A 114,205-nucleotide genomic window follows, 5' to 3' on the forward strand; every position below is an offset into this window, starting at 1 on the left:
AGCGCTCGGTACGGGGATATCTGCATCAGGGGCGGTACAGACGTAAGTGGTTTCCGCCAGCTTGGAAAGAATCTCAACGCCCTGAGAAAAGGCTTTAGGATTCTCGGCAATGACCACTTCTGGGTTGGCAGCCAGAGGATTAGTGTCCATCGCATTGATAAACACCGCTTCCGGTTTAGCGTCCAGTGCGGGAACGCGACTGAATGGGCGGGTGCGCAGTGCGGTCCACATACCGGATTCAACCAGGTTCTCAACGACCTGCTCGCGCGTCAGACCAGACAGCTTATCTGCGCTATAGCTTTGGAACTGTTCTGCTGCATCGCCGTCTATGCCAATCACAACGGATTGCAGAACACGGCGGGCACCGCGATTAATAGCAACAATACGACCAGCGGCCGGCGCTGTGTAGCGCACACCTTCGGTTTTTTTGTCACTGAACAGTAGCTGACCAAGATTGACGCGATCCCCTACAGCCACCGCCATTGTCGGTTTCATCCCGTGATAATCGGGACCGAGAACAGCAACGGTCTTGATCGCAGGCCCTTTGTGGATGACCTGCTCGGGCGCGCCGGATATGGGTAAGTCCAATCCCCGACGGATCTTTCTCATACGCCTATGCCTAAGTTTCTAGTTTATAAAATTGCAATACGGCCCACCGTTCCGGGTTCAAACTGACAAACAGTCGATCCCAGACTGGCGAGCCATACTGTGGAATTCCATGTAGCGAGGGCTTATGCCGTTTCACCCGTAGACCGGGCGGAAGGAAGCTAACTAAAAGGTTGTGCGCGCTAACTTCTCGGCGCACGGCCGCCCCGCAAAATCGCGCGCATTATAAAGATGGGACAGAGGCTTTACCAGCCTGGGAAGTCTTTAACTAACACTAAGTTGAGAAATTTTTACTGGAAAAACAGGGATTTGGAGAGATCCGGGCGGACGGCTACGAGAGCCGCCTCACCCCACTGGCCGGCCCCTGAGACCGACCTGGAGACTTTCAGCTGACGCCTCAGTCTTTCTTGGGGAACAACTCGTAACGAACGCCGGCCATATCTTCCAGGCAGCGAACCACCTGACAGCTATAACCGAACTCATTATCGTACCAGCAGTAAAGCACCGCATTCTTACCGTCAACGATTGTTGCATTGGAATCGAATACGCAGGCACGGCGGGAGCCAACAAAATCGCTGGACACTACTTCCGGAGAGTTGGTGTAGTCGATCTGCTGACGCAGCGGAGAGTGCAGAGCCACTTCACGCATGTACTCATTCAGCTCTTCCTTGGTGGCCTCTTTGCCCAAATTCAGGTTGAGGATCGCCATGGAAACGTTCGGGGTCGGAACACGAATCGCATTACCAGTGAGCTTGCCCTTTAGCTCTGGCAGCGCCTTGGCGACAGCTTTGGCCGCGCCGGTCTCAGTCAGAACCATATTCAACGCAGCTGCGCGACCGCGACGCTCACCCTTGTGGTAGTTGTCGATCAGGTTCTGGTCATTGGTATATGCATGCACGGTTTCCACGTGGCCATGCTCAACACCGTAGCCGTCCATCATAGCCTTCAGTACCGGCACGATAGCGTTAGTGGTACAGGATGCTGCGGAAAGGATCTTGTCTTCTGGCTTGATGTCACCGTTGTTGATGCCGTAAACGATATTCTTGATATCGCCTTTACCCGGAGCGGTCAGGATCACTTTGGAAGCACCTGGGCTTTCCAGGTGCTGACTCAGGCCATCTTCGTCACGCCATACACCGGTGCTATCCACGATGATTGCATCGTTAATACCGTGCTCGGTGTAATCCACCTCCTGCGGAGAGTTGGCATAGATGACCTTGATCTCATTACCGTTGCAGATCAAGGAGCTAGTCTCCTCATCCACGCGGATAGTGCCCTGGAAGGCGCCGTGTACGGAATCGCGACGCAGCAGGGAGGCGCGCTTCACCAGATCATTCGGGGCCTTGCCCTTACGCAGCACGATTGCGCGCAGGCGCAGAACGTCGCCGCTGCCAGCTTTGTCAACCAGCAAACGAGCAACCAAGCGACCGATACGGCCAAAGCCGTAGATCACTACATCCTTGGGCTCAGGCAAAGGCTTGCCAGCACCACTGGCATCCGCCAGTTCCTCACGTACGAAATCGTCTACAGACAGATTGCGATCGTCGCGCATAAATTTATTGGTCAGGGTTCCCAGGTCAATGTGTACAGGACCCAGGTCCAATTTGCAGATAGCTTCCAACACAGGGAAGGTTTCAAACTCGGAGAGTTCATTCTCCTCAACCTGACGCACGAAACGGTGCGCTTTCATAATGCTCAGAACTGAGCGATTTACCAGGTTGCGGCCGTACATATAAATACCGACGTTTTGCTCGCGGTTGAGCTTTCCGATCATCGGGATCATGGATTCGGCCAGCGCTTCACGCTGCTTCCAGTCCTTGAAAAAGTCCGCGGGCTTCGGTCGCTTCTGAGTCACTGTCAGACACCTCTGCAAAATATTAATAGGCAGGAAATCACGGCCTGATACCTCACCAGGGCCATGTGGCTGCGCATTATCAGTATTCACCTATGCCTACGCAACTGGGCAAAAAAAAGTCAAAAAAATGTAGTAAAACTACCTTTTCGCTAGCCCGCTGCCGGATGTAGTGCAATATCAAAAAAAGCGTAGCCGTTCGCAACCCAAAGCACAGGCACGGTTAACATAGACTGCAGCCAGACCCTTTCACGGCTACAATAGCCGCCCCTGGCACTACAGCAGATGAAAGCGCGGATATATAAGGAAAGATGACCGATATACAGCCCCTGACTCCACCAAAGTTTCTCAACAGCAATGACCGGCAATTCTGGGGGCAGCTGCATGGCGCAGCGGCCGCGCTCGCCGTATTAAACGCAGCTCGCAACAGCAAATCCCCGACACTGCTGATCACTGGAGATAGCCTTGAGGCGCACCGATTAGAGGTGCAATTGAAATTTTTTAACAAACCTCAGCGAGATGACGGCCCGGAACAGCCACTTGAGATCTTTCATTTCCCTGACTGGGAGATACTTCCCTACGATACTTTCTCACCTCACCAGGACATCATTTCCGACCGCCTTGCCACCCTTTATCGAATGCCCAAAATGGGCAGCGGCATTGTGATAGTGCCGGTAAGTACCCTGATGCACCGCCTACCCCCGTGCGACTATGTTGCCGGCAACGCCCTGATCCTGAGCGAGGGGCAACAATTTGATATCGACATCCAGCGGCGCTTATTGGAGCAGGCGGGCTATCACTGCGTGGACACCGTTTATGAGCATGGTGAATTTGCCGTGCGCGGCTCCTTAATGGATATATTTCCCATGGGCAGCCCGCTGCCCTATCGCATCGATTTGTTTGACGATGAAATCGAATCCTTGCGCACTTTTGACCCAGAAACCCAGCGCACTGTGGACAAGGTGGAAACGATTCATCTGCTCCCCGCGCGGGAATTTCCCATGCACAAAGCCGGACTTTCCGGCTTCCTGCAGAACTGGCATGAGCAATTCCAGGCCGACCCCAGCCTGGTACCTATCTACCAGGATATCAGCGCGGGCATAGCCCCAGCGGGTATTGAATACTACCTGCCGCTATTCTTCGATAATAAATGCGCGAACCTCTTCGACTACCTTCCCGAGAACAGCCAGGCATTCATTCAGGGGGATATCCAAGCAGCAATAGAAAGCTTCTGGCGTGAGGTCAGCAATCGCTATGAGAGCCGCTGCGGCGACCTGACTCGCCCTATACTACAACCCCGTCACATCCTGCTCGATGTGGATGAATTCAACGGTGCCCTCAAGTCCATGCCGAGAGCCATTTTCTCCACCGATACTCTGCCGGATAGTCAGGGCAACTACAATTTTGCCACCCTGGTACCGCCGACCCTACCCGTAGATGGTAAAGCTGAACAACCCATGGCAGCTCTGGAAAGCTACCTGATGGAATGCTCTGGGCGGGTGCTTTTCTGCGCGGAAAGTGGCGGGCGCCGTGAGGCATTGCTGGAACTCCTTAAAGGCATTCACCTGGCTCCCCCAGCCTTTGCCAGCTGGGAGGCGTTCCTGTACAGCGATGAAGCCATCGGCATCACCGTCGCCCCCCTTGACCAAGGGCTGCTACTTACTGACCCCTCCATTAATTTAATCGCTGAGCCGCAGCTATTCGGCGAACGGGTACTACAGCAGCGTCGCCGCAAGAAAGCTAAGGACGACGCAGACAATGCAGTTAAAAACCTGGCGGAACTGCGTATAGGCGCCCCGGTAGTACATATTGATCATGGCGTGGGTCGCTATCGCGGCTTGCAACACCTGGAGATCGACGGCCAACCCGCTGAATTCCTAACCTTGGAGTATGCCAATGAGGCCAAGCTCTATGTGCCCGTAGCCAGCCTGCATCTGATCAGCCGCTACTCTGGCGCTGATGAAGCCCTGGCTCCATTACACAAAATGGGCAGTGAACAGTGGCAGAAAGCCAAGCGCAAAGCCGCTGAAAAAGTGCGCGATGCCGCCGCCGAACTCCTGGATATTTACGCTCGCCGGGAGGCACGTGTCGGCCATGCCTTTGCCGATCCCAAGCTGGCTTACCGAGAGTTCTCTGCGGCCTTCCCCTTCGAGGAAACGCCAGACCAGCAGCAGGCCATTGAATCCGTGATTGGCGATATGCTGTCGAAGAAACCCATGGACCGACTGGTCTGTGGCGACGTGGGCTTTGGCAAAACCGAAGTCGCCATGCGTGCGGCATTTGTCGCCGCTCATGCAGGCAAGCAAGTGGCCATGCTGGTGCCAACGACCCTACTCGCTCAGCAGCATTTTCAATCTTTCCAGGACCGATTTGCAGACTGGCCTATCAATATTGAGGTGATCTCACGCTTCCGATCAGGCAAGGAAGTGGACAGCGTGAAAGAAAAAGTAGCCAGTGGCAAAGTGGACATCCTGGTCGGCACCCATAAGCTGCTACAGAGTGACCTGGACTTTAAAAATCTGGGACTGCTGATTATTGATGAAGAACACCGCTTTGGCGTACGCCAGAAAGAACGCCTCAAGAGTTTGCGTGCAGAAGTCGATATTCTCAACCTGACTGCCACACCAATTCCTCGCACTTTAAATATGGCAATGGCCGGTATTCGCGACCTCTCGGTGATTGCCACTCCTCCGGCGCGCCGCCTATCGGTAAAGACCTTTGTACGTGAGCGCGATGACGCCCTGGTAAAGGAGGCCATACTCCGGGAAATTCTGCGTGGTGGTCAGGTATATTTCCTGCACAACGAAGTCAAGAGCATCGAGCGTACTGCCCGGGAACTGCAAGAGCTGATTCCTGAAGCGCGTATCGGTATTGGCCACGGGCAAATGCGCGAGCGCGAGCTGGAACAGGTCATGAGTGACTTCTACCACAAACGCTTTAACGTGCTGGTGTGTACCACCATAATTGAGACCGGTATCGACGTCCCCACCGCCAATACCATCCTGATTGAGCGCGCAGATAAGTTCGGGCTGGCTCAGCTTCATCAGCTGCGCGGCCGAGTAGGACGCTCCCACCACCAGGCCTACGCTTACCTGTTGACACCCAACAAGCGCTCCATGACCAGCGATGCTGTAAAGCGACTGGAAGCAATCAGTGAAGCCCAGGATCTGGGGGCAGGCTTTACTCTGGCCACTCACGATCTGGAAATTCGCGGTGCCGGTGAGCTACTTGGCGAAGAACAGAGCGGGCAGATCCAAAGTGTAGGCTTCAACCTGTATATGGAGATGCTCGACCGAGCAGTAAAGGCAATTCGCGAGGGGCGCACACCCAATATCGATGAACCTCTGGAGTCTCCTGCGGTTGATGTCAATCTGCGAGTGCCGGCACTCATCCCTGAAGACTACCTACCCGATGTGCACGGCCGCCTGATGATGTACAAGCGCATTGCCAACGCTGTCGATCGCCAACAACTCAAGGAGCTGCAAGTAGAGATGATAGATCGTTTTGGCCTGCTGCCGGAGTCGGTAAAGCACCTGTTCCGCACCACTGAAATCAAACTGAAGGCGGATAAAATGGGCATTCGCAAGCTGGAAGCCTCTGCCGCCCGCGGCAGAATAGAGTTTGCTGACACAACCCAGGTAGACCCTCTCACCCTGGTAAAGCTGGTTCAAACCCAACCTGGCCGCTATCAATTGGCAGGCGCCAACCAACTAAACTTCAGCCTTGATGAGGAAGGTCCAGATCGCAAGCTGCAGGAAATCAATGAAGTTTTGGAGCGGCTAGCGCAATGATAATATCTCGCAGCCAGTGAGGTGATCGATCGACACCAGCAATTCCTGCTGCCAAAATTACCGACACCAAAAACTGGCTTCGGCCGCTCCTCCAGGCACCGACCATAGAAAGATGAAAAGTGGTAACTCCATGACCGTGAAAAGGATAACTCGCCTCTGCTCCACCCTAGCCCTGGCGCTCGCTGCTGCAGGCACGCAAGCCGCCAACTATGCAGGGAACACTTTCGAAATCGAGATGATCATTTTCGAGCGCCCCCAAGGCATGGCGCAGACTAGTGAAAACTGGCCAGCAAATCCACGCCTGGAGTACCCTTCCAACTGGGTGGACTTCGAGACCCGCCAGGAAAACCCACAACCGACCCCCTCTCCAGAAGCGGTATCTCTAACAGAGCTGGCCGGGGAAGAAATCAGCACCGATGAGCCGTTGGGATTTGAGCCGCTGGAAACCAATGGCGATAAGGTAGAGTCAGGAAGTCACTCCAGTTTACTCCTCTCGCCCACAGCAACCCTACTGGGCAACAAGGCTACTGCCCTTGCAAGAGGTGGTGACCGGATTCTGTTTCACAAGGCATGGCGCCAAATATTGAAGCAAAAGCGAAACTCCCCCGCCATTCTGATCGACGGCGGCGACACCTTCCAAGGCCACAGCCAACTGGGAGGCTCGATCACCCTGAGCGTCTCTCGCTATCTCCACATCAGCACAGACCTCTGGCTAAATGATTTTTCCACCCCAGCTTCCGTTGATGGCGTATTGTTGCCACAACGACCAAGGGTCGCCGTCGAAGCTCCACTGGAAATAAAAAGCAGGGCACAGTCTGAAGAAAACTATAAGAGCGTTGCGCTACAGGATGTCCCAAATTCCTTGTCAGACTATGAACCTGTAACGCTAAGCGAGCCCCAGCTGGAAACTGAGCATATGGTTTATGCCGCTCACACTGCCCGCTTGCAACATGAACGCCGCTTACGTAGCGGACAATTACACTATATCGACCACCCCGCCTTCGGTATTCTGATTGAAGTCCGCACCGTAGCTAAACCGACAGAAGAAGATATAAAAGCAAGCAATACCATAGAGAATAATATTTCGAATACTGGAAACTGACTAATAAAACCTTAAGCTAGCCAACTTATCCCCCACAACAATGGGGGGTATTACTTTAATCCTTTACCTCGCCAATCTACACTCCCCAAGATACAACCAAATTTAAAGTCAGTTAATAAATTTCGAATTAAGTACATTGCATGCAAAAAGACTAAAGAATAATTTTTTATAAACTAAATGCAGAAATCAGCTCTTATAACAAACCACTTTTTTCAACATACGCTTAATTATCAATTTCCTTTCCTTACATCCTTTTGATTGGACAATACATTTTCACTAACCGCAGAATTTTGGGGCACAATTGGGAAAGAAGCCTATAACATTAAACAGGTTTCAAATTGATTAATTCTAAAAATTAATGAGAGGTTAATTCAACTGGGTTAAGCGAGAGAATAAAACGAGAATCAAAATATACTGGCGGCGGGCATTTAGACCGTAGCAATATCAACAGTCACAAAATAGCCAACCTCTTAACCTACGGAAAAAAGGAACCAATCCAATGAAGGAAACGGAATAGAAAAGCGGACCTTTCAGCCCACTTTTCCAGAGGCGCTGGCAGAGCTGGCAGCAGGTATCTGCACAACCCTACACGACAACAGTTCTTTCAACGAGCGATCCGTAAATCACTCACAGGGAACAACATCTTCCGCCAGCAGTCCTTTGTCACCTTGTTGCATTTCGAACTCTACCGCCTGCCCCTCGTTAAGGGTTTTATAACCCTCGCCGCGAATGCTGCGATAATGAACAAAAATGTCTTCAGTTCCTTCTCCACAGGTGATGAAGCCATAACCCCGTGCGTTATTAAACCACTTCACAGTACCTGTAACGCGATCACTCATTGAGAAAACCTCATTATTGTTATTGCGCCTACCTCAATTACCTCAATACTACTTTCGGCAAGAGGGGCAAACGCCACCCCATTGTTAACAGACTGCTTCATGCAGAATGCTATCTTGCTTAATCCTTTAGGTAGATACCCAAAGGACGTACCCTGATTCTTAGATAAAACAGCGCCAGTGTCTAGGTTTCTATGTGAAATAAATACTACGTTTTTACCAGTATGGGTAATTAACCGTCAAAATATCACTTAGAGACCATATATAAACTAATCATTTGTACCTTATTGCACTCCCTATACTCAACTGTCTAACGCGGCCTCACGGGCTAATGAAGGAATATCGGCAATATGAATAGTCGAAGTCGGAAACGCACAGGAGGCACCGTGTTTTTCGACAATTTTTAGGATAGTTAACAGAACGTCCTGTTTGATTTCGTGATATCTCACCCAATCTGTTGTTCTGGTAAAGGTATATATAAAGAAATCCAACGATGATGCAGCAAAACTATTGAAATTGACTATAAGGGTTCGATTAGAGTCAATTTCAGGATGCTGCTGTAACATTTCTTTAACATCCGCCACTATTGAAGCCATTGAATGGGCATCTTCATAACGGATGCCGATGGTCTCAAAGATCCTGCGATTGAGCATTCGCGAGGGGTTCTCCACAGAAATCTGAGTGAAGATGCTATTGGGAACATATACAGGGCGCATATCAAAGGTGCGGATGCGTGTCAGGCGCCAGCCAATATCCTCAACGGTACCCTCAATTTCCTTATCCGGAGAGCGTATCCAGTCGCCCACGGCAAATGGACGATCCAAGTAAATCATCAGCCCGCCAAAGAAGTTGGCCAACAGGTCCTTGGCTGCAAAACCCACTGCCAACCCACCAATGCCGCCAAACGCTAACACGCCACTGACGCTATAGCCAAGAAACTGCATGATGACTATGCCGGCAGTGATAGCGATGGAGGCCCGCACCAACTTTCCGATTGCCCGCACTGTAGTGGCATCCATCGGCTTGCCAATATAGCGAGGGTTACACAGGTTGTGCTCAGCACTATGGGAAAATCGCCAGGCAAACCAGGATAGAACCAGGATAAGCCCTATCTCCCGTATTGGTTCAGCCAGAGAGAAAATCTCAGCCCCGGTAGCCTGTCCTGCCCGCTGCGCGGCAACAGTCAATCCCACAAGCCAAACAAGCACTGGTCCAGGTGGTGACATGGCCCCAACAAGAGCATCATCCCACGGATTAACCGTCTTCTCGGCTCTTGCCGCTAATCGCTGTACAAAGCGCCCAAAGGCCCAGGCTCCCAAAGCTGAAGCCAGCACAATAAGGAAAACCCATACTATCCAAACCCGGTTCTCACCGAGCCAAGACATTAGAATGCTATCTACGGATTCCACGAATACCCCCTCCGCTCATCTAAATCTGAGCTCGACAATCTTTCTGATACTCCCAGATAATTTGGGCGGGCATCAAAATTTCGAGCCCTTAATGCATTATCGACGCCAACCAGCCACGGGTTCTATGCCAACGCGCACTCTTTTCAAGTTCCGACCAGGATGTTATCAAGGGCCTGCCACGCATAGCTTTCAAGCGCTCGCTGGATTCTCCCTGGGGTATGTAGTCCTGCAGGGCGGCCAGCGCCTCCAAGGCGCCGTCTCGGTTGTTACAAATAACCCCCATATCACATCCCGCCTCCAGCGCTGCACGAACTCTCCCTCCATAACCGCCTGCAGCACCAGCCCCCTCCATCGACAGGTCGTCACTAAAGATAACACCGCCAAAACCCAATCGCCCTCGCAAGATGTCTTGTAGCCAGTAACGGGAAAATCCGACCGGCTGACTGTCAATATTCACGAAACGAATATGTGCTGGCATTATTGCATCCAATTGAGAGGAGGCGATGCAGTCCACAAAAGGTAAGGCATCGGACTCCATTACCTGCTCCAGTGAACGCTTGTCTTCAGGAAGCTCTACATGGCTATCTTCTAGTACATGGCCATGACCAGGGAAATGCTTACCCGTTGTCGCCATGCCTGCTTCGTGCATTCCTCGCATAAATGGACGTGCGAATAGCTCCAAACGCTTGGGATCTGCACAAAAGCTGCGGTCGCCGATCACTCGGCTGTGTTGATCATCAGCATCCAATACCGGGGCGAAGCTGAAGTCCACCCCTACCGCCAGCAATTCAGTGGCCAAGAGCCAACCCACGTCCTGCAACTGCTCCTCGCTGGCCTTCGCTGCCAATACTTGCATAGATGGCAAACGGGTAAACTCGCAACGAAAGCGTTGAACCCTGCCCCCCTCCTGATCAACAGCTACTAAAATCTCAGGGCGCACAGCTCTAATATCCGCTATCAAGCCTTGCAGCTGCGCGCGATCCCGGTAATTACGTGCGAAGAAAATCAACCCGCCAACAAGGGGATGACGCAGAAGCTCGCAGTCCGCATCGGTAAGCTCTAATCCCTCAATATCAACCATGACCGGTCCCAAGGGTGCAGACATATTCTATTCCTCTGTTATCAGCCAATAAGAGCCACTTAAAACTAGATAGCCTCCACCTTCAACATTGCAGAGGCAGCCGGAACCAACCGCTCAAGGGTCTCCGGCAGGCTGCTCTGTGCACCAAAATCCTCTCTCAGGATAGCTTCTATGGCATCGTAACTCGACAGGGTGAAGATCGTAGCCCCCAGCATAAAGTACAGGCGCCAATAAAAGGTTACAGGGTCCACACCCGGTAAGGCCTCAGCCAACAAACCTGCAAAACGGCGATAACTATCCCCGTATCGAGACACTATAAAGCGACGTAAGTGCCCCTGGAACTGCGTATAAGCCAGCCCCAATAGGCGCATAAAACGCTGTGGATCGAGCCCTCTGTCACTCAAACCACCGAGGCCCACTCGATAGAGGCTCTCTAATAATCCCTCCACGTGCAGCTCTTGGCCGGTGGCGATACGACGATCTAACTCGGCCTCAAGGTCTTCGGTAAAGGGGGTCAAGAATCGCTCAAAAACCGCCTGGATCAACTCTTTCTTTGAACCAAAGTGATAGTTAACCGCAGCCAGGTTAACCCCTGCAGTACTCGTAATTGTGCGCAGGGAAGTCTCAGTAAAACCACGTTCTGCAAACAGGGCCTCGGCTGCATCCAGAATGCGGCTGACAGTATCCGTCTGGCTCATATCTCTCAAACCATCATTTAAAACAGTTGTTTAACTCTGGCCAGAGTAGCACATTCCATTGCTCAGCCAACGGCACTCATCTCCTTCATCAGCTGGAAGCGGTTACAGTGCTTCACCCTAAGTCACATTACCCAGGTATATAGAGGACGGCTCGGAAAAATATCGGAGGGCTTCTCGATTCATCCTATAGAGCAAAAAAGCCAGATCTGAGATTTTGATTTGCTGGAAGCACAAATACGGAGGTGCCTTCGCCTGTGACACTAGGCCCCAAATATATTCACTTTTCCTTGCCTTGAACCAACTGGGCTTCGGCAAGCCTCTTTAAGGCCACCCTGTCAATTTTTCCCGTTGGATTAATTGGCATATCCGCCAGAATTTCGACTACCTCCGGAGCCTTGTATCCAATACGTTTTTTTGCAAAACGAATAACTTCACTGACACTTGGCATAGGTACATTTTTTTTCAAGGTGATAAAAGCCCAAACGCTCTCCCCGTGCGTGTCATCACGAATACCGATTACGCCTGCTAGATTTACAGACGGATGCTCCATGAGAGCTTCCTCTACTTCCTGAGGCGATATATTTGAGCCATCGTGGACAATAATTTGCTTCTTTCGACCGCGAAACCAAAAACAACCATCAGAGTCGACACGCATAACATCGCCCGTATCAAACCAACCATCAGATAACGCCTCCCTATTTGCCTGGGGGTTTTTCCAGTAGCCAGTCATAACTGGCGACCCACGGAGCCAGAGATTGCCATCAACATTAGGTGCCACTTCTTGGCCTTTCTCATCGCGCAGGCTAGCAACGTAGCCTGGAGCAACAGTACCTACAGATCCAGATTTATCTGGTGAGAGCGATTGATTGAAAAGACAGTCGGGAGCTTCTGTCAGTCCATATCCTTCCTGGATCATATGGCCGGTTTTGTTGGTAAATTCTTTAGCAATATTTACTGGAAATTTATCTCCGCCGGTGAAGCACACTCGAAGAGATTCAAAATCTTCACGCCTGGCTCCCGGATTGCGTTCCATTGCAATAAATACTGCCGGAACCATAACCAAAATAGTTGGCCGGCTACTCCGCAATATCGACAGAATTTCCTCACCATCAAAACTTTGTGGAATAACTGTCTTCGCACCCACGGAGAGAGCTGCCAGGGCCGTTGAAAGCGACCCGACATGTGCGATTGAACCTCCAGGCAGAACGATATCGTCCCGAGTTAACTTCAGGGCAGCAACGAAACCAGCTACGATAGAACCAAAGGATAGCAAGCTGTGCACAACGGCTTTTGGCTTGCCAGTACTTCCAGATGTAAAAAATAAAAATGCAGGATCACTGATACTGGATACAGGAATTTCAGCAGGCTGCCCACCGGCATTGATTAGACCTTCATAACTTCTTGTATCTTCGAACACACCACCAAAGTAAAGAAACCCTTTTTTTAATTTACCAATAAATTTACTATCCTGAATATCCTCACTCCGCTCTGCATCTATAATTAGCGCAACTGCGCCACTCTTTTCAAGAGCGTAGTCAATCTCCAGAGTTGTGTACCTGTAGTTTAACGGGACAACCACCAGCCCCACTTTCAAGCATGCGAGGTAAAAAACGAGTATTTCACCCCGGTTAGGCATCAGGGTTGCGACCCGATCACTTTTGTGTAATCCCATTGTGATCAACCCCTTGGCCAGAGCATCAATATCCCTCTGCAACCCCCTCCAAGTCCATTCTCGACTTCCTGAAACTAATGCCTTTGTATCCGGCCTGCTATTCAGGGGCAGAGATAGCAGATCCCCCAAGTTCACAGGCCTCGACAATCGGGGGCCGAAAATTGGCACAATTCAATCTCCCAAAAAATAACCTTAAATAATCTAAGAAGCTGGAAGGAACTGAATAAAGAATAGACTCTATGGAAGTTCCAACGCTTTAAGAACTAACTTTGCACAATGAAAGAATTTGAATTATTGCAACTTCAACGAAAAGGCTACCGGGACCTTGCTTAAAGTAGCTACCATTTTTAGCAATATAAACGCAAAGAGGGTTTATCTCTTATCAAGAAAATTTGAATTGAGCTGACTAGACTACGAAACCCATTAGATCACTGGCCAACTCATTGTGGAGCTTTCAGTATCAGATGTTGGCATTTATAGAGTCGCGTTTGATCAGTCCCTGGTCCGCATATATTTCATAATCAGGTCCGCTGTCTCTTCGACGGTATCCACGATATGAAATAAATCCAGGTCACTGGCATCAATACAATTTCGTTCAAGTACTGTATCTACCAACCAGTTGTAGAGTCCTGCCCAATAGCGCTTACCCACAAGCACGATGGGGAAGCGACGGACCTTTTGTGTCTGCACCAATGTCAGCGCTTCAAACAGTTCATCCAGCGTTCCGTAGCCACCAGGCAAGCCCACAAAGCCTACTGCATGCTTAACAAACATAAATTTACGAACAAAGAAATAACGAAAATTTAAACTGATATCCTGGTATGGATTCGCCGCCTGCTCGAAAGGCAGCTCTATGTTTAACCCAATGGAGGTGCCTGGCTGATCGAAGGCTCCTCTATTACAGGCTTCCATAAGGCCGGGCCCTCCACCTGTAATCACGGGCACCCCCTCCGCAGCCAACAGCTCTCCCAGCTTTACCCCCTGTTGATATTCAGGGCTATCCTCGGTAAACCTCGCCCCTCCAAAAACTGTTACTGCTCCACTGAGCGCTACCAGGCGCTCTATTCCATCAACCAACTCGGACTGAATCCGCAGAACCCGCCATGCCTCTGGCATTTTCACATCTAACATTATTTTTTTCCCTCGTTGTCAGATCTTTCAACGATTACTCTCATTACTTGTTTTCATAAACAATGTAGCAGCTTATGAAGAGGCGGGTGTTAGGATTGCGTGAAGCTTAATTCTGTATATAATCCCAGCAACTGTATATAAATACAGAAAAGCTAGGTAAATCTATGACCAATCTCACCGCACGCCAGGCTCAGGTATTAGAGCTCATCAAAGCCTATCTCGATGATACTGGCTACCCTCCCACTCGAGCGGAAATCGCTCAGGAACTGGGGTTCCGCTCACCAAATGCAGCAGAAGAGCACCTGAAAGCACTGGCGCGAAAAGGGGCCATTGAGATGGTTGCCGGCGCCTCACGTGGAATTCGTATCCCCGATCACCAGTCGGGGCTTCCCATTATCGGGCGTGTAGCCGCAGGCAACCCAATTCTTGCTACAGAGCATATTGAGGATTACTGCGACCTTCCTGCCAGCTTCTTTCACCCCCCTGCAGACTTCCTATTGCGGGTTCATGGAATGAGTATGCGCGATGCGGGGATTCTGGATGGGGATTTGCTTGCAGTACAGAAAACTGAGCAAGTCAGGAATGGACAGATTGTCGTAGCGAGAATTGACGAGGAAGTAACTGTTAAGCGTTTCCGCCGCAAAGGTAATCAAGCGACTGTTCAACTGCTGCCAGAGAATGAAGACTTTGAAACTATCCAGGTGGATATGCGGGATAAGAACTTTGTGATCGAAGGCTTGGCAGTAGGCGTCATTCGTCAAACACCATAACCTGTATTAATCTCAAAGCTAAAACAACAACAGCGGCCAATGGCCGCTGTTGAATCATATCTCTATTAACCATTCAATCAATGGATAGTATGGTTAACCGGCATCGACTCATCTTCTTCTTCAAAGTAACCAGGCTCCAGATCATCCAAATTCTGTACAGTTTCTATACCTGCTTCCAGCATTGCACGCGCAACAGCCACTTTGTGTTTTCTCAGGAATTGTAGACTCTCAGCTGAGAAATGAATACTCACCAGAGGGTCCTCCTTGTGACCAGCACGACGCAATGCCACATCGCCATTGGCCAGCTCAATAATTTCGAAAGTTTCGGAGGACATTCGCTTTTCCTTCACTGCACATCAGTTTGCGCACAGTGTACCACAGGCAAATTAGAAGTATCAGGGGCCTAAAAGCCGAGAAACATGGTACGAAAGTACCTGCGACTAACACTCTTCCAGATTGGCCCGCTGCCTACGAATCAACTCAACCATAGATTTATGCCATTGCGTGAGCCCTTGAACGGTAATTGTTACCGGTTCCCGACCAACATTATGTATCGGTATCAAATTGGGCGCTTCGCGCTTAACCTCAGTATTTGACGGCAAAGACAATAGCAAAGTCCAGGCTTGCAGCAGCTGATTTAGCCAACTATCGGGCTGCTCATTCAATTGCTGTAACTCTTTCACCTCATTACTGGCCCTGCCCTGAGTCTCAAGGCTGTCAGCTATCATCTGAAGGGACTCCGGCTCAAAACCCAGCTGCAGCTGATGCGAAAGCTCAACAAGAAAAGCTCTGTATGCTTTCCAGAGCTGCAACACAACCGCCTCCTCAAGTGCGGCACTTTGCAGCGGTGACACATCACTGGTCAGCTGCAGTAACAGCTGGGCTTTGCGCAGAGCCGAGGCAACCTGCCCTGTAAACGGATTACTCATTTACTTTTTTGCAGCTATTTTTTTACGCACTGGCTTGCGCTTCGCTGTGGTAGCCTTACTGCCGGCCTCAACCTGCCAATTACCATCGCGGTAGAAGGCTCGCCACCCCGTTGCCTTGCCCTCCTCCTCAGACTGTACATACTGCTCTTGGGTCTTGCGGCTAAAACGAATTACTGTATCCCGTCCCTGATCATCCTCAACAGGAGCAGAGAACAGAAAAGTGTATTTAGGATCAATCTCACTCTTATGCGGGAGCAACTCCCTCACCAGTGGTGCGCGAGTTTCACGATTTTTAGGGAACTGGCTGGCAGCAAGGAACAAACCCGAAGCCCCATCACGCAGGATATAGTGATCCTCCACTTTTAAGCAGGCCAACTCTGGCATAGATACCGGATCCATTTTCGGGGGAGCCGGTTGGCCATTTTTCAAAAGCTTACGGGTATTCTTACAAGCTTCATTGGTACAACCGAAGTATTTTCCAAAGCGACCGGACTTTAGCTGCATATCACTGCCGCATTTATCACACTCGATAATTGGGCCATCATAACCCTTGATTTTGAAAGTTCCCTGCTCCACTTCATAGCCACTGCAATCCGGATTGTTACCACAGATATGCAGCTTGCGGTGTTCATCGACAAGGTAACTATCCATCGCTGTACCACATATGGCACAACGGCGCTTCTCACGCAGCAGCCGGGATTCTGCTTCTTCATCTTTATCTGCATCCACCGCTTCATCACCAGAAACCAGATTCATGGTATTGGTGCAACGCTCCTTGGGTGGTAAAGCATAACCGGAGCACCCCAGGAAAACTCCTGTGGAGCCGGTTCGAATCTGCATATGGCGGCCGCACTTTGAGCACTCAATGTCCGTATCTGTCGGGGTATTGCGGCGCATGCCCTCGTCAGTTGACTGTGCCTTCTCAAGGCGCGAGGAAAAGTCCTGATAAAACTCATCAAGTAACTGTTTCCAACCCTTATCTCCATCGGCCACCGCATCCAAGGATTCCTCAAGATTCGCGGTAAACCCATAATCCATCAGGTTCTTGAAGCTCTCACTAAGGCGATCGGTAACGATATCGCCCATTTTTTCTGCATAAAAGCGACGGTTCTCCAACCGTACATATCCGCGATCCTGGATGGTGGAGATAATCGAAGCATACGTAGAGGGGCGGCCAATACCACGTTTTTCCAGCTCTTTTACCAGGGCTGCTTCGCTGAAACGGGCTGGAGGCTTGGTGAAGTGCTGTTTCGGGTCCAGCTTTTCCAAAGCCAACTTATCCCCGACCTTCACATCCGGCAACACAAGGTCTTCGTCTTTTTTGCCAGCGGGAGGAGCCACTTTAAGGAAGCCATCAAAGCGAATAACACGGCCTCGTGCGCGAAGCTCAAACTCCCCTGCTGTCACCACTATCGAGGTGGAGGTAAATTGAGCGGGTGTCATCTGGCAAGCAACAAACTGTTGCCAAATCAGGTTATAGAGTCGCTCCGCATCCCGTTCAGCTCCGGAAAGCATATTTGGCGCAATACGAACATCAGATGGACGAATTGCCTCGTGAGCTTCCTGGGCACCTTCCTTGCTGCTGTAGCTGTTCGGTGTGTCAGGAAGATACTTACCACCGTAATTTTCACCAATATATTCACGCGCCGATTCAACCGCCTCCTTACTGAGGTTGGTTGAATCAGTACGCATATAGGTGATGTGGCCGGCTTCATACAAGCGTTGGGCCAAGGTCATGGTCTTTTTGACACTAAAGCCCAGGCGATTACTCGCAGCCTGCTGCAGTGTCGAAGTAATAAAGGGAGCGCCAGGCTTGGAACTGGTTGGCTTATCATCACGACCACTGACTACAAACTCACTGGATTGCAGCTTCTGCGCAGCACTACTGGCATCAGTCTCGTTAGTGGGACGGAATACCTCGCCAGTCTGTTTTTTTACTTCAAGGCGCAGCTTGTTTGCTTTATGTGTCGCCGTATCTGCAAATAGGGTCCAATACTCTTCAGGAATAAATGCACGAATTTCACGTTCACGCTCAACTACCAAGCGCACAGCAACAGACTGTACGCGTCCAGCGGAGAGCCCCCGCGCTACCTTTTCCCAAAGCAGGGGCGACACCATATACCCAACTATACGATCGAGAAAGCGGCGAGCTTGCTGGGCATTAACCCGGTTGATATTTAAACGCCCAGGGTCTTTAAAAGCCTCCTGGATTGCCGACTTGGTAATCTCATTAAAAACTACACGTCGGTAGCGATCATCATTGCCGCCTATCGCCTCGCGCAAATGCCAGGCAATAGCCTCCCCTTCGCGATCCAAATCCGTCGCGAGGTAGATGTGGTCGGCACTCTCAGCAAGCTTCTGCAGCTCACTTACGACTTTTTCTTTGCCCGGTAGAATCTCATAGTGCGCCTGCCAACCGTGATCGGGATCGATGCCCATACGCTTGATAAGCTGCTCGCGGTTTTTCTTGCGCTTGTAAGCTTCCTTTGCCTCAGGGGAGAGCTTGCGAGTTTCAGCTGCACGCCGAGCACGCTCCTTCGCGTCTACGGGTTGCTTGTTACCCCCACCGGTTGGCAAATCGCGAATATGACCGACACTGGACTTCACAACGAAGTCCTTACCGAGGTATTTGTTGATCGTTTTCGCTTTGGCCGGTGATTCGACGATGACCAGTGATTTACCCATAAGCCTTTGATTTCAAATGAAAATTTTACTGCTATCCGAAGCCTTTCAGGTCCCTTCATCGGACCTGTGCTGCGCGAATATATAAGCCTCACTTCCTGCGGGGTCAAGCAAAGCTGACAATTTTCCGTACCAAGTCAGGATTAATTGCCCCTCAAAACCACTTGTGAGAGTGCCTTCCGACGCCAAATTTCGGCAGCCGTACCCCCCTTGAAGACCTAGTCTTCCGGGAGTTTTATCTGGCTCACTTTACGTATTGCTTCTTCTATATGGGGGGTGTATTCCGCCAAAGAGGTAGAGAGCTTTTCAAAGGCTTTATCACCTCCATTTTCACTCCACTGCACCCCCAATCCGATATCTGTAGCAATAACTGCATAGCTTCCGGAGGGTATCGCGTCGAGTAATTTGTGCAGATATTTCCATGCCGCCTTGGGTGCAGCACGACCATTACTCCAATCCCAACTCCCGGCAAAGTTCAGCTCATGCTCCACCCGCTGGCGCTGGAGGGTCCAACCAATTTGCAACCTCTTGCGGTCATTCCACCGGTAGTAATAAACCGCAGCAGTGCCTTTATCAAGCGCGGGGGGAAGTGCCTGGATCTGCACTGTAATCCCCTTCTGCGCCGCTCGACCGCGCAGATCAGCCAAGCGGGAGTCACGTTGATTGGGTTTTAGCCACATCACCGGCCCCAATACCAGCGCGATGGCAAAGCCAATAATAATCACCGGCAACCACTGGGACATAACGGCTCCTTAGAGGTAGAAATAAATGACTATTGTGCGGTGCCTTGTGTGATCTATGTCAATCAGTTTTTTTTACGGTAGACTGAAAATGTCTGTCGAAAAGTGCACCCAAAGAGCACGTATAAGGGACAGGAGTAAAAATTATGGCGAAATACCAACAAATTTTGGTTGGACTGGACCTCTCGGAGGAATCCTCCCAAGTACTGGATAAGGCCGCCGCACTGGCCGGAGCATTTGGAGCTGAGCTCAGTTTGGTTCATGCCATTGAGCCGCTGACTTTTGCCTATGGCGGGGATATCCCCATGGACCTGTCTGAAGTTCAGGACCAACTTCAAAGCCAAGCCAAGGAACAGCTACAAAAAGCCGCACAACCGCTCAACATTCCCCCCGAAAGACAGCATGTGATCCTGGGACAACCCTCGACTGAAATTCACCGCCTAGCCAAAGACCTGGAAGCAGACTTGATTATTATCGGCAGCCACGGCCGCCATGGGCTAGCACTCTTACTTGGCTCAACCGCTAACGGGGTTTTGCATGGTGCCAAGTGCGATGTGCTGGCTGTAAGAGTGCATATAGATGACGAGTAATTAAATAATGGGCTGTATCAAAAACAGCCCATTCCCTCGCTTATTCTTCACCACCTTCAAGTTCAGACCAACGCTCAAAAGCAGCTTCCAGCTCCGATTGCTTCTCTGCGAGCAAGTTGAGGCGCGCCTGAACCAGGGTTTGCTCCTGTTGATAAAATTGAGGTTCGGCCACCTCCATCTCAATAGCGCTAATTTCATCTTCAAGCTGGTCAATCAGAGCGGGCAGGCTATCCAACTCCCGTTGTAATTTATAACTCAGCTTCTTTTTCTTTGCTGGCGCCTTTTCCCTTACTGCAGACTTCGAGTCGGTCTCTACTGGCTTTGTCTCTTGTTTATCTACTTTTGCATCCGCCGCAAAATTGCCTCCCTGACGAATAAAATCTCCATAGCCACCCACATATTCACAAATTCGCCCATCACCTTCAAAAGCCAGGCAGGAATTCACCACATTATCCAGGAAAGCACGATCATGGCTCACCAGTAACACGGTACCACTGAACTCCAGCAACAACTTCTCCAGCAGCTCCAGGGTTTCTACATCCAAATCATTGGTAGGCTCATCAAGTACCAAGATATTGGCAGGCTGACTAAACAATTTTGCAAGAAGGGCTCGATTACGCTCTCCTCCACTTAAAGCGCCAACCTTTGTTCTGGCCTTAACTCCACTAAAGAGAAAATCCGACAAATAGGACATAACGTGACGACTTTTGCCGCCAACAGTTACGGAGTCCCGCCCCTCAGCAATGTTATCCAATACCGTAAGTTCAGGGTTGAGCTGATCACGGCGCTGATCAAAGTAAGCCACCTGCTGCTTGGTACCCAGGCGTACATGACCGGATTGCGGTTTCAAATCCCCTAGCAACACGCGAATCAAGGTACTCTTGCCGACACCATTGGGGCCGATCAAGCCGACTTTATCACCCCTCAACAGGGTGAAGGAGAGATCCTGAATCAGGGAGGGCTCACCTGGGTAAGCAAAGGAAACATCAGTTAACTCCGCCACCAGCTTGCCGGACATCTCCCCACTATCCAGGGACATCCGGGCAATACCCTGCTGGCTCCGGCGCGCCTCTCGTTGACGCCTCAGTGCTTGCAGAGCACGGACACGCCCCTCATTACGGGTTCGACGCGCCTTGATACCCTGGCGAATCCAAGCTTCCTCTTGAGCAAGCTTCTTGTCGAACAGGGCATCGTTTCTCGCTTCCTCTTCCAGAAGCTTCTCCTTTTCTTCCTGGTATCGCTCAAACTGACAGCGAAATACACGAAGATGACCACGGTCCAGATCCCATACTGCACTGGAAAGCCTCTGCGCCAGCGCCCGATCATGGCTGACGAAAAGCAGGGCGCCTCGATAGTTGGCCAGGAATCCTTCAAGCCACTCCACCGCAGCAATATCCAGATGGTTAGTGGGTTCATCCAAAATCAGTAAATCGGGTTCAGTCACCAGTGCTCGGGCCAGGGCAGCACGACGCTGCCACCCCCCCGAGAGGTCTGCTACCCGCTCATCTGCTGAAAGGCCCAAACGATCCAGGACACTGTCAATACGTGGTAATAGGTCCCATCCGTGGCCAGCTTCTATGCGCCCTTGCAATTCAGCAGTGGGGGTATCACGATAATCAGCCAACACTGTACCTATTCCACCCAACCCCTTAGCAACATAGCTGTAAACGGAGTCAGTACAGCCCACCGGCAACTCCTGCTCCAATGTCGCCATTACCATACCGCTAGCCCGGACGATTTCTCCGCCATCAGGGTCCACCTGCCCCGCTATCAATCGTAACAGGCTAGACTTTCCCTCCCCATTTCGGCCCACTAAACAAATGCGATCACCTCGCTCAATTTTTGCACTGACGTTGTCGGCAAGTACTTGGGTCCCATAGCGGAGACTAACCCCATCCAAAAGAAGCAACATAATTAGGCACTACAATTAACAAACCCGGAAAATGGATCCGCAAGATGAAATACGCGAAACTGTTATTACGGGTCCTGTGGAAAATCCGCTATTTTACGCTTTTTTACCGAGCCGTCTCGCAAACTTGCAAGGGCGCAAATTTTAACAGGGTAACTTTGATGACAGCCGACACAAAGCAATTGACCCTACTCATCTCACTTTTACTTGTTTGGAGCTGCCTTGCTATTCCAGTATCTGCTTTGACCGAAGTCCGTGAACAGGGGCGGGAGAAGGGATCAACTGAGCTACCGGTGGTCATTGCCAACCAGCGTGAGAAGCTGCGTAGCGCCCGGCTTGCGATCAAGCACAACAACCAGCATCAGCTACGAGAGTTGAAAAACCAACTAAAAAACTATCCGCTGGCTCCGTATCTTGAATATTGGGCCATCAGCAGAAAGTTACGCCAACTGCCCTTAAAAGAAATTGACCAATTTCTGACCGAAAATGAAAGCAGCGCTATAGGTGACTGGATGCGGGTCAGGCTACTTAAAGAGCTTGGCAAACAACGCAAATTTGACACTTTCTTAAACTACTACGAACCTGAGAAAAATAATCGCGCCAGTCTGCGCTGTTATTACGCCGATGCTCTAAGCCGTAACGGCAGCAAGGAAGAGGCCTACCGTCTTGTAGGAGAACTTTGGCTGGTTGGGTACTCCCAAGCTAAGGAGTGTGACCCAGTCTTTACCCGCTGGATACGAGATGGAGGCCTCACTCAGGATATGGCCTGGAAACGCCACCTACTCGCGATTAAAGAGGGGAACTTGCCGCTTGCAGCCTATATCTCCAGGAAGATGGAGAATTCCTATAGCCGCAAAGCAGCGCTATTACGCGAAGTGCACAAGTCCCCCAAACAATTGCTCAACTATTCCAAATTTCTAGGCAACCCAAAGCAAAATAAAGATATTATCCTGCACGGTTTACTCATGTTGGCCCGCAAAGATGCAGCAAGCGCTGAACAAGCTTGGCAGCGCTACAGTGCCAGCCTTCTGTTCAGTGATGCGGAACAGAATGACATGCTCCGTCACTTGGCGCGTCAATATGCACGTCAAGAGGATATGCCCGGCCTGTTACGCCTGACAAAAAGACACACGATCAACGATAATCGCTCTATCGAGTGGCTAGCGCGGCAGTCGCTACGGGAGCTGGACTGGGAACAAGTCGCATTCTGGATCGACAGACTACCTCAAGAAACTCAACAGCATGACCGCTGGCTCTACTGGAAAGCCCGCTCATTGGATGAGCTCTATGGCAAAGAGCGATCAGAGGCTTCCTCAGTCCTATACCGCAAAGCCGCGCGGGAACGCAGTTATTATGGTTTTCTCGCCGCCGATGCTCTGGGACAGAATTACAGCTTCGTTCACCGTCCCGCCCCAATCACACCAGTGCAAGTAAAAGAGATGGCTAATCGCCCCGGCCTACAGCGTGCCCGCGAGTTACAAGCTATTGGTGAACTCTTTCACGCGCGCAGGGAGTGGAGTTATGCCACTAGAGCCATGAGTCATGAAGAGCTACTTGCAGCCGGCAAGGTCGCCAGTGCCTGGGGCTGGTATCACAAATCCATACAGTCAGTACTCGCGGCCGACTACTTAGATGACCTGGAATTGCGCTTCCCCCTGGCCTTTGCGGATATAGTGCGCGATGTCAGTGCCCAGATTGGTCAACAAAGCACGCCACTTGAGCCTTACATGATCTATGCAGTTGCACGCCAGGAAAGCCATTTTAGCCACGATGCAAAATCCAATTCCGGCGCCCTGGGACTAATGCAGTTACTCCCCTCCACCGCCCGTGCCACAGCACGGCGTGCCGGAGTGCGTTACCGTCGCAGTTGGGATTTACTGAGCCCCAGTACCAATATTGCTTTGGGTAGTTTTTACCTGAGCACCTTGCTCAACCGATTTGATAATAATCGATTCCTCGCTGCCGCTGCCTATAATGCGGGACCAACCCGGGTAGCGAAATGGCTGAAAGAAACCCGCAAACGCCTGCCTCACGATGTCTGGATTGAAACTATCCCCTACAGTGAAACGCGCAACTACGTACAAAATGTACTGGCTTATACGGTAATTTACGCTTATCGCAGCGGTACCAAATTGCAACTACTCAGGGAGAACGAGTCCCGGACCAAACTCTGATTAAATTAAGCGTTGCGCTAGCCACTCATCCAGTTGAGACTGGCTGAATGGCCAAGCGCGTACATCATCAGGGTTGCCAAGGCCAACGACTGGAATTGACAAACGAAATCGCTCAAAGAGTTCATCATCATCGGCGATATCAACCTCCTTCAGTCGCAACCCATACTGTTTAAGCAAAGGCCAAATTTCCAACTTGGCCTTTTCGCACAAGGTGCAACCAAGGGTGGTATAAAGCATCAACTCAGCAGATGCACTCATCAGATAACCCCCTGGGTATTCGCCCAATAATAAGCAGCCGCACTCGCTACCGATAATAAAATCAGGCCCAAAAATCGAATACCTGGCCTGCGATCGGTCTCATTACTTATGGGAATATCTTGCAGTTCACCGCCCGGAGTAACAAAAGAGGGCTGGGTAACATCTACAGCCTCCGAACCGCCAGAGGGCATTGCAACAGGCTTCATGATCTCCAACTCCGGGAGGGCCGGACGCACTGCAGTCCGATCAATATCATCTGTGGGCCCTACTACAGAAAAACTGAGGGTATCAAAGCGCAGATCATCGCCTCTGCGCACACGACACTCTGTGATTCTTCGGTTGTTAACATAAGTCCCATTCGCCGAACCAAGGTCGACAACAAACAGTAACCCCTCCCGCACTTCCAAACGAGCGTGGCGACGTGATAAATGGGATAGTGAAAAGGCGATATCGCACTCATCCGAGCGGCCAATAACCGAGCTGTCTTTCACCGGGAAAACCTTACCGGCAATAGCTCGGTGATTCGCCCGCAATGCCCAGGCCACATTTTTAGCCCCAGCAGATTTAAGCTTAGTCACTTTGGGGTCAATAATTTTAAGTATACGGGTACCAACTGTGATTTGATCATCAAGTTTTAACCGGCAAGCAGCCTCTATAGGTTTGCCGTTGACCAGAACCCGGGAGCCTCCAGAAGTGTTGCCGAGAGTTAATTGCTCTCCCTTTACCACGATTTTCAAGTGCAGCTTCGCTACGGAGTCGTCAGCAATAGAAAAGTCACAGCCTTGATCACGTCCTACAGTTACTCCAGGTGAAACCAGCCAAACACTCTGGCTCGGGTCTTTTACATCACAAAGTTTGAGCATTGTTATCGCTCCTCAGCCCGAAATAGACATTAAAAAATAGGCGCTATCCCAGTAAAATTGCTTTAAAACGAGGCACTGTAAGCAACTGTAATAAGCCCTTTTTAGAGTTGCTAATGATTTTAACATGGGCGATATCATTAGCGTGTGATTGGGTTTGCAGCTTACTGCGGCACAAAAGTCTAGTATTCAGCCAATACAGGGATGACCATTGTCGCTGTCACAGGTGTGGTTATTTAAAGTACACTTGCAGCATCATATGAAAGAGATAGTCGGCCTTAGAGCTGGCCATCACCATCGATCGAATTGAGAATACATTACAGGTAGTTGCACGCCAGTGAGTGAAGCCAAAGTACGCGAAGTATCGCGGCAAAGCGAAGTAGTTCAGCGCACACCAGGCACTATACGTAGTGCAGGCTCCACCCATCCTGGCTACCGGCGTGAACAGAATGAAGATGCCTACTGGGCAGATGAGCAGAAAGGCATTTGGGTTGTTGCTGATGGCCTCGGCGGCCATCATGCTGGAGAGCTTGCCAGTAAAACTGTCGTAGAGGAAATTGCCCAGTCCGCATCTACCGACCGCCACTACGAACGAGCGTTGCAGAAAGCCCACGCCCTACTCCTAGGCGACGAACATAGTACCGCCAATATGGGATCGACTGCTGTTGTTCTCGCCGAGGAAGGAGATTACTTTCATATTTACTGGGTAGGCGATAGTCGCGCCTATTTATGGACGCCAAATGAGCAAAATGGTGAGTTCAGCCAGTTAACCAGTGACCACTCCTATGTCCAGATGCTCATGGACTCAGGCGCAATAAATTCTGAAGAAGCAGCTAATCATCCTAACCGCCATGTAATCACACGATGTATAGGTGGCAGTACTAACCCCAAATTAGAAGTAGATCGAGTTTCCTATCGCTGGGCCGCGGGTCAAAAACTACTCCTCTGCAGCGATGGCCTGAGCTCGGAAGTGGCAAATGAGAAGATTACACGAATCATCGCAGAGAATACCGATAATCAACGGATAGTAGATCTTCTTATCAGCGCCGCCCTTGACGCTGGTGGCAAAGACAACATAACCGTACAAATTATAGACGCCCCTCCCCAAGCCCCCACTTTCATAACGAACCCCAACATTCCCCCAGAGGATTTCGACCAAGCCCGTGAAGTGGAGGCAAACAAGAAAAAAATCTGGCAAATTCTGTCAGCCTTACTTATTGCTGCGGGAACCATTGTTACCCTGGCAATTGGGCTTCCCCACCTGATGTGACTGAGCAGCAGCACATAATGGAAGCCATTAATGGCGGCAACTCGCCGCTGCAAATACCTGGCTATCGAATCGTCAGAAAAATAAATCAGGGCGGTATGTCCACAGTGTATTTGGCGATCCAACGTAGCGTAGGACGCCAGGTGGCCCTGAAGGTTATGTCACCGGTTTTGAATGCCGACCCCATTTTTAGCGAGCGCTTTCAGCGAGAAGCCAACATTGTCGGGCAACTGTCTCACCCCAATATTGTTGGCATTCACGATATCGGCCGCTATCGCAGTCTCAACTATATCGCCATGGACTATATGCCAGGCGGTTCAGTATCCGAACGACTTGCAAAAGGTCCACTGGATCCGCTGGAGGCCCTAAATGTCGTGCGACAGATCGCTATGGCATTAGACCACTCCCATAGCAAAGGCTACGTGCATCGGGATCTCAAGCCAGAGAATATCCTGTTTCGGGAGGACGGCTCTGCAGTACTGAGCGATTTCGGAGTAGCACGGGCTGTGGCTCACACCACTCGTATGACCAATAGCGGCATGGTGGTGGGAACACCCTATTATATGAGCCCAGAGCAGGCCCGCGGTGCTGCTATCGACGGCCGTGCAGACTTGTACAGTCTCGGTATAGTTTTTTACGAAATGTTAACCGGTGCAGTACCTTACCAAGCTGAAGAAGCCGTGGCCATTGCTATCAAGCACCTCACCGACCCTATTCCCAAATTGCCGGCGCGCCACGCGCTGTACCAACCGTTAATTGAACAATTCCTCGCTAAAGACCCCAGTAGACGATTTCAACGCGGGTTGGATGTGGCAGATGCCTCAGACCAATTGGTTGCTACGCTTGCTGGCAAACCAGGCCACCAAATTAGCCAATTGAATAATGCTTCCCTCGGCGTATCCAGCCTGGCTCGCGCCCTGCTACTCACTTTATTCAGCAGCCTCGGTGATCGTTTAACCAGCCTATTGCAAACGAAATCAAATCCAGAGAGTACAAACCCAGGGCGCACAGAGCAGGATACTCTGGTACGCCTACGTCAGCTACTCAGTGAACCTAGCAGGCATAGACGCCCATGGCTTATGAGCGGAGTCCTCACTGCTTCCCTGATTATCTTTTTGGGTATTTTCAGTCTGATCAGCGCTAATACCCATTGGCGAACTGGGTTGCCATTTTTAGATGGGGCCGGCGATTTCTCAGCCAATCTCCTCGGAATCAATACTCTCGGAGACCAAAACACTAGCTTCGCCGAAAACGACACTGCCGAATCGGCAAGGGGGATCATCATGCCTACCGATTCACCCTCCCCGTCAGCAAGCTTTAGCCAGGAGCCGCACGGAACAAATCAAGTTTCGAAAACCTCCACGTCAGAGGCTTCCAGTGCATTAATTTTACCTGAGGGACCAGAAAACACTTTTACTGAAGAAGTACCACGCGAAAAACAAAACCCAAAATCTTTCGCTCTTAATGTCAATACAATTCCCACGGATACGCGTATTCGTATCATGAACATTGCTCCGCGCTATGAGCCGGGAATTCAGCTGGAACCAGGAAGATATGACCTGGAAATAAGTAAAAAAGGATTTACCAAGGTTCGCCGCTGGATCGAAATTGAGGATCGGGATATTGCACTATCGATAAAACTCAATAAAGCCTACTTTGCTGGCAAAAAAATTCGCTCCAATTTATCTTCAGGGGGCCAGGGCCCCAAAATGGTGGTTGTAGGCGCAGGCAGCTTTACTATGGGCAGCAATCGATATAGTTTCAGTAGCCCTGCTCACCAAGTGAAAATTGAAAAAGCATTTGCCATATCCACTCATGAAATTACCTTCGACGAGTATGATCGCTTTGCGCTTGCCACCGGTAACGCCCAACCAAATGATACTGGCTGGGGTCGCAAAGGCAGGCCGGTTATCAATGTGAGTTGGCAAGATGCCCAGAGATATGTCGAATGGCTATCCAGGGAGACAGGACTTAAATACCGGTTAGCCTCCGAAGCTGAATGGGAGTATGCAGCAAGAGGTAACAGCACTCAGCCACTCTGGTGGGGGAGCAGTGATGCACGCGGTAAGGCTAATTGTCGACGTGGTTGCAATAGCGAATTCAATAACCTGTTTAGTGCGAAAACAGGGCCAACAGGCCACTACCAGGCCAATCCATTTGGATTATTTGACACGGCAGGCAATGTTGCAGAATGGGTTCAGGACTGTTACCAACCTGGCTACGATATAAATCAGAACAGCGCCCGCCCACTGGAAATGGCCAATTGCAAGCTACGCAGTGTTCGCGGGGGATCAATGCGTGATCCGGCAAACAAAATTGGAGCAGATTACCGCAAGGGGCTTAATGACCACAGCCGCAACAAAGATGTTGGCATTCGAGTGGTAATGGAACTCAACTGAATAAATACCCTAAGAAATAAAAAAGCCCGAGTGATTTTCTCTCTCGGGCTTTAAGTAAAATTAGAGCTTCGCTGGCCACCTGCTACTGATGTGTAGACCGAATCTCCCACACATTATGAATCTTCGGATTTCTTTGGAAATCCTTATCCAGCAACTGCAGGCACTTAACAGAAAAGTCCCTGGTTACATCCTCATCCATCCTAAAGCTGCGCAGGTTATTAGAAAAAACCAAGGTTCCCCCCGGTGCCAGTAAAGCCATACATTGGCGTACCAGCTTCCCGTGGTCGCGCTGGACATCCAATACTCCACGCATCTTGGCAGAATTAGAGAAACTCGGGGGGTCAAGGAAGATAAGGTCGTAGTGTCCTTTACGATTTTGCTGTGCTGACATCAGCCACTGCAAGCAGTCCGCCTCTACCAGTTGGTGTTTGTAGGGGTCCATATTATTCGCACGGAAATTACGCGCAGCACAGGCTTGATATGTTCTAGACATATCCACACTAGTACTCTGCACACAGCCCCCCCTGGCTGCCTGTACAGTCGCACTGGCGGTGTAGCAGAACAAATTTAAAAACTTCTTACCAGAGGCTAGTTCACGCAGATACTTGCGCACAGGACGATGATCGAGGAACAGCCCAGTATCGAGATAGCTCCACAAGTCGACTTCAAACTCTGCACCATACTCTCGCACCCACAGAGTAGTTCCCGCTTTTGCCTGCTTCTGGTACTGGCCACCTCCCTTTTGTCCACTCTTGTGACTATGGCGACGTCTCTCTTTGATACTGATATTTGCACGGGGCAACTCCAGAACACACTGAACAGCTCGAAGCAAATCACGCAGTCGATTACGGGCTTTTCCTTCATCAATACTGGCCGGAGGGCGATACTCCTGAAGGTGCGCATACAGAGTTCCATCTATGGTTTTGTACAAATCCACCGCCGCTGAATACTCAGGTAAATCTGCATCGTAAAGGCGGTAGCAATCAACACCATTTCTGTTTGCCCATTTGCCGGTAGTTCGCAGATTTTTACGCAGGCGGTTGGCCACCATTTCAGCCTCGACGGACAGCTTACGCGCTCTGTCAGTCGCTTGGCCCGATTCACTCTGCTGGTGTACTTGGAATAGCAATAATTGGCTGGGGATACTGCCGTTATATAGCTGGTAATGTTTATGAGAACGCAACCCGGTGGAGTAGCCCAATTCGGGATTACCAGTGAAAACACCAACCTGCCAACCGGCAAATTCCGACTTTAGTTGGCGGCCCAGCTCCGCATAAGTTTCGCGCAGGGCCTCTTGCTCACCCAGGCGCTCGCCATAGGGCGGGTTGGTCAGCACCAAACCGGGTTTAACCTCTCGATGGCTTGGCACCTTAAAGGACCCTACAGGGCGACAGCTAACTCTAACCTGGCGCTCAAGGCCCGCCCGGTCGATGTTAGCTTCGGCAGCAAATAGCACCTTCGCATCCGCATCATAGCCACGAATCTCCGGCAGTTTCTTTTCCATACCTGCGGCGCGGCGCTGTAGTGCTTCCTCCCGCAGGTTATTCCAGATATCACTTTGATGATTGAGCCAACGCTCAAAACCAAAGCTCTCTCGAAAGAGCCCTGGAGCGATATCTGCCGCAATCATGGCTGCCTCAATCAGAATGGTGCCAGAACCACACATTGGATCCAGCAGCGCTCCCCCATCAGCTGCGATCTGAGGCCATCGAGAACGCAAAAGCAACGCCGCAGCCAGGTTTTCCTTCAAGGGTGCCGCGCCAATATGGGTTCTATAACCTCTTTTGTGCAAGCTATCACCACTGAGATCGACAGCAATATCTAACCTGTCGCGGTTGAGACGTAAAGCCACCGTGAGATCTGGATGATGTTTATCAATTGTTGGTCTGGCACCGGTCTGGTTACGCAGGCGATCGACAATGGCATCCTTGGTCTTTTGTGCGCCAAACTGGCTATTGCGAATCTCACGGTTTGTCCCCGAAAACTGCAGCCAAAGCTTGCCAGACGGCCGGATATGTTGTTCCCAGGGCTGTGCAGCAACGGCCCGATACAAGTCATCTGCACTGCTGATACGAACTTGCTCCAGTTGCAACAAAATACGATTCGCCAGGCGACTCCAGAGGCAACAACGATAGGCTACCTCAAGAGAGCCAGAGAAATGCACTGCCGCAGGCTGCTCCCGCCTGATATCAGCACCTAGAGTGCGCAATTCCCCGACAAGTAAGCTCTCCAAGCCTTTGGGACAAGTCGCAGTAAACTGAAATTCTTCCATATGAGGGTCTGTCAAAACTATTACTCAATTAACCCCTGCAAAATGGGGGATTTCGCACCTGTAGGTGCCAATTTGAAAAAGAGGTTGCGCAGCCATCAGAAAATTGGGGTCACCTTCCTCTCAGCTATTTAAAATCGCCACCTTTCTGGCGCGATTATCCCATTTTGGCTCGGCTCCGCCTACGCCAGGCGCCTCATGGAACACAGTGTCCATTTAGTCATATGATTTTTTATGCCCAAATTAATACCACTCACAGGTTACTGAGTCAGATTTTCCGATCGCCCCACCTTCACAGTATTCTTGGAATGTGGAGGAGTGACAGGAATCGTACGTGGCTGCCCGAAGGAAAGATTCACTAGACTCAAAATATCGATGCAATAAAACTGTAACGAGCATCCATCACGCCGCGTAGCAATCCGAACATCTACAAGCAGAGGTGCCGTATTGATGAGACGCCAAAAACGCAATCACGCCGACAGGGCCTTCTACAAGGGTTATTTGGCCGCCCTAAACAATAAGTCCATTGACAGCTGCCCTTTTGTCGAAAGCGATCCCCATCAGGAATGGGTAAACGGCTGGCGTGAAGGGCGGGAAGACTACTGGAACGGCTTTGATAGGATTACAAAGGCGCAAAAATTGGAGATCTATGGCGCTATTTCCACCGATATTCAGTATCCCGATGGGTGGAGTACTATTTAGAACACATAACCTGAGCGTTTATCTACAAAACCAAGCCCAAAATAGATAGCGCGCCTCTATGCAGGCGCGCTAAACATTTGCTCACCACCCAGCTCAATCAGAATTTCTCAGGCTGGGCGCTTCGACCTCTAATCATCTTCCGAGCGACGGCGGCGCTCCAGCGCAATAGCCTCCACTGCCTCACGAATCAGCCTAGGCCCACGGTAAATAAATCCGGTATATACCTGTACAGCTGTAGCCCCAGCGCGAATTTTCTCAGCAGCACTATCCCCATCGAAAATGCCACCAACACCAATAATTGGTATCTGCTTTTCCAAGGCCTCGGATAGCTGGGCAATCACCTGGGTGGAACGCTGCTGCAGTGGCTTGCCACTAAGTCCCCCCTCCTCCGTACCATGCGGCAGATTGGAAACCAATGATTTATCGATAGTCGTATTGGTCGCGATTACACCGTCAATGCTGTATTCACACAGCGCTTCGGCAATCTGCGCAATGGCATCACCATCCATATCCGGAGCAATCTTCACAGCCACCGGCACATAGCGGTCACTCTTTTGAGCTAACTGCATCTGCTTGTCTTTGATACTTCCCAGTAACCGGTTGAGGCTGTCGCCAAACTGCAGGTCGCGCAGTCCCTTGGTATTGGGAGAGGATACATTGGCAGTAATGTAATCGGCATAGCGATAGACTTTCTCCATGCACAGACAGTAGTCATCTGCGGCCTTCTCCACCGGTGTATCGAAGTTCTTGCCCACATTGATACCCAGTACACCTTTGTAGCGGCGATGTTTTACACGCTCGATCAGGTAATCAACGCCAAGGTTATTGAACCCCATGCGATTAATAATGGCGCCAGCCTCTTCTACTCGGAACAATCGCGGTAGAGGGTTGCCGGGCTGTGGCCGGGGAGTCACAGTCCCCACCTCTACAAAACCAAAGCCCAAAGCCCCCAATCCGTTGAAAGCCTGCGCATTCTTGTCCAGACCTGCGGCCAGTCCCACAGGGTTGGGCAGGGTCAACCCCATCAGCTCTACCGGATCGTGCGCTATCGGCTTCTTAAACAGGGACATTAAGCCGAGGCGCTCGGCGGCCCCGATCGCATCCAATGAGAGGTGGTGGGCCCGCTCAGGGTCGAGCGCAAACAAAGCTTTACGCAGAGTCGAATACATACCTTTCCTTAAATAGGAGCCAGCCCCACCCACCAGATGGCAACAAGTGGAGCCATGTGTTTTAGCATACAAACGAGAGGCCACCCAAGGGTGGCCTCTCAGCAAGCCTGGCTAGCTTACTCTGCCAGATCTTCGCGATCAGCAGTGGCATGGGCGAGGTACATTAACTCGCGCAGGGCCACGGTGAACATCGCAAAATCACTGACAGCGGAAGCCTTCAACTCGGCAATCATATTGTGCCAACGCTGAATAGCTGGCGCCATGATAGCGCTCCAGCGCGACATTGCACTATCTACATCCAATTTCTCATCGCCGGCCAAGCGCATAATGTTCACTGCCAGCGTCGAGAGTTGGCTATCCAGATCATCCATACTGGTTTCCCTGGCCTGTGCCTGCCAGAAACTATCCACCGGCAAATCCACGATCAGATTACCAAACCAGTGCAAATTCAACTCATCAGAGAGCCTGAAATAGACAGTGGCCACCTCTTCTACCGGTCTCTCGCTGGCGCGGGCCGACTCGGAAATACCGAGGGCTGAGTACAGATAAGTGGGTGATGCCGACAATAGCGCCAAAGATTCTGGTACCCCTGCCTCCAGCAGCTTCTGGTAACGCTGCTCCCATTCGGTGAGAGGGTCGCCGCTCAAGACTTTTGGCAAAGCCTTGATTACCCGCTGCACCGACTCCTGGAACAACTCGCAGTTTTGTGCAGGCTCCAGCTCACTGCGACGATTGCGCAGGAACCAGCGCGTAGCGCGTCGAACCCGGCCGATCATTGAATTCAGCAGTTCAGTTTGCAGCTCAGCGGGCACTTTGTAATCCAGTTCCGCCAGCTGCTCCTGAAACTCCGGCATTTTGTAGACATCGCGGGCACTGACATAAGCTGCTGCAACATCATTTACATCTGCGCCGGTAGCCGTACTGATGCGGTTATAAAAGGTAATACCCATACTGTTGACCAGTTCGTTGGCCACCTGGGTGGATACTATCTGGCGCAAGAGTGGATGCTCGTAAACCTGCTCTTTATAGCGCTTAACCAGCTCTGCCGGGAAGGCGGACTCTACAGCTTCGCGCACGCGGGGGTTGTCGGTAATCTCTGCGCCTTGCAATTCCTCTTTGAGCTTCACCTTCACATAGGAGATCAATACCGACAGTTCTGGCCTTGTTAGGGTCTGCCCTTTGTGCACGCGTTCAGAAATCTGTTCATTGTCAGGGATAAACTCCAATGCGCGATTCAGACGGCCATCATCCTCAAGCGTGTTAATCGTGCGGCGATATTCATCCAAGCGCTTGGAAACCTGGTACTCAGCCACGCTCAAGGCTCGAGTCTGATCATAGTTATTGTGCAGCACAAGATCGCTCACAGAGTCAGTCATGCCATGCAGCAACTGGTTTCGCTGTTTGTCGGTCAGGTCTCCACTAGCCACAACCTTATCGAGCAGAATCTTGATATTCACTTCGTGGTCCGAGCAGTCCACGCCGGCAGCATTGTCAATAAAGTCGGTATTACAGCGACCACCATTAAGCGCAAATTCAATTCGCCCGCGTTGGGTCATACCCAAATTACCACCCTCACCAAAGACCTTGGCACGCAGCTCAAGACCATTCACGCGCAAGTGGTCATTGGACTTGTCCCCAACTTCTGCATCTGATTCGGTAGCTGCTTTAACATAAGTGCCAATACCACCGTTCCAGATTAAATCTACCGGTGCTCGCAGCAGCGCACTAATCAACTCATTGGGTGTAAGTTGATTTTCTTTAATATCGAAGGCTTCCTTCATCTCCGGAGAAATCTTGATTGCCTTTACACGGCGCTCAAAGATACCGCCACCTTTTGAGATCAGGTCACGGTTATAATCGCGCCAACTTGAGCGCGGCAAATCAAATAAGCGCTTGCGCTCTTCAAAACTCGAGGCGGCATCCGGGCTTGGGTCAATAAAAATATGCATGTGGTTGAAAGCGGCTTTCAGGCGAATATGTTCAGACAGCAACATGCCATTACCGAACACATCCCCTCCCATATCACCGATTCCCACTACGGAAAAGTCCTCTCGCTGGACATCCACTCCCATTTCACGGAAGTGTCTCTGTACCGACACCCAGGCACCCCGGGCGGTGATTCCCATTTTCTTATGGTCATACCCCTGGCTACCACCTGAGGCAAAGGCATCGCCCAACCAAAAGCCATAATCCTCAGCGATGCCATTGGCAATATCAGAGAAAGTTGCAGTTCCCTTATCGGCAGCCACGACCAGGTAAGGATCATCCTCGTCTCGGCGCACCACCAGCTTAGGCGGCACTATCTCACCATCTTTCAGGTTATCGGTAATATCCAATAATCCACGGATAAATGTTTTGTAGCAAGCAATACCCTCTTCCATCAGAGCTTCGCGACTGCCGTCCGCCGGCGGACGACGCATCACAAAGCCTCCCTTCGCTCCGCTGGGCACAATCACTGCATTTTTTACTGCCTGGGCTTTAACCAGCCCTAGCACTTCTGTACGGAAATCTTCCAAGCGATCCGACCAGCGCAGGCCACCGCGTGCCACCTTACTGCCACGTAGATGCACCCCCTCTACCCTCGGCGAGTAGACAAAAATTTCAAATTCAGGACGTGGCTCCGGGATACCGGGAATATCCCGCGGGCTGAATTTAATTGAGATGTAATCTTTAGGCTCACCCTCTGCGTCAGTCTGGAAGAAGTTGGTACGCAAAGTCGCAAGTATCAGCTCCAGATAGCGGCGCAACACCAGGTCTTCATTCAGGTTTTCGACACTATCGAGATTGTCGTGAATCTTGCTGATCAAACGCTCAACCCGTGTCTGCTCCTGCTTGCCTGTGCTGAGTCGCGGATCAAACAGGGCACGGAAAAGAGCTACCAGGTTGCGGGTGATTTCCACGTGGTTGGCAAGAGTCGCGGCAATATAACTCTGACTGGCACTGGATTTGGTCTGCTTGAGGTAGCGAGCGTAAGCTCTCAGCATGGATACTTCGCGCCAGTTCAAACGCGCGGCAAGTACCAGGCGATTAAAGGCATCACTCTCGGCGGTATGATTCCAAATAGCGGCAAAGGCGTCCTGGAATAAACCCCGGGATGCCTGTGCATCAATCTTGGTGGGCAAACCGAACTCCAGGTGGAATTCGTGCATCCATACATCGGTCCCACCACAGGGACGAATGGTATAGGGGAATTCACCAATTACCCTTAAGCCGAGGTTCTCCAACACAGGGATTACATCGGAAAGAGTGAGGCCGCTACCCCAGTTAAACACTTTAAAACGCAGGCTGCCCTGGGCCGCACCAACCGGCTGGTAAAAACTCATTGCCACCCGATTATTTTCACTGAGCCCTTGGATCGCAGCTACATCCTGTACGGCAATTCGCGGCTCAAAATCCTCGCGGTAGCCAGCGGGGAAGGCACGGCCAAAGATGCGGAAAAGACGATTGCCCTCTTCCTCACCGCTGCTGTCAATAAGTGATCTCTGAAATACATCTTCCCAGGAGCGGGTTATATCCACAATCTGCGCCTCCAACAGCGCCACATCTATATCTACAGGCTCATCGGGTGAAACACGGAAAACAAAGTGCACCCGGGCGAGAATCGACTCGGAAAAAAAGGTAGTGAAGTCTGAATCCTTGGCCTTGATCGCCTTGGCAATATGGGAGCAAATCAGTTCACGTACACTACTGCTGAACTGCTCCCGCGGTACATACACTGTTGCAGTGACAAATTTGCCGAATGGATCGCGACGCATAAACAAGCGGATATGCGCGCGTTCATTTAAGCTCAGCACCCCCATGACTACATCGAATAACTCCTGGGTACTGCCCTGGAACAATTCATCGCGGGGAAAAGTATCCAGAATCCTACGCAGTGCCTTACCGTCGTGACCATGACCGGAAAGACCACTGGACTCAATCATAGAAGCCATCTTGCGGCGTATAATCGGTATTTTCGCCGGGCTTTCAGTGTAAACCGGAGAGGTATAGAGCCCCATAAAGGCAGACTCTCCAATCACCTCACCTTCAGCGTTATAGCGTTTGACCATCACATAGTCAGAATAAGCACTGCGATGCACTCGGGATTTAACTGAGGACTTGGCAAAAGTTAAGTAGTTGGGGCCTTGATAAAAGCGCTGCTTACCTTCGCTAAACGCTGTCTCAGGCATGGGGGCTGCAGCTTCTTCCAGCTTTTTGAAAATCCCCAGGCGGCGATCTTCCACCTCGCTGAGAATTTTCTTATCGCCTACCTGGCTAAACTCATATTCCCGATACCCAAGAAACGTGAAGTTGCCATCTCGCATCCATTGCATGAAGGCACAAGCCTCCAGCAAATTAGTTTCATCTTCGGATAGCCCCGCACGCAACTGGCCCTCCATCGCACTACAGGTCTCGAGCATTGGCGCGTAATCATCGACCACCAGCTCTACATCGCCAAGTATATCCTTTAATGCCGACGACAAACTGGAGGCAAACTCTGTTGAGGTATCGTGATTTACCTCAATATAAATCAGCGCCTCATTGAGCAACTTAGAGCCCTTGGCGGGTTTGTGCTCTTTTCCTGAAACGTGCTCATAAGAGAGATCGAGAGATTCATCGCGGGGCGGAAGCAAGTGCTTCAATTTACCGCCGGCATTGCGCTCAAGATGCAAGACTGTACTCTTGATCGAGTGAATAACCGTATTTCTTTGGTTGACCTCCATACGTACCGAGTCAACCAGAAATGGCATATCTCGTACAAGGATGCCAATCACCGTATGTGAACACTCCCAGCCATCATCCTCCAGACGCGGATTGAAGATACGCACCTTAGGTAAATCATCTGAGCGCTGCTGAATAAAGTTCCACCAGGAATAGATGCAACCGTAAACATCCACCAAGCGCCGGCCTTCCAGGTCCTCCAGTGGGTACTGGTGCAGGAACTGCTGCGCAAAAGCCACAACAGGCTCCGCTTCACTCGCCAGCTTGTCACGAATCAGCTCACAAATTTGTGCCACCAATTCCTCACGGCTATCGGTAATCACCGTCGCCATATTCACGGGGAACCTCCCAATCTCATTTTTGTCACATCGAATCCAAAGACTGTAGATCCGAAAAGATAGTCATCTCATCCCCTGTGTGCTGCAGGAGAGAGTCCTAAAAATTAAACTTTCACTTAGTCTTCGGGAAGGCACCAGAGCCTCCCCGAATTATGTCGCTTAACAAGTGTGCGCGTGCTCAGTGGTTGCCTCTTCATCTGATGCCGCTAAAATCGACGTGCCCCACCTTCTTGGCGGCGACTATATATAAAAGATGGTAGATAGCCACCCAAATCGACAGGGTAGGCGCAATCGCAAAAGAAGAGACGCTATGGAAGCAAACCGGAATTTCAGAGATCGCATTATCGCATTGGGCAACTGGCTGGAAGAGCAGATTATCGGTCAGGAGACACTGGTTAATCGCATATTGATTGCCTTGCTTGCGGATGGCCACCTGCTGGTTGAGGGCGCCCCAGGCCTCGCCAAAACCAAGGCGATTAAAACATTGGGTGAAGCTATTGAGGGAGACTTCCATCGCGTTCAATTTACGCCAGATCTGCTACCGGCAGATATTACCGGCACCGACATCTACAGGCCGGAAACCGGAGAGTTCCATTTTCAACCCGGACCGGTATTTCACAACCTGATCCTGGCCGATGAGATAAATCGCGCGCCGGCCAAAGTACAGTCGGCGCTGCTGGAGGCCATGGCCGAGCGACAGATCAGTGTAGGCCGCAAAACCTATCCGCTACCGCAATTATTTTTGGTGATGGCCACCCAAAACCCTATTGAGCAGGAGGGGACTTATCCTCTACCTGAAGCCCAATTGGACAGATTCCTGATGCAGGTGAATCTTGCCTACCCCAACGCAGAGGCGGAAGCAAAAATCCTGCGGCTGGCCAGATCCGAGGCTACTCTTGGCGAAAATCGCCCCTCAGATATTATTAACCAGGAGACAATTTTCCAGGCCCGCAACCAGATTCTGGAAATGCAGATGGTTGAAGCTGTGGAGACCTATACTGTCCAACTTGTCATTGCTACGCGCGAACCGGCGAAGTATGACAGCGAGCTGGCTTCATGGCTAGATTTTGGTGCCAGTCCGCGAGCAACAATTGCTCTCGACCGCTGTGCACGCGCACGAGCATGGCTCGCAGGCCGAGATTATGTTACACCCGATGATGTTATGGACGTGGCACCAGATATTCTTCGTCACCGCTTGCTGCTTAGCTTTGAGGCCGAGGCCGCTGGTATCACGACCGACCATGTCATCCAACGCCTTCTGCAGCAGGTACCGGCAATCTAATGCACGCGGCAACCTCCCCAACGGAATTCGACTTACGCGGGGCTTACCCAGAGGTGGGCTCACTTGTACAAATGCGATATGTTGCACGCCAGCTGCAATTATTCAAGCCGCGCCTTGTACGTAGCGACCAAGCAGGCAACCTGCTGACTCGCTACCGCGGACGCGGGATGAATTTTGAAGAGGTGCGAGACTATCAGGCTGGCGATGATGTCCGCTCTATCGACTGGCGTGTAACAGCCCGCACAGGAAAAACCCACACCAAGCTTTATCAGGAGGAGAGAGAAAGGCCCGTTATAATCCTTTTGGATCTGCGTTCGCCAATGTTTTTTGGCAGCCATCGAGCCTTCAAGTCTGTCGCTGCAAGTGGAATTGCCGCAGCACTAGGCTGGGCTGGGCTCCAGCACAGCGACCGCATTGGCGCCCTACTTTTTTCCGACCGCGAAATAGATACAGTCAGACCGCGACGCAGTCACCACGCAGTGCTGTCAATGATACATAGTACCGTGGCCAGAGCTGCAGAATTGTGCAGTCCTGTAGCGGAAAGCGGCAGCCAAACCATGAAAAACCTTCTGGAAGAGGCTCGGCGTATCGCCCGCCCCGGTAGCGCTTTATTTCTGATTAGTGACTGCCATGATCTGGATGCCCACTGCTCTCAATCCCTATACCTACTATCGCGACATGCGGATTTACAAGTGATTCGGATTACCGATCCACTAGAGCTACATTTACCGACTCAATCACTCACGATATCCGACGGTCGCCAACGCACATTTCTGAATGCAGGCAACAAGCCCCTGCGCGATCATTTCGCAGAAAAGCAGGCGCAAATACGGACCGACGTCGAACAGCTTTGCCGCCGACACCGATTGCCATTGCTGGATTTTGATAACACCAAGCCCCTAGTGCCTGAGTTGATATCATTCTACGGCTCACGCCAACAAAATGGTTGGCATAAGAATAAAAGGCAGTAGCTGTGACGGATAAGGATGCAAATGTGTTTTTGGTGCTAGAACTCTATTTCGCAGGTGAGATGGCAAAGCCTTCGATGGGGGAAGCATGTTGAGAAAACAGCAACAAATGCAAAGTCCTTCACCGGAAGCCCAGGAGCTATTGGCGCAACTTTACGATATTCAGGAACCGACCCCCATCAGCTGGTGGCCACCGGCTCCCGGTTGGTGGATTCTCGCCGCAATACTCTTGTTAAGCGTTTTGGGGATCACCCTGTTAGTCAGATACCAACGTAAAAAAGCGGCGCGCAATCGCTACCGTATTGAGGCTATTAAACTGCTGGAAGCTGTAGATAATACTCAGGCAACAGCTACCGCAGAAATTAATGAGATCCTCAAGCGTGTTGCCGTAACTACCTTTGGTAGATCTCATTGTGGAAACCTCACCGGTGATCAATGGCTGAGCTTCCTGGAGAAATCTGCAGCCCATCAGTGCCCTCCAGATGCACGCCAAGCTCTACTGGAGCAACTCTACCGTGGAGTTTCTGACCCTCGAAATAACCAGGCACTACGCGAATATGCAATCACCTGGGTGAAAATACACGGTCTGCAGTCCCACCAGCCCTCTGCATTAGTACACAAGGAGGCTGCCGGTGTTTGAATTCGCTTGGCCGTGGGTTTTCATTCTCATACCTTTGCCATTACTTGCCCGCTGGCTACTCCCCAGAGCCAAGCCTATCAGCAGCGCTTTAAAGGTTCCTTTTTACGCTGACCTATCCCAGCGCAGTGGTGGCGAGCAGCGCAACTACTTCGGCTTACTATTACTCATTGTGATTTGGCTGCTACTAATAAGTGCCGCCGCTCGACCCCGGTGGTACGGCGAGCCAATCACCCAGACCAGTAGCGCCCGTGATCTTTTAGTCGCAGTAGACATCTCCGGCAGCATGGAAACCCCGGATATGATGCTGGGCGGCCGGCCAGCGATGCGCATAAACGCCGTCAAACAGGTAGTTGGAGATTTTGTAGAACGCCGCCAGGGAGACCGGTTGGGACTAGTGTTGTTTGGTACCCGCGCTTACCTCCAGGCACCTCTCACTTACGACCGGGAAACCGTGGGCACATTATTGCGCGAAGCCCAGATTGGTTTTGCAGGCCAGGGCACTGCTATCGGGGATGCAATAGGTTTATCTGTAAAAAGGCTTACACAGCGCCCCGCGGATCAAAGAGTCCTCATACTCCTAACCGATGGTGCCAATACCGCAGGAGAGGTATCGCCACTAAAAGCGGCAGAGCTGGCACAACAGGCCGGGATTACTGTCTATACCATTGGCGTTGGAGCGGAGGAGATGGTGCAGCCCGGGTTGCTCGGCAGTCGTTTTGGCAGTCGCCGTATTAACCCCTCCCGAGACTTGGATAGCAAAACCCTTCAAGCTATTGCAGATGAAACCGGAGGGCGCTATTTCCGAGCGCACAACCCTCAGGAGCTTGCCAAAATCTACGCTGAGCTGGACGAATTGGAGCCAGTTGAACAGGAAGCGGAAAGTTATCGACCTCTAAAATCGCTGTTTATTTGGCCTCTAGGAATAGCTCTACTGCTTGCAGGAACCTGGGCCATCCTCCCTTTAGCAACCAATATGAGAGAGCTGCAAAGCAGCACCAAACAGAGACTTAATACCGGAGGCAAGGCCCTGTGAGTATTCCAGACCTTCTCCAGACCTTTCATTTCCTACGCCCCTACTGGCTGTGGTTACTAATTCCTGCCGCTCTGATTTGTTGGGGACTGGGAAGGACCATTCTCAACAGCGCACAGTTACAAAAGATTATCGATGCCGATTTGCTACCGCATCTCTTAATGCGTGGCGGCACCAGGCGTCCGTGGCTGTTTGCCCTGATATTTGCCATATTGGCGGCAATGATCATCTCCTTGGCCGGGCCAACCTGGCGAAAATTACCAACGCCGGTATACAGCAGTCAGGATGCCCTAGTCATACTCCTGGACCTGTCTCCATCCATGATGGCGACAGATCTCTCCCCTAACCGCCTAACCAGGGCACGCTTGAAAATCCTGGATATCCTACGCGAGCGCCAGGATGGGCTGACAGCCCTGGTCGCCTATGCCGGCGAGGCCCATGTAGTAACACCGCTCACCGAAGATACTGCTACGATTGCCAACCTGGTGCCTGCCCTATCCCCAGCAATCATGCCTGTGCCTGGCAGTAATATAGAAATGGCAGTCACCACAGGCATTCAGTTATTAAAAGATGGCGCTACCGGGCGCGGTCAGCTCCTGGCTGTCACTGACGGCATTGACCCTATCGCAGCGGATGCTGTGGCAAAGTCTCTTTCGGAGGCCAACGTTGAGCTAAATATTCTCGCGGTCGGTAGCGGCGAAGGCAGCCCCATTCCCCGGGGAAATAGCGGCGGCTTTGTCACCGATAGTAAAGGGGCGATCGTCATTTCCAATTTCGACCCCCGTGAACTCCGCCAGCTCGCTCAAGATAGCGGGGGCCGCTATGCAAAAATCACCGTGAACGACTCTGATATCGAGCACCTTCTTCCCCACTCTGAGAGCCCCCAAAAAGCTGAACTGACCGAAAGGGAATTCGACCAGTGGCGGGATGAGGGCCCTCTGCTCATTCTGCTCATACTGCCATTTGCCGCGCTTTTATTTCGTAAGGGGGCCCTAGCCTGTGCTCTACCCTTTGCATTGCTAGTAGGCTTTCCCAGCGACAGCTATGCGCTGGAATGGAAGGATTTGTGGCAGCGGAAGGACCAGCAGGGCCAGAAACTGCTTAATGAGGGGGAGCCCGGCCAAGCGGCAGAAACTTTCCGCAACCCACAATGGCGCGGCGCCGCCAATTACCGGGCCGGAGACTACGCAGCCGCCCAAAAAGACTTCTCCTTAAATAGCGATCCTCAAGCGCTCTACAACCTCGGCAATAGTCTCGTCCAGCAGGGCAATTACCAGCAGGCAATCGAAGCTTACGATAAGGCCCTGGAACAGGCTCCTCAATTTGCCGACGCAGAGCATAATCGGGAGATCGCGAAAAAGCTGCAGGAGCTGCACGAACGCCAGCAACAACAAGCTCAGCAGCAATCCGGGGAACAACAAAAACAGGAACAACAAGAGCAAGAACAACAGTCCGGAAATCAACAACAGCAAAGTCAACAGGACCAGCAGCAGGAAGACCAGCAACAACCGTCAACTAGTGAATCCCAAGCCTCGCAGCAGGAATCCGAGGGACAGGAGCAAGAACAATCGGCACAGCAACAACAGACTGCAAGCGAGCAGCAGGAAAACCAGGAACAGGAACAACAAAAAGCTCAGCAGGATGAAAAGGAACAAGAAGAGGGGCGGGAACAAGAGCAACCCGCTAATGCGAAGGAAAACACCTTGGACCCAGAAACCCAGCAAGCGCTGGATCAGTGGCTGCGGCAAATCCCTGACGATCCCGCTGGTTTGATGCGTGAGAAATTCAAGTATGAAAGCCTGCAAAGACGCCGGGCCTATCGCAGTGGGGAGTGGGAGCCCCCAGAAAATGGCGCTACGCAGAGGTGGTAAAAGTTCACCACTTATGGATTTCTGAGTGCCCTAATTTCGGAAAAGTTAATGGTACACGTAAACGAAAAGCAAATGATAAACAGCGTATTCAGCCAACTTGGCCTCTATCACCTGTTCTTTTTTTTGCTGTTACTTGGTGGCAGCAACCTTAGTTTCGCCAGTGACCTAACGGCCACTGTCGACAGGAATAAAATAGGCATCGATGAAACTGTCAACTTACGTGTGCGCTACTCCGGCGATGAAAACGGCGGGCAACCTGACCTTGAGCAACTTGAGCAGGATTTCGATATCCTCTCCAGACAGCAATCCAATCAATACCGGGTAATAAATGGCCGCGCAGAAAGCTTTGTAGAGTGGACGCTTACACTCGCGCCCAAGCGTGAAGGAAAACTGTTCATACCATCTTTCCACTACAAAGGCCAAGTATCAGATGCGATTCCAGTCACGGTTAGTGAAGCAGGCAATACTCCTGATGGCGCCAACCGCAAGGCATTTTTGGAAATTGAGCTGGATAAAGATAAAGCCTATGTACAAGAACAGATACTGGTCAAAGTACGCCTGTACACCACTATTGGCTTACACGATATAGCCACAGAGCCACTCCAGGTTGCCGGTGCTCACGTAGAAAAAGTTGATGAACAGCGCTATGAGCGCAAGCTGGATGGTATTAGCCATGCGGTATACGAGCTTACTTATGCGGTCTTCCCAGATAGCTCCGGTCAACTCTCCATCCCTGCTCTGACTTATGTAGCCATTGCTGGGCGCAGAGATCCCTTCTCTCTGTTTAATCGAAATAGCCAACGCCTACGCCTGCGCTCACAAGCGAAAACAATAGAAGTGCTTCCGAAGCCGGATAGTTATAGCGGAATTGACTGGCTACCAGCTGCGAGCCTGGGGATCGTGCAGAGTTGGAGTCAGGACCCAGATACATTTACTGTCGGCGAGCCTATCACTCGCATCCTCACTATTCGCGCTGAAGGTCTGAGAGCCGCCCAACTCCCACCATTGCCCAAGCTTGACGTAGAAGGGCTTAAGACTTATCCAGACCAACCCCAACAAGAGGACCAGGTTGGCCCAAATGGAGTAACCGGCAGCCGTATAGAAACCACTGCAATCGTTGCCACCCAGCCTGGTGACTACCAACTCCCCGCTATTACTGTTACTTGGTGGGACACCAAGAGTAAAAAACAGCGGGCCACTCAGTTACCAGCTTTTCGTTTTAATGTCAGTGGTACAGCAGCAACCTCACCGCAAAATCAAGAACCTGGTCAATTACCCTCCCCGGCCTCTAACACTACAAGCCTAGAAATCCAGGACTACTTTTGGCGCAACTTGGCTATAGCGGCAATCGCATCACACTTACTGTGGGTTATCTATTTTTACCGAACTCGCTGGAACAGCAGGAACAGCCACAGGCCAAACAGCTACCAAACTCCGAGGAATACGGCGGCACAGCGAGAATCAGCTCTAAGGAGGGCTGTGGATAGTGGAACACCGTCATACATCCAAAAAGCTCTTTTAGATTGGATTCATGTACGCTGGCCCCAGCTAAGAGGCAGCAACCTCACAGAAAGTACCCAACAATTAGCTTTTGAAGAGCTTGAAGAGCTTCATGGACTCTTAAGCGCAGCTATATATCAAGAACAGCCACGGCCGTTGAATCAACAGAAAGTCAAAGTTTTGGTGGAACGGTTGCTGGAAAAGCAATTGCCTTTTTCGGAAAGCACAGAAGAAGAATCTTTACCGAAATTATTTACCTAAGTAATACCTGCGCCCACAAAAAAGACTGCAAACATACACCCCTCCAAAAAGAGGGGTGAGCTCTACTATTATCACTTAATATTTTTTTGATAAAGGAAGTTTATCTACTCATAACATCAAGCAACAAAGAATCAAACCACTATAAAATCTCACCACTGGTGCGGACGCCCCTAAACACACTCTTGACCTTAACGTTTAGAGTGACCTATCTAAGCACCAACAAAAAGAACTTTTGTTAAAAGTGCACCTCTTTTCCTGTGGCATTTTCAATAATTTTTTGGAGTACAGAGATAAATCCCAATCAGGGAAATCTAATTAACTGAAAAAATACAGGACAGACCATACGAATCATAGCATCCATATTAAAAAGCTTACCACTGAGAAGTTGCCCAGGCCGCAACAAACAGAACCTCGGGATAACTTTCCATTGGTGCAAATCTTAAAAATCTATAGCCCATCACCCTACCTAGCTGAAAACCTTCTAACTCTATAACTATAAATAAATTAGAGTTCTAGACCCGCAGCTTAAATACACGCTAACTAGTTTTTTGCCAATTTAATTTAGAGCGACAAATCTCATAAAAATTATGATCTAAAGGATGAATCAATGTTAATCGATGTGGCTTTTTATGAATTCTAATTACATCTCCAGGCCGCGTAATAACCTGATCATGTCCATCACAAGTGACATATGGCTTAGCAATATTATGTTCACCAATTATGAGTTTAAACTCACTGCTACCTTCCACAACTATAGGACGACTGCTTAGGGTATGAGGATTAAGAGGCACCAGGACAATTGCATCTAGCTTAGGGTGCATAATAGGCCCCCCACCAGAAAGCGCATAGGCTGTTGAGCCTGTTGGAGTGGAAACGATTAAACCATCCGATCTCTGTGTATATACGAACTGACCATCAATATACAAATCAAATTCAATCATCCGAATAAACTCACCCGGATGGAGCACCACATCATTGAGAGCAGCCCCCTTGCCAACTTGCTTTCCGGCTCTCGTGACAGACATATCTAATAAAAATCGACTCTCAGCCATATACTTCCCAGACAACACCTCCCCAACCTTTTCTTCAACCTGGCCTGGCATAATATCTGTTAAGAAACCTAAACGTCCCCGATTAACCCCCAATAGCGGAACACTATACTTAGCAAGCGCCCTCGCTGCCCCAAGAAGACTTCCGTCACCACCAACAACAATAACTAAATCACACAATTCGCCAAGCCGCTCCTTGGAAGACACTCTCACATTGTGCCCTGATAGCGCCTCTGCCGTATTAGTTTCCAGAACTATTGAATAACCTTCTTTTTGAAGGAATGACATTAAGCGCTCGAGTGATATAACTGCACTCTCACTTTCTGTACGACCAATTAGACCTATATTTTGAAACTCAGTCACCATTCCCCCTATACATATTTAGTACCCCTCAACAGCCAGCTGAATACCCGCTCAGTCGATACTAACTGGCTAGGTGAAACCCCGAGAGCCCAAACCCCCATTATGCCGGAGACTAACTTTTCAGTCGAACTTGCAGAAGTCAGGAGAAAGCACAAAGTCATCATAGACTACGACGCACACTTTCCCGACAACCTTTTAGATTTAAGAGGTTCACTACGTCACCTCACCTAATATTTGAGCAACTCCTATTCATAACCGCGCCTTCCCTGAAGGCCCCCGGAATGAACTATAAGAACACGCTCCCCATGAGAGATATTTCCACTATTATTAATCTTTTGAAGGGCATTAAATAACTTCACAATATAAACAGACTCAATCGGGACCCCAGAGTGATCTTCGAGCATACGTTGTAACTCTCTTAATTCCGCTGAGAGCTTCCCATAGCCTCCTCCATGATATCCCCCCAACAAACACCCCATTCTTTCATTAGACAAGAGGTGAGGCACTTGCACTCCAGCCTGGATACTCTTGTTAATCTCTGAAGATTGGCCAAGCACAGCAAGCCAATGTTGCGCGCTTTTCCGAACACTCTCCCCTGCTTTTAAAACCTCAACCCCAACAACAGACGATCTCTGAATACTTGAACTAAGCCCAGCAAAGGTAGCTCCAGTCCCACAGGCTACCCAAACTTGATCAAAATCTACTGGCGCCGTGCACTCTATTACACGTCCCAATAATTGAGTACCTCGCACGCCAGCCAGATTAGAGCCCCCCTCAGGTACAAAGTAGACGCCTTGATTTTCAAGCCCCAACTCCTCTATAAAGCCCGATTCATAGCGTCGTCGATACTGCGCTCTTGTTACAAAAATTAATTTCATTCCAAGGCGTTCAGCATCCCGTAAAGTAGCACTAAGCACCGGCGACCTTTCACCGCGAATAATACCTATAGTATTAAAGCCAAAGCGAGCTCCAGAGGCTGCAACTGAGTGTATATGGTTTGACCAAGCCCCGCCGCATGTAACAATTGTCTCAGCCCTTTGACTTCTGGCCTCAATCAAATTATGGATAAGTTTATAAGCCTTATTTCCTGATATTAGTGGATCGATCAAATCGTCACGCCTGACCCAAACATCCAAACCAGGAAACAAGCCGCCTCTAACCTGCTGGTATGGAATTCGAAAAGCTGCATCAGTAAATACCTGAAGATCTAGTCGGTCTAAAAAATGGGGCATCATGGACAAACCTTATAAAAAACTATTATGCCTATTTGGGGGGCACCTATCAGATACATTAAACTTATTATCCGCTCTGCCAAGAGCATTTCCCCTTTACCAATTTAAACCAAAACATCAATATTCTAATTAGGCACACATCAATGTTTTTAAAACCATGAGGCGACAATTAATCCAAAAGAAATTGAGGTGTACTAAAGGACAAGTCACCACATCATAACCAAGTCAGCCTATAGCCTGCATTTCAACTGAAAAAGGCTTCGGTACGAGTGGGCCAATATCACCATATCCAAAAAGCGGCTTCAATCTAGATGCAGTAGATCATACAATAATTTTTCGAGCAGATGCCGTGCCAAACAATTGTCGGAATACATAAAAATAACTACAAAATGCAAAAGCTTCAGCCAGGTTCATGTGGTGCAGTAACGACAGCTAGCCTCGCAATGCGACTTCCGCATAAACCTACTTCCGGGGGAGACTGACCTGCAGCCCCTATCTTGCACCAGGTCCAATTCTGTAGTCACCTCAAATCAACAAGGAATATGAACCCACCTTAAATTACTGAACTGACAGTAAAATGACTATATATCCATAACCATACACCTCAAAGCCCCCTGAAGGAACAATCTACCTAAGAAGGGATGGGGGTGAAGATTGTCGGCAGGTATGATACTTCCGGCTAGCGGGCGGTATTTAACTAGAACTCAGGCCTTTATAGGCAGAGCAAGAAACTCAGAAGCTTGCCACATAACCGATATGACTTGTGAGTATATTAACAGCTGAAGGTCGAAAATTATTCAATATCGGCGACCACAGAAATGTTTCCCCAGCCTAAACAGCCACAAAAAAGGCCCGCACTTTCGTGCGGGCCTTTTTTTAATCTGGCGGACCGGACGGGACTCGAACCCGCGACCTCCGGCGTGACAGGCCGGCATTCTAACCAACTGAACTACCGGTCCTCGGTAGTAAACTTCTTAGAAAGAAGTTGGTGGGTGGTACAGGGGTCGAACCTGTGACCTACGGCTTGTAAGGCCGTCGCTCTCCCAACTGAGCTAACCACCCGGTGCTCTTTTCTTTAAGGGCCTTGCCCCCTTGAGCGAGGCGCATATTACCGGATTGGAATTTATTGTCAACAATTTTCGCGCCAAAAGTAAGAGTTACTAATCTTGGGCCTCTTCAGAGGGAGCAGAAACCGGTGCAGCCATCACATCCACCTCATCCACACTCACCTCCTGCATAATTTTGCCCTGCCGATAGTCGGGATCAATCAAGTGACCAGCTATCTTCACAGGGATTTCCATTGGAATTAACTGCTCCTTAGGACGCGCCAAATCCTGCTCATTGAAGTTACACACCCCAGTAGGAAAAATGCGCAGCAAATCATCAATTCGTCCAGTAATTTCTTCCGTGTGAGGACCATATACGCCTTTTGCCAAGGCTCTCTCTACAGGCTGTAATGCACACTTGAAAATATCATCAGTAATCGGTGCACCGGCCACCTGCCTGGAAGTGCTATGAATCGGGTACTCGCGCATACATTTCCCGGAAGCCAAGCCGTTCCATTCACCATTCCAAACTTCAGGGCCAGCCGCTAGCACATTGCCCTCCCGGTCAAAGCAGCGGTCGTTGGCACCTTCAGGCCGATTGCCTACCACACCCTTCGAAGGATTATTAATAATGTTCTGCATCCAGCGATCAACTATATCGAGCGCTTCATCCACTGGGTTGTGGTCCTTGTGACTCACCCAGATCAAGTGGTTGTCTGCATGACCCCGAGCACGGCGAATACGCTCACGTGCAGAAAAAGAAGCTGAGCTATGGTGCATATCGGGCTCTTTATCCAGATAGTGGCGCATATCCACTATCGGAATCTCAACATCTCCTAGAAAAACATGGCCCGACCGGTAGATCCCATTAATCGCCTCCATACTTGCGCGGCTCCGTTTTGCCGGCTTTGCAATTGTACCCAAGTTTAAATTTTGCTCGCTCCAAACAGATAGCTTCACTGGCAATAAGCCTCCGTTTAGAAACCACAACTTTTCATCACTCTGGTTTTCCTGTGCCTTCCACCCTCCAATAGATGCATTCACCTTTAAAAAGGTATCGATGCTTATATCCCCATTTACCAGTGCCTTTAAACCATACTGAACACCTTCATTATCCCAAGTACTATTGGCATAACCATTCTCTCCAGCGCCATAGAATTGACGCAGGTTCTCCCAATGAGTCCAGTGGACATTATCTACAACAGAGGTAGAAAAACTCTTAAAAAAATGTACAAAGTTAGGGTTATTAACCAAGGGCACTAGCCCTCGCCACCCTTCCACACACTCCGTTGCCCCTCGAGCTCGGTTCCTATAGCGGCTATCAAATAAAGAAGCTGCAACGTTGATCATGTGGAAGCGACTATTCACTTCAGGGTTCGCAGCGAGCCCCTGAAGAATTGAACGCTCCTCTACACTCTTCCAGCGAGGATTATCGGCATCCTGCACATCAAAGAAGTATTCCAGCGGCTCACAATCGAATGCGTAGATAGTCTGAGTGACCATATCCGGATACGAGTAGAGAGGGATTGCAGCATCCAATAAACCAGGGGCATTTTGGGCAAACAAGTACTGCTGGATAGCCCCCCCCGATCCACCTATACCCACTGTATACATTGGCTCGCCATAAAGGGCTTCGAACTGCTTCTTTAATCGACGCGCTGTATCCTCCGCCAGCCACATATTGTAGTGGTTGCGGGTTTGGTTTGCTGTCGAATAAACAATTGCATATCCACGCGCCAACTGATCCACTCGCCGCCTGGTTACATCGCCTTTATTGAGGTTACCTTGGCGCCCCCCAATACCGACACCTCCCCTAAATTGATAAATCAACCGCCGGTTCCAATTGCTGCCATTAGGTGCCTCTGCAGTTTCCCCATCCCCCCGCAAAGCAGCAATCGCATAGAAATGCCGATTAATAGTGCCTGTCTCTACGCGTATAATGAAATCCACTTGGCGCCCATTTACAGTCACTTTATCAATATCATTTCGCGCCTCAAACAGATAGCGAAACTTTCCATCAGTTGTACTGCGATAGAAATAGGTAACCTCAGTTGCATGACTACAGTCGCGACTATACCCAATAACTTCCTTTGTTTTTTCGCCTGCCTCATTCAGCGTAAAAACAGGTACCCCCTCTTTCACCTGGTTATCGACCAACGGCTGTTTATTCGTAATGGCATTTCTACCGCAAAAGAATGGATACTTGGATGGACCGGTAAACAGGGTCTCCACAGGGCCAACTTCACCTATCGAGATCGGAAATGGAAAGTATTCTGGCGGGCGAGACATCATCCTCGGATGAGGACCAGTATATGCAGGTGTAGGGTCATAATTTAGTGCGCCACTAGGCACCCCCAGTACAGGAGCATCTACTTTTCCATGTACTTTTGGCAGCTTCTCATACGCAACCCACGCAACTGCTCCCAACACAGCCAGCAAGAACAAGAAAAAAACTGAGAGAAACCATGCTCCCCTTGTCGACATAAACGCCTCCACAGCCGTCAACTTCTGTATCTGGTACAGGTTGATTATATGAAGGGATAAGCAAGGCAGCCGCTAGTTGGCGCCGGTGAGGACATCTAGGGCCAAAGTATCAGTAGCCGGAAGCAGATATCTTATCTATGGAAAGTCAAATCAAGTACTTATTGAAAGTTAAAAAGGAGGCGCTATGGCCCCCTCTCAAGACGAACTTAAGGAAATAAATTAGCCTTTAGTGATGACGCCTTTCTCCTGCAATGTAGAGATAATTATCTCCACTTCTTGTTCAAGAGTCATTTCAGCAGTGTTTAGGTGTAATTCAGGGGAGAGCGGGGCCTCATAGGGATCATCAATGCCTGTGAAACCTTTGATCTCTCCGGCTCTAGCCTTTTTGTATAACCCTTTCGGGTCCCGCGACTCAGCCTCTTCAAGAGGGCAATCCACAAAAACTTCTAGGTAAGGAAGATCGCCAGATTCGTGTATTTTTCTGACCATGTCACGATCATCACGGTATGGACTAATAAAGCTACTCAATACCACAACCCCGGTATCTGCAAAAAGCTTGGAGATCTCACCTACCCGACGGATGTTCTCCTGTCGATCTTCAGCAGAGAAGCCAAGGTTGGAGTTGATACCCAGGCGAATATTGTCCCCGTCCAAGCGATAACTTAGCACGCCCCTAGCGGCCAGAGCCCTTTCTACAGCAACTGCCACAGTGCTCTTGCCAGAACCAGACAAACCAGTGAACCAAAGGGTCGCGCCTTTATGACCAAGGATTTCCGCCCTTTTCTCCCTAGTCACTTCACCCTCATGCCAATGAACATTGGTCGCTTTGCGTTCAACTGTAGTAGTCACCGATCACTCCAAGATTTCACATACCATTCCTATGCACCCCACCATTAGCACCAAGTACCAACTAGCGGGGAAGTTTGGGCGCCAATTATCAAGGATTCAAGGGGATGACGTAAAGGGATTGCTTATAGCTATTTTGGGGGCGGAGGTTCATCCAGTGAATAATAAATGACGAACTAAATTGCCCTAAAAGCCAAAAAAAAGGAAAAAACGACTACTTAGAAAGGGAGAAATTCCCCAACTCCATTGGATAGCCCCAAAATTACTCTCCCAGGCTCAGCCACCAACTCAGCTAGACTTCACCCACCTAATATAAGGTCGCAGTATCCATAAGCTATGGGGAGAGGTCCAAGATGGGGCAAATCATCATATTATGCGGTGATTTTACTGAAGATTATGAACTGGCAGTTCCATTCCATTGCCTGAAGATGCTTGGACATGAAGTGAAAACCACTAGCCCTGGCAAAGTTGACGGCCAATACATCACTACATGCATCCACGACTTCAACGATCGCTATCAAGCGGTTACAGAGTGGGAGGGGCACCGATTTATGGTTGATAGAGCATTAAATGGGGTAGATGCGAATGACTACGATGCTATCATACTTCCCGGAGGTCGCGCCTGCGAAACCTTGAGAAACGATCCACTCGTCAAATCACTAGTAATAGCTTTTGCAGAATCCCAGAAAGTCGTAGCGACAATCTGTCGCGGACTCCAGATTCTACTCGCCACGGGCCTAATGAAAGACCTACCAGTAACTGGTCACCCTGTATGCCAGGCTGAGGCAAGCTTAGCAGGAGCACACTGGAAAAAGTTGAGTTTTGATGAGACGCTTGTTAACAAGAATTTCGTGATGGGCACAGAATGGCCAGGGTTATACGCTTGGCTTCGTGATATTCGGACAGCTCTAAAGAGTGAGTCTCCCAGCTAACACCTAGGCAAACCCATTTTAAGTATCTTTGTTAATGCTAGAGAAAGCCTCTTATCTTATCTCCTGCTGACTGGCCATCGCTGCCCGATAAAAAGATCGAGCTACTCTCGAGCTTTTATAGAAATCATCACATCCAACACGAACCCTGTAACAGCGTGTGTGGCTCGACCCATTGATTCTAGCTGAAATGTAATTACTATTCCGAGCCTGATCGAAGGCACTCTAAGCCACAACATGTTGAGCCAGCCCCCAGCAGGGCACCTCAAATTACGGTAGCTTCCAGTTAGAAACCTGAAGCCTTATATAGTCAAATTTCGGCTACAGGTGAGGAAAAGAATTGCCTTTTGAGTCACCCAAAAAATTAAATAATCTATTACCAACGAAGGAATAAAATGAAGTACTTCCTAGATGCGCTTAGTAAATATGCAGACTTCTCTGGACGTGCCCGTCGCACTGAATTTTGGATGTTTACCCTGATTTATTTTGTACTTTCCATCGGTATAAGCATACTAGATGTTGTGCTTGGTATCGGGTTCCTTGCAATCTTATTTGCCCTTGCAATGCTAGTCCCAACTATCAGCATCACTGCACGCCGCCTACATGACACTGGTAGAAGTGGTTGGTGGCAGCTTTTGAGTCTGATACCACTTATTGGCGGAATAGTTCTAATTATTTTTCTAGTACTTGATAGTACAGAGGAGAATAAATGGGGCATCAGCCCAAAATTTGCATAATTGACATGTAGGCAAGTTAAATTATTGATGTGGCCTAGACTCAAATCGGCCACATCATTCCTCTCACTCTAGGCCTAGCCTTTACAAAAACCATTAAATTTCTTAAAAGTTATAGAATTTTGCATATCCTCGATATAGCTATGCAGACTCGAATCCCTCTTGAGCATCTTGCAATGCCTTGAACTAACAAAATAGCCTGTGAGGTATGGTGGACTATAAACCAAAAGCGGCCCCTTCTAACATTCATCTATTTTCCAACCCACCCCTGCCGCCTCCCACTGGATATTTAATTGGAATCCAAACCATCCGTAATCAATTAACCACTTATCACAAGGACAACACCGCCAAACCGGAGTTAATACAGCTCTAATCTCTTAAGCCCTGCATTATGTATGGGCTCTTTAAGGCTCCCATAGAGAAACTCGTAATCAGCCTTAAGCCGCCTATCCACGTCGTTGGAAATTAGAGCAATCCTGTTTTTACATGCAATATGTCTTTCAAGCAAACAAGTGCAATAAAGCCCCGTTAATCTGGTTAAAGATATCGGGGTCGTGCTAACCTCTGACTCCTATAGGTAATTGAAAAACCCTACAATTCATGGGGTTTGGCTTTGAGAAAGGGGGTATTAGCCAATGGCAAAGAGCGTTTTAGATAGGTTCAAGATTCGCAAGGGAAAGGTTTTTGAGGCACCGCTGGAAGAAGCATTTGGCCGCTTGGTTACTCCATTTGAAGAGTTCATCCATCGCCAAAGCAGTAGTGGGATTTTGCTAATGCTATCAGCACTGGCAGCGCTTATTATCGCTAACTCCCCTCTTCAAGATACCTATAAACACCTACTACATATGCCTATCAGCTTAGGTACAGGTGATTGGGAGCTTTCTCTGTCTTTACACCACTGGATCAATGACGGCCTGATGGCCATCTTCTTTTTTCTAGTAGGGCTGGAGCTTAAACGTGAATTTCTTGTAGGAGAGCTCTCCGACCTGCGTCAAGCTGTATTGCCTGTAATGGCGGCTATCGGCGGCATGCTAGTACCTGCTTTAGTTTATACCTCTTTTAATATTGGCGGAGAGGCAGGGCGTGGATGGGGTATCCCCATGGCTACTGATATTGCTTTCGCAGTAGGATGCATTGCGTTACTAGGGAACAGAGTTCCCCGTGCAGTGGTCACTTTCCTGGTTGCCCTAGCTATTGTTGATGACCTCGGCGCAATCCTCGTGATCGCCATCTGGTATACCGAGCAGGTGAACGTTATAGCTCTAATCGCATCTGGAAGCCTAATTGTAATAATGGGGCTTCTTAACGCTGCCGGCGTACGTCGATCATCAGCCTACGTATTCCTTGGGATACTATTGTGGTATGGACTTTACTTAGCAGGCGTTCATGCCACGCTTGCAGGCGTCATTACCGCTATGGCATTACCTGCCAAGCCAAAATATGATCCTGTTGCTTTTAGCACATTTGTAAAGGATATTATCCGCAGCTTTGACCGCTGCTTCCGCCCAGGTGACAAGATTATTGCCAACGATGCACTACGCGCACGTGTTATGGCCCTGGGTAATGGCGTGAGCCTCGCCCAATCCCCCCTGCAGCGTATGGAAACCCGTTTACATATCCCTGTTGGCTTTCTTGTAATCCCAATATTCGCCCTCGCTAATGCTGGCATCCCATTCGATAGCTTTAGTAGCTCAGCGGCAGTTTTTAACCCAGTGACTCTTGGAGTTATAGGAGGCTTGGTCTTTGGTAAGCTCGTGGGTATTGTGGGCGCAACCTGGATTGGCTGGAAGTTAGGATGGGGGAGATTACCCAAGGCAGCTAATTTTCAACATATAATCGGTGTGGCATTGCTCGCAGGTATCGGCTTTACCATGTCAATCTTTATCGCCGAGCTTGCGTTTAGCTCCCAGTATGAGCTACTAATTCAGGCCAAAGCTGGCATTCTACTAGCCTCTGTAATAGCTGGAACTGCGGGCTTTCTAGTATTACGCAATGCTCCTGCGACCACTACCACTGATGATGATGAAGAGGCTCAAGGCGACGACTTCGATTATCCAACTCAATCTTTATCCCAGTAAACATTAGCTTTAGCGCAACCTAGAAAAACTGAATCAAGCACCCCTTTGGCCGAGTAAATTCTTGTTACTCGGCCTTTCAATTCTACGTTCTGTAATAATTAACCATGATAACAAGCGCACGCTGAAGTTAATGATCGAGATCACCACTTAGCAAGGTTTAACCATAAAACCAGCATCGCTGCTTGCATAGTAGCATTCAGATTTTGCAAACCTGCCCAAAACCTTTCTACGTAAGGCCAAGCTAAACCAATAGATTAAACCCCGACAAAGCTATACGCACAGTATTTCTCTAGCTCCAGGAAGTTAAATTCTGACTAAAGTTACATCACAATGCGCATGATTCACTATACCATTTGCCGTAGATCCAATAATAGAACTCAACCCTTTCTTGGAATGAGTACCCAGCACGATTAAATCTACCTTCCTCTTCACAGATTCCTTACATATGATTTCGTAAGGTTTTCCTACCTTAAGAGCCCTGTTCTTTTTGGAAATACCAAAATCGGATACGATATCTTCAAATTTCGGCAGAGCACTCTCCTTTAACTCCTTCTGATAATCCCTCGGCAAGAAGCCATAAGGCAACACATTTAGAACAAACAATTTACTTTCAAATTTCTTCGAAAGCTCTACCGCTTTTGAAAGAACAAGCCTGCCTTCATGTGATGCCTCTATAGCACATAGAATGCTCTTATACATCTTTTAATCTCCTATGGTATATTAATGCTCTTCATGGAAAAAACACCTAAACAAAACCACAAAATCAAAATTACCAGTACATTAACCAGTCAAAATTTGACCGCCCCTCCCTCTATAACCCCCTTGGAAATCATGTAGAATTTATCATCATTAGATCAAAATCACGAGTTAATTAGCCAAAAAACAATAAAACGACTTCAGCAATAAAATCATCGCTGCTTGGACATTCACCTCGAAACTAAAACCCCTATGAAACTTTTACTATCCTGAACCAAGAATATCATGTAGGCTTAAAACAGTATAAGCTTGTTAAAATTAGAGCAATAACAAAAAGTTACTCCCTGCTAAAAAACTGAGTTTTTAGCAATATAGAGAAGGGTAAGTTGGATGAAGCAATTACAATTAGAGCTTACAGCATTACTATTGAACGCAAAAGCCAAGCAGAGAAGTATTTATCGTCAAGATAACTTATGCCTAGCCTAGGAGTTTTCCACTCTTAACTAGGCCCTCTATTCACAAATATGAAATCAGATAAGCCGAGAGTGCTGACTTCATAAAGCCTGATATAGATAAGACCCGATTAAGATGCCGTACATCATCAAGGTTATATCGAGAGGCATAGTATATAGACTTGCGACCTTAAAGAAAGTAAATTTAAACCTAAAGGCAGCTTATAGCTTTAGGCATCTCGGCGTAATTAATGAGCCGCAAACCGCGAGAAAATATACCTCCTAGACCGGGAGCCAACAGCACCAAAATACTAATAAAACCACCTACCACTGCGTATCTATATTGCAAAGTGTACTCTCACCCATACAGACTTCTATGAATATGGCCCGCTGATTTTACAACAACCATTGGCAATCAGGCTTCATGGATCAAAAGTTAAAGCTGCCAGTGATGTTAGAGATAGACCTCAGAAGGGAAGTGGCATAAAACCCATATCTATACAAAGAAATACAATCAACAGCTGATATGTTTATCATGCCTAAATCGAAAATATCCAGGGAAAGTAAATATTTTAGATTAACCTTCGCTCTTCCTGCCTTCCGGTTTCGAAAACATCGAAACACTCACTTCTATAAAATTCAAGCTTTTTGCCACCACCTGCTCTCACCTAAATCAAAACACTAAGATTTGTGAGCAATTTTTAACCAAGATCCCTCACAGCTTTTATCCCCTCACCTGCCATCTCAGTATCAACCCCAAACCCAAACATCTCGACAGGCTCTCTGTGCCGTCAATCTAACAGTCGTTCGCTAAATTCAGATCAAACTCATTGACATTTTAAACACTCTTAATTTCGTTTTACCATTAAAAATTAAACGTTACACCATCTTTCTGTAAGCATGATTCGCTCACCCCAAAATAGTGCAGACTTCCTAAATTTTGGAAAAAACTCAGGATCCCACCCCCGATATCATCAATTATCCAAGCCAGATGAATAATGTAAAAATATGTTTAGATAGCTTCCACAAGAGCAAGCTTGGCCAGTTAGCATGTCAATTTGGAAGATAGACTTAGAAATATCCAAAAAATCAGATTAAGTGCATACCGCCATAGATGGCTCAAGATCAAAAAAGGAACCACCCAATTCAACTTATTGATCAATTATCTTGGCTTAAGATGAATATAGTAAAGTCGAAGTAAAATCTACTTTTGATTACAGCTATGTGCAGTTGTTCAATCCCCTACATATCTGTTTCTCATATAATTGCCTGATTATTTGCACCTATTCACAACTCTGCATCGGAGTCTCAGGTAACCAAGCCAGAATCTAGCAGACCGGCACAGGCTTTTAATTAATGGAAATATTTCGAACTAACAACTACTTCCACTTGTCCAAATCACAAATAGCTTTTAAGTTTACATATAAATCTCAACCATAAAGATTGAAAGTTGGTAGAAAGTATGCTATCCATTTGTTAGCAGCTATAAAATTTTATCAATAGGAAGTATCATTCGATGAAAAATAGTAATATATTTTTACTGATTATAATCACTGCGATGGTTTCTAATTTTGCTACTGCTAATAAGCCCTCCCCATCGGAGGCTTTGGCTGCTCGGCCTCTACATTCAAACAACCTCTATAACAGTAAGCTGCCTAACAATGCCCTACCACTATCCTCTATAATTACCATTTTAGAGCAGCATGATTATACACCAATAGACATAGAGTTTATGGATGACCACTGGGCCATTAAAGCCTATAAAAACTACCAAAGATTTGAGCTGAAGGTAAACCTTTTTTCTGGAGCTATTCTCTACGAAAGAATTAGCAGCCATTAGGTTGCACTAAAAAAGGTGGGAGGTTATAAATATTCACCATTTTAAGTAAATTCAGGGTACGCCTCTTCAAAAAGCCTATATTTAGCTTATGATTACTGCGAGGTTTCAGCTAATTTTTAAGCACTTTTTTGCCCAAAATGCTATATTATCAAAGTGTTTCACTCTGCACTTGGTGAGAGTTCTATTTTTTAGCACACAAACAAGCTGTACATATAAGCACCACTTAACTCAAAATTTAATCATCCATACCCCATCTTCCAATAACTGAAAGTTTAAGGTTGATTAATAAGATACTCTTAGGACCTCCCGGCATAGACAAACAACCCTGTATATTTATTGACCCAAAATACAGTGACGTACATATAGGGCTGATTGATACCTTAAGCAACCCCCACCCTTAATCAGCTGTCTGCATATTAAGTCATACAGATTACTATGACGAAGCCGGTAAGGGTCTTCCACTAACCATGGATATTACTTCTTTAAAATCAAAAGAAACCTACTTAAAACCCCTTTCGCTAGATAGCCTTCACGAGCTTATTCACGTTATACTTCTGCCGTCCATATTCAGGGGTTTATGTGTGTCTAATTATAAATCGAGGGTAAATAGAGGTATGATGAAACTAGTTGGTAGCTCAATCGGAGCTTTGTCTTTTCTATTAGGCTCAAGCAATATACTAGCGTATGGAGATGGCGACGACCCTCTCTGCAAATATGGCTGCCTTATGTCGACTAGTGCAGAAGTTACTGAAATACGAACATACACTCACCAGGCTGAGCTAGTCGTCGCCGTTGACACGGGGTTTGAAGAGTGTCCAGAAGGTGGGTTCGTTGCTAAAGACTCCATTAACCGTATGGAATTAACATCGCTACTTTTGAGTGCCTTTCATTCTAAAACTCCAGTAAAGCTTCAGGTCTATAAAAGCAATGAATGGTATGCTTCGGAAGGAAAGACACATTGTATGATTAGAGCTGTTAGGCTGTACCAGAAATAGTATTAGATGGCAGCTGTAGCTGCCCGCGATCCCAGGGGCGCTATATTTACAAATAGATATATCTATCTTTCAGTTATCTATGCCAGCATAAAAAATCATCATCGATAGCTAATTTAAAGTATTTATAACGTTTAAAAAGAAATTTTTTATTATTTCAATAATGACAACCCTTTCAGCTCTCTTTACACAATCATATGCATATTTAGAATGTGGCTACATCGATGTAAAAGGTATCACAGTGCAAGCAACTCGCGATAATGGTAGTGCTTTTGTAAATACATTACGTACACACGTAAATTATCAGGGAGATTGTAGCGGGGTTATGTATACCTACCTTAAAAATTCAAAAGCTTCTTACCCAAGGGTTTTATCTACAATATTATCTGCACAAGCTTCAGGAAAAAAGTAAGTGTAAATGTTAAAGAATCAAGCGATATATCTTCAAATGCACATGAAATTGAATGGATTAACAATTGGGAATGATGAAATTACCATTGGGTTAATTGGTATCATAAGCTGCGCATAGCAGACAGTTAAAATCAAGCAGCCCCAGATTAGGTCAGGGCTACTTTTCTGCTTAACAGCGCGGCACACGTGTAATCTCAAATTGTATACATTTAGGAATCTGAACATGTTAAAAAAATTAGTTTTTAGTTTTATGATTAGCGGGATATCTATGAGTTCTTTATCAGCTTCTCAGGATATTGAAATAACAGGTATAGGCATAAGTGAATCTACGAAAACTGTCTATATAGGCGTTTATCCAAGCATTTCTGATACCCCATGCAGTGGAAGCTCACAAGTAAGAATTTCTCTTGCCAGCAGCTTCACTGCTAAAGAAGTGTATTCAGCTGCATTAACTGCTTTTGCTAGCTCAAAAACAATCAATATAGGATACGATGATTCAAGCTCAGCAGAGTGCCTGTTAAACAACCCAATAATACAGACGCTCTACATTAAAAAATAGCCCCGAAAAATATTTGAAAATACGTTATCAAAACTAACAAATGGAGAAACACTGATGAGAAAGATTATTTTATTTAGCCTTTTCCTATCAATGGAAACCTTAGCAAATGGCTGGAGCGGAATTCGGGATATTGAAATGATACAGCAAAGGGAGTGCTCATCGGAGAATAAAGGCTTCGAGATTACGTTCAAAACTGATCACAAAAACCCTGACAGCTGCTCCAACCCTCGAATTGTTAATTTATCTTGCACACAGCCAGGTTATGAAACAATGGTTTCCATGGCGTTAACAGCATTGGCCACAGGAAAAGGAATTGATACCTGGGTTGCCGGTTGCGACTCAGAGGGACATGCAAGAGTAGCATCAATGACATTACGGCCATAGATTAACTAGGACAACTTTTGGTTATTGACTTCATTAGCTACCTCTCACGGTCAACCAAAATAAATAGGAGAAAATATGAAAATATCTATAATATTACCTTCAATTATTATAATGTTCACATCAGCACTGGCACATTCAGGGGCTTCGACAGAAGGGGGAATTGAACGCCTCTATTCCCAAGAAGAAGACCCTTAACCTTAAGGTAAGTTATGTCAGGAACCCAAACTTGATTCTTGCTTTTAGGCACAGCTCCTTCCGATCTAAGGTTCTCCCCAGAGGCTAGGAAACGCTTTATGCCTGGTGCCCTACGTGTCACTCTCGTAACTCTGGCTACGACTCCTAATTCCTGCATCAGCCGGGCTACGAGCTTACGGCTAACTTCATAGCCCTTGGTCAGCAGGGCTTTCCAAATTCTTGGACTACCATAGCGCCCTGCAGAGTCATCCTAATCTTTTGAATCTGAACCTTTAGATCATCATCTTGGTGTTTTCGGTGCGATCGCGGCCTCTTCAGCCAATCATAATAGCCACTGCGCGATACTCCTAGCCACTGACAAGTTCTTTTGATACCTAGTTCTGATCCAAACCTCTGGATAAATCGATATCTTGCTGATGTTCCTCCGCAAGAAACCGTTGCCACTTTTTTAGCAAATCAAGCTCCTGCTTTAATTTACGATTCTCCGCCTCCAAACGCTTTACCCTAGAAAGTTCCTTTTCTTTTCTAGAGACTACATCAGTAAGCTTTCTTCGCTTATCTGCCAAAATCTTCCCTTCCTGAAACGCTTTTCACCATCGTGACAGCATGAAAGGGTGAATGTCGAGAGTTTTAGCCACTTCCTTAACTTGAATGCCCTCTATCAAGCTAAGCATTACCGCTTTCACTTTGAATTCGTTTGAATACTGCCAAGTCTTTCTAGGTTTGTTATATTTTGGCATAAGACACCTCGTCTATTTGACTTTGGTGTCCGTTAAAACGGGGCAAGATCACAGTCCGAGCAGTTGCGCTTGTTAGCCATTATTGGCATCGTAGCTCCAGCTGGAATTGATTTTTATGCTCTGGACATCTAAAGAAATAAACCAGTCTAACGTATTTCCACCTGATACTCGCTTCATCTTCAGCATCCACTTGAGCGTAAAATATCATCTCTGAGTTACACTCAATACAGAAACCTTGAACGAAGCGAGGGTAACCGCCTAAAAGCGTCGCATAGTCATTTAGGCAACCGGCTCTCTCTACAGCTTCTTCATACTCTCCCCAAGACGAATCGTAATTGATCTTGCAATATAAATCACTTACTTCTTCGGAGGCAGAATCAAGTCCTTCCCGGTCAGGGAGAACCTCAACAGATGAATATTTTACCTTACAGGGTGTGGGCGCGAACTCATCATTCTTAGTTCTAGTTATTTCGTTAATTAAAGATTCATTGTACAGCTTCACTAACCATTACCCCTTTTCTTCATCGCCAAGCTCCCATGGAAAGCATTCATTGCAATAATAGAAAACGAAGAGCTGTTGTTTTGCTTCACTGTGAATTTGGGCGATAAAAGTCAGCTCTTTCTTTCAGGTCGGGCATGACGGCCTAGTATCTCTTGTCTCAGCATAGGGTAACCCATCAGACTTAGTTTGACAGGAAACAACTGAAGCAGTCTCATCAATTATTTACAGCAGGTTATATATCTTTGTCTAAATAGTAACCAGAGATAGTGAGCCATTGACTAAAATCGGCTGGTTCAACTCCCCGCTCTTGAACACATTTTACCCATAATTAAATCAATAAATTAGAGGAGGGTCTTTCTGTCGATGTCAGCTATGGCTCCATAGTTTGGTCCTTCGTACCGGCGATACGGCCATTCCACCACTGAATACGACGGCCGGAAGGGAAGGCTGGGACACAAGGGCGCCCCAGCCTGCCAGCGGTTTAAAACTTAGTCAGCACTTTTTGTGAAATGCAGGCTGTCTTTCACCCGAACCCCGGTATTTGGGTCAGTTACATACCAAGTCAGCTCATAATCTCCAGCCTCAAACCAAGCAGGTATGTTTAAATAATTTCGAGTGTAGTCCTTTGCCTCAGAATAATTCAGCACGACATCCCGTGATTTATGAATGGGATAATTATCGCCGTCAGGAAATTTGAGCACACTCCATTGCTCAAGTGTCACCAACGATTGTGAAGAGTCTAAATTACGAATACTTGCATCATAATTGACTCTTCCTCCATAGGAAGGAACTGAAAATCCGGCAGGTTCATCAAGCACAATCGCCAACTGAGTGGCAGAGACATCACCCTCTATAACCAGCTCAAAATCCCAGAACTCCACATAACCACCGGACACATTGAATGTAAATTTACCTTCTCCATCAAGAAAATTTTTCGCCAAAATGCTAGTTTCACCTTCACAGAAGCTAATGTTTACCATCTGCTTGACAGGATTGGGGTTTTCCGGAGTTGGAGCATCGATAAAATAAAGGAGTGGCTGCGCATACGCTTGAGAGATAGGCATAGTGAAAGGTCCTGCTGGTTCACTTTCTACTCTGAAAAATGCTGCGCTTGCATCTCCATCTTTAACTTCCGTGTTGATACAAATTTTTTCAATACTATCGAATTGATAGCCAACATCTAATTTAACCTCGTATTCAATTCCATCTTCCATTTTAAATGGAAACGGCTCACCCAGGTCTATTTTTGTACTAATCGCTTCTGCCTGAACTAATGTCGATGTGCAGATTAAAGTGAAGCCAGCGATGGAATTTTTAAATACAGTCCTTTGCAAAGAACTGTTCTTATTTAGTTTTTTCAAAATTACAATCCATTACATACATTATAAGGTACGACAATATTTCGGACAGTTTTTTAGGACCAAATGCTGATAAATCAATACCTGTTCCTTGACAACCTATATTTTCCGTATGTCTTGGTAGCTCCAATCTGCGAAAAATTACTTTTATAGGTTTACTGGACTAATACTGTCGGAAGCATTGTATTTCACCCTTTCATACCCATCCAAAATTTTTTCCTCTTTAACCGTACCAAATAAAACAAAAATAAAGAAAACCTACTAATTAATCAGTTATTCCATTAAGTATTATTTAACGCGGATAACAATTGTGTAACCATCTCGGCTAATTCGCTAACCGTATCCCCGGTAAAACGATGCTTTTAATCACCCACTCAGATAGCCATAGCTGCAATTGAACTATATACAGCCAGACGATTTGCCACTTCGACAATGCAGTCAAATACCTGGCCTGCTACATGATCGGCAACATATACCGGCTGGCCTGCATCGGTCTGCAGAGTTTTGGTGGTTACATAAATGCTGAACATCAGATCACCGGCACCATCGGTCTGTACATTGTTCTGATCATCAATAACGGCAATGGTGCATTTAAGCACTGCATCCGCTTGAGCATCGCTATTGACGAGCTAGATGGACAGAGTTACCGTTTCGCGCACAATAGTGCCGGCACTGGGGCCGTCGCCGATGGTGTAGGCGAATTGCCAAGCCTGAAGATTTTGTACGGTTATTGGGGAAAGCTGGACATTATCTATTCCTTTGCTTAATCAGATTTATGCACGCCGTGAAGTGAGCTAGCTGCCCTGAACAGCCAACCCAGATCTTTCCAGACCCGGAACCTGCGACGTAAGCACTGCACTTATGCGGCAGGTTTAAAAACTGACCTTGCGGAACATTAAAAGCCGCTCTCATTTCCCTCCCGCGTTCTTGCATCCTTGACCTCGAATACGAATTTGTCGGTGGCATGTAGGCACCGTCACTGGCTTGGTCAGGGTTTCGTTGCCGCTTTTCTCTTTGCCGGTTATGAAGCCAGGCTAAGCAAGCAGTTGTATCTGGTGGATAATGCTCAGTATATTCCTGAACAATGGGGTTGCCGTTGTGCTGCATTATCTTTACAGCTTCATGGCTATAGCCGCAGGCCCTTCGAAAGAGACTCTCCGTCACGTTAGAATCTGCCAAATTTTTCCCCTTTTTATGGACTCAAAAAATTCGGAATGCTTATTCTTCCAATTGTTGATTGTTTGCTCTGTTACCTCGAAGAATTCGCCTAACTCTTTGTCAGTCAGACCCAGCTTGCAGAGCTTCTCAGTCTTCTCAGCGAATTCCTCCCTATAACTGATTCGCCTTGCTACTATTCTCCCTCTCTCAATCAAACACTCCAACTTGCTATCAATGCGCTGGAGTCGGGTTCTGATTTCAACTTTGAATTCAGCTATATATTTTTGCTCCAGGGCGAGCATGGCTGGTTCATGTTCTATTGCCTGAGGATTTGCAGTTATACCTTTCTCAACATCAGAGCCCCATATGAATAAACCAGCCACCAATAAGATAATTCTGGTTATTTGGGTAATCGATATGTTTTTACTAAGGTGTCAATATTCTGCTGCTTGGGTCATAGGCTTTACCAGGTAGAATTAATTTTTAACAAAATCTGATCGATATAAGGCTTGTTTTGGGATCAAAGAGGGCCTCAATTGCAGGCCTTCAGATGTCGAAATTTCCGGCAGCTCTCGTTCTAAAACAAATGGCCAAACTCTAAAAATTTATGTCCAATTCATAAAATCAACTAAGCAATATCCAAGTACATTCCTCATGTTAGAGCTAGGTTTGGGAAGTAAGAGAGAAAGCCTACTATTGCCACTTAGTTTTGCTTTACATAGGAGAATTACTATGCCATTCAGCGAGCCATGGAGAAGATACTGTTCCGGAGACTTTTTTTATGGATTTTCGGGAAGTAGAGCGAGGCTAATTCAGCAGCTAACGCAAAGAACCATGCAGGGTTTTGCCAGTAACAATACGGTCGCATGGCTTGACCAATTACTAACCGGTACTGCTGTACACGATTGTCATTACTTAAATGAAGACTTTAATAATTTCTGTCGTAGTAAAGAGAAATATAAATGTGTTGTATCAGATGATTCCAGTATAGAGCCACCCCAAACAGGGGAGGAATCTGTAGACAACAAAAGGTTCAGAAGAAAGAGCAAAGCTGGAATCGAATTCTTAGTAAAACACCATCACTTCATACATTTTGCAATTGACTATGATATGGATTGGAATGCCGTAATTACCAAACCCGGACAGGGAGAAGGTATGGTAGAAGCAAAATTTCCATTTGAAAGAAAAACAATGTATCAGTATGACTTCGGTGAAGGTTTAAAAAACCGTGTTATTACATATGCAGAAATAAGATTTATCTTTAGAAACAGGAATGACGCAGATTTCATGAAACGAATACAGTTTTGGTATCGAGATACCGCTAACCCTGATAGCGCGTTCAGTCCTGAAGCCCCTCCTTGGGAAAGATACCCTGATATCTGGCAAAACTATAAACCAAAAAGTGAAGCTTGATTAACTGACAACCCTTAAAAATCACTATTTATGGTTTGTCCGTCTGAGTACCATGCGTTTTGTGATATGAACGCATGGCACCTATCCCGAGCATGGCCGTTATCATTGAGAACAGCCCACCAGTTTCTAGCACTGGCGGTCGAGTCACCCCAGTACGTATTGAGCCCTTAGCGCTGTAGATAGCCCAGCCCCAACAGAGCAATGGATATAAAACAAACTGATAAGCGAGAGCCAAGCCCCAACCCAGCCAATCCAGGGATGCCGGCCAGCGACAAATACGCTTTTGTGCTGGACTCCAGCTTTGTCGACCTCTAGCTGCCCTTTAGCTTGAGTTCCTCCAGCTTCCGCACTTTCTCAGTACGTTTAACCGGGTCAGGCCATATACGCTCAATAGCCAATGAGCCGGTTTCAAGAATTGCCGTTAGTGGGGCTAAAGCCATCAGTAGCTCCAGACAGTTAGTCGGGTTAGCTCGCCAGTTATTGCCTCATGGTCATCCAGGTGAAGAAGTCGCCTTTTAAACTGTCCCTTTTGCTTTACCCCTATACCAGTGAAGCCTTCCCCTGGGCGATTTGAATCAACCGGTAAGCTAGACCCAAGGCCACTTGAACATCAACAGCCTGCCCAGTGATATGGGTCATGGTGGCGTTTAACCAAGCGTTATGTGCTGGGCAGCGATAACCGGAGTTGATAATCATTGGCTTACCAAAACGCTTCCTGACTCCAATCAGGCGCTTTAGCGTTTCATCTTTAAAATGATATCTCCACAACAACGACAATCTGATTCCGACACTGTAATGTAGCCGTTTTGGAACATGGGGCCTCAGGATTTTTCAGACACAAAAAAGCCCGCATTGAGCGGGCCTTGAGATTATAGGGATATTTAACTAGCCAAAGATTATTGCGGCCCTCCAAGCGCTGAGTAGGCGTTCGCTACAATCTTGCCATATTTTTCTCCGAGAGCCATACCAGTAAAAGTTTCCGCCACAAATTCAAGAGCATTCGTGGTCGCATATTGGCTTACATCAAAAGATGCATTTATCCATCCACAAGAGTTATAAGCTTGAGCTGTCGACTCTCTCTTCAAGTCCCAAAAAATTTCAGGATGAAAATGTTCATGCAATGCATGTCCCATTTCATGTATCACAACCGTTTTTATCATCGCAGATTCTTTAGGGTTTTTGAAAAGCTGTCGAGAAGTAACATCATACATATAGTCCGCAATACCACGAGCACGCCCCACTCCAGCGGTAACTCCACCTTTAACTGAAACAATTGGAGGTTTTTTGCTTGGCTTAGCTGCCGACATATGATTCTTGATTCTTGATCCTAGAAAAATAGTGATATTTTCACCGTTCATGAAGGCAATATTTTTTACCATTTTATGATCACTAAGATATATTATGATCTTCTTATTAAGACCTTTATGAAAATCAAATGAAGAAAGTATCTTAAAGGCATCACTGATAGCTGATACATACTGCCCCCTTGATCCTGAAATACTTCCTGTTTTTATAGTTACAGAGAAACCATGAAGGTTTTTAATTTCTGAAAGAACAGACACTCCCCCCTCATACACAAAGTGCCTCTGCTTTACAATTTCAGTAAGCTCATATTCTCGCCCACTTCTAATATCAGACAATCCTGCCATATTCACCACTTTCTATTTTTATTATCTAAATATACATCTCGGCAACACACATATTCAGTGTTTATACCGTGACCCATCATTCAATAACTATACATTTAAATTGGCAACACCCAGATTGCCATTTGGTGACACGCCAACCGTGAAAAGTGCTTACTTAGTTCCCAGCTCAGAAAGCACTGATGCCGGGGCAGACCTGAAGGAGGCTTTACTGAAGTGCCCTTTAGGCGCAAAGTCCCTAGAGTCAATCTTATTAGAGTGAATGACTAAGATATTCCAGATTAGATTTAGTCCACTTTCGCTACCATTTAGCTATAGAGAACAAGTACAGACATAGAAATTAAGACATCATTTTTTCAGGTGGATTTGATGCCTTACCCCCCCTCAACTATCAGCTCCTGGCCCTCCCAGATGGGAATTGGTGGGTATTTCTCATTTGCAGACAACAAGTGTCCTCGCCCTCTATCCAAGATTTTGCTTGCCAGCTGCCCATCAAATACCACTACCAAAACGTTTCCTTCTACTCGTGCCAAAGATCCGTCAGCAGCACGAAAATGGCTATCGTCCATCTAACATCAGTCACCTACAGGAGTGCGCATAATTTATTCAGCGATAATTGTGGCCGATACAAGAGGCTGCTTAAAATACTTTTCAATATTTACTGCCACTTACTACTGCATCGTAGAGCCCATATTTAAACTGCCAATTTGAACGACAATAGCTGTTTGCCCTACTCCTGTCTGTGTAGTTAAATAACTATTATTACTACCTATTTGAGATGTTATCGCTGTACTCAAGGTAGCTCCCATTTGAGAAATTTCTGCAAAATTCACAAAACCAGTCTGATTGATAACAGCCGTACTGGCAGTGGTGTTCTGCTGTAGTACTTCTGCACCATTCATTACGCCTATCTGATTGGCCACGGCGCTACTTAAAGAGGTTAGCGACTGACCAATAATGACATCATTTCCTAAACCTATTTGACTACTCAAGGCACTAGCCCCAACTCCCCCCCCTTGAAAAATCGAACTAAAATTATCTGACCCTATTTGATTGCTAAAAGTACTGCCTGCACTAGCTTCAAGTTGTTGAGAGACGGAAATATTCATGGAGCCAAATTGATTTATTACATGACTACTTCCAACACTCAAAGTTTGTACAGTTTGAGCGGCGTTCATAAGACCGACCTGATTAGTAAAGGATCTTGTATCTAGAGACTCAAATTGGCCATTAGTAGAAAAATTCGTAGATCCCAGTTGGTTTACGAAAATAGAACCCAAAGTAGTATCAGTTTGAAGAGAAAACCCTATATTTCCTTGGCCCTGCTGGCTAATCGAACTAAGGCTAAAAAAGCTGTTATCTTGTTGGAGAGATTCTGAACTATTTAACTCCCCAACTTGTGTATGGTTTACTGTACTATTGTTGGTGCCTATGGTTTGAGATACATCCGAATCATTAGAAACACCAATCTGTGTTTGGGTAATGAGATTGTTATGAGTAGTTGGATCTGCTTGATCTGCGTTGGCTGAATTATTGGACCCAACTTGAATTAATATCGCTGTATTGTTTCCCGCAAAGGCATCTAGGCTAATTACAACAGATACGGCAGTAGCTAGAGAGATTAACTTCTTCATTAGTAATCCTTATACAACAGTTGCACACATATATACATCTTGTCGCCATCGTTGAGCACGGCAGTCATTTTCGTACAATTTTATACTACGTATCGAAATGATTGATTTAGTAGCCAGCGAACTAAATACTGTATTCATCAAACAGTAAAATCATATATTGCTATGGATACTATCAGCGCATAGAAAGAGTCTGGAAAGAGCAAAACCAACCCATACTTCAATTTATAAGGTTGGATAAATCTATCTCTGAGTTAACCAAGTAATTCTGACACCTAAAATCGTACTCAAACAAAACCAACGGGATAAGTCTTGCAGAGTACTAGGCTAGGAACCATAGGATAAAACTCTTAATTTACTAGGAAATAAGTTCATAAAAATAGTGGTTAAATAAGTATATTGATGGAAGCCTCATAAAAGCATAATTACAGCTAGAAGCGATATACTGCCACCAGCTTCCCTCAAGATAAAGGCGCTCTCACCATAAACTTCTGCACTTAGATGGCCTGAACGGGCTTATAGGCTGGCATCCACTCATCGGGGCTCTTGTTGCCTTTATTTTGGTTGCGACCATCATCGAGCAACTATAGATTCTCAGGGTCTTCTGTAAACTGACGCTTTAGCTCAACGGTCTAGTTGGCACCACCGTGCTCATGCGCCCATGAAAGTGGGACGATGTGTTCAACATCCAGGTCAGAAGCCAGGGTGTAAAAGTTGCCGGTGTATGGGTCTAGCCAGAGGCCTGTATCTACCATGCAGCGCTTTTCATTTGTGGAGGTAACCGGGGCGCCTGGGAGAACTGAACTAGCAGCTCATGGCGGGTGCTCTGGCAGTCGCCGTCAGTGTCGAACCACTTGGGTAGCCACTCGTGGCGATCATAACCGTGCTCCTCTTTGGCCTCAACTACGGGGCAGCCGGACAACAGCAACGGATAGGATGATAGGCAGAATCAGGCGTATGACGACCCCTCAGTTTGTATTGAGAGGTCGTACTTGAGGCGGGCAAAGGTAAGCTTCTATTGGGTAATCGTGCCCATATTACCGCTACCAATCTGTAGGACTATAGCGGTTTGACCAACACCGGTTTGAGTTGTTGTATGCATATTATTGCTACCTAGCTGGGTGGTAGAAGCAAGGGAAATAACAGCGCCCATTTGGGTAATATCTGCCATATTCATGGAGCCAGCCTGATTAATAGTGGCAATACTTAAGACGGTTCCATCGTCTTGATCGATGTCAGCATCATTCATTTCACCCAGCTGATTAATAATGGCAGTACTAAAGGCGGTTCCATCGCCTTGTTCAATGCCAGCATCATTCATTGTGCCCAGCTGATTAATAATGGCCATACTTGCGACAACAGGTCCATTTTCTTGTTCGATGTCAGCATCACTCATAGAGCCTGTTTGATTTATTATTGCCGTACTTGCAATAGTGTCATCTTGCTCAATGTCAGCTTCATTCATTTCACCTATCTGAGTAATAATGGCAACACTTGAGACAACACCATCGTCGTAATCAATGTCAGCGTCATTCATTTCACCTATCTGGTTAACAACGGCAATACTTAATACAGCCCCATCTTCTTGTTCGATATCAGCTTCATTCATAGTACCCATTTGATATAGTGTTGCTATATTTGCAGTGCCTCCTTCTTGATCAACATAACCATCGTTCATCGAACCTACTTGGTTGATCGTAAGGCTACTAAGTGAAGAATTATCATCCTGGATAGATCGCGAAACATTTAATTCGCCAATTTGTAAATGTGTTGCCAAATTGCGACTAGCGCCTAAAGCTTGAGAGGCTTCTGAGTCGTTAGAATCTCCAACTTGAACCTGTACAATTAAATTATTGTGAGTAGAAGGATCCTGGGTTGTGACGACCATATTATTAGAGCCAGCCTGAAACAATATCGCGGTATTATTATCCGCAAAGGTATTTCCGCTAAATGCTACCAACATAGCTACGGCGATGGGGGTTAATGTCTTCATAAGTAAATCCTCTGCTTTCTATCGACAAGCCCTGACTGCTCTCCGTAACAGCTTCTCACGCGAAACATCCTATGTTTATACGCAAAAGGCAACAGAGGTATAGCATTTAAAGCTTTGTTCTTAAAACGGCTACTAACTGGAGACTTAAGTTTTACCGCATGCTGATAAATTGCTATAAGATGAAATAACTAAACTACTAGGAGTAAAGTTTGAAAAACAACAATTGTTGCTTTTTACGATAAGAGGTACTTCTAGTTGAATCGATAAACTTGCAGAGCCTGACATCCTCCCCGCCTTCTCGGACTCAAGTGGGAGCTCCAATCACCCACTCGGAATCGCCATAGCCGCAATAGAACTATGAACGGCTAGGCGATTCAATAGCAAAGGTCTCTCTAACCCTCGGGCAAGTCCCACTTAACAGACTTGGTCGCACCAATAACCTCTATGCCTTTTTCACCCATATAGTTTTTAAGGCCTAAGCTAAGAGGGAATTTTTCCACGTTCTTTGAAGGAACATCACCTGAAGGAACTCCTATTACTTCTATTTCATAGTAATCAGGGTTTACTACGTATATATGCGGTTCTAGGGACGGTATTATATCAGGGTCGTTTTTACCCCATACAGTTAGTACGTAATCCCCTGAATGACCTTTGATAACTTAAAATTTAGTGAAGTCAAGTAATTTGTGTTGCTCAGATTTATTCCCTGACTGAGTGATAGACTGACCAGATTTACCACCTTTAATTGGAAAAGGGCCATCGCCACCTTTTTTCGGTAAATGATCTGTACCACCTTTTGCATGGACCATAAGTACTTCCTAAATATAAACGATTTCAGCTCGACCTTAAGGGCCAAATCTTAATAGAGTGCACCTGGCCCCAAATGTACATCTCGCTTTTAGCCTAGACCAATCAAGCAAAAACCTGCTAAAAAAGATAAATTTATACCAATACCGCAACAGTATGACTAAATTAACACCTTCATCCACATTCAGGCACTCGCTATGGTGCTACTTCATCTATTTTTTCGGAATTGCACCTTGGGCATTTTATTGTCTTTCATTTCTTCTTGCTTGATGCATAACGTCCGCTACAGTCGGGCCAAATGCGAAGCGGTTTTTGTGTTATTGTTTGAGCCCAGCAAGTAACGCAAAAAGTACGTAGTATTTGGCCTCGGCTGCAAGCGTTTGTTAGGTACCGTTCTGCGCGATGCATCACCAGCCTTCGACTTCAACACCATTAATTCACCAATGCGAGTCATAAAGCCTGATACGCAAAGCAGGATGTTTTGAGTTACAGGCATATCTATTAGTACTTGCACCATGTATTGCTGCTCTTCATCAATAACATTCGCTGCCCCGTACTGAAAATCACCCAGAAAACCCGCTACAGCGTCTGCTTTTTCTTTGCTGTCGCATTTGAAGGTGAAATCTACTTCTCTGAATTTACTAAAGTCATCACCATTGGAATCTAAGCGGCGAAGAACATCAGTATCCGCTTCTGTAGCTTCCATTAATTTAGAAATTACTGACATAGTTCGTAGGTTACCTAACGCCAAGTTTTGGTGCGCGCGTTAGCGCGTCCCAGCCAAAGGCGACAACACCGCCTTTTTATGTGCTTCACTCTTGATTGAAAACATTTTTATCGTACCAAGCCTCAGAGTGAACTTCCGTTTTTGCTGTTAATAGAAATTTCTTTACTGCTTCAATTGGCAGCTGAAAAAGTTGGCCCCCGGATGAAATCTCAACGTATTTCTCTTCGGTTTCCTCATCGGCATAGACTTTGAACAAAGGATAATCGACTCTCTTATCAATAGAGGCATTACCAGTTTCAATGTAAAGCTCCATGGTCATGCCAAAATCTGAAACAACTTGGGTCTTTACTTCATCATCTTTAATTCGTTTCATATTTTTGGTGCTTTTGACACATGACGCCATGCTCTGGGGCAAACCGGAGCTCAGCGTAGGTTTGTCCCTAGCAGCATTTTGTTATGCATTACTTCACCATACGAAAATCTGGATGTTTTAACCATTGTTCAAACAGCTCAGGGCTAATTATTGACTCATGCTCATATTCAACAACCCCAGGATGTTCCAATATTTCTGGATCAGATGTGTATCTGCTAAGTACATGACAGAATGCAATACTACCATTTACAATCTCGGCAATACCAAGCGTCACCTCTCCGAGAGATTGATGGTCTCTATCTCCATTACACATCGCATATAGACCAATTATATCTTTAGGAAGCCAACCCAATAAATTGCTTACCCCGGCATATTCCTCGATCTCTTCGGGATAATCTGGGCCAAACTCATACCCAAACGAACCGCCATAAACCCAAAAATCGTTTCCTCGAATTTCACTAGAAACAGATTGAATGAAAGCCAAGATCTCTCTCTTGGCGTCATCGCCCAACTTTTCTTTTAATAGTATTCCTACAGTTGGTCCGGCCATAGTCTTTTTTTCATAACGCCCGCCGCACAGGCGAGCAACTTGTTGCGAGTCCAGCGCATACAGTGCGCGATTATGCCGGCGCTCGTTAAGCTCGGCGCTAGCCAAGAACACCGGAACTGTATGCCCAATAATAGATTGGCCCGCATACAATCCAGCCAACGAGAACAAACTTGAAAAAGCTATCCTTTTCTTGGACTCCAATACTTGCAAGCCCAGAGAGTTCCTGCTTGGGGAAAGGTCGAAATACCCTATAGACCTTCACTAGAACCCAGCCCACTAAAATTGGAATGACGGTAAGTAATATTATCGTAGTAATAGCTAATAATGCTTCAGGTGATGACTTTCTCATGCTTTTCTATTTCTTTGCTTAACGACTACAGCAGGGGCGGCTGGAGCGCAGAGTAGGCGGCCGTCCCGCGAAGGGCCAAAGGCCCATAGCAACCTGCTGGTATTTGTTATACGTAGTTACGACCATACTACCCACCCGATTATGAAACCCAAAACTAGGCACGTAAAACCTACTTTTACTACCGTGTTCCTCTCTGCGTTACTTTCCATGATAGAGCCTTGTATATAGAGCTCTAGAGCTGCTTTAGATGCAGAAAGCTTTGGCCTTGAACTAAAACATGCTAATAGAGCCGCTTGAACATTTGGAACCCAGCATGACGGGTGATCATCTAAACGATCGTAATCGAGAGCCTGCTGAACTTCCTTCGCCTCACCAGTGTCGTGCAGCTCGGGACTCTCAGCTATCTCTTTAGCTTTTCGATAATACTCGCTTACTTCCATAACTCGATATGCGTATAACGCCGCGATAATCGGCTGGCGCTGCAAAGCAGTGACAGTCCGGTGGAGCCCCATTGGGGCGGAACGAAATTCATCGCCTTGTTATACGATTGCAAGCGCTTCATTTTGAATAGTTAGCTCACACCCTTCTTCGGTGGGTAGAATATTAGCTTTGCCTGGCCAAAACATGACTTGTGCTCTAAAAGGCTTGCCGTAGTAGTTAACAGCCGTACCTAAATACTCTTTGTACGCGTTGCTACTAATAGGCTTGAACATAACTTTAAAATCACCACCAATAACATTACCTAGTTTTTTTGTTTGGCTCCATTTTGACACCGGACTTAATGTCTTCGACAATATCAGCAAGAATCGCGTGAGCGGAATCTTTCTTGAGGCCAAATATCATAATCTCTGGATGCCCGAAGCTTTCCTCTAAACCTATGGTGTATGAAAAGTCTTGATACTCTCCATTTGGATCAAAGACAAACAGGAAGTGCCATCCATATTCTTTGATATTTCCCTGTATTTCTTCTTTGTTCATACTCTTCTCGTATAACAGTTTATTAATGAGCCAGTGGCTCACTATCCATTTGGCCACTATTTCTGGGAGGGAGCCTCCAAGCTCCGCAGAAAAGCCTTTATTTACAGCAGGTTACAAACTATTGTCTAAATAACAACCAGAGATAGTGAGCCAGTGGCTCAAGTCGCCTGGTTCGACCTCCCGCTCTTGAACACATTTTACCCATAATTAAATCAATAAGTTAGGAGGAAATTTCTGTAGATGTCAGCCATGGCTCTATAATTCGAGTTTTCGCACCGGCGGCACACCCTCTCCACTACTGAAAACCACAGCCAGTATCATCCACTCGGTATCGCCATCGCCGCAATAGAGCTATGCACGGCCAGACGATTTGCCACCTCAACAATACAACTCGCTACTAAATCAGCAGCATGATCGGCGACGTTTACCGGCTGGCCTGCATCGGTCTGCAGAGTTTTGGTGGTGACATAAACGCTGGACATTAGATCACCAGCACCATCAGTTTGTACTGTGTTTTGGTTGTCGATTACGGCAATAGAGCATTTAAGTACCGCAGCAGCCTGAGCTTCGTTGTTGGTAGGCTCCGTGGTCTGGGTTACCGTTGCGCGTACAATAGTTCCGGCACTGTGGCTTTCGTCGATGGTGTAGGCGAACTGCCATGCCTCCAGGCCTGGCACTGTTATCGGGGAAAAGCTGGGCATTGAGGGTTCCTTTGCTTAATCAGATTTATGTACGCCGTTGTGAGTGATTATACGGTGTAATGGATTTTCGCCGGCAGCGTAGTTCTTACCACCTACAGATTTTTTGTACACGGTGTGCAGGCCGGCACATTCGACTCGCTCGACACGCTCCCAGGTGAGCGGTTCTTCTTCATGCAGTACACCCAGCTCAACGCCCTGACAGTTTTGAGCCTCGTACACTTGGCCAGTACGATCAGTAACGGGAGTTTCGCGGCTGCAAATTACCTGGGCACCGCTTGTTGTGGTGAGCAATACGCAGGGTATTTCTGGCTCTGCATCTACCGCGCCAATAATGGGGCTTAAGTGGGTATCGTCGTCGCCAGTATTCCAGCAATCGATCAGGTCGCCGCTTTCACAGTTATCCGTTAGCAAACCCTCGCGCAGCCAACTGCCTGCGGCAACGCACCACGGATCTCTAGGGACCGTAGTGCCGCCGCCATTGCTCGGGGTTGTAATAGGTAACAGCGCCGTCCTGAGTACCCGGATCATCGCAGTACACGTAGTACCTAGTGTTGGAGAACAACCCAGTAATGCTGCCACTGTTGTAATTAACAATGCCGAAATCAAACTGCACCGAGTGCGCGGCAATCGTGATTTTTGCGGTACTGCCATCATCCGAGCCGGACAGCGCGGAACTGGTAGGCAGGCTGGCAATACCAGCTTGAATCATTGGCAGGTTGCGCTAGTCCTGCACTTCCACCACATCGATTTTTACATAATCGATTAAGGTATCGCTCGTTTTAGTCGGGGAATTACAATAAGAAATTGGGCAATAAACCGTACTTTGTCCTGCATCTTGGCCGGATTGCCAATATGGTTTGCCCCTCTAGCGCCACCGTACTCAGCGTTACCACTAGCATTGCCTTTGACATAGGCCACTAGGGGCTGCCAACTCTGCCCCACTATGTTTAGGCCAGCGGCAAGGACATAGTGCTGGCTACTCATGGTATCTGCACCGGCACATTGCAGCGTTTACCAGTATTATCGTAACCAGCCAAACCCACATATATGGTGCGATCCGCATCACCTGCGGCATACACATAAACCCGAGCCTCTATCCGGTAAAGCTTACTGGGATCAAAGGGTATTTTCTCTGCGTGATACATCGATACATGATTGATAAGGCGAGCCGCGCCACCACCAACTTTTAGGTAACCGCTGATATAGAAATTCTGGTATCCGCCGGAAAATTAGCTCTTGGGCTTCCGCCTTGGCCCTGTTTAACCGCGCCTATTCCCGCATCGGATCCAGATCGCCAACGGGTTAGGCTGGGCGCTCAAGCTACATTTTCTTAACTAGTGCCTCTTCCCGGTTATCCAGAACGCCGCGCAGGGTGTAGTAATTTTTGTTTCCCTAGAGGGAAGTGGACTCCACCTTCCACTTGTCAAAAGCAGTTGCGGTGATACCTAGCGAATCACACACCTGCCGCTTGTTTAGCCAGTAATCAGGAACGGGGGTGAGTTGGTCATTGCCGGCTTTTTTTCCTGCAGCAGAGGCAGCCGTTTGAGTCTGTTGTTTTTTTGGGTTTTTGTTTGGTTTCAGCCATGCCCTAGTACCTCAATGACCAACCACCAACCCCCGCCTAAAATGCCTCATAAATAGCGAAACCTCGCGCAGCTGCGGACCCGTACGGCTCAGGGCCCAGGAAGGACCCGCGCGGGTGTGTGGTGCGAGGTGTTCACTTGAGTTTGCGCAGCTAATTGTTGATTGATCGGGTGAGTTCGACGCGGACTCTGCCGCTGGCCTGGTATTCCACAATCTGCTGCAGGCGCTGGCTAATGAATGCACCGCGAGAGCTTGGCCCAGTGATGCCCTTCACTGGTGTACGGCCCTTGCCTTTGCGTGCGCAGACCAGTAGCTGGCTTTGTGGTGCGCTGCCGATCAATGTGTGCTTATAGATCTTACTCTTGCCCCAGGCCTTGGCCTTCACGCCTGGCGCTTTGTGTGCGCCACGCTTATTGAGTGCATTGAAGTGGCCCGCCTTACGCTGGTTGGGGCGTACAAAGTTGATAAGGCTTCTTGCTCCCGCTTTCTTTGCATCAATAGCTACGCGCAGTCGGTCACGCTTAGCCAGGTGTAACTGGTAGGCCTGCCTAATCTCTTTCTGTTTGATGTTGGTCTCGGTTGAGACCTCTTTGATAGCGGCCTGAGCGCACCGCCCTATTGATTGCTTGGCTTGCAGCCTTGGGTATCATGCGGCGTTCCATCTTGCCCAGCTTCTTCTCAAGCTTGGCTAAATCATCTTTGATTGTGATCATGTTGGAACGCGCAACGCTTTATCCTTGTCTTTGCTGCCTTAGCTGCTACCAAACCAAAAAGACATAATGCGGGGAATCTCCCCCTTCATAACGCCCAGCAGACAAACGGCGATATCTCAATGTGTCCCATCCAGTGCTACCTCGCCCCCAAATAGAAAAAACAACAGGGCGAAATAACCACCGATAAATAAGACTGACAGCGCCACTTGGGGCAAAAGGCTAGTTTTTGAAGCCAGGCCGCGAGCGCTATCTCTGTCGCGCACCTCCAGCTCAAAAACGTCTATATCTAGTTGACTCATCTGCAGACGAAATTTATTGTCGAGCGCGCGAAACTCCGCCAGCTGCTCCGGGCTACTGCCCAGCACAAAATCGGCAATTTCTTGCTCGCCGGCCAGTCCATCTCCCAGAAGTTTCTCAGCCATAAATTTGACGGCAACCCCAGCAGCGGGGCCACCCAAAGCCATGCCAATGGTGGGGGCAATGGTTTTTACCAGAGCTTTCCATTTCATGCCGTTATTCCAAATAAGGGGCCACCCGGTGCCGGCGGTATGGGGGAGGGAGCACCGGGTGGCGAAAAAAGTTAGGGGGGGTATTGCCGTCTGATTTGTCGCGCTTCTCGCGCATATATCGGTTGTGCTGGTTGCGGGTAATCACCGCATAGATATTCCAAATCAGGCCCAGGCCGGCGATCAGAATGCCAACCACCTGTAACCAATCAACAGGGGTTTGCGTTAGACCAATTCCGGCACCGGTTACGCCTGCACTTCCGGCTACCTGCTCTTTCATTCCACGGCGATCTCCTTCTAACAGGCGAAAAAAAACCGGCCTGGGGTGGACCGGTTAAGAGGATGATATTCGCATTGCTCGTACAGCTCGTTCCCGGTAGAGGCAACAATCGCAACGTGCCCTATTTATACCTCCCAAACGCAAAAGCGCCTAAAACGTGTCACCCCAAAATAGTAATGGGTTAGACTTGGGAGCAAAGCTAATTTATAAACCGTATTCAACGCTTATGCTTATATAGTAATTAGCCATAAGTGTGCACTAACAATACCTTTGTTCATCAAGTAGTAAATTAGCAACAGTAACGTACTCATTCACCCATAACGTTATTAAATTCTTTATATCTCACACGACTCCAAATAACCTTTATTTGCAAAGCTTGCATAAGGTATTTTTGCTGCCGCTTCTTTATAGAGCTGCAAATCAGTATCAAACCAGCTAAAAGTTCCCCACCTATCAGCCATTACATCATCGCAAATTACATTTTCACCTGTATAATAGACTCTAAAATAGCCTTCACCTGTCACCCTTCTCCCATCAGCATACATGACTAATGAGAGGTTTTCATAACTACAAAAGGTAACGTCATAAACTGTCTTGGTTGGAAATGCTTGCTGACAGTTTACCTCCACACGATCTGTAGGGCCTGTAGGCTCACCATCCGGCGAAGCAATTATCACTGGAATTTTAATATCCTCATACGGTATTAAGACAACTTCCTCTGCTGAAGCTTTAGCGCTAAAGCATAAGATTGCGACTATTGCCGCAAAAAGATACTTAGAGTACATAATACTTTCCATTGATTGACGAAAAGTCCAAGCGCGAACTTTTCGTACATATTTCAATATTCATATTTATGGGATATTGCATCTAAGTCTTTTCCATTTCATGTAAAAAGAAGCAGACCCAATTCCCCTTAGGGAATATCTATACTCTTAGTCTTTTAGCACGCTTAAATAATTAAGCGTATCAGAAATTGACTGATCTACGCAGGCGCCGTGAGTGCGAAAATTTACTGTCTTTCCTGTGGCGTGCGCATACATAATTGCGCTCAGATATTCCTTGGCCATTGGTCTATCCATACTGAATGAAATGTAATCTCCATTTGAACCATGACATGCAGGTGGATTTTTGACCCCGCCCTCTGGATAGACATAGACAAGTTTCGTGCTATCAACCAGCAAGAAAGAATCTACTTTGGCTATAGTATTGTCCGCAAATGTAACCTGAGAAAAAAGAGCGATTGCAGCAACGGTAAGATACTTAAACATTTAATAACCCTTAAAACTTTATAAGATATAAGAAGCGCGCAATTTATAATCCAACAAAACTATATCGTCAAACTATTTTGGAAAAAAAATCTAATATAAATAAATAATTTGAGACAAATTACCTTTAGCTGGATTGGATTTTAAGCGACTGTAATGCCCTTCATTTATGTACCATTTTCCTAAATTTATTATTCTGTTTCGTTGAAGCTATGACTCTCCTCATAAATGATCATGCCCGCGATGTAATTGATCGCCCCAAGCAATTCAGCCACGCTGCGCTCTAAATTTGGCAAACGACGACTTTCCTGAATCTTTTTGATCGCCTGAAAAGCCATGCCTCCATCGGTATCCAATAGCCCGCTAATCGTTTGCATGGGTTGATCTTCGAAGCGCTGCCCATTCGCATGCCGCTCCACGCCCTTACCCCGCGCGGCCTGATCGTATGACCGCTCTAAAACGCTATACAGGCGCTGATAATTTGGGTCATTCAACTCATAAACCGGACCACCTTCGGAATAGCCGCTCATTTTCCTGCCCTCTTCTTCTCGCTTTTCACTTTAATCTGCTGTTTGTTCTGCACCTTCACCCAACTACGGCGGGTACTGCCGGAGGTATTAGGGACTACACGCAGGCACAGACCGGACTGGCCGCGCGGTATCTGTTCAATCTCTCCGCCGCCGGCCAGAAATTCTGGCCACCTTGCTATCGATATTCGCCTGCGCCTGGCGCAGGGCTTCGGGTTGGGGGCACTGGGTTACTGTCATGTCACACCCCCAGGCTAGAAAGGAATATCGTCATCAAAGGAATTTTCACCCCCAGCCGGTACAGCTGGCTGATTGGGGGCCTGTTGCTGGGCGGGCAAGCCTGCTGCACCTTGGAGATAGCCACCCTGCTCTCCCCTGCCGTCTAACATCTGCATTTCACTGGCAACGATCTCGGTGGTGAAGCGATCCTGGCCCGTTTGCTTGTCCTGCCACTTGCGCGTGCGCAGCGAGCCTTCAACATAAACTTTTGAACCCTTGCGCAAATACTCGCCGGCAATCTCTGCCAGGCGGTTAAAAAACACCACCCGGTGCCACTCGGTGCGCTCCTGGGGCTGGCCGGTTTGCTTATCCTTCCAGCTCTCACTGGCGGCCAGGCTGATATTGGTTACCGCCCCACCGCTGGGCATGTAATTGGTTTCCGGATCGTTACCCAGATTGCCAATCAAAATAACTTTATTGATTCCCCTGGCCATTACTCGCCCCTATCTTCCCTTGCCTCACCGTTAACCACGCGATAAGTGGTCAAGGTGTCGGTGGCTTTATCAAAGACCTGCAGCCAGTAGATAAACGGCTCACTGCTGGCAACTTCTTTTACCCTTGCCTGCGCTGCCTCTTTAGTGGGGTGGGACTCTATAAAATCTTTAGCCCCGTCCATCATTAGATTGTAAGTATCGCTAAATATGGCGAATCTGTTCATTGTTGCTCTCCCTGACTTAAAAAAATTGGTGTGTCCTACGCTGTAGCAGTGCTGCGATATTCGATCGGCTGGCCTGGCGGGCACGGTAGTCTCTGCGGTAGTCGGCCTTATAGCGCTTGCAGCGGCTGGCACGGCCGCAGGGGCTTAGGCGAATAGGGAAAAGATCCTGGGCTTTCCACTTACTGCAGCCACCGCAAAAGAACTCCCCGTGCTCAGGGGTTTTACGGCTCACTGACTCCCCCCCATTCCGTCAATCATTCCGTCGATGTTTTACGTTGCGATAGCCGGCCCAAACAACAGGCCAGCGAGAAATAACCGCCCCTTGTGCAGGCGGGATTGATAAGTGTGCAGGCTGATAAACAGATAGCGAGCGCTTGCCCTTTGTTCGTCCAGACCTTCGTGCAGCAGCAGCGAACGGGCCTCCACTTTCAGCACCTCGTACAGCTCCGGGCTTTCGCGTTTGATCGCTGCCATGGCCCACTCTACCGGCGCCGCAATTTCGTCGCTAATACCCAGGCCGTTGCTGGGGTTGCCCCGGCTGGCGTTGGCTAATGCAGTGCGCTGTTTTTGTCTGAGCCGTGAACCACTGCGCGCGGCGTGAACCTCGATGGAACACAACACGCTGCTGCCACTCACCCCGCCCAGATCCAGGGCCACCGAGCCCCAGAGGTAAAGCTTGTCTTCCAGGGCTTCTATCAATTCAGGGCTGATACGCTCCCCCACTTGCAGCCCCTCAATAGGTCCACAGCCAGGGACGTGGACGCCCTGGGGCTAAGTTGTTACCGCCGATATGAATAAACCGATCTTGTGTGAGGCCTCGCTGGTGCGGGCAAATGGCAGTAAATGGCTGCGGCTGGTTTTTTTGGAGGTGGAACCAGTTGTAAACATGCAGTGATCGCATTAACACGTGCGCAGCGGCACCATGAAGACGTTCTCGCGCTCTCGCGCTCTCGACGAAGCATATTCGTGAAGAGGAGGCATTAATTGTTCAAGCCAAGACGGAAAAGCAACAGATAAAGTTATCGTCACACCGGCTAAAAGAGGCCGTTGAAATGGCCCTGTCTACCAATACTCAAACCAAGGTGCAGACTTCCCACATACTAAGAGGCCATACCGGTCGCGGATATACACGCACTGGCTTCAATGCGGTATGGCAAAGGGAACAGCGTGCAGCTCTGGAGAGTGAGGCAATCAAGGAGCGCTTTCGGTTTCATGACCTCAAAATTAAGGCAATCTCCGATTTTGAGGGTGACACTCAACGCTTCTCTGGACATAAAATAAGGTCCATGGCTGAGCGCTACAATCGCACTCCAGACCACGTAAATACACTCGATAAAACCAGAATTGGCACCAAAGATTGGCACCGCAAGGCCCAAAACGAAAAAAACCCGCACTAGGCGAGGTTTTTAGTCCTTGAAAAACAAGGAAGAATCTGGAGTGGCCGACGGGGATCGAATCCGCGACCTCAGGAGCCACAATCAAACTTAAATCTCTACAACTATCATACATTTACAGACCTTTGTGTGTAAATATCAAGGTGGTTCAACATCACAATAAACCCCATGATTACTCAGCTTGTCAGTTTTTGACACACTTGAAAGCTGTACACTTACACAGCAACTAGACTGCAATCACGGGTTCTTGATCTCAACGAAGGATATAGGCAAGCAATGTAAACGCCTGCCTATGCCACTTTCCTGTACACTTTCAACACCCAGACATGGTAATCCGCAACCAAACGTTTTGTTGAATCGGTCCTGCGCTTGTATCGTTCCCAAGCTAATTCTGGAGCAGTAACATGTTCTACCGCTATTCATAGTTTACAATTCCGCTAAGTGGCTACGCCGGCACAGAGGTTATTGAATGAAATACTGGTCGATGTATGGCTTGCGTAAGGCGGCATGGACAAACTTTTCCGAACTGACCGAGCCCCATATCGCTGAAATTATGCTGGGACACAAGCTGTCAGGTAAAATTAGATCCGCTGCTTATAAAAAAGGTATAAGGGATGTTGAATGAATAAAGTACACGTTACATTTTTAATTGGCCTTTTCACTTCAGGTGTGGCCGTTGCGGAAAGTTTTCATGAAGATGTTGGCATTGGGGTTACAAGCCCTCAAGCTACATTACACATTAAAGATTCAGGAACAACTAATCCAGCAATTCTTATTTCTGGTGCCAGCTCTGAAGAAGGTGATATAGCAGTTCTGAATAATGACACATTGCAAATTGGCAATTGGATAGATTCCACTGAAACTTATATTGAGTGGCTATCGATTGACACTTCAAATGTTAACCCCTCTGCCAATAATAACTATGCGGATGAAACCACAAAGACCAGAATGAAACTTATTGGCGACAACAGTCATTCAACCATATTTCATTATTCAGGCTATGACTCTGGCATATCTATAATAGAGAGAAAAAAGAACGAGGACAATTGTGAGTCTGATAAGGAGGAGGATAGGGAGAAATGTTATTACATCCCTTATCGAGAAGAACTTGCATTGAAAGCGCATTCTGACAGCGTTAGCGATGATAGTAATGGGGCCGGCGCTCACTTTTACGGAGATATGGATAGCCAGCATGCCGGTTGGATTGGTTTTTTTACAGGAGGCAAGACAAGGCTGAGTATAAATCAGCAAGGGCGAGTAGGTATAGGTTCTAAAAATCTCCTTGTGGATTATGAAAATCATTATAAAGGACGCTTTAATATCATTATTGATGATGAAAAAGAACAAGAAAAGGCAGAAGAAAATAAAGATGAGCCTGCACTTTATATCGAAAGAGATGATTCCACTAAAGGTTATATTGCATGGAAGCCTGAGAAAGATCTCACGATGGGAACATGGGAAGCTTCAGCCGAATCAGTAGATGCCGACCTAAGTATTGATGGTGATTTCAATGAAATCGTAAGAATTACGTCTACAGGAAATTTTTCGGTTCAAAATCCTATTAAAAATGATGATTCACCGGGGTATATACAATTAGATACTTCAGAAGGAACTCCTCCTGACTCTGATTGTAATAGCTCATCAGATGTAGGCCGCATGACAATGCACAAATATGATTCGTTGCTATATGTTTGCGCATCATCAGGCTGGAAAAGCTTGCCCCTCTAAGAAGTCAACAATTAAAGATTATTAGTTATACCTTTAAATCAGGTGAGCCATAAACCTCACCTGATTTAGGCGTTACTTGCTAAAAGTTAAACTTCCACAGTCGCTTCAAGTCACCACCCTAGGGAAATCCCCCACCGAGTGGTATAGGCAGGCGATGTAAAGGCCTGCCGCATCTTCCATTTCTTCTGAATGCCTTCAGCCCCCAGGAATAGAGTCCCCCGTCCAAACTTGCGGTTGATGCTATCAATGGCTTGCATAGTCTCCCTAGCCCTTGCCGATTGGCCTGGTGTGAATAGATCACCTTGCCCTAGCGCGTGCGGGATAATCTCAACAAGCCCCACTCCTGCATTCATAAAGCGGCACCCTGACCGGTACAGGCCAGCAACAGCCTTTCTCACCAGCCGCACGATTATTCGCGTATCGTCGGTAGGGTATAGTGTCCGCACAACTGTGCTGCGGCTGTAGTAGTTGGGCTCATGGGGCGAGGTATGCAGAAACACATGAATCGACTTTACGAGCGATTTCTGAGCCCGTAGCTTCTCCGCCGCCCTGCTTGCGTACAAGGTAGCAGCCTGCAGTATCGGCTGTAAGTCGGTGAGCTTTTCACCAAAGGAGCGGGTGCAATAGATCTGTTTCTTCGCCGGGGGGCTCTTCCTCCAAGCCAAGGCAGGGAACCCCGTTCAACTCCTCAATCGTTCGCTCAATGTTCACATTGATATGGCGGCGCAATATTTTCGGATTGGCCTGCGCCAGGTCATAGGCTGTCTGTATGCCAAAATCCGCCAAGCGCTTGGATAGTCGCCACCCTATGCCCCAGACGTCATTAACGGCGGTACGGCGCTGAATCCATTACCACTTTTCTGGTGTATCCAGAGCGCAAACCCCATCACACTTGGGGATTTTCATTGCTGCTCTGTTGGCTAACAAAGTACCACTTCGTGCAGATTCCATTTCCTCCCTTTATTGCCAGACTTTATGCTCAACTTCCACTGGAGTTTCGACGGCATATCCATAGGGTTGTAGAGAGCAGCTATGGAAGACTCGGCGATAACATTCGCGGCACGAGCCGGAGCTGCAAAGCGGCGGAGGTCCAGCAAATACGCAGTATTTGCGATCGTGCCCGCACTTATTATGTGTGATTACGATTAGCCTTAACTTTATACATGACAACATGAGTTAAGCTACGTACGAATACTACGATAGCAAAGACCAAGATTGAAATACCTAACGCAGCACTATCACCTACTATACCTGAATCATAAGCCGGATTACTTTCGCGCTCCGCCTGCAAGAAAAACATAAGCCACAATAAAAACCATACGGCAGCAGAATAGATCAGTAGTTTTTTACCCCAAGGCAATACTAACGGGGAAAATACTATCACCGATAGAAGGCCCAATACGAAAAGTGCCATAAAATCCTCTTACACATAACGTCGTGCCAACCGGCGAATTGTAGTTGCTTTTGATTTTTGCCATTTAAGTACAAATTAAAAGCAACGGAAATGGAGCAACCATAGTCACTTGTTAGATGACGCTTTCTGGAGAAGAACTTCATTGACTTTACACTCAGTTGCTGGCTGTATTTTGTTACAAGTTATTTGATATTTTTGCATAGGGCCACTATCAACAAGTGCGTATGACTCCCCTTTTGCTAAAAGAAACCATGTATCATCCTTTTTTGCACAAACAGACCATGGAAAGAAACTATGAGCCATAATCACAGAAGTGAAATTAAATTGCTGAAGCGGTGCTAGGTAAAATTCTCCTTGAGCATTTGTAGTTGTTTCGGCACTTTTACCCTCACAGTGATCCGAATCATTCCCTGATATGACATGAATTGGCAGATTATTTGCTGGTACTCCATTCTCCTTTACCTCTCCTGTCATTTCAGGGGTCAGATTACTGTAATGGGGCATTGGTACACATCCAGTCATGATTAATGCTAGAACTATGATTACACTCCGCACTTTAGTCACCTAACGCCCCGCGTAGGGGCAGACAAATAAGCACAGCGTTTTGGCTGTCCCAGCGATTAACGGGAGCGATTGCTGCGGCTTGTTATGTGTTTGGGTAGAATACAAGGCAACTACCATCGTGAAGAGCACTTTCGTAAAAACCCCTAAACCCTCTATGAAGATCAGAATTTAAAGCCTCGACTTTTAGGCTGTTACCTTTTAGATCGCTGACACCCACAAAGCCGAAGTTAGCAATTTCGAGTGTGGCGGCCTCGAAATAAACTGCATCTTCGGTTTGCCGAAGAAAAAGAAGACAGTCGTGACTATCTCCTTTCTCGGGAGGACTCCAGTTGTATTTCGATTCTCCTGAGTACGTACCGTTAAAACCGTAGAGATATACTTTCTTCATCGTTTACACATAACGCCGCAAGCAAAGGCGTACGAAGTGCGTCCAGCCCGCAGGGCGATTTTGCCTTGCCTTGTTAGAAGTTGTTACTTGCATTGAATTGGTTTTAGAACCTCTTCGCCATATAGTACTTCATATTGTCCAGGTTTATCTGTATCAACCACCTCTATGAGCGGTTCTGCCATATACAGACAAAATTGATGCTTGTTATCTATGAATACGGGCAATTTTTCTGGATTTTCAAATTTAGCGAAACCGCCACTCACCAATGGTTTTAGCTGAGCAGCATCAAACCCAACTGACAATTTGCTTTTAGTATTATTCTTTATTGCTAGATCAATACACGCAATAGCCTCTGTAAAAGGCAACATAAACAAAACTGGAGCTATTCTATGTATTTTCATAATTGACTTCTAACGCCAAGCTAAGCGGCGCGCGTTAGCGCGTCCTTGTTTGAGCGCCTTGTTATGCGTATATGGCACGAAGCTCATTCACCACGCCTTTATATTCTTTGCCCACCAAGCCAAGGCTTTGATGAAAACGAAAACCTGACTTTTTGATTTGAGCAGCGTCAAGTGCCTGGCCGGCATGATTGGCTGCCTGCTCGTTGTTACCGCTATCCGCGGAAATGATTGCCTTTGCAGCATGCCACCGAAAATGATCGACGGGAAACATTACCCGCCCCTGATGCTCATCTAGGGCTTCGTTGGCAGACTGATACAAGTCAGTAAGCTTATACTCCACGATGAGCATTGGGTAGAGAATATATGCTTCGGTTTTTAGATTTGGAAATACCGACTCTCGCTCTAAGGCCTTAATTAAAGAGTTGATTGCATTTTTGATTTGACCTTTAGCGATATATGCAGTCGCCATATCACAGTAAGCCTGAGCATGATCGAAGTCATCTTTTAGCTGGAAGTATTGTTCTAGTAGTGAAAGTGCAACATCAGGCTCTGTGCTGGCAATGGTACAAGCCTGGATCCGCAAATACTGTTCTTTTCGGCGAGCACGCTTAAGCTTCTCGAAGAACATGCTTTCAATTTCTTCACTCCACTCTTCGTTCCTATACCAATCTTCATTACTCACTCGGTACTTCCTTTACGCATAACGCCCTGCTAAAGGGCCGAAGTGAAGACGAACGTTTTTGTGTAGCGCAGCGTTAACCCAAAAACGAGCGCCGAAACGGAGGTTCAAGCCGCAACGCGGCTTAACTTTGAGCGGCTTGTTATGCATATATATGAATGAATTCCCTTACACACAAATAAAAGCTTACTAAAAACACAATAAGAACCACTAGGCTAAACCTAGCAACGTTAATTTCTACTGCTGAATTACCAATTTTGGTAGGTAAGAATATAGCTTTAGCGAAAGCAGAAAAAAATACGGATATCGAACCTGAGCTATGCGTGGTTCTTGTATTCGATTTATTTAAAGATATTTTCAGCAAATAACCAAGTCCACCGAGCCAGATAACTGAGGCTATAGAACTAACAACAAAATAGAAAATCAACATTCTTCCCCAAAAGATGCATAATGCCCGGCTAAAAGGCGCGCCGATAGGCGCGTCCAGCGGAACGAAGTGGAGCGGTTTTTGAGTCGCTTGTTATGAATTTCTACTACCATTGGCCTCTTCTGCCTGATCGGCAGGGCATTCTATTTCTGTAAGTACGAATGATGGAACCATGTTGCCAACAATCGGAATTACTACTGCACCTAGAGCCGCTTTATTAGGGCTACCCTTCAAACACGCTGTCTCGTTCGGTTTTAGCTCTATTTCTATCGAAGAAGACGGGCTAGCATCAGCCTTAGCTTGAATGGTATGAATACCTGAATTCATCTTGACTGAACCATACTGCCCACTCCTCAGCCTGAGGAAATATTTGTCTGATTCGCCAACATACATGCTTATTGCTCCATTCTGAAATGCAGATTCCCGAAATACTTTTAGCTCTGATATTTCGGAACCTTCAGTGACCAATTTCAAGTCAGTGGAAAGGCTAGTACAACCCGTTGCGAGAACAGAAATCCCTATCAAAAGTTTCTTCATAAAACACATCTATATTTTCCTCTGTATTCATAACGCCTCAGTATGCGGCGAGCGTAGCGAGTCCGGCGGAAGGCTGCAAGCCTGGAGCGCACATCACTGACTTGTTAGGCATTTTCTGCGATCATTTGGCAAAACACATCTGGATCCCAGGTCTTTTTATCGGAAACTTGGCCGTCACCTAGTTCTACTAACCGTAACACACCATCAGACCTTTGAATTACATCGACTGAGTAAAATGGTGCCGCATGAATTTTTGATATCTCTGAGACCAAATCAGGCACATTTCCATCAGCTGAATATGCCCTTCCATTTAGAACGAAATATCTTTGCTCGGTTTCTGGGAGATACTCCTCAACTCTTCTTAGTGATATACCTCCCTCGATCTCTCCTCTGTGCTCTTTAATAAGACTTACAATCTCTAGCACTTCAGATGGTGAATTAGCTATCGAACCACGCTCGTTATAGTTCGACTTTACAAAGTCCTTAACGAAGAAACGCCCCCAACCTAAATCATCGGCTAATTTCTCTAAATCCTTTTCTGAATCAGAAAAAATGGTTTCTGGTGTTAATTTTTTACAACTCTCATACCAGCAGGGTAAATGGTGTGAGCGAATAAAGCTTTGAGGCGGGGTGAGCATTTTTCCACCTTTACGCTCCACCATTGATGTGAGTTTTTCATAGACGGACGGTTTCATCATCCATCCACGATATAAAATAAGCTCTCCCTTATTTAATTGCGGTTTTGGGCGAAACTCATCAAATTCAACTGAGTCGTAATCAAATAGGGAGCAATCGACTCCCCTAGACTTGAGTGAAAGATACTCATCCCTAAAGGGGCCGTCAGCTTGCTTTTCGCCTAATGGATCAGCCGGAAATATTATTCTCATACTCATTTACTGCCTAACGCCCAAAGCAGTGGGCGCTTTAGCGGTCCGACTGCCTTTGCTTGTTAACCCTTTCATCCTTCAATGCACTTTCATAAGCTGAAACCCAGATCTGCTTTTCTAAATTCGCCATATAATGTTTTTGAAACTCATCTATCCCGCTAATCCAGGCGTGAATTCTTAGAGGTTCTTTGGCTGTAGCCTTAATAGTAAACCACATCGATACCGGTGAATACGTTATCTCTTCTATTTCGCTCCACTTATATTCTCTGAGCCCTCGCCATCCTGATGTTCCTGCAATGCCACCGGCTTTCAGGGTGATCTTTACCGTAAAAAATTCAATATAAAAATAAGCTGTAAAGATAAAAGCTGCCGAGAATAGCCAAATAACTGCTCGCGCATCTGACTCTGTCTTTATTGGAACGAAGATAAGAGTAAGAAATAAACCACCTATAGATATAATGGAAAGGGCGAGACCGGCACCTCTAATTGAATTCGCATACGTAAGAAAAACATCCCCATTCTCCATAGAGATTGGCTTGGCATTCTTTGAGGCTCCAAGCATCAGCACAAGTACAAAACCAGCAATTGCTGAAATCAACACATAATTCACTCAATACTCCTCTGGGTTAACGCATTGCTAAGGGGCGTTTTTAGTTGTTTTGATTTGTGTTATTTAAGCACAAATTGAAGCAACTAAAAATACGTCCCACTTGCGCAACTTGTTACGCGTTCGGACATTTAACACCGCTACAAAACTCTTGCACACCGGATGAAAGACTACTTACGCCACATTGTTCTTGAAGCCGATTTTCCATTTCAATAATAAATGGATAAATTGTGTCTATTGCTTCCTGCGGTGGGTAACAGTTTAAACAACCGTACCCATGCCTGAATTCTACCTCACCATTGTACGATTCGACGAAATAAAAGTCGTTTTCAATGCCTTTGTAAGTGTACCAGTAGCGATGAATTACATTCGCCTTCTCAATGCCATGGAGAGTCAATGGTCTTCCTCCGCTCTCTGTGACGTACTCTATTTCTGTGAGGCCTTCAATGGACTTGGCTGAAGTGATGACGCACTCACTGGCAGGCACAGGTTCGAAGTAGGCGACCCTGGTGACACCTCGTATAGTGTCACATCCTATGGCAAAGACAGCCGAAATTAAGATCACTACAAGCTTCATTGCAATAGTTCGCATAACGCCCCGCACGGGAGCAGACAAATAAGCGCAGCGTTTTGGCTGTCCCAGCGACCAACGGGAGCGATTGCTGCGGCTTGTTAACTGCGATCATCCTCAGATGCAACCGCATTGAATATTTTGGCTAGCTCAGAACAGACGGACATAGGTACTCCCGTAGTTAGCAATGCTCCTTCTTGGAAACAGATATTGCCAGCTTTCTCACCACCCTCGCAGTAGAATGCCACCCCTACACCAGAAAATATTACTTCTTCATGAGTAAATGGATTGACTCCCTTTCTATCCGGGGCTTGCTCAAGAAGTTCATGTTTAGAAATAACCTCGCTCCACAGATCAAGATCGATTCCTTCAGTATCTTTGACAATCTTGCCGAAGTCCATCAACTCTCCTTAGCAGTTAACGCTGCCCACAAAGGCGGGCGCTTTTCAGCGCGTCCTTTTGCTGGGCCTGGTTATGTGCTTGACTTTCCATTGGAACTACCTATTTTCAGTTTATAGCATTGACGCTAAAGATCTTTGCATCGGTCTGGCGTTATCTATTTTGATTCCGGGTTTGATACTTTCTTTTTTTTCCAAATATTCCTGCCCAGAATAGGCCCTCGAAAGTTACCCCGAGAATGACAAAGAATATGCCTCCTACGGGAACACCGAAGACATAGCAAGCTACTGCTGTAAAGAAGCAAGCGACAATGAGTACTACCCTAAATATCACGTTCATTAAATATTTCTCTTTCTAATTTTTTAGGAGCACATAACGCTCGCAATAACCGGCCGGAGCTGCACAGCAGCGGAGGTCTGAGTTAATTGCCTTGTTCTGTGCTACTTGCACATGGGTACTTAGTGTAAAAAGCTTTTCGGACTAAATCAGCAACACCTGCGACACCACTTTCACGATACTTAGTAACAGTTTCAGGATTATTGTTGATGTATTCGACAACCACACTAACCATCTCTTTATTTGAAATATCTTGCTCAGGAAGACAAGTCAGAGGATTGTCAGAGTTACCATCAAAAAAATCTACTCCTTCCACGATGCCTGAGATAAAGCCGAAACAAAATCCTACACCAATCAAATCTGCCTCATTTGGAACCCTAGACTTCAATAAATAAATCGAGCTGTAAGCCTTACATCCGTTGACTAAAGTATCGAAGTTACCAGCAGCAATTGAGCTATGAGACATTAAAACAAGTACCAAAGCTAAAAATACATTCTTAAATCTCATATCAGAACTCTCAATTGCACAGAACGCCTGGCGCAACGGCGAAGCACATAGTGCTGAGTCCGACAGCCAAAAGCTGCGTATTGCCGCCACTTGTTATGAGTTTTTGCCATTTTCATAGTGATAATGCTCTTGAGAAGCTGATGTAAAGCTGGCAATGAATTTTGATGATGACTGATGTTCTTTTTTAGGCTCAAAATACTGGTTTTCAATTGCCCAGTCATATGCTGATTGATTAAGCGGATAAAGCGTAAGCATTCCTGTTAATTCATTTTCTGATATCCATTGCTCTGCCTTGGGGAGATCACTAAATACAGCCGAAGTGTACCTCGCAGACTCTCCATGAAATACGTATATCTTATCTTTCATCCGAATACTCATTTTTACACATAACGCCCGCAACAGGGGCGACCAATGCTATGCACATTTTGTGCGAAACTGGGAGCACAGCGATCCGCACAAAATGTGCATAGCGTTAGGCGTCCCGCGGGGACCCGAAGGGCCGGAGCATCCTGCTTGCGTTTGTTATGCATTTAGCATGCCACTTCACGAATCTCTTCAATTGCAGGTAACCCAGAAAAAATGCCGACTAGCCCAGACACATAGGTAGTCTTACCAATACACCCTTCCATCTCTAAGTGAACGCTGCCATTTCTAATTGCTGTGTCGGAGAATAATAGTAAACTCAATATGTTAGCTGGAGGCTGTGTCTGTAAATTAATATGATCTTTTGACGGGATTAATACTAAAACATTGCCTCTAGGCGGTTTGTACATATAACCGACAACTTGAACATGCTTGCCATAGTAATTTTCAAACATACCGACAACCATAGGCACATCTCCTCGCATAAACCCGCCGAACGGCTTATTACTACAAGCGGTCAGCCCCAAGAGAACTAGTAGTAGTATTGATTTAGTATTTCTCATGAATTCATAACGCCACCGGCAGGGGCAGCTTACCTTGTGCGCGTTTTGCGCGAAAATGGGAGCGAAGCGACCTGTGCAAAAGGTGCACAAAGCAAGCTGTCCCGCGGAGGGCCGCAGGCCCGGAGCAAATTGCCCGGCCTTGTTATGCTAGCGAACCTCGAAAATATAAAGTTTCTTGGGCTTACCTTCCATAGGGACCCAAACCTCTTTGACTCCTTTAAAGTCCAAGACTAAATCTGCCTCTTCCAATATGCTTTGGCCTTGAATGAGCCCATCCCAGTAAACTCCACCACAGGTCCAGTAAAATGGTGCTTCTTTTTCAGGGATATTTACTACTAATTCGCCACTTTCCGGCCTGGTGATACTTAATTCGTGTTCTTTGAATGCAGCCGCGGAAATGAAATTCTTTCCTTCAATACTCATAATTTCAGGAAGTTCTATTTCCCTCACCTCTTGGGACGCACAACCGCCAATGGTAATCAAAATTATTGCGAGAAATATACGATTCATTTCATTCCTACTTGAGCATAACGCTTTGCTAAGGGGCAGCCGAAACGCAGTGTAGGCTGTCCCACGGAGGCCGCGCTTTTTAAGGCCGGAGTGAACTTGAGCAACTTGTTATGAGTTTTCGTCAAGGTGCCACCCTACGATATCACCAACATCATCGTAGACGTTGTAAATAACCTCGCAGTCGCAGAAACCGCCGTGCTCACCAAGCCAGGGAACAACCACCTTTGGGTCTATCTGTTTAGACTTTAGAAATGCAACTGTCTCTTTGAGAGTGTGATCGCATTCTGGAGCAGATTCACGGTTTAAAAAGGAAAGTAAATCCTTTAACTCGTCAATCCCCATAGGGATAGACACACAAATCTCATCTTGCTCATTCTGTCTGTACTGAGCCTTTAATCTCTTTTTCTGCTCTTTATCCATACTTAAGACTCATAACGCCTTTAGCTGCGGCCGTAGTGCAGGCGCGAAGCGCCGAAACGGAGGTCCAGCCCCGAAGGGGCGATGCTGCCTAAACTTGTTAAATGCTGGTGGCACATAGCCAGCTACTCCACTCGTTTTTCTATGATTTCAGAAATGCACTCTGTGCCGCAAATTTTGCAACTACCGCTAATATACTTGCGGCCATTTTCAACGTACAACTCTGGGTTAACGATGCCGAGATCTGCTTCGTTGCACTTGTCGCACCAAGAGTCATTGAGGCAAATATCTCTCTCAATTTCTGGCAGCGTACTTAAATCGATAATTTCTCTCATTTTATCTCTGGCATTTAACAGTTTATTAATGAGCCAGTGGCTCACTATCCATTTGGCCCCTATTTCTGGGAGGAAGCCTCCAAGCTCCGCAGAAAAGCCTTTATTTACAGCAGGTTATAAACTATTGCCTAAATAACAACCAGAGATAGTGAGCCATCGGCTCAAGTCGTCTGGTTCGACCTCCCGCTCTTGAACACATTTTACCCATAATTAAATCAATAAGTTAGGGGGACTTTCTGTAGATGTAAGCCATGGCTCTATAATTCGGGCTTTCGCACCGGCGATACGTCCACTCCACTACTGAAAACCACAGCCAGTATCACCCACTCGGTATCGCATAGCCGCAATAGAACTATGCACAGCTAAACGGTTTGCCACTTCAACAATACAACTCGCCACTAAATCAGCGGCATGGTCGGCGACGTTTACTGGCTGGCCTGCATCAGTCTGCAGAGTCTTGGTGGTGACATAAACACTGGACATCAGATCGCCAGCGCCATCAGTTTGTACTGTGTTTTGGTTGTCGATTACGGCAATCGTACATTTAAGTACTGCAGCAGCCTGAGCATCGCTATTAGTGGGCTCGGTGGTCTGGGTTACCGTTGCACGCACAATAGTGCCGGCACTGTGGCCGTCGTCGATGGTGTAGGCGAACTGCCAGGCCTCCAGACCTGGCACTGTAATCGGGGAAAAACTGGGTATTATCTATTCCTTTGCTTAATCAGATTTATGTACGCCGTTATGGGTGATGATGCGGTGCTGGGGATCGATACCGGCGGCATAGCTCTTGCCACCTACAGAGACCTTGTACACGGTACGCAGACCAGCGCATTCGACCCGCTCGACATGCTCCCAGGTGAGCGGCTCCTCTTCATGCAAAACCACCAGCTCAACGCCCTGGCAGTGCTGCGCCTCGTAGACCCGCCCTGCACGGTCGGTAACGGGGGTTTCACGGCTGCAAATTACCTGGGCACCGCTTGTTGTGGTGAGCAATACGCAGCGTATTTCTGGCTCTGCATCTACCGCGCCAGTAATGAGGCTTAGATGGGTTTCCTCGTCGCCGGTATCCCAGCAGTCGATCAGGTCTCCGCTTTCGAAGTTTTCCGCAAGTAAACCTTCGCGCAGCCAACTACCTGCGGCAACGCACCAGGGATCTCTAGGGACTGTGGTTCCACCTCCATTGCTCGGGGCTGTAATGGTGCCTATACCTCGGCGCCAGGTGCTGGCGGCCAGCTGGTAAATGTTGGTAGTTGCGTAATAGGTCACCGCACCGCCCTGAGTGCCTGGATCATCGCAGTACACGTAGTACGTAGTGTTGAAGGACAACCCAGTAATGCTGCCACTGTTGTAATTAACAATGCCGAAACCAAACTGCACCGAATGCGCGGCAATCGTGATTTTTGCGGTACTGCCATCATCTGAGCCGGACAGCGCGGAACTGGTAGGCAGGCTGGCAATACCAGATTGAATCATCGGCAGATTGCGCTGGTCCTCCACTTCCACCACATCGATTTTTATATAATCGATTAAGGTATCACCCGTTTTAGCCGGATAATTGCAATAAAAAATTGGGGTAATAAAACGGACATTCGCCTGCATCGTGGCTGGGTTGCCAATATGGTTCGCTCCTCTAGCGCCACTGTATTCAGCATTGCCACTAGCGTTGCCTTTAACATAGGCCACCTGCGTCTGCCAACTCTGCCCCACTATGTTTAAGTTGGACGCAAGGATGTAATGCTGACTGCTAAATGTCTCGGCACCGCTAGCATTACAAATGCTTGCCAGCACCATCATAACCAGCCAAACCTGCATACATGGTGCGATCCGCATCACCGGAAACCCCACCGGGTGCTTTCAGCGATGACAACATGCCGGCAATCTGCACCCCTTGAGTGATAGCGCCGGCGATCATTGGAATATTTTGTGGAAAACCGATCTCAGAAGCCTTGGCAATATTCTTTACTAGCGAAACCCCAGTAGAGAAAACAGCCATAGCCATTTCAGCTTTTGCCGCTTTTTGGTTGTAGGCAGCGGCTGCAGACAAGATCTGCCCGGCACCGGCAGTAAACATTTTCAGCTCGCTTTTGTTGGAAGCCTGCTCAAGCTTTTCGCGCTGCTTTCGATGTTTGTTTTCTAAAAGGGTGAGTTTGCGTTCATATTCATCATGAGCGAATATTTTGCTGGCATAGGCCTGATCGAGCAGGGCCATTTCTTCATCCTGCTGAACCTGTAATTGTTCCATCTCGGTAAGCCAGGAAAGCTGCAGGGTTTCCAGACGGGCCACCATGCGCTGACGTTCTGCATCTGTAAGGCCATCGGCGCCAGCTTGGTTACCGCCGCCCTCACCCCTGCTCTTCAGCCAGGGCCATTTGATAGCGTGCTTTCTCGCGCTCAGCATATTCAGCCCTCAATGCCTCGGTAGATTCGAAACCTCGCTTTCTAAGTTCTTGTTCAGAAATTTGTAACGCGGCTATTTGTTGCAGCCGCTGCTCATGGTCGAGTTGAATCTTGCCACTCTGGTCGGCGAGAAATTGATCCAGCTGACTCAACTGCAGAGAGCCCGCATCTTGTTGACGCTTCAATTCAGCTGCAGCGCGGTCAATTTCTGCCTGCTCCCTGGCCGTCGCTGCTGCTTCTGCCGCTTTTTTCTGATTCTCCCGCCGCGCCATTGCCGCTTTTAGATCGGCATCTTTCATTTCCTGCAGCTGCACACGGTATTTTTCTACCCAGTAACTCTGCTGTTCAATCTGGGCCGTTACGCCTTGAGCGGTCGCTTTCTCCAATAGCTTCTGATGCGCGACATACTTATCTTGCAGCTCGAAATATTTATCTGCGCTCTTCTCGGCTTCCGTTGGCATCAACACGGTGCGCCACCTGCTCACAGTGTCGGCGACAAAACCCACACTCTTGGAGGCCTCCTCGGTCCTGCCCATTGCCTCCAGAAACTCCTGCCAGTTCTGGCTTAGAGTATCGACCTGGCCGGCAAGCCCGCCCGCCTCACCGGAGGCAGCCCCACCTACCTGTTGTGCCAGCTTGGCCAGGATGAAGCGCTGCGTTTCGGCAACTTGGCCACTCGCCTGCATGGTCCTGATCTGTTCTTTTTCTGTCTCGGTAAACGAGACACCAGAACGCTTCAGTGCTGTCAGGCCGCTAGCTGGGTCTTCCAGCGCCTTACCAAGTTGTAACGCTGCACTTTTGGCATCGCCACCCATTACTGCTGCCAGGTCTTGCGATAGCACAATGGCTTGGTCAAACACGTCGGTTTGCACTGACTTAAAGGTAAGCAGCACACCCTGCGCATCGCGGATACCGGAAACGCTCGCCAGGGTATTACGAGCCACCGAGCGCGCCTGCTCATCCAACTCCTGGGCAGTGCGTCCACTGGCATTACCTGTGGCCCTTAACAGCGCCTCAATCTTGAGCTGTTGCCGCTCCATCGCTTCAGCAGCCCGGATGCTCTTGTAAAAAACAGCGGTAACACCAGCCACCCCGGCACCAAGCAGTGCCCAGCTGGCCGCACCAGTGGTCAGCAGACCATTGAGCGCACCGACTCGACCGGAAACCCCACTTAAGGGGCCATCAATCGCGGCGACGCCCTGAGCAGCACCGCGCATCGAGCGACCAAACATATCACCAGCGGCACTGGTGGACTTTATCTCGCAGGTGAGCTGCTTATTGCGTGCGGCGGCCTGGGCCATCTCCCGCTTATATTGAGTGGAGCGCAGCTCCAGGTTTGCCACCATGGTGGCCATGGAAGTTTGTTTTGCCATTGCTCAGCTCATGGAGTTCCAGATTGCGATTTGTTGCTGCACGGTTTTTGGCTTGTGCGGCTGAGGTAGGAAGTTAGAGACTTTGCCCCCCAGTGTGCCTGCGGCAATATGGGCGAGTTGCCACTGCCAGACTTCGGTGTTTAAGGGACGCTCAGAATGATATTCATACCAGTGATCCAACTCGGTAGAACTCATGGAGCGCAACATATTGAAATAGTCGGGACGGTTAAAATCCCGCGCTAGCTGTCGGGCGAAATAGAAACCCGGCACTAGCCTTTTTTTTCGTTGTCCTCGCTCTCTGGTTCGCCGCTCTCTCTTTCAGTGGATGCTTCTACATAGAGACCAGATAACTTGGTCGCAGGTACATAAAGCACATCAATTAGCTTAGGGGTAACGCTGCGGATCAATCCCTGATGAATATCTTCCAGTGATTCCTGACAATCCGGCTTCATCCAAATCGCATAGGCAACCAGTAGCAATTTCTTGCTCACCTCTCCCAGCTGGAAAGCCCAAAGCTGACCGAAGTTTTCCAGTTCAGTTTCCGGCAGCTCTTCATTCTGTGGCAGTGGAATATCTTCGGTGGTCTTTTGCATGTATTCACAGCGGTGGTAAGCGCTCAGCTCAAACAGCTCTACTTTCTGCTGGCCAAATAAAACAGTTTCGGATTCTAAAATAGGCGCAGGAATAGAATTCATGATTGACCACCTGCCGTTACCGAAGGCTTGCCGGAAATTTTGAACTTCACGGTGCGGGTAATCTTGTCATCCTTGGGCACCGCCTTACCCCAGCCGGTAATGTGGGCGATTAATTCCACCGTTGTACCTTCGGGATACTCGATTTTGTAATGTTTATTGGTATCGGAGTCGTAATCAGCACGCAGGGCCTGCTGGCCACTATCACTCTCTTTCCAGATCAAGGTAATGGAGACCTCACCGGCATCACGTAAGCCAAAAGGGTCGTAATCCATATACCCGCTGGTACCATCAATCGGGGTCATCTCAACAGAACCGCGCGACTCCTCGCCGGGGTCGATATCCAACATGCCCGCCACTGGCGTATAGGAGTTGCCATCATCGCTGCGGGAAAATTTTGTTTTATAACCTTGTGCCATCGTTGTGCCTTCTGTGGGTTGCTCAATTAAAGGTCTGTGGGTTCGGTGGAATACTGGACGCTGTAGGTAAGCCGCACCTCGCCCAGCGGGTGATCTTGATCGAGCGCAAACTGGGTTTGGCTGAGTAGGAATAAGTCACAGGTGCTGCCCAAAGTGGAATCCTGCAATGTGCTCTCAATATCTACAGCTGCCTGATCCAGTGCGACATAAATGTCTCCGCTGCTCTTCACCACAGCGGCAATAGTGAGATCTAATTGCCGACTGGTGCCGCCGTCCATTTGGTGGTCGATCGGTTCATTCGCAAAGCCCACAATAATCGCCGGTAACTTTTCCGGGCAGATACTCTCTGTGGTACCGGCCGGGGGGAAGTTGTAGCAGGATAGAGTTTTTAGCTTACTTAGTACCGCATCGCGGATGGTGATGCGTTGGGTCATTGGGATGGCTCCAGGAATTTCGGGCATAAAAAAACCCGCTGGTGCGGGTTTGAAAAAACTACTGTGGTTTTAACTAGCTATCTTTTTGATATCGACGATTCAAATAGCTATGTAAAGAAAATTAAAATTTACTCTTTCACACAACCGTTAAGACTCGCATTCTCTACCTTTTCGCCTTTCTTACCATCAGTAATATCGTAGATGGAGACGAGGCAAAAATGACGAACTGGAAATATATCCGCTTCATAGTGTTTATTACTCTCTAGGCTCATAGCCTCAGTGCCTCTACAGATTGTTCTACCTGATTTATTCACATGAAGCACAATACTTTTGTTAGCTTGAACATATACATTTTCGCTATCCAAATAGCTTTCAGCCCTTACAGTTCTAAAGTTGACAGCACAACCTTTCTCGTTTAGCTCACCTAGCTTGTATAAAGTATTGTCATCTTTTGGCAATTTCAATTTAGTCAAATTACTATTTTGAAGTGGCTTATACGTTACAAGGACAGAATTACAACCCACAACGGAGAGTGAAATTATAATAAGGAAAAATTTTTTCATATCTACAGAAAGTTACCACTTTTAAAACTTGAACACACAACGCCCGCCGCAAAGGCGAGCAACTTGTTGCGAGTCGAGCACACATAAGGAAGCTTCTTTATAACATTTTAAGAGGAGCACATAAAACACAATTTATAGTCACGTGTTAAATGCCGACGAGCCACCGTGCCCCGACCTCAAAAGCCCCGAAAGTTACTATCCAATATGAAGATACAAACGAGACCAATACTACCGTCAATGCCACCTTAATCTGGCTATACTTCCAGCGCTCTCGGACGCCGAAGAAGATTAATATACCTAAGGTAACAAGCATCATTGGCTCGTAGAAATACCTAATCGGAGCGTTGAATGGATAAAGAAATAACCCATAGATTAACCGACCCAGGCCTGGCGGAAATATTGCTACTAAACTTAGCAGCATACAAAGCATGTGCTTTTTTGGGGATTTTCGATACACAAAGCCGGAAACCAAGAAAAATACGAATAGAGGTATTAGGAATAGATCAACCCAATACACATATTGAAAAATAATCCCTTTCTGAACAGCTAATTCTATAGTACTTAAATATAGCCTTGACGAAGTGATAATAAAAATGACTGCTACACCAAGGGAGGACCAACCCAAATACTTGTGAATCAGGGAACTTCCTCTATTTATCAAATATGACTGAATACATAGCAGTGAAATCCAAAGAAATGCAACCAGTCCATGAATATGGTGCAAAGACGATAACGTCTCGTAAGCCATAAAATAACTTGGAGCAAACCCAAGAACAATTACAGTAGATAGGCTACAAACCCAAGCAAAGAGAACTTTAGAATTCAAGTATTTGCCCTCATGATACTTATCGCACAAAGCAAGCGCGCATTTATACATCGCTTTGCCTTTGCTTGCTATGTGAGCTTTTTGAGAGGAAACTAAATATTAATACTGAACCCATATAATTGATTATGCTAGCCCATATGATACCAATTTCACCATCCACTTTATCAGAACAATTCTCGAAGCAGCCATCATATGAAAATGAGAACAATGCAGAACAGGCAGCAACTGTGATACCCAAATAAATACCGACGAAGAAGCGCGCCAGTTTAGATACTGCTGATAGCCCCTCCAATCTAATAGGAGCTAGAAATGCGGATAACAGCAGCGCTACCAAAGAAGGGTAATATAGATACGAAATTAAACTGTCTAGAAATTCCATGCTCATTTGGCCCTCACTCTCATATAACGCCTCAATAATGGGCCGGAGCACGCAGTGCGGAGATCCAGCCCCAACGGGGTGACATTGATTGATTTGTTAGGGTCTTTCTGGGAGTAGGTACATTTCACGAACAAGGACCTCCGTTGCTTGAGCTGTTGTATACGGCGAACTCTCGCACCTTACTACGCCCTCAATTCTTGGGGCACCAGCCATTGTTACAAATGGCAGAAAGAATGTTTCCGCATCCGTGACCATGTAATGATGCTCGCCATCCTGATAAATCATTTTCTCAAACTTGCCGCCACAGAGCCCCGCTGCTTTGGACTCCCAGTCTAGCTTTACCTTTTTAGAGTTTTCAAAGACTCTGCCAGCTGCGACTTCCCTAACATAGAACAACCCATCATCGATTCTGATGTGATGATTATTGTGGCCATCAAACTCATTTGTGCTCGCACACCCTGAAAGCAGAAGAATTATGACGATAGTACTTGCTCGAATCATTGTGAACCTTAACGCCGCCGGCAGGGGCAGCTTACCTTGTGCACGTGTTGCACGAAAATGGGAGCATAGCGACCCGCGCACCACGTGCACAAGGTAAGCTGCCCCGCGGAGGGCCGAAGGCCCGAAGCATCTTGCCCGGCATTGTTATACGTTGGGCCTGATACTCAGACTAAAAATCGTATCAACCTCTTCTCTAAACTCCGGAATTCCAAAGTAGACAACTACGACTATTAGGGATACCGAAATGAACGCGCCAAGCAAAGAAAACCAATAGTAGCGAAGGAATGGTTTTCCTTTCTCTGTTAAAAAATTACCTGAAAATAGAAACAATCCAGCTGCTCGGATGAACCAACTATTACTACATTCTTCATTCAGTAAACGAAACAAAATCACAAAGTTGGAGATGAGATACACCAGAAATGCGCTGCTTAAAATTGTCAATAGTACGTTTGTAATCATACTCTACGTATAACGCTCGCATTTGTGGCTGGTTTGGAGCGCAGCGGAAAACCAGTCCGACAACATGTACTTGTTAGGTGGTTCACTCAAGTGTAAGGTCATTTGATTTACCGAAAGCACCACATAGACAACATCCTTCCGGATACCAAAATACTTGCAAGAATGGAATATGCCCTTCAATCTTTTTTAGCTCGAAAGTAGAAACATACTCAGTACCTTTTTCTTTTAAATGAACTCTTTTTGAATATTCACCGAATCTGTGCTCAGAATTAGCCGGATAGTACTCTACAGTTGCTTCAGCTCCGTAATTTAAACCCTCAGCACTCATAGAAATAGTCGTCTGAAACGTATTCGATGCAACTTTTTCTACCTTGATGAGCTTATCAAACTCAGGCCCCATTTTAGGGGCAGTACAGGCGAACGCCAAACTAGAAGCAAATAGAAATACAAGACTGATAAGAACTTGATTCATAGTTATTCACCTAACGCACAAAGTAGGACGTCCCGCGGAGGCCCGAAGGGCCGTAGCAAACTACCTGTGATTGTTATGCAGTGGCAGCACTGAGCAGGAGATAGAACAGGGTATCTACCGCTACTACTACAAGCAAAACCAGTAAGCCATAAAGTGCCGACTGCTTCCATGAAAGCTCGAACTGAAGCCGCAACATGAGTGTTGGCACGATAAAGTACAGCGCTACCAGGGCGACCAGAAATTGCTGATTAATTCCAGCTATGCCCGTACCAATTGTTGCCAGAAAAATCAGCAATTCAGGAACAAGAACAAAGGCAATAGAGGTAAACCCATCTAAGCCACGATCTTTACCCCGCTCAAATAACTTCAATAGGCCGAAAACAATACCGCTGGCCAATAATGCTTGAATCATTTTTTTCCTCGATTACTGATTTTACTGCATAACAGTTAATTCAAAAGAAGCTTCTTTATATCACCCTGCTATATAATTCTTGGCCCCACCTTCCTGAAAAACGAAATAAAGCCTATTAAATCAATAGGTTAGCTTAAATTGGCACAAGTTTACAAAAATAGATATAAAGCAGCGTCTTTATATCTCTGTATTTTCGCTGCTTTATATCACTTTGGGAACCCTATATATTTCAATTAGTTACCCATTTTCACCCAGAAATAGAAGAAGCTGCTGCTGATCTTTGTCACCAAATGCACAAGTGTGTATTTTTCAACCGTCCATCTGCACCCTCCGCACGATGCCATCATCTTCCAGCAGCTACGCACCTTGTGTTCCACACTGTTAAAGCTGATTAAGGCATCCGGGCTGTGAGACCCAACCTCACTAATCAGCAGGCTGAACTCATCACGCGGCGTTCGCACCCGATCATCAGCAAAGTCATCAATACTCTTATCGGGTATCAAGCGGCACTCTATAGGCTCAGCGCCGCTACCATCGTCATAGGTAGCGGGCTTACCCCATTTACGAAACGCCCGCTCTGCGGCTCTTTGGTCCAGGTCCATAAATCACCTAGGCCTTCACTGTGCCAGGTGCTTCGGTGAACTTCACCGCTAAGCTAGTAGTTCCATTTCTGGCTGGCTCTGCGACAGGGGGTAATCGAGTAGAGTTCACCGTAAATAGAATTTGTCGCACTTATCAAGCTCCTCCTCAAGATTCAGAAGCTGATATAGAAATGAGAAAGAATATGAAGAGTACCCGCATTTTAAATATCCTTGATGCCTAACACCGTGAAATACGGCGGACTAAGCGTGGCGTGCGCCGTCCGGTAGCGCGCTGTAGAGATGGAACGAGCATCATCAACTTGTTAATTTTTGTGCAGAGACAAAAATTGTTTCAGAATCAAACCTACCAATTCTGGTGACTCCTGATGAGAAGCGTGCTCCGTAAATGGAATATTGGCAAAACTGGCATCAGGTATTTTTGCCTTCAGCGCAACAGCCTCATCTAATGAGAAAAGGAAATCATTGTCACCTCGAATAATTAAGGTCGGACACTTTATTCTTTCGACCAGGCCCCATGGATAACCGGCCCCTGTAGTATCAAGCCACACTTTTTTTACTGATTCTACAAGGCTCTTGAAATCCGGGTTGGGATTGGAGGCATTATAGGACTCCACATCTACAGGAAAGCTTTCACTCCAAAACTCAGCAGTCAGGCCACCCAGGGCCTCGATAGATGGGTCATTAGCCTCCAATCGCCATTGCGAACCAAGTGTGACTAAGCAAACAACATTTTTTGATTGTTGCGCCGCCAACCGGTAGCCCACAATTCCGCCATCACTAAAACCAAATATTGAATACCGTTTAACGCCTAAATGAGAAAGCACTTCTTGGATATCTCTTTCATATTGAGCATAACTCAACGAGGGCCCTGCTAATGGTGACCTTCCATGACCACGAAGATCGATACTAATCAAATGAAAGTCCGGAGCAATATATTCATGCAAAGGAGCTAGGTCTTTCCCCGAACCTAAGCCTCCATGCAACATTAGTAGCGGCTCACCATTTGGATTACCAGATAGTTCGTAAAAAATTGGTGATCCACAGATTTCTATGTAACCACTTTTTTCAATCATCAAAACTCTCCAACTATATATCAATCTTTGACCTGCTAAGCCCTCTTAGCAACTAATGGCCGATGAAATGCAAAATACTTTTGCCTGCCTCTCGACCGATTATTAAATAGAACTTCCTCCATAATCTGGGAGGCTTCAATTTCTCTTTCAATTATTTCACCAATACACTCCACTCTTCATTCTTGGGTTTATAACATTCCCACACGAACATAAAATCAAATCTGTCACCGTACCTAAGCAATCTTGCAGGAATTCCTTTAAGGTGCCTATGAATTTCTACTGCTACCGTTTTGGCCCATTCTTGTTCTTTCACTTTCTCTCCTGTGACTTAACAGTGAGTTCAAGAGAAATTCTTTATATCACCCTGTTTTATATCAGTTTGGGGCCCTATAAATATCAATAGATCACTGATTTTCACCGATAAGAAGAAGCGCCTTTTGATCTTTGTTATTAAAAGCACGACTGTATATTTTTTACTCCACGCCAGTCTCCCTTAATATCCCCAAAACCAAAGATCTCTGGGTTTCAACTATCCACCTGTACCCGCCATATAACTCCATCATCCGGCAACCGCTTGCGCACTGTATAATCCACACCACCAAGGGTAATTAGAGTTGTAGCCACCACTTCATTTACCAGTAGACCCAACTCGATGCGCTGCAAACAAGAGGTTTTCCGCCGCCTCCATCACTACTGGAAGTTGACCTCCCCCATCAATGGTTGCAAAACCTACTTATTATTACCCTGGGTATTCATTATTGCTTCAAACAGCTTTACTCTTCTTTGCCACTGAAGACTATTCACACCAAGACTCTTAGCATACATATCTTTTGCCTTTAGATGGAACCCCATCGCTTCATCCATTTTGTTTTTGCGTGCAAGCATACGAGCAATTCCTGCTAAGTCAGCAGCTATAAACGAAAGTCGCGCATCTTCAATTTTTAATTTTCTCTCTAAGGAACTCCTATACAACAATTCCGAACGCTCATAATTCTCCAACAATTCCTCAGTTCTTGCCAGGTTACTTTCTATTAAAACTATATCACCATCATCCGATTGCTCTTTCGTACTCAAAATTTCGTAGGCTTGAGTTAATAAAACTCTGGCTTCATCAGACTTATTATTTAGATTCTTTGCGGACGCCAAATTATTCATCTGTATAGCAAGCCAATCAGGACTAACTGACGAGCCCTCCCTCATTTCATTTAATACTTTTTGATGGTAGTTTTCAGCCAGCACGAATTCCCCATAATTTTGGTGCTTTGCAGCAACTTTAATTGTATTTAGATATGCTCTTTGGGAAGGAACCTGGGAACAACCAACCATTAATACTGATACAACCAGGAAAACCTGAAAAATTTCATGAGGAGCACCTAAATTTTATATTTATTTGTATTTCTAGATTTTCTCCTAAATTAATCAGAATAAAAAAGCTTTATTATTTGACCCATTAAGTTAAATAAAAAAATTGGTTGATGAGCAGTTTAAATTCTTTCCTTTATACACTTTATGTGACTATGTCGATTTATACAATTATTTAACCTACCACCTGCACCCGCCTCACAATCCCATCATCCTCCAATAAAGTACTCACCTGGTACTCTTTACCAGCGTGGTAAATCAGATCCCCCACGCTATGGGTCCCAACCTCACCGACCAGTAACGGGGTATCCGCACACGTCCCTCATCCTCGAACTCGTCAATCTCCTGCTCAAAAATCACCTTGCAATCAATAGGTTCAGCACCGCTACCGTCTGTATAGGTAGCGGGCTTACCCCATTTACGAAATGCGCGCTCTGTGGCTCTTTGGTCCAGGTCCATAAATCACCTAGACTTTCACGGTGCCCGGCACCCCGGTAAACTTGACTGCTAGGCTGGTAACGCCATCACCGGCAGCCTCTGCGGCAAAGGCGGTGGGGCCGGTGATATCGCCGGTTGCGGCTGTTGCGGCGCTGTTATTAAAGGCTGCTACGGATACATCCCAGGTGAGGGTTTCCCCATGCCTGATCTCTGCGGCGGATACCTTGGGCACTATAAAAACGCCTTCAATAGCGATCACACCAGATGCGCCCACGGCGATATCATCCATCGCCACACCCAGTACTGCGCCTACTGCTAGCACCTGGCCAGAGGTAATTACCGCGCTAGTGCTATTGGTGTAATCCAGCATGCGCCCGTCTTGTACAAAATTAGTAGCCATTCTCTTTCTCTCAATTGAGTAAATTACTGAAAGCAAAAAGGCCGCTATGTGCAGCCCTTTTCGGATTTTTTAAGGTTTGGTTCGGTTTGAACTGGGTATTAGTTCTTGGGTGTTTTCACCATGCCTTTTGCGTCCCAAGCTTTGGCTGCGGCATCGAGGCGTACTTTGAACTCCACCCCGTCGGTACTCCAGCCGTTTTGCTGTTCCAGCACTGGAGCTTGCTGGCCGTCCAGGTAAAGCACTTCGATAGTGTCGTGCGCTACCGGATCGGCATTGAGGTACCAACCATTGTGTCCGCTAAGGCGACCATCGGAGATCACACTGGCAATATTGCGCACGCTGTTGGGCACAGTGTTGGACTTCTCAGCAGCACCCACTTCAAACCCTGACTCCAGGGCAACCTTTGCAGCACCCTCGTCGGCGATATCACACAATAGGAATTTGGGGCGAATATTCAGGAAGGCGGTGCCGTCCTTCTGCTTGCCCATCAAAACTCGTGCGGCGTCGATGCTGGCGGTGTTGATACCAGACTTGGTGGCGAGGTTGCCATGATCGGCATGGAACAGGGCTTTGCCATCGGCCATTTGTGGGTTGTTGAGCAGGATACTAAACACCAGGTCTCCAACGGTGCGTACGGCGGCGAGGCCCAATTTTTTGTGGGATACGGGTGAAGGCTCCGAGGTCGTCATTAATAATTGCTTGACAGTTAATGGAGAACATTTCCCCGTAGGTGGCCAGTGCGGCTGTTTCGGCACGCTCTCCGATACTCACATATTTAAATTCTGCCCCGGGGGCCACTTGACGTAGAGAGGGGAAGGTACCGAGGTCGGTGCGGGTAGCGATCTTGAAGTCACTGAGGTTGCCGGTGGCGGTAAACTGCGGGAAGACTTCTGCCGCTTCCGAGTAACCTTTCAGCATGGATTTATTGGCGATATTGCCGAGGACCGTGGCGAAGTCTCCAGAGCCGTGGGTAAAGGCGGCGGCGACGATGCCCATCTTATCCAGGCCCGATAAATTTTGGCCGTGGGCCTGCATCAGGATGCGGGCGATTTCCATCATTGTATAGCCGGTCAGCTCGTTGCCTTCGCTACGTTTTTCACCGAGGGCGCGCATGGCAATGGCATTCTCGGCATCAGCCTTCATGCGCTTGATGCCTTCGCCTTCCTGCACCACCAGGCTGTAGCTTTGCACGGGGGTTGGAGTTTGACTGCCGAGCGCAGTGAGCAACTGATCTTTGGCTTTCTCAGCGGTGCAGTCCATATCATCCAGGCAGGATTGCATTAGGGTGCTGTGTGCTTCGAAGCCCTTAAAAACGGCTTTGATATCGTCTTTGCGTTTTTTCTCATCGGCTACAAATTGTGCTCTGGCATCGGCGGCAATCTGGGCTTTCATTTCCGGGGTGACCTCAATCGCAGCGGTTGCAGCTGGCGTGGTGGAGGTGGTTGTGGTCATGGCTTGCGTCTCCTTGGTTTTGGGTGGGTTGTCTGCAACCGCAGGCGGGAATCTAAATTCAGTGGGCCCCTGAATAACCAATGCACTAATGGCTTGAGGGGTATTTTTGAACTGGTTTAAGTGATCAGCCCTGAAGCTTGCAGCCATTTCCACTGCTGCTGTGGTATCGGTAGCAAAGCCGGCTTCCACGGCCTCGGCGCCGGTATACCAGGTCTCGTCATCCATCACTTGGCTGATTGCCTCATCCGACATGCCGGTGCGCGAGGAGTACAGGCTTTTCATGGTGGTTTTCACTTTTGCCAGCAGGCTCTTGGTTTTTTCCAGGGCACGCTCGCCACCACGAACACCTGCACTGGGGTTATGCACCATGTAATAGGCGTTCTCGGCAATATGGACGGTATCCCCGGCCAGAGCGATCACACTGCCCATACTGGCTGCAATGCCTTCAATCCAGGTTTCCACCTCGGCTTTGTGATCTTTCAGCAGGTTGTATATGGCGGTACAGTCGAACAAATCCCCACCGGGGCAGTTAATGTGCAGATTGATCTTGCTGACACCCCCGAGTGCTTTGAGATCTCGGGCAAAATCTTTTGTGGTCAACTCCCAGTAGCCGATGGAGTCGTACAGATAGATATCGGCTTCCGTGTTATTTGCGGCAGCGGTAATGCTGTACCAAGATTTTTTGGGCATCGCTGCCTCCTATTCAGGTTCAGATTGAGATTCAGGCTCAGGCTCAGCTTGTTGTGGGGGAACAGCGGTGCGTTTGGTTGGGGTGGTGATCTTGTTTTCTCGCAGCTTTCTTTGCCAGGCAGCGGTCTGCTTAATCACATCGTCAGGCTTCTTGCCGCGCCGACGAGTGGTCTGCTGTGGGCTGGCCAGAACATTTTCCAGTAGGGTTTCATCGGCGCTGGCCTCATGGGCTGGATTAATCCAGGGCATGACCGGGGTAATAAAATCGACGTGCATCAGGGTTGCGGGGTCCACATCAGCGGACACTTGAAAGGCGTCTGCTAAGATCCATTTGCACCCAGCGCCTGGTGACCGGCTCTACAATCTCCTCACAGAATTCCAGGCTGAGGGTTTCGTAGTTTGTCCATTGCCCTACCAATTCCTGGCGCTGAGAACTGTAGGTGCCGTTGTAGTTTTTGCTAATGCTGCTAAAGCTGGCCATGGTGCCGGCAGCAGTCATACGGTGCATGGTTTCTAAAATACACAGCATATGAATACAAGAACTCTTCAATCAAGCAAAACTCCTGACCAAACAGCTTTCATTACTCATGCAATCATATAGTGACTGTAGGTTACCGGCTCTCGGTGGCCCTTTAAGAACTCCTGCCAGTCATCAGCTGACTGAGACTCTGCATCTAACCAGGTCAATATATGGTCTGCCCCTAAAAAGATTGGGCTTCGATCATGCCCGACAGCCTTAACTTCAGGTGCTGGGTCATCAGTAATCAAGGTACATGAAAAGTAACCAACCTCACCGCCCAAAGATTCCCAGTAGTCCCAAAGGATAGGTGCCCACATCAAGTCTTTCCCCTTTGGCGTAAACTGGACTTGAGCCTTACTACCCTTGTGTTCGACCCACTCAAAGAAGCTAGTGAACGGCAATATTCCATGTTGGTGACCTATCAGAGGCCGCCAAGTTTTTGCTTCAAGCAATTTATCTAGTCGAGCATTATAAAGGCTGTATTTTGTTGCCAGATCCCAAACTGAGTTAGACGGGCGTATCGAGTAACGTAGCGGACGCAACCAATTCTTACCCCCATCGCTCACAATGCCTGGAGCAAAGTACCGCGGGTATACACGCTGACCAGGCCCTGCTAGCCGGAATTGACTCACCCGGGGTTGCCCCTGTAGTCCCAGCACATGTTTAACTTCATCCTTACTGGAGGACTTTTCCCACTCTTGATCTAAACTCAGCTGCTCCCACGACAATCCATCATTCTGGAAATTAATTGGTAATTCCGAAAGCAATCTATTGCTGGGCACAGCAAAGGAGTAACACATGAGAGCCCTCTACGCTGCAAGATTCAAGCTGGGTTTGAAAATCTAGCAACAATGATAGCAGGCGTTTAAATCAGTTATTCTTCCAGGAGTGCCATAATCTTGGCTGATTCTTCCTGTGAGAACTTCAGCCCATACTTCTCCACTATTGCCACTCCCCCCTCGCTACTAACAGCTTCAACATAAGAGCCGTCTATTTTTTGCTCCTACATCCTATCTATTGATCTCTCAATACTGCATTTCGAGCTTTTAAAGTATTGTTTTGCGCGCCAATAGATATGATGGCACTCTAATACATCAACACCCAAATAGGCATTTAGACTTAAAAATTTGTCGTCTATAAAATCTACCAAGGAGTACGTAATGGAAAACAAAACTGATAACAGGCGCCGATTCATCAAGAGAGCTCTTGGGGCTGGGGCTGCAAGTGCATTAGCAACAACTGCCTTACATGCCGGGACAACCTCTACTCCAAATTCCTATCTCTCGGATGGAAGTGGTGCGTCCTCAAGAGATCTTGGTGGAAAACTCAACGACTTTGTTTCAGTCAAGGATTTTGGTGCCAAGGGAGATCACTACACAGACGATACAGCTAGCATCGAAAATGCCTTAAATTACATTAGCAGTGTTGTTAATGCCTCCGAAGGTGGAACTCTATATTTCCCAAAGGGCGTATATACAATTAGCCGACCACTCGTGATTCCTAATAAGACTCATATCGTCGGGGAAGGCATATCTTCAGTTATTCGTGCACATGAGCAAAATTTTAGTGGGGACTGCATACTTAGATTAGGTTCGGTAAATGGAAATGCATTTGACACACAAATAAGTAACCTGCGCATTCATCAAAACAAGGCTTCTGTTGGAAAGTCTATCGTCTATTCAAATGCTATGAATCAGCAGTGCGGTTTATTTAATGTACTACTGGATGGTTTAGAGAATGTGGACGGTATAGTTTTTGATGGGGAAAACAGTGGGAGTGGAGGTCCGTCAATAGTAGAAGTACGCTCTGTAAACATACAAGCTATAAGTAATATAACCAATGGAATTCATTCTGCAGTAGGTGGAATGATATTAAAAGTGTCACATGTCACCATTGAAGCAGCTAATGAAAATTCTATTACTCGAGGAATATATATGGAGCGTGATATCTTATCTGGTGACACACTACATTTCGAAGGGTGTAGCAATGGAATAGTTATCGGGACTAAATCTTTAGGAGGAAAAGGCAGTGTCATAACTGGCAGCCGAACAACAGGTACTCTAGTAGCTATTACATCAACGTTTGAACGCGGCGGGATTGTTTTGGAGTGTTTAGAGCATTCAAGTTTAGTAGCAAATGGCCTCATAACTTTACAAAATAATCAAAATGGAGATCAAATTGTTGATCAATTTGTAACCTCTTACACATACACGGCAACTTAGTCTAACTACAGGAAATTATCTTGGGCGCTCAGCGAACAAGAGTAATGAGTGACTGAAGGCCCCTCCCCTTCGGCAAAGCTATAGAGGGGCCAAAAAGGGTTAATCATTGATAAATACTTAATGGTATCCTTGATGTGCTTAGGGGGTCAGGATATACAGGAAATGGCGGGCGCCAGGGTGGCACCCTAAAGGATTGGTAGAAGCTGGGGGTACGGCTTATTCGTTCAAGAGTGCCAGAATCCGGGCTAATTTCTGTTCTGAGAACTTCAGCCCATACTTCTCAACTATCGCCGTGAAGCGCTGCACATAGATAGCCTGGACGGGCTCATAGGGTGGCAGCCACTCATCCTGGCCTTTGTCTCCCTTGCTTTGGTTTCGGCCATCATCGACCAACCATAGATTCTCAGGGTCTTCTGCAAATTGACGCTTCAGCTTAACGGTCCAACTGGCACCACTGTGCTCATGCGCCCAAGACAACGACACGATGTGCTCAACATCAAGGTCAGGAGCCATGCTGAAGAACTGAGCGGTGTAAGGATCCAGCCATAGGCCAGTATCGACCGTACAGCGCTTGTCATTGGTAAAAGTAACCGGAGCTAGAGAGAACTGAACTAGCAGCTCATGACGGGTGCTCTGGCAGTCGCCGTCAGAGTCAGACCAGCCTGGTAGTCACTCATGGTGGTCGTAGTCGCTACTACTGTTAGCCTCAACCTCGAGGCAGCCAGATAAAACGGCAGAAAAGACGATCGGTAGAATCAGGCGCATGACACCCCCTCTCTATTATTTTGAAGGATCGTACAAAAAGCCAACTATTGGGACAAATACAACCTGTCACAGCAATAACGCCGCGCTCACCAGCGGAGGCGCATAGGCGCCGGAGTCAGGTGCAGCGTATTGTTATCCCTTTTTACCTGAAACATGGTTTTGAATTTGGTCAGCAATGCTAATGTAAACTGACTTTAGCTGATTTGGGTCC

125 protein-coding genes, 2 tRNA genes and 1 pseudogene (1 of these 128 cut by a window edge) are annotated in these 114,205 nt (G+C 47.5%); 27 read left to right on the top strand and 101 right to left on the bottom strand.

The window, feature by feature from the left end:
- Together ABWV76_RS14655 and ABWV76_RS14660 are read right to left on the bottom strand one after the other, a co-directional pair.
- Positions 1-609 carry the 5' portion of a Na(+)-translocating NADH-quinone reductase subunit A gene (locus ABWV76_RS14655; protein WP_353376394.1) on the bottom strand. The gene continues 732 nt to the left of window position 1, outside the view, so the window shows 609 of its 1,341 coding nt (coding positions 1-609); its start codon is at positions 607-609; the stop codon falls past the left edge of the window.
- A 394-nt stretch (positions 610-1,003) separates the two neighbouring features.
- Entirely contained in the window at positions 1,004-2,467 is a 1,464-nt protein-coding gene (locus ABWV76_RS14660) for a glyceraldehyde-3-phosphate dehydrogenase (protein ID WP_040628710.1), read from the bottom strand.
- Between the two features lie 302 nt (positions 2,468-2,769).
- Between ABWV76_RS14660 and mfd the strand changes: the two genes are divergently transcribed.
- Positions 2,770-6,249: a transcription-repair coupling factor gene (gene mfd / locus ABWV76_RS14665; protein WP_353376395.1), complete on the top strand. Its 3,480-nt coding sequence runs from the start codon at positions 2,770-2,772 to the stop codon at positions 6,247-6,249.
- A 130-nt stretch (positions 6,250-6,379) separates the two neighbouring features.
- Positions 6,380-7,351: a CsiV family protein gene (locus ABWV76_RS14670; protein WP_353376396.1), complete on the top strand. Its 972-nt coding sequence runs from the start codon at positions 6,380-6,382 to the stop codon at positions 7,349-7,351.
- A 623-nt stretch (positions 7,352-7,974) separates the two neighbouring features.
- Here ABWV76_RS14670 and ABWV76_RS14675 read toward each other — a convergent pair.
- The 6 genes from ABWV76_RS14675 to ABWV76_RS14700 all read right to left on the bottom strand — a co-directional run bounded on the left by ABWV76_RS14675 (position 7,975) and on the right by ABWV76_RS14700 (position 14,178).
- A complete protein-coding gene (locus ABWV76_RS14675) occupies positions 7,975-8,190 on the bottom strand; it encodes a cold-shock protein (protein ID WP_020413094.1) in 216 nt (71 codons plus the stop codon).
- A 299-nt stretch (positions 8,191-8,489) separates the two neighbouring features.
- The gene (locus ABWV76_RS14680) at positions 8,490-9,572 is read right to left on the bottom strand and encodes a mechanosensitive ion channel family protein (protein WP_020413095.1); all 1,083 of its coding nucleotides are present in this window, start codon (positions 9,570-9,572) and stop codon (positions 8,490-8,492) included.
- Between the two features lie 112 nt (positions 9,573-9,684).
- The gene (nagZ, locus tag ABWV76_RS14685) at positions 9,685-10,701 is read right to left on the bottom strand and encodes a beta-N-acetylhexosaminidase (RefSeq protein WP_020413096.1); all 1,017 of its coding nucleotides are present in this window, start codon (positions 10,699-10,701) and stop codon (positions 9,685-9,687) included.
- 41 nt (positions 10,702-10,742) lie between these two features.
- Positions 10,743-11,375 (bottom strand): TetR/AcrR family transcriptional regulator, encoded by a 633-nt coding sequence (locus ABWV76_RS14690; RefSeq protein WP_020413097.1) that lies wholly within the window; start codon positions 11,373-11,375, stop codon positions 10,743-10,745.
- A 277-nt stretch (positions 11,376-11,652) separates the two neighbouring features.
- Entirely contained in the window at positions 11,653-13,215 is a 1,563-nt protein-coding gene (locus ABWV76_RS14695; RefSeq protein WP_353376397.1) for a class I adenylate-forming enzyme family protein, read from the bottom strand.
- A 324-nt stretch (positions 13,216-13,539) separates the two neighbouring features.
- A complete protein-coding gene (locus tag ABWV76_RS14700; RefSeq protein ID WP_020413099.1) occupies positions 13,540-14,178 on the bottom strand; it encodes an LOG family protein in 639 nt (212 codons plus the stop codon).
- A 164-nt stretch (positions 14,179-14,342) separates the two neighbouring features.
- On the opposite strand from ABWV76_RS14700, the gene lexA reads away from it, so the two are divergent.
- Positions 14,343-14,948 carry a transcriptional repressor LexA gene (lexA, locus tag ABWV76_RS14705; protein WP_026305064.1) on the top strand — a complete coding sequence of 202 codons (606 nt, stop codon included), beginning with the start codon at positions 14,343-14,345 and terminating at the stop codon, positions 14,946-14,948.
- 77 nt (positions 14,949-15,025) lie between these two features.
- Here the strand turns inward: lexA and ABWV76_RS14710 are convergent, their stop codons facing one another.
- From ABWV76_RS14710 to ABWV76_RS14725, 4 genes are all read right to left on the bottom strand, one after another.
- On the bottom strand, positions 15,026-15,283 hold the full coding sequence (locus tag ABWV76_RS14710) for a hypothetical protein (protein WP_020413100.1): 258 nt from the start codon (positions 15,281-15,283) through the stop codon (positions 15,026-15,028).
- Positions 15,284-15,388: 105 nt separating this feature from the next.
- A complete protein-coding gene (locus ABWV76_RS14715) occupies positions 15,389-15,877 on the bottom strand; it encodes a DUF6586 family protein (RefSeq protein WP_020413101.1) in 489 nt (162 codons plus the stop codon).
- Positions 15,878-18,562 (bottom strand): type I DNA topoisomerase, encoded by a 2,685-nt coding sequence (gene topA, locus ABWV76_RS14720; RefSeq protein ID WP_353376398.1) that lies wholly within the window; start codon positions 18,560-18,562, stop codon positions 15,878-15,880.
- 215 nt (positions 18,563-18,777) lie between these two features.
- Positions 18,778-19,302, bottom strand: a complete 525-nt coding sequence (locus ABWV76_RS14725; protein WP_020413103.1) for a hypothetical protein — start codon at positions 19,300-19,302, stop codon at positions 18,778-18,780.
- A 143-nt stretch (positions 19,303-19,445) separates the two neighbouring features.
- Here ABWV76_RS14725 and ABWV76_RS14730 point away from each other — a divergent pair, with 143 nt between their 5' ends.
- Positions 19,446-19,889, top strand: coding sequence for a universal stress protein (locus ABWV76_RS14730; protein WP_353376399.1), 444 nt, complete (start codon positions 19,446-19,448; stop codon positions 19,887-19,889).
- A gap of 40 nt (positions 19,890-19,929) precedes the next feature.
- Here ABWV76_RS14730 and ABWV76_RS14735 read toward each other — a convergent pair whose 3' ends face one another.
- The gene (locus ABWV76_RS14735) at positions 19,930-21,801 is read right to left on the bottom strand and encodes an ATP-binding cassette domain-containing protein (protein WP_020413105.1); all 1,872 of its coding nucleotides are present in this window, start codon (positions 21,799-21,801) and stop codon (positions 19,930-19,932) included.
- 158 nt (positions 21,802-21,959) lie between these two features.
- Between ABWV76_RS14735 and ABWV76_RS14740 the strand changes: the two genes are divergently transcribed.
- Positions 21,960-23,972, top strand: coding sequence for a transglycosylase SLT domain-containing protein (locus ABWV76_RS14740; protein ID WP_353376400.1), 2,013 nt, complete (start codon positions 21,960-21,962; stop codon positions 23,970-23,972).
- Here ABWV76_RS14740 and ABWV76_RS14745 read toward each other — a convergent pair whose 3' ends face one another.
- Together ABWV76_RS14745 and ABWV76_RS14750 are read right to left on the bottom strand one after the other, a co-directional pair.
- A complete protein-coding gene (locus ABWV76_RS14745; protein WP_020413107.1) occupies positions 23,973-24,230 on the bottom strand; it encodes a glutaredoxin family protein in 258 nt (85 codons plus the stop codon).
- Complete coding sequence (locus ABWV76_RS14750) at positions 24,230-25,093, bottom strand: FHA domain-containing protein (RefSeq protein ID WP_020413108.1); 864 nt, start codon at positions 25,091-25,093, stop codon at positions 24,230-24,232. Before ABWV76_RS14750 ends, ABWV76_RS14745 begins: the two co-directional genes overlap by 1 nt.
- 334 nt (positions 25,094-25,427) lie before the next feature.
- Here ABWV76_RS14750 and ABWV76_RS14755 point away from each other — a divergent pair, with 334 nt between their 5' ends.
- Together ABWV76_RS14755 and ABWV76_RS14760 are read left to right on the top strand one after the other, a co-directional pair.
- Complete coding sequence (locus tag ABWV76_RS14755) at positions 25,428-26,360, top strand: PP2C family protein-serine/threonine phosphatase (protein ID WP_020413109.1); 933 nt, start codon at positions 25,428-25,430, stop codon at positions 26,358-26,360.
- 17 nt (positions 26,361-26,377) lie between these two features.
- Positions 26,378-28,756: a bifunctional serine/threonine-protein kinase/formylglycine-generating enzyme family protein gene (locus ABWV76_RS14760; protein WP_353376401.1), complete on the top strand. Its 2,379-nt coding sequence runs from the start codon at positions 26,378-26,380 to the stop codon at positions 28,754-28,756.
- An 82-nt stretch (positions 28,757-28,838) separates the two neighbouring features.
- Here the strand turns inward: ABWV76_RS14760 and rlmKL are convergent, their stop codons facing one another.
- Positions 28,839-31,028, bottom strand: coding sequence for a bifunctional 23S rRNA (guanine(2069)-N(7))-methyltransferase RlmK/23S rRNA (guanine(2445)-N(2))-methyltransferase RlmL (rlmKL, locus tag ABWV76_RS14765; RefSeq protein ID WP_353376402.1), 2,190 nt, complete (start codon positions 31,026-31,028; stop codon positions 28,839-28,841).
- 447 nt (positions 31,029-31,475) lie between these two features.
- Here rlmKL and rmf point away from each other — a divergent pair, with 447 nt between their 5' ends.
- Complete coding sequence (gene rmf / locus ABWV76_RS14770; RefSeq protein ID WP_020413112.1) at positions 31,476-31,727, top strand: ribosome modulation factor; 252 nt, start codon at positions 31,476-31,478, stop codon at positions 31,725-31,727.
- A gap of 128 nt (positions 31,728-31,855) precedes the next feature.
- On the opposite strand, the gene ABWV76_RS14775 is transcribed toward rmf, so the two are convergent.
- Both ABWV76_RS14775 and ABWV76_RS14780 read right to left on the bottom strand, forming a co-directional pair.
- Positions 31,856-32,896, bottom strand: a complete 1,041-nt coding sequence (locus ABWV76_RS14775) for a quinone-dependent dihydroorotate dehydrogenase (RefSeq protein WP_353376404.1) — start codon at positions 32,894-32,896, stop codon at positions 31,856-31,858.
- 116 nt (positions 32,897-33,012) lie between these two features.
- Positions 33,013-37,929 (bottom strand): NAD-glutamate dehydrogenase, encoded by a 4,917-nt coding sequence (locus ABWV76_RS14780; RefSeq protein ID WP_040628720.1) that lies wholly within the window; start codon positions 37,927-37,929, stop codon positions 33,013-33,015.
- Positions 37,930-38,245: 316 nt separating this feature from the next.
- Here ABWV76_RS14780 and ABWV76_RS14785 point away from each other — a divergent pair, with 316 nt between their 5' ends.
- From ABWV76_RS14785 to ABWV76_RS14810, 6 genes are all read left to right on the top strand, one after another.
- The gene (locus ABWV76_RS14785; protein ID WP_020413115.1) at positions 38,246-39,217 is read left to right on the top strand and encodes an AAA family ATPase; all 972 of its coding nucleotides are present in this window, start codon (positions 38,246-38,248) and stop codon (positions 39,215-39,217) included.
- A complete protein-coding gene (locus ABWV76_RS14790) occupies positions 39,217-40,188 on the top strand; it encodes a DUF58 domain-containing protein (protein WP_353376406.1) in 972 nt (323 codons plus the stop codon). Before ABWV76_RS14785 ends, ABWV76_RS14790 begins: the two co-directional genes overlap by 1 nt.
- Before the next feature lie 85 nt (positions 40,189-40,273).
- Entirely contained in the window at positions 40,274-40,825 is a 552-nt protein-coding gene (locus ABWV76_RS14795) for a DUF4381 domain-containing protein (protein WP_353376407.1), read from the top strand.
- Positions 40,818-41,858: a vWA domain-containing protein gene (locus tag ABWV76_RS14800; RefSeq protein ID WP_020413118.1), complete on the top strand. Its 1,041-nt coding sequence runs from the start codon at positions 40,818-40,820 to the stop codon at positions 41,856-41,858. The genes ABWV76_RS14795 and ABWV76_RS14800 overlap by 8 nt, the downstream gene beginning before the upstream one ends.
- Positions 41,855-43,726 carry a VWA domain-containing protein gene (locus ABWV76_RS14805; RefSeq protein ID WP_020413119.1) on the top strand — a complete coding sequence of 624 codons (1,872 nt, stop codon included), beginning with the start codon at positions 41,855-41,857 and terminating at the stop codon, positions 43,724-43,726. Before ABWV76_RS14800 ends, ABWV76_RS14805 begins: the two co-directional genes overlap by 4 nt.
- 72 nt (positions 43,727-43,798) lie before the next feature.
- The gene (locus tag ABWV76_RS14810; protein ID WP_353376409.1) at positions 43,799-45,487 is read left to right on the top strand and encodes a BatD family protein; all 1,689 of its coding nucleotides are present in this window, start codon (positions 43,799-43,801) and stop codon (positions 45,485-45,487) included.
- 536 nt (positions 45,488-46,023) lie between these two features.
- Here the strand turns inward: ABWV76_RS14810 and ABWV76_RS14815 are convergent.
- From ABWV76_RS14815 to cysC, 6 genes are all read right to left on the bottom strand, one after another.
- A complete protein-coding gene (locus ABWV76_RS14815) occupies positions 46,024-46,899 on the bottom strand; it encodes an NAD(+) kinase (RefSeq protein WP_026305068.1) in 876 nt (291 codons plus the stop codon).
- A 245-nt stretch (positions 46,900-47,144) separates the two neighbouring features.
- The gene (locus tag ABWV76_RS14820) at positions 47,145-48,134 is read right to left on the bottom strand and encodes a 1-aminocyclopropane-1-carboxylate deaminase/D-cysteine desulfhydrase (protein ID WP_353376411.1); all 990 of its coding nucleotides are present in this window, start codon (positions 48,132-48,134) and stop codon (positions 47,145-47,147) included.
- Between the two features lie 879 nt (positions 48,135-49,013).
- Positions 49,014-49,090, bottom strand: a tRNA-Asp gene (locus ABWV76_RS14825).
- Between the two features lie 27 nt (positions 49,091-49,117).
- Positions 49,118-49,193, bottom strand: a tRNA-Val gene (locus tag ABWV76_RS14830).
- Positions 49,194-49,291: 98 nt separating this feature from the next.
- On the bottom strand, positions 49,292-51,661 hold the full coding sequence (locus ABWV76_RS14835) for a DUF6351 family protein (protein ID WP_353376412.1): 2,370 nt from the start codon (positions 51,659-51,661) through the stop codon (positions 49,292-49,294).
- 219 nt (positions 51,662-51,880) lie between these two features.
- Entirely contained in the window at positions 51,881-52,510 is a 630-nt protein-coding gene (cysC, locus tag ABWV76_RS14840; RefSeq protein ID WP_353376414.1) for an adenylyl-sulfate kinase, read from the bottom strand.
- Between the two features lie 350 nt (positions 52,511-52,860).
- Here cysC and ABWV76_RS14845 point away from each other — a divergent pair, with 350 nt between their 5' ends.
- The 3 genes from ABWV76_RS14845 (at position 52,861) to nhaA (ending at position 56,248) form a co-directional block, all read left to right on the top strand.
- Positions 52,861-53,439: a DJ-1/PfpI family protein gene (locus ABWV76_RS14845; RefSeq protein WP_353376415.1), complete on the top strand. Its 579-nt coding sequence runs from the start codon at positions 52,861-52,863 to the stop codon at positions 53,437-53,439.
- A 392-nt stretch (positions 53,440-53,831) separates the two neighbouring features.
- A complete protein-coding gene (locus tag ABWV76_RS14850; protein ID WP_353376416.1) occupies positions 53,832-54,173 on the top strand; it encodes a DUF805 domain-containing protein in 342 nt (113 codons plus the stop codon).
- 632 nt (positions 54,174-54,805) lie between these two features.
- Positions 54,806-56,248, top strand: a complete 1,443-nt coding sequence (gene nhaA / locus ABWV76_RS14855) for a Na+/H+ antiporter NhaA (protein WP_020413127.1) — start codon at positions 54,806-54,808, stop codon at positions 56,246-56,248.
- Positions 56,249-56,551: 303 nt separating this feature from the next.
- Here the strand turns inward: nhaA and ABWV76_RS14860 are convergent, their stop codons facing one another.
- Positions 56,552-56,947, bottom strand: coding sequence for a universal stress protein (locus tag ABWV76_RS14860; RefSeq protein ID WP_020413128.1), 396 nt, complete (start codon positions 56,945-56,947; stop codon positions 56,552-56,554).
- A 1,965-nt stretch (positions 56,948-58,912) separates the two neighbouring features.
- Here ABWV76_RS14860 and ABWV76_RS14865 point away from each other — a divergent pair.
- From ABWV76_RS14865 to ABWV76_RS14875, 3 genes are all read left to right on the top strand, one after another.
- Positions 58,913-59,236 carry a hypothetical protein gene (locus tag ABWV76_RS14865; RefSeq protein WP_353376417.1) on the top strand — a complete coding sequence of 108 codons (324 nt, stop codon included), beginning with the start codon at positions 58,913-58,915 and terminating at the stop codon, positions 59,234-59,236.
- 1,626 nt (positions 59,237-60,862) lie between these two features.
- Complete coding sequence (locus ABWV76_RS14870) at positions 60,863-61,198, top strand: hypothetical protein (protein WP_353376418.1); 336 nt, start codon at positions 60,863-60,865, stop codon at positions 61,196-61,198.
- A 54-nt stretch (positions 61,199-61,252) separates the two neighbouring features.
- Entirely contained in the window at positions 61,253-61,582 is a 330-nt protein-coding gene (locus ABWV76_RS14875; RefSeq protein WP_282953242.1) for a hypothetical protein, read from the top strand.
- A gap of 115 nt (positions 61,583-61,697) precedes the next feature.
- On the opposite strand, the pseudogene ABWV76_RS14880 reads toward ABWV76_RS14875, so the two are convergent.
- The 5 genes and pseudogenes from ABWV76_RS14880 to ABWV76_RS14900 all read right to left on the bottom strand — a co-directional run.
- Positions 61,698-62,012: pseudogene (locus ABWV76_RS14880) on the bottom strand (IS3 family transposase); the annotation flags it as partial.
- A 139-nt stretch (positions 62,013-62,151) separates the two neighbouring features.
- Positions 62,152-62,343: a hypothetical protein gene (locus ABWV76_RS14885; protein ID WP_353376419.1), complete on the bottom strand. Its 192-nt coding sequence runs from the start codon at positions 62,341-62,343 to the stop codon at positions 62,152-62,154.
- A gap of 24 nt (positions 62,344-62,367) precedes the next feature.
- Positions 62,368-62,517: a transposase gene (locus ABWV76_RS14890; protein ID WP_020411064.1), complete on the bottom strand. Its 150-nt coding sequence runs from the start codon at positions 62,515-62,517 to the stop codon at positions 62,368-62,370.
- A gap of 79 nt (positions 62,518-62,596) precedes the next feature.
- Positions 62,597-63,019 carry a hypothetical protein gene (locus tag ABWV76_RS14895; RefSeq protein ID WP_353376420.1) on the bottom strand — a complete coding sequence of 141 codons (423 nt, stop codon included), beginning with the start codon at positions 63,017-63,019 and terminating at the stop codon, positions 62,597-62,599.
- Between the two features lie 488 nt (positions 63,020-63,507).
- The gene (locus ABWV76_RS14900; RefSeq protein ID WP_245556637.1) at positions 63,508-64,380 is read right to left on the bottom strand and encodes an RbmA family biofilm matrix protein; all 873 of its coding nucleotides are present in this window, start codon (positions 64,378-64,380) and stop codon (positions 63,508-63,510) included.
- Between the two features lie 455 nt (positions 64,381-64,835).
- Here ABWV76_RS14900 and ABWV76_RS14905 point away from each other — a divergent pair, with 455 nt between their 5' ends.
- A complete protein-coding gene (locus ABWV76_RS14905; protein WP_353376421.1) occupies positions 64,836-65,144 on the top strand; it encodes a hypothetical protein in 309 nt (102 codons plus the stop codon).
- A gap of 393 nt (positions 65,145-65,537) precedes the next feature.
- Here the strand turns inward: ABWV76_RS14905 and ABWV76_RS14910 are convergent, their stop codons facing one another.
- Positions 65,538-65,918, bottom strand: coding sequence for a hypothetical protein (locus tag ABWV76_RS14910; RefSeq protein WP_353376422.1), 381 nt, complete (start codon positions 65,916-65,918; stop codon positions 65,538-65,540).
- 349 nt (positions 65,919-66,267) lie between these two features.
- Here ABWV76_RS14910 and ABWV76_RS14915 point away from each other — a divergent pair, with 349 nt between their 5' ends.
- Positions 66,268-66,948, top strand: coding sequence for a hypothetical protein (locus tag ABWV76_RS14915; RefSeq protein WP_353376423.1), 681 nt, complete (start codon positions 66,268-66,270; stop codon positions 66,946-66,948).
- A gap of 311 nt (positions 66,949-67,259) precedes the next feature.
- Here ABWV76_RS14915 and ABWV76_RS14920 read toward each other — a convergent pair whose 3' ends face one another.
- The 29 genes from ABWV76_RS14920 to ABWV76_RS15060 form a co-directional block, all read right to left on the bottom strand.
- On the bottom strand, positions 67,260-67,388 hold the full coding sequence (locus ABWV76_RS14920) for a hypothetical protein (RefSeq protein ID WP_020411232.1): 129 nt from the start codon (positions 67,386-67,388) through the stop codon (positions 67,260-67,262).
- A 100-nt stretch (positions 67,389-67,488) separates the two neighbouring features.
- Positions 67,489-67,725, bottom strand: coding sequence for a D-Ala-D-Ala carboxypeptidase family metallohydrolase (locus tag ABWV76_RS14925; protein ID WP_353376424.1), 237 nt, complete (start codon positions 67,723-67,725; stop codon positions 67,489-67,491).
- A gap of 119 nt (positions 67,726-67,844) precedes the next feature.
- Positions 67,845-68,597, bottom strand: a complete 753-nt coding sequence (locus ABWV76_RS14930) for a hypothetical protein (protein WP_020411233.1) — start codon at positions 68,595-68,597, stop codon at positions 67,845-67,847.
- 371 nt (positions 68,598-68,968) lie between these two features.
- Complete coding sequence (locus ABWV76_RS14935; RefSeq protein ID WP_353376425.1) at positions 68,969-69,163, bottom strand: S24/S26 family peptidase; 195 nt, start codon at positions 69,161-69,163, stop codon at positions 68,969-68,971.
- Positions 69,164-69,265: 102 nt separating this feature from the next.
- Positions 69,266-70,228 carry a hypothetical protein gene (locus ABWV76_RS14940; protein ID WP_353376426.1) on the bottom strand — a complete coding sequence of 321 codons (963 nt, stop codon included), beginning with the start codon at positions 70,226-70,228 and terminating at the stop codon, positions 69,266-69,268.
- 629 nt (positions 70,229-70,857) lie between these two features.
- Positions 70,858-70,980: a hypothetical protein gene (locus tag ABWV76_RS14945; protein WP_020411235.1), complete on the bottom strand. Its 123-nt coding sequence runs from the start codon at positions 70,978-70,980 to the stop codon at positions 70,858-70,860.
- A 260-nt stretch (positions 70,981-71,240) separates the two neighbouring features.
- A complete protein-coding gene (locus tag ABWV76_RS14950) occupies positions 71,241-72,218 on the bottom strand; it encodes a hypothetical protein (protein ID WP_353376427.1) in 978 nt (325 codons plus the stop codon).
- A gap of 659 nt (positions 72,219-72,877) precedes the next feature.
- Positions 72,878-73,027 (bottom strand): hypothetical protein, encoded by a 150-nt coding sequence (locus ABWV76_RS14955; RefSeq protein WP_353376428.1) that lies wholly within the window; start codon positions 73,025-73,027, stop codon positions 72,878-72,880.
- Between the two features lie 281 nt (positions 73,028-73,308).
- Positions 73,309-73,752, bottom strand: a complete 444-nt coding sequence (locus ABWV76_RS14960; protein WP_353376429.1) for a ribonuclease E inhibitor RraB — start codon at positions 73,750-73,752, stop codon at positions 73,309-73,311.
- A gap of 85 nt (positions 73,753-73,837) precedes the next feature.
- On the bottom strand, positions 73,838-74,125 hold the full coding sequence (locus tag ABWV76_RS14965; protein ID WP_353376430.1) for a hypothetical protein: 288 nt from the start codon (positions 74,123-74,125) through the stop codon (positions 73,838-73,840).
- Positions 74,126-74,213: 88 nt separating this feature from the next.
- Complete coding sequence (locus tag ABWV76_RS14970; RefSeq protein ID WP_353376431.1) at positions 74,214-74,885, bottom strand: DUF6368 family protein; 672 nt, start codon at positions 74,883-74,885, stop codon at positions 74,214-74,216.
- A gap of 678 nt (positions 74,886-75,563) precedes the next feature.
- Positions 75,564-75,737 carry a DUF4262 domain-containing protein gene (locus tag ABWV76_RS14975; protein ID WP_353376432.1) on the bottom strand — a complete coding sequence of 58 codons (174 nt, stop codon included), beginning with the start codon at positions 75,735-75,737 and terminating at the stop codon, positions 75,564-75,566.
- Between the two features lie 25 nt (positions 75,738-75,762).
- Positions 75,763-76,002 (bottom strand): DUF4262 domain-containing protein, encoded by a 240-nt coding sequence (locus ABWV76_RS14980; RefSeq protein WP_353376433.1) that lies wholly within the window; start codon positions 76,000-76,002, stop codon positions 75,763-75,765.
- A 317-nt stretch (positions 76,003-76,319) separates the two neighbouring features.
- Positions 76,320-76,703, bottom strand: a complete 384-nt coding sequence (locus ABWV76_RS14985) for a hypothetical protein (protein ID WP_353376434.1) — start codon at positions 76,701-76,703, stop codon at positions 76,320-76,322.
- Between the two features lie 15 nt (positions 76,704-76,718).
- Entirely contained in the window at positions 76,719-77,231 is a 513-nt protein-coding gene (locus ABWV76_RS14990) for a hypothetical protein (protein ID WP_353376435.1), read from the bottom strand.
- The gene (locus ABWV76_RS14995) at positions 77,158-77,412 is read right to left on the bottom strand and encodes a hypothetical protein (protein WP_353376437.1); all 255 of its coding nucleotides are present in this window, start codon (positions 77,410-77,412) and stop codon (positions 77,158-77,160) included. Before ABWV76_RS14995 ends, ABWV76_RS14990 begins: the two co-directional genes overlap by 74 nt.
- 53 nt (positions 77,413-77,465) lie before the next feature.
- Complete coding sequence (locus ABWV76_RS15000) at positions 77,466-77,687, bottom strand: hypothetical protein (RefSeq protein WP_020411250.1); 222 nt, start codon at positions 77,685-77,687, stop codon at positions 77,466-77,468.
- Entirely contained in the window at positions 77,684-77,848 is a 165-nt protein-coding gene (locus ABWV76_RS15005) for a hypothetical protein (RefSeq protein WP_353376438.1), read from the bottom strand. The genes ABWV76_RS15000 and ABWV76_RS15005 overlap by 4 nt, the downstream gene beginning before the upstream one ends.
- 590 nt (positions 77,849-78,438) lie before the next feature.
- Complete coding sequence (locus tag ABWV76_RS15010; protein WP_353376497.1) at positions 78,439-78,906, bottom strand: phage tail protein; 468 nt, start codon at positions 78,904-78,906, stop codon at positions 78,439-78,441.
- Positions 78,836-79,000, bottom strand: a complete 165-nt coding sequence (locus tag ABWV76_RS15015; RefSeq protein WP_353376439.1) for a hypothetical protein — start codon at positions 78,998-79,000, stop codon at positions 78,836-78,838. The genes ABWV76_RS15010 and ABWV76_RS15015 overlap by 71 nt, the downstream gene beginning before the upstream one ends.
- A 116-nt stretch (positions 79,001-79,116) precedes the next feature.
- A complete protein-coding gene (locus ABWV76_RS15020; protein WP_353376440.1) occupies positions 79,117-79,509 on the bottom strand; it encodes a hypothetical protein in 393 nt (130 codons plus the stop codon).
- A 4-nt stretch (positions 79,510-79,513) separates the two neighbouring features.
- Positions 79,514-79,786 carry a hypothetical protein gene (locus ABWV76_RS15025; protein ID WP_353376442.1) on the bottom strand — a complete coding sequence of 91 codons (273 nt, stop codon included), beginning with the start codon at positions 79,784-79,786 and terminating at the stop codon, positions 79,514-79,516.
- Positions 79,787-80,121: 335 nt separating this feature from the next.
- Positions 80,122-80,571, bottom strand: a complete 450-nt coding sequence (locus tag ABWV76_RS15030) for a hypothetical protein (protein ID WP_353376443.1) — start codon at positions 80,569-80,571, stop codon at positions 80,122-80,124.
- 147 nt (positions 80,572-80,718) lie between these two features.
- Positions 80,719-81,054, bottom strand: coding sequence for a hypothetical protein (locus ABWV76_RS15035; protein ID WP_353376444.1), 336 nt, complete (start codon positions 81,052-81,054; stop codon positions 80,719-80,721).
- A gap of 188 nt (positions 81,055-81,242) precedes the next feature.
- On the bottom strand, positions 81,243-81,581 hold the full coding sequence (locus ABWV76_RS15040) for a hypothetical protein (RefSeq protein ID WP_353376445.1): 339 nt from the start codon (positions 81,579-81,581) through the stop codon (positions 81,243-81,245).
- 251 nt (positions 81,582-81,832) lie between these two features.
- Positions 81,833-82,291, bottom strand: a complete 459-nt coding sequence (gene ssb, locus ABWV76_RS15045) for a single-stranded DNA-binding protein (protein WP_353376446.1) — start codon at positions 82,289-82,291, stop codon at positions 81,833-81,835.
- A complete protein-coding gene (locus tag ABWV76_RS15050) occupies positions 82,291-82,515 on the bottom strand; it encodes a hypothetical protein (protein WP_353376447.1) in 225 nt (74 codons plus the stop codon). The genes ssb and ABWV76_RS15050 overlap by 1 nt, the downstream gene beginning before the upstream one ends.
- Before the next feature lie 16 nt (positions 82,516-82,531).
- The gene (locus tag ABWV76_RS15055) at positions 82,532-82,747 is read right to left on the bottom strand and encodes a hypothetical protein (RefSeq protein WP_353376449.1); all 216 of its coding nucleotides are present in this window, start codon (positions 82,745-82,747) and stop codon (positions 82,532-82,534) included.
- Between the two features lie 38 nt (positions 82,748-82,785).
- Positions 82,786-83,238: a hypothetical protein gene (locus tag ABWV76_RS15060; RefSeq protein ID WP_353376450.1), complete on the bottom strand. Its 453-nt coding sequence runs from the start codon at positions 83,236-83,238 to the stop codon at positions 82,786-82,788.
- Between the two features lie 329 nt (positions 83,239-83,567).
- On the opposite strand from ABWV76_RS15060, the gene ABWV76_RS15065 reads away from it, so the two are divergent.
- The 3 genes from ABWV76_RS15065 (at position 83,568) to ABWV76_RS15075 (ending at position 85,637) form a co-directional block, all read left to right on the top strand.
- Positions 83,568-83,912 (top strand): site-specific integrase, encoded by a 345-nt coding sequence (locus ABWV76_RS15065; RefSeq protein WP_353376451.1) that lies wholly within the window; start codon positions 83,568-83,570, stop codon positions 83,910-83,912.
- Between the two features lie 466 nt (positions 83,913-84,378).
- On the top strand, positions 84,379-84,534 hold the full coding sequence (locus ABWV76_RS15070; RefSeq protein ID WP_020411261.1) for a hypothetical protein: 156 nt from the start codon (positions 84,379-84,381) through the stop codon (positions 84,532-84,534).
- On the top strand, positions 84,531-85,637 hold the full coding sequence (locus tag ABWV76_RS15075; protein WP_353376452.1) for a hypothetical protein: 1,107 nt from the start codon (positions 84,531-84,533) through the stop codon (positions 85,635-85,637). The genes ABWV76_RS15070 and ABWV76_RS15075 overlap by 4 nt, the downstream gene beginning before the upstream one ends.
- Before the next feature lie 110 nt (positions 85,638-85,747).
- Here the strand turns inward: ABWV76_RS15075 and ABWV76_RS15080 are convergent, their stop codons facing one another.
- From ABWV76_RS15080 to ABWV76_RS15205, 26 genes are all read right to left on the bottom strand, one after another.
- Complete coding sequence (locus ABWV76_RS15080) at positions 85,748-86,302, bottom strand: DUF4113 domain-containing protein (protein ID WP_353376453.1); 555 nt, start codon at positions 86,300-86,302, stop codon at positions 85,748-85,750.
- A 464-nt stretch (positions 86,303-86,766) separates the two neighbouring features.
- Positions 86,767-87,051, bottom strand: coding sequence for a hypothetical protein (locus ABWV76_RS15085; protein WP_353376454.1), 285 nt, complete (start codon positions 87,049-87,051; stop codon positions 86,767-86,769).
- Positions 87,052-87,156: 105 nt separating this feature from the next.
- Positions 87,157-87,555 carry a hypothetical protein gene (locus tag ABWV76_RS15090; protein ID WP_353376455.1) on the bottom strand — a complete coding sequence of 133 codons (399 nt, stop codon included), beginning with the start codon at positions 87,553-87,555 and terminating at the stop codon, positions 87,157-87,159.
- Between the two features lie 142 nt (positions 87,556-87,697).
- On the bottom strand, positions 87,698-88,003 hold the full coding sequence (locus ABWV76_RS15095) for a hypothetical protein (RefSeq protein ID WP_353376457.1): 306 nt from the start codon (positions 88,001-88,003) through the stop codon (positions 87,698-87,700).
- Between the two features lie 83 nt (positions 88,004-88,086).
- On the bottom strand, positions 88,087-88,404 hold the full coding sequence (locus ABWV76_RS15100) for a hypothetical protein (protein ID WP_353376458.1): 318 nt from the start codon (positions 88,402-88,404) through the stop codon (positions 88,087-88,089).
- A 61-nt stretch (positions 88,405-88,465) separates the two neighbouring features.
- On the bottom strand, positions 88,466-89,086 hold the full coding sequence (locus tag ABWV76_RS15105) for a hypothetical protein (protein WP_353376459.1): 621 nt from the start codon (positions 89,084-89,086) through the stop codon (positions 88,466-88,468).
- Between the two features lie 517 nt (positions 89,087-89,603).
- Complete coding sequence (locus ABWV76_RS15110) at positions 89,604-90,047, bottom strand: hypothetical protein (protein WP_353376460.1); 444 nt, start codon at positions 90,045-90,047, stop codon at positions 89,604-89,606.
- Positions 90,048-90,151: 104 nt separating this feature from the next.
- A complete protein-coding gene (locus ABWV76_RS15115) occupies positions 90,152-90,940 on the bottom strand; it encodes an ATP-grasp domain-containing protein (protein WP_353376461.1) in 789 nt (262 codons plus the stop codon).
- 31 nt (positions 90,941-90,971) lie between these two features.
- Positions 90,972-91,544, bottom strand: coding sequence for a hypothetical protein (locus ABWV76_RS15120; RefSeq protein WP_353376462.1), 573 nt, complete (start codon positions 91,542-91,544; stop codon positions 90,972-90,974).
- A 112-nt stretch (positions 91,545-91,656) separates the two neighbouring features.
- Positions 91,657-92,133, bottom strand: coding sequence for a hypothetical protein (locus tag ABWV76_RS15125; protein ID WP_020411272.1), 477 nt, complete (start codon positions 92,131-92,133; stop codon positions 91,657-91,659).
- A gap of 80 nt (positions 92,134-92,213) precedes the next feature.
- Entirely contained in the window at positions 92,214-92,513 is a 300-nt protein-coding gene (locus tag ABWV76_RS15130; protein ID WP_020411273.1) for a hypothetical protein, read from the bottom strand.
- 419 nt (positions 92,514-92,932) lie between these two features.
- A complete protein-coding gene (locus tag ABWV76_RS15135) occupies positions 92,933-93,355 on the bottom strand; it encodes a Rap1a/Tai family immunity protein (RefSeq protein ID WP_353376463.1) in 423 nt (140 codons plus the stop codon).
- A 93-nt stretch (positions 93,356-93,448) separates the two neighbouring features.
- Positions 93,449-93,721, bottom strand: a complete 273-nt coding sequence (locus ABWV76_RS15140) for a DUF7710 domain-containing protein (protein WP_020411276.1) — start codon at positions 93,719-93,721, stop codon at positions 93,449-93,451.
- A gap of 164 nt (positions 93,722-93,885) precedes the next feature.
- On the bottom strand, positions 93,886-94,185 hold the full coding sequence (locus tag ABWV76_RS15145; RefSeq protein WP_353376464.1) for a hypothetical protein: 300 nt from the start codon (positions 94,183-94,185) through the stop codon (positions 93,886-93,888).
- 243 nt (positions 94,186-94,428) lie between these two features.
- The gene (locus ABWV76_RS15150; RefSeq protein ID WP_353376465.1) at positions 94,429-94,791 is read right to left on the bottom strand and encodes a hypothetical protein; all 363 of its coding nucleotides are present in this window, start codon (positions 94,789-94,791) and stop codon (positions 94,429-94,431) included.
- Positions 94,792-94,899: 108 nt separating this feature from the next.
- Positions 94,900-95,211: a DUF2695 domain-containing protein gene (locus tag ABWV76_RS15155; RefSeq protein ID WP_353376466.1), complete on the bottom strand. Its 312-nt coding sequence runs from the start codon at positions 95,209-95,211 to the stop codon at positions 94,900-94,902.
- Between the two features lie 122 nt (positions 95,212-95,333).
- The gene (locus ABWV76_RS15160) at positions 95,334-95,543 is read right to left on the bottom strand and encodes a hypothetical protein (RefSeq protein WP_353376467.1); all 210 of its coding nucleotides are present in this window, start codon (positions 95,541-95,543) and stop codon (positions 95,334-95,336) included.
- Positions 95,544-95,840: 297 nt separating this feature from the next.
- Entirely contained in the window at positions 95,841-96,221 is a 381-nt protein-coding gene (locus ABWV76_RS15165) for a hypothetical protein (protein ID WP_353376468.1), read from the bottom strand.
- Positions 96,222-96,260: 39 nt separating this feature from the next.
- On the bottom strand, positions 96,261-97,376 hold the full coding sequence (locus tag ABWV76_RS15170; protein ID WP_353376469.1) for a hypothetical protein: 1,116 nt from the start codon (positions 97,374-97,376) through the stop codon (positions 96,261-96,263).
- Positions 97,312-97,941 carry a hypothetical protein gene (locus ABWV76_RS15175; RefSeq protein WP_353376470.1) on the bottom strand — a complete coding sequence of 210 codons (630 nt, stop codon included), beginning with the start codon at positions 97,939-97,941 and terminating at the stop codon, positions 97,312-97,314. The genes ABWV76_RS15170 and ABWV76_RS15175 overlap by 65 nt, the downstream gene beginning before the upstream one ends.
- The gene (locus tag ABWV76_RS15180) at positions 97,886-99,313 is read right to left on the bottom strand and encodes a phage tail length tape measure family protein (RefSeq protein WP_353376471.1); all 1,428 of its coding nucleotides are present in this window, start codon (positions 99,311-99,313) and stop codon (positions 97,886-97,888) included. The genes ABWV76_RS15175 and ABWV76_RS15180 overlap by 56 nt, the downstream gene beginning before the upstream one ends.
- A gap of 3 nt (positions 99,314-99,316) precedes the next feature.
- Positions 99,317-99,583: a phage tail assembly protein T gene (locus ABWV76_RS15185; protein WP_353376472.1), complete on the bottom strand. Its 267-nt coding sequence runs from the start codon at positions 99,581-99,583 to the stop codon at positions 99,317-99,319.
- Positions 99,583-100,008: a phage minor tail protein domain-containing protein gene (locus ABWV76_RS15190; RefSeq protein ID WP_353376473.1), complete on the bottom strand. Its 426-nt coding sequence runs from the start codon at positions 100,006-100,008 to the stop codon at positions 99,583-99,585. Before ABWV76_RS15190 ends, ABWV76_RS15185 begins: the two co-directional genes overlap by 1 nt.
- Positions 100,005-100,424: a phage tail tube protein gene (locus tag ABWV76_RS15195; protein WP_353376474.1), complete on the bottom strand. Its 420-nt coding sequence runs from the start codon at positions 100,422-100,424 to the stop codon at positions 100,005-100,007. The genes ABWV76_RS15190 and ABWV76_RS15195 overlap by 4 nt, the downstream gene beginning before the upstream one ends.
- 26 nt (positions 100,425-100,450) lie before the next feature.
- On the bottom strand, positions 100,451-100,858 hold the full coding sequence (gene gpU / locus ABWV76_RS15200; protein WP_353376475.1) for a phage tail terminator protein: 408 nt from the start codon (positions 100,856-100,858) through the stop codon (positions 100,451-100,453).
- Between the two features lie 128 nt (positions 100,859-100,986).
- Entirely contained in the window at positions 100,987-101,421 is a 435-nt protein-coding gene (locus ABWV76_RS15205; protein WP_353376476.1) for a hypothetical protein, read from the bottom strand.
- A 348-nt stretch (positions 101,422-101,769) separates the two neighbouring features.
- On the opposite strand from ABWV76_RS15205, the gene ABWV76_RS15210 reads away from it, so the two are divergent.
- Positions 101,770-101,952: a hypothetical protein gene (locus ABWV76_RS15210; RefSeq protein ID WP_353376477.1), complete on the top strand. Its 183-nt coding sequence runs from the start codon at positions 101,770-101,772 to the stop codon at positions 101,950-101,952.
- 770 nt (positions 101,953-102,722) lie between these two features.
- Here ABWV76_RS15210 and ABWV76_RS15215 read toward each other — a convergent pair.
- The 14 genes from ABWV76_RS15215 to ABWV76_RS15280 all read right to left on the bottom strand — a co-directional run bounded on the left by ABWV76_RS15215 (position 102,723) and on the right by ABWV76_RS15280 (position 111,807).
- Positions 102,723-103,127 (bottom strand): hypothetical protein, encoded by a 405-nt coding sequence (locus ABWV76_RS15215; protein WP_020411294.1) that lies wholly within the window; start codon positions 103,125-103,127, stop codon positions 102,723-102,725.
- 541 nt (positions 103,128-103,668) lie between these two features.
- Positions 103,669-104,058, bottom strand: a complete 390-nt coding sequence (locus ABWV76_RS15220; RefSeq protein WP_353376478.1) for a hypothetical protein — start codon at positions 104,056-104,058, stop codon at positions 103,669-103,671.
- Positions 104,059-104,131: 73 nt separating this feature from the next.
- The gene (locus tag ABWV76_RS15225) at positions 104,132-104,470 is read right to left on the bottom strand and encodes a hypothetical protein (RefSeq protein ID WP_020411296.1); all 339 of its coding nucleotides are present in this window, start codon (positions 104,468-104,470) and stop codon (positions 104,132-104,134) included.
- Between the two features lie 233 nt (positions 104,471-104,703).
- Positions 104,704-105,072, bottom strand: coding sequence for a hypothetical protein (locus ABWV76_RS15230; protein WP_353376479.1), 369 nt, complete (start codon positions 105,070-105,072; stop codon positions 104,704-104,706).
- A gap of 302 nt (positions 105,073-105,374) precedes the next feature.
- Positions 105,375-106,145, bottom strand: a complete 771-nt coding sequence (locus ABWV76_RS15235; RefSeq protein WP_353376480.1) for an alpha/beta fold hydrolase — start codon at positions 106,143-106,145, stop codon at positions 105,375-105,377.
- A gap of 525 nt (positions 106,146-106,670) precedes the next feature.
- Complete coding sequence (locus ABWV76_RS15240) at positions 106,671-106,808, bottom strand: hypothetical protein (protein ID WP_020411301.1); 138 nt, start codon at positions 106,806-106,808, stop codon at positions 106,671-106,673.
- Between the two features lie 66 nt (positions 106,809-106,874).
- A complete protein-coding gene (locus ABWV76_RS15245; RefSeq protein WP_353376481.1) occupies positions 106,875-107,384 on the bottom strand; it encodes a tetratricopeptide repeat protein in 510 nt (169 codons plus the stop codon).
- Between the two features lie 381 nt (positions 107,385-107,765).
- Positions 107,766-107,966: a hypothetical protein gene (locus ABWV76_RS15250; protein ID WP_353376482.1), complete on the bottom strand. Its 201-nt coding sequence runs from the start codon at positions 107,964-107,966 to the stop codon at positions 107,766-107,768.
- Positions 107,967-107,973: 7 nt separating this feature from the next.
- On the bottom strand, positions 107,974-108,345 hold the full coding sequence (locus tag ABWV76_RS15255; protein WP_353376483.1) for a capsid cement protein: 372 nt from the start codon (positions 108,343-108,345) through the stop codon (positions 107,974-107,976).
- 98 nt (positions 108,346-108,443) lie between these two features.
- Positions 108,444-108,959, bottom strand: a complete 516-nt coding sequence (locus tag ABWV76_RS15260; protein ID WP_353376484.1) for a phage major capsid protein — start codon at positions 108,957-108,959, stop codon at positions 108,444-108,446.
- Positions 108,952-110,487, bottom strand: a complete 1,536-nt coding sequence (locus ABWV76_RS15265) for a head maturation protease, ClpP-related (RefSeq protein WP_353376485.1) — start codon at positions 110,485-110,487, stop codon at positions 108,952-108,954. The genes ABWV76_RS15260 and ABWV76_RS15265 overlap by 8 nt, the downstream gene beginning before the upstream one ends.
- Before the next feature lie 9 nt (positions 110,488-110,496).
- Positions 110,497-110,793, bottom strand: coding sequence for a hypothetical protein (locus ABWV76_RS15270; protein ID WP_353376486.1), 297 nt, complete (start codon positions 110,791-110,793; stop codon positions 110,497-110,499).
- Positions 110,783-111,037 (bottom strand): hypothetical protein, encoded by a 255-nt coding sequence (locus ABWV76_RS15275; RefSeq protein ID WP_353376487.1) that lies wholly within the window; start codon positions 111,035-111,037, stop codon positions 110,783-110,785. The genes ABWV76_RS15270 and ABWV76_RS15275 overlap by 11 nt, the downstream gene beginning before the upstream one ends.
- A 35-nt stretch (positions 111,038-111,072) precedes the next feature.
- Positions 111,073-111,807, bottom strand: a complete 735-nt coding sequence (locus ABWV76_RS15280; RefSeq protein ID WP_353376488.1) for an SOS response-associated peptidase family protein — start codon at positions 111,805-111,807, stop codon at positions 111,073-111,075.
- A gap of 360 nt (positions 111,808-112,167) precedes the next feature.
- Between ABWV76_RS15280 and ABWV76_RS15285 the strand changes: the two genes are divergently transcribed.
- Complete coding sequence (locus ABWV76_RS15285) at positions 112,168-113,229, top strand: glycosyl hydrolase family 28-related protein (RefSeq protein WP_353376489.1); 1,062 nt, start codon at positions 112,168-112,170, stop codon at positions 113,227-113,229.
- Between the two features lie 216 nt (positions 113,230-113,445).
- Here ABWV76_RS15285 and ABWV76_RS15290 read toward each other — a convergent pair whose 3' ends face one another.
- Positions 113,446-113,742, bottom strand: coding sequence for a GmrSD restriction endonuclease domain-containing protein (locus ABWV76_RS15290; RefSeq protein WP_353376490.1), 297 nt, complete (start codon positions 113,740-113,742; stop codon positions 113,446-113,448).
- Between the last annotated feature and the right edge of the window lie 463 nt (positions 113,743-114,205).

Origin of the sequence: Microbulbifer sp. NBRC 101763 (assembly GCF_040371615.1) — a bacterium.
Taxonomy (GTDB): Bacteria; Pseudomonadota; Gammaproteobacteria; order Pseudomonadales; family Cellvibrionaceae; genus Microbulbifer; species Microbulbifer variabilis.

Bases quoted from the DNA above. Each gene is read 5' to 3' on its own strand.
- ABWV76_RS14915 (WP_353376423.1), top strand. From the start codon at position 66,268: ATGCCATTCAGCGAGCCATGGAGAAGATACTGTTCCGGAGACTTTTTT.
- ABWV76_RS15265 (WP_353376485.1), bottom strand. From the start codon at position 110,487: ATGCCCAAAAAATCTTGGTACAGCATTACCGCTGCCGCAAATAACACG.
- ABWV76_RS14745 (WP_020413107.1), bottom strand. From the start codon at position 24,230: ATGAGTGCATCTGCTGAGTTGATGCTTTATACCACCCTTGGTTGCACC.
- ABWV76_RS14820 (WP_353376411.1), bottom strand. From the start codon at position 48,134: ATGATGCCCCATTTTTTAGACCGACTAGATCTTCAGGTATTTACTGAT.
- ABWV76_RS14725 (WP_020413103.1), bottom strand. From the start codon at position 19,302: ATGTCCCAGTGGTTGCCGGTGATTATTATTGGCTTTGCCATCGCGCTG.
- ABWV76_RS14795 (WP_353376407.1), top strand. From the start codon at position 40,274: ATGTTGAGAAAACAGCAACAAATGCAAAGTCCTTCACCGGAAGCCCAG.
- ABWV76_RS14760 (WP_353376401.1), top strand. From the start codon at position 26,378: ATGGAAGCCATTAATGGCGGCAACTCGCCGCTGCAAATACCTGGCTAT.
- ABWV76_RS15015 (WP_353376439.1), bottom strand. From the start codon at position 79,000: ATGATCACAATCAAAGATGATTTAGCCAAGCTTGAGAAGAAGCTGGGC.
- ABWV76_RS14905 (WP_353376421.1), top strand. From the start codon at position 64,836: ATGATCGGCAACATATACCGGCTGGCCTGCATCGGTCTGCAGAGTTTT.
- ABWV76_RS15135 (WP_353376463.1), bottom strand. From the start codon at position 93,355: ATGAGATTTAAGAATGTATTTTTAGCTTTGGTACTTGTTTTAATGTCT.
- ABWV76_RS15115 (WP_353376461.1), bottom strand. From the start codon at position 90,940: ATGAGTATGAGAATAATATTTCCGGCTGATCCATTAGGCGAAAAGCAA.
- ABWV76_RS14955 (WP_353376428.1), bottom strand. From the start codon at position 73,027: ATGGTCCATGCAAAAGGTGGTACAGATCATTTACCGAAAAAAGGTGGC.
- ABWV76_RS15205 (WP_353376476.1), bottom strand. From the start codon at position 101,421: ATGAAAAAATTTTTCCTTATTATAATTTCACTCTCCGTTGTGGGTTGT.
- ABWV76_RS15290 (WP_353376490.1), bottom strand. From the start codon at position 113,742: ATGGCTCCTGACCTTGATGTTGAGCACATCGTGTCGTTGTCTTGGGCG.
- ABWV76_RS14865 (WP_353376417.1), top strand. From the start codon at position 58,913: ATGAAAAATAGTAATATATTTTTACTGATTATAATCACTGCGATGGTT.
- ABWV76_RS15070 (WP_020411261.1), top strand. From the start codon at position 84,379: ATGAAATACTGGTCGATGTATGGCTTGCGTAAGGCGGCATGGACAAAC.
- ABWV76_RS14785 (WP_020413115.1), top strand. From the start codon at position 38,246: ATGGAAGCAAACCGGAATTTCAGAGATCGCATTATCGCATTGGGCAAC.
- ABWV76_RS15230 (WP_353376479.1), bottom strand. From the start codon at position 105,072: ATGGACCTGGACCAAAGAGCCGCAGAGCGGGCGTTTCGTAAATGGGGT.
- ABWV76_RS15190 (WP_353376473.1), bottom strand. From the start codon at position 100,008: ATGAATTCTATTCCTGCGCCTATTTTAGAATCCGAAACTGTTTTATTT.
- ABWV76_RS14940 (WP_353376426.1), bottom strand. From the start codon at position 70,228: ATGAAGAAGTTAATCTCTCTAGCTACTGCCGTATCTGTTGTAATTAGC.
- ABWV76_RS14730 (WP_353376399.1), top strand. From the start codon at position 19,446: ATGGCGAAATACCAACAAATTTTGGTTGGACTGGACCTCTCGGAGGAA.
- ABWV76_RS14710 (WP_020413100.1), bottom strand. From the start codon at position 15,283: ATGTCCTCCGAAACTTTCGAAATTATTGAGCTGGCCAATGGCGATGTG.
- ABWV76_RS15100 (WP_353376458.1), bottom strand. From the start codon at position 88,404: ATGAAAATACATAGAATAGCTCCAGTTTTGTTTATGTTGCCTTTTACA.
- ABWV76_RS14790 (WP_353376406.1), top strand. From the start codon at position 39,217: ATGCACGCGGCAACCTCCCCAACGGAATTCGACTTACGCGGGGCTTAC.
- ABWV76_RS15220 (WP_353376478.1), bottom strand. From the start codon at position 104,058: ATGAATCAAGTTCTTATCAGTCTTGTATTTCTATTTGCTTCTAGTTTG.
- gpU (WP_353376475.1), bottom strand. From the start codon at position 100,858: ATGACCCAACGCATCACCATCCGCGATGCGGTACTAAGTAAGCTAAAA.
- lexA (WP_026305064.1), top strand. From the start codon at position 14,343: ATGACCAATCTCACCGCACGCCAGGCTCAGGTATTAGAGCTCATCAAA.
- ABWV76_RS15150 (WP_353376465.1), bottom strand. From the start codon at position 94,791: ATGAATCGTATATTTCTCGCAATAATTTTGATTACCATTGGCGGTTGT.
- ABWV76_RS14890 (WP_020411064.1), bottom strand. From the start codon at position 62,517: ATGCCAAAATATAACAAACCTAGAAAGACTTGGCAGTATTCAAACGAA.
- ABWV76_RS14835 (WP_353376412.1), bottom strand. From the start codon at position 51,661: ATGTCGACAAGGGGAGCATGGTTTCTCTCAGTTTTTTTCTTGTTCTTG.
- nhaA (WP_020413127.1), top strand. From the start codon at position 54,806: ATGGCAAAGAGCGTTTTAGATAGGTTCAAGATTCGCAAGGGAAAGGTT.
- ABWV76_RS15130 (WP_020411273.1), bottom strand. From the start codon at position 92,513: ATGGACTTCGGCAAGATTGTCAAAGATACTGAAGGAATCGATCTTGAT.
- ABWV76_RS15085 (WP_353376454.1), bottom strand. From the start codon at position 87,051: ATGGCACTTTTCGTATTGGGCCTTCTATCGGTGATAGTATTTTCCCCG.
- ABWV76_RS15095 (WP_353376457.1), bottom strand. From the start codon at position 88,003: ATGAAGAAAGTATATCTCTACGGTTTTAACGGTACGTACTCAGGAGAA.
- ABWV76_RS15050 (WP_353376447.1), bottom strand. From the start codon at position 82,515: ATGAACAGATTCGCCATATTTAGCGATACTTACAATCTAATGATGGAC.
- ABWV76_RS15035 (WP_353376444.1), bottom strand. From the start codon at position 81,054: ATGTTTAAGTATCTTACCGTTGCTGCAATCGCTCTTTTTTCTCAGGTT.
- rmf (WP_020413112.1), top strand. From the start codon at position 31,476: ATGAGACGCCAAAAACGCAATCACGCCGACAGGGCCTTCTACAAGGGT.
- ABWV76_RS15180 (WP_353376471.1), bottom strand. From the start codon at position 99,313: ATGGCAAAACAAACTTCCATGGCCACCATGGTGGCAAACCTGGAGCTG.
- ABWV76_RS14985 (WP_353376434.1), bottom strand. From the start codon at position 76,703: ATGCCCAGCTTTTCCCCGATAACAGTGCCAGGCCTGGAGGCATGGCAG.
- ABWV76_RS14975 (WP_353376432.1), bottom strand. From the start codon at position 75,737: ATGTTCAAGCCTATTAGTAGCAACGCGTACAAAGAGTATTTAGGTACG.
- ABWV76_RS14675 (WP_020413094.1), bottom strand. From the start codon at position 8,190: ATGAGTGATCGCGTTACAGGTACTGTGAAGTGGTTTAATAACGCACGG.
- ABWV76_RS15285 (WP_353376489.1), top strand. From the start codon at position 112,168: ATGGAAAACAAAACTGATAACAGGCGCCGATTCATCAAGAGAGCTCTT.
- ABWV76_RS15255 (WP_353376483.1), bottom strand. From the start codon at position 108,345: ATGGCTACTAATTTTGTACAAGACGGGCGCATGCTGGATTACACCAAT.
- ABWV76_RS15090 (WP_353376455.1), bottom strand. From the start codon at position 87,555: ATGCCCCATTACAGTAATCTGACCCCTGAAATGACAGGAGAGGTAAAG.
- ABWV76_RS15145 (WP_353376464.1), bottom strand. From the start codon at position 94,185: ATGGTTGTCGGTATGTTTGAAAATTACTATGGCAAGCATGTTCAAGTT.
- ABWV76_RS15110 (WP_353376460.1), bottom strand. From the start codon at position 90,047: ATGAAGAAACTTTTGATAGGGATTTCTGTTCTCGCAACGGGTTGTACT.
- ABWV76_RS15155 (WP_353376466.1), bottom strand. From the start codon at position 95,211: ATGGATAAAGAGCAGAAAAAGAGATTAAAGGCTCAGTACAGACAGAAT.
- ABWV76_RS14845 (WP_353376415.1), top strand. From the start codon at position 52,861: ATGGGGCAAATCATCATATTATGCGGTGATTTTACTGAAGATTATGAA.
- ABWV76_RS15140 (WP_020411276.1), bottom strand. From the start codon at position 93,721: ATGAAAGATAAGATATACGTATTTCATGGAGAGTCTGCGAGGTACACT.
- ABWV76_RS14980 (WP_353376433.1), bottom strand. From the start codon at position 76,002: ATGAACAAAGAAGAAATACAGGGAAATATCAAAGAATATGGATGGCAC.
- ABWV76_RS15210 (WP_353376477.1), top strand. From the start codon at position 101,770: ATGGATAAAGAAATAACCCATAGATTAACCGACCCAGGCCTGGCGGAA.
- ABWV76_RS14935 (WP_353376425.1), bottom strand. From the start codon at position 69,163: ATGGACGATAGCCATTTTCGTGCTGCTGACGGATCTTTGGCACGAGTA.
- ABWV76_RS14870 (WP_353376418.1), top strand. From the start codon at position 60,863: ATGTTAAAAAAATTAGTTTTTAGTTTTATGATTAGCGGGATATCTATG.
- ABWV76_RS15195 (WP_353376474.1), bottom strand. From the start codon at position 100,424: ATGGCACAAGGTTATAAAACAAAATTTTCCCGCAGCGATGATGGCAAC.
- ABWV76_RS14965 (WP_353376430.1), bottom strand. From the start codon at position 74,125: ATGAAACGAATTAAAGATGATGAAGTAAAGACCCAAGTTGTTTCAGAT.
- ABWV76_RS14920 (WP_020411232.1), bottom strand. From the start codon at position 67,388: ATGGCTTTAGCCCCACTAACGGCAATTCTTGAAACCGGCTCATTGGCT.
- ABWV76_RS15280 (WP_353376488.1), bottom strand. From the start codon at position 111,807: ATGTGTTACTCCTTTGCTGTGCCCAGCAATAGATTGCTTTCGGAATTA.
- ABWV76_RS14945 (WP_020411235.1), bottom strand. From the start codon at position 70,980: ATGGTAGATACAGGCCTCTGGCTAGACCCATACACCGGCAACTTTTAC.
- ABWV76_RS15020 (WP_353376440.1), bottom strand. From the start codon at position 79,509: ATGAAATGGAAAGCTCTGGTAAAAACCATTGCCCCCACCATTGGCATG.
- ABWV76_RS15175 (WP_353376470.1), bottom strand. From the start codon at position 97,941: ATGCTGAGCGCGAGAAAGCACGCTATCAAATGGCCCTGGCTGAAGAGC.
- ABWV76_RS15025 (WP_353376442.1), bottom strand. From the start codon at position 79,786: ATGAAAGAGCAGGTAGCCGGAAGTGCAGGCGTAACCGGTGCCGGAATT.
- ABWV76_RS15065 (WP_353376451.1), top strand. From the start codon at position 83,568: ATGGCCCTGTCTACCAATACTCAAACCAAGGTGCAGACTTCCCACATA.
- ABWV76_RS14690 (WP_020413097.1), bottom strand. From the start codon at position 11,375: ATGAGCCAGACGGATACTGTCAGCCGCATTCTGGATGCAGCCGAGGCC.
- ABWV76_RS14810 (WP_353376409.1), top strand. From the start codon at position 43,799: ATGATAAACAGCGTATTCAGCCAACTTGGCCTCTATCACCTGTTCTTT.
- ABWV76_RS14990 (WP_353376435.1), bottom strand. From the start codon at position 77,231: ATGATCCGGGTACTCAGGACGGCGCTGTTACCTATTACAACCCCGAGC.
- ABWV76_RS15005 (WP_353376438.1), bottom strand. From the start codon at position 77,848: ATGTATCACGCAGAGAAAATACCCTTTGATCCCAGTAAGCTTTACCGG.
- ABWV76_RS14850 (WP_353376416.1), top strand. From the start codon at position 53,832: ATGAAGTACTTCCTAGATGCGCTTAGTAAATATGCAGACTTCTCTGGA.
- ABWV76_RS14875 (WP_282953242.1), top strand. From the start codon at position 61,253: ATGAGAAAGATTATTTTATTTAGCCTTTTCCTATCAATGGAAACCTTA.
- ABWV76_RS15125 (WP_020411272.1), bottom strand. From the start codon at position 92,133: ATGCGAACTATTGCAATGAAGCTTGTAGTGATCTTAATTTCGGCTGTC.
- ABWV76_RS14680 (WP_020413095.1), bottom strand. From the start codon at position 9,572: ATGTCTTGGCTCGGTGAGAACCGGGTTTGGATAGTATGGGTTTTCCTT.
- ABWV76_RS14950 (WP_353376427.1), bottom strand. From the start codon at position 72,218: ATGAAGACATTAACCCCCATCGCCGTAGCTATGTTGGTAGCATTTAGC.
- ABWV76_RS14735 (WP_020413105.1), bottom strand. From the start codon at position 21,801: ATGTTGCTTCTTTTGGATGGGGTTAGTCTCCGCTATGGGACCCAAGTA.
- ABWV76_RS14750 (WP_020413108.1), bottom strand. From the start codon at position 25,093: ATGCTCAAACTTTGTGATGTAAAAGACCCGAGCCAGAGTGTTTGGCTG.
- ABWV76_RS14670 (WP_353376396.1), top strand. From the start codon at position 6,380: ATGACCGTGAAAAGGATAACTCGCCTCTGCTCCACCCTAGCCCTGGCG.
- ABWV76_RS15030 (WP_353376443.1), bottom strand. From the start codon at position 80,571: ATGTACTCTAAGTATCTTTTTGCGGCAATAGTCGCAATCTTATGCTTT.
- ABWV76_RS14960 (WP_353376429.1), bottom strand. From the start codon at position 73,752: ATGTCAGTAATTTCTAAATTAATGGAAGCTACAGAAGCGGATACTGAT.
- ABWV76_RS14995 (WP_353376437.1), bottom strand. From the start codon at position 77,412: ATGATTCAAGCTGGTATTGCCAGCCTGCCTACCAGTTCCGCGCTGTCC.
- ssb (WP_353376446.1), bottom strand. From the start codon at position 82,291: ATGGCCAGGGGAATCAATAAAGTTATTTTGATTGGCAATCTGGGTAAC.
- ABWV76_RS15000 (WP_020411250.1), bottom strand. From the start codon at position 77,687: ATGAGTAGCCAGCACTATGTCCTTGCCGCTGGCCTAAACATAGTGGGG.
- ABWV76_RS15225 (WP_020411296.1), bottom strand. From the start codon at position 104,470: ATGATTCAAGCATTATTGGCCAGCGGTATTGTTTTCGGCCTATTGAAG.
- nagZ (WP_020413096.1), bottom strand. From the start codon at position 10,701: ATGTCTGCACCCTTGGGACCGGTCATGGTTGATATTGAGGGATTAGAG.
- ABWV76_RS15040 (WP_353376445.1), bottom strand. From the start codon at position 81,581: ATGAGCGGCTATTCCGAAGGTGGTCCGGTTTATGAGTTGAATGACCCA.
- ABWV76_RS14740 (WP_353376400.1), top strand. From the start codon at position 21,960: ATGACAGCCGACACAAAGCAATTGACCCTACTCATCTCACTTTTACTT.
- ABWV76_RS15075 (WP_353376452.1), top strand. From the start codon at position 84,531: ATGAATAAAGTACACGTTACATTTTTAATTGGCCTTTTCACTTCAGGT.
- rlmKL (WP_353376402.1), bottom strand. From the start codon at position 31,028: ATGGAAGAATTTCAGTTTACTGCGACTTGTCCCAAAGGCTTGGAGAGC.
- topA (WP_353376398.1), bottom strand. From the start codon at position 18,562: ATGGGTAAATCACTGGTCATCGTCGAATCACCGGCCAAAGCGAAAACG.
- ABWV76_RS15215 (WP_020411294.1), bottom strand. From the start codon at position 103,127: ATGATTCGAGCAAGTACTATCGTCATAATTCTTCTGCTTTCAGGGTGT.
- mfd (WP_353376395.1), top strand. From the start codon at position 2,770: ATGACCGATATACAGCCCCTGACTCCACCAAAGTTTCTCAACAGCAAT.
- ABWV76_RS15235 (WP_353376480.1), bottom strand. From the start codon at position 106,145: ATGATTGAAAAAAGTGGTTACATAGAAATCTGTGGATCACCAATTTTT.
- ABWV76_RS15160 (WP_353376467.1), bottom strand. From the start codon at position 95,543: ATGAGAGAAATTATCGATTTAAGTACGCTGCCAGAAATTGAGAGAGAT.
- ABWV76_RS14860 (WP_020413128.1), bottom strand. From the start codon at position 56,947: ATGTATAAGAGCATTCTATGTGCTATAGAGGCATCACATGAAGGCAGG.
- ABWV76_RS14775 (WP_353376404.1), bottom strand. From the start codon at position 32,896: ATGTATTCGACTCTGCGTAAAGCTTTGTTTGCGCTCGACCCTGAGCGG.
- ABWV76_RS14930 (WP_020411233.1), bottom strand. From the start codon at position 68,597: ATGGCAGGATTGTCTGATATTAGAAGTGGGCGAGAATATGAGCTTACT.
- ABWV76_RS14780 (WP_040628720.1), bottom strand. From the start codon at position 37,929: ATGGCGACGGTGATTACCGATAGCCGTGAGGAATTGGTGGCACAAATT.
- ABWV76_RS14715 (WP_020413101.1), bottom strand. From the start codon at position 15,877: ATGAGTAATCCGTTTACAGGGCAGGTTGCCTCGGCTCTGCGCAAAGCC.
- ABWV76_RS14700 (WP_020413099.1), bottom strand. From the start codon at position 14,178: ATGTTAGATGTGAAAATGCCAGAGGCATGGCGGGTTCTGCGGATTCAG.
- ABWV76_RS15250 (WP_353376482.1), bottom strand. From the start codon at position 107,966: ATGGACCTGGACCAAAGAGCCACAGAGCGCGCATTTCGTAAATGGGGT.